The organism is Bacteroidota bacterium (assembly GCA_016718825.1).
Lineage (GTDB): Bacteria > Bacteroidota > Bacteroidia > J057 > JADKCL01 > JADKCL01.
In genome coordinates, this window is record JADKCL010000022.1 from 57672 (window position 1) to 157007 (window position 99336).

The 99336-nt window shown below is 50.9% G+C and carries 83 protein-coding genes and 1 pseudogene (1 of these 84 cut by a window edge); 39 read left to right on the forward strand and 45 right to left on the reverse strand.

Features of this window, described 5'->3' with window-relative positions; translation table 11 throughout:
• The 3 genes from IPN95_20485 to IPN95_20495 form a co-directional block, all read right to left on the reverse strand.
• Positions 1-309, reverse strand: the 5' portion of a protein-coding gene (locus tag IPN95_20485; protein ID MBK9451746.1) for a hypothetical protein. It extends 51 nt beyond the left edge of the window; the window shows 309 of its 360 coding nt (coding positions 1-309); it begins with the start codon at positions 307-309; the stop codon falls past the left edge of the window.
• A gap of 105 nt (positions 310-414) precedes the next feature.
• Positions 415-1221 (reverse strand): class I SAM-dependent methyltransferase, encoded by an 807-nt coding sequence (locus IPN95_20490; GenBank protein ID MBK9451747.1) that lies wholly within the window; start codon positions 1219-1221, stop codon positions 415-417.
• A 28-nt stretch (positions 1222-1249) separates the two neighbouring features.
• On the reverse strand, positions 1250-2158 hold the full coding sequence (locus IPN95_20495; protein ID MBK9451748.1) for a hypothetical protein: 909 nt from the start codon (positions 2156-2158) through the stop codon (positions 1250-1252).
• 289 nt (positions 2159-2447) lie between these two features.
• Here IPN95_20495 and IPN95_20500 point away from each other — a divergent pair, with 289 nt between their 5' ends.
• On the forward strand, positions 2448-3551 hold the full coding sequence (locus tag IPN95_20500) for a DegT/DnrJ/EryC1/StrS family aminotransferase (protein MBK9451749.1): 1104 nt from the start codon (positions 2448-2450) through the stop codon (positions 3549-3551).
• A gap of 20 nt (positions 3552-3571) precedes the next feature.
• On the opposite strand, the gene IPN95_20505 is transcribed toward IPN95_20500, so the two are convergent.
• The 11 genes from IPN95_20505 to IPN95_20555 all read right to left on the reverse strand — a co-directional run bounded on the left by IPN95_20505 (position 3572) and on the right by IPN95_20555 (position 16976).
• Positions 3572-5242 carry a hypothetical protein gene (locus tag IPN95_20505; protein ID MBK9451750.1) on the reverse strand — a complete coding sequence of 557 codons (1671 nt, stop codon included), beginning with the start codon at positions 5240-5242 and terminating at the stop codon, positions 3572-3574.
• A gap of 141 nt (positions 5243-5383) precedes the next feature.
• Positions 5384-6265 (reverse strand): TIGR01777 family protein, encoded by an 882-nt coding sequence (locus IPN95_20510; GenBank protein ID MBK9451751.1) that lies wholly within the window; start codon positions 6263-6265, stop codon positions 5384-5386.
• Between the two features lie 29 nt (positions 6266-6294).
• On the reverse strand, positions 6295-6942 hold the full coding sequence (locus IPN95_20515; GenBank protein ID MBK9451752.1) for a NeuD/PglB/VioB family sugar acetyltransferase: 648 nt from the start codon (positions 6940-6942) through the stop codon (positions 6295-6297).
• 77 nt (positions 6943-7019) lie between these two features.
• The gene (locus IPN95_20520; GenBank protein MBK9451753.1) at positions 7020-8450 is read right to left on the reverse strand and encodes a DUF2851 family protein; all 1431 of its coding nucleotides are present in this window, start codon (positions 8448-8450) and stop codon (positions 7020-7022) included.
• Between the two features lie 63 nt (positions 8451-8513).
• On the reverse strand, positions 8514-9119 hold the full coding sequence (locus IPN95_20525; protein MBK9451754.1) for a class II aldolase/adducin family protein: 606 nt from the start codon (positions 9117-9119) through the stop codon (positions 8514-8516).
• A complete protein-coding gene (locus IPN95_20530) occupies positions 9116-11296 on the reverse strand; it encodes a T9SS type A sorting domain-containing protein (protein MBK9451755.1) in 2181 nt (726 codons plus the stop codon). The genes IPN95_20525 and IPN95_20530 overlap by 4 nt, the downstream gene beginning before the upstream one ends.
• Before the next feature lie 49 nt (positions 11297-11345).
• Positions 11346-13202, reverse strand: a complete 1857-nt coding sequence (locus IPN95_20535) for a T9SS type A sorting domain-containing protein (protein MBK9451756.1) — start codon at positions 13200-13202, stop codon at positions 11346-11348.
• Between the two features lie 63 nt (positions 13203-13265).
• Positions 13266-13583 carry a hypothetical protein gene (locus tag IPN95_20540; GenBank protein MBK9451757.1) on the reverse strand — a complete coding sequence of 106 codons (318 nt, stop codon included), beginning with the start codon at positions 13581-13583 and terminating at the stop codon, positions 13266-13268.
• Between the two features lie 158 nt (positions 13584-13741).
• The gene (ggt, locus tag IPN95_20545; protein ID MBK9451758.1) at positions 13742-15481 is read right to left on the reverse strand and encodes a gamma-glutamyltransferase; all 1740 of its coding nucleotides are present in this window, start codon (positions 15479-15481) and stop codon (positions 13742-13744) included.
• 2 nt (positions 15482-15483) lie between these two features.
• Positions 15484-16170: a hypothetical protein gene (locus tag IPN95_20550; GenBank protein ID MBK9451759.1), complete on the reverse strand. Its 687-nt coding sequence runs from the start codon at positions 16168-16170 to the stop codon at positions 15484-15486.
• The gene (locus IPN95_20555) at positions 16167-16976 is read right to left on the reverse strand and encodes a hypothetical protein (GenBank protein ID MBK9451760.1); all 810 of its coding nucleotides are present in this window, start codon (positions 16974-16976) and stop codon (positions 16167-16169) included. The genes IPN95_20550 and IPN95_20555 overlap by 4 nt, the downstream gene beginning before the upstream one ends.
• A gap of 77 nt (positions 16977-17053) precedes the next feature.
• Here IPN95_20555 and IPN95_20560 point away from each other — a divergent pair, with 77 nt between their 5' ends.
• Positions 17054-17560, forward strand: a complete 507-nt coding sequence (locus IPN95_20560) for a hypothetical protein (protein MBK9451761.1) — start codon at positions 17054-17056, stop codon at positions 17558-17560.
• Between the two features lie 12 nt (positions 17561-17572).
• Here IPN95_20560 and ddlA read toward each other — a convergent pair whose 3' ends face one another.
• From ddlA to IPN95_20575, 3 genes are all read right to left on the reverse strand, one after another.
• Positions 17573-18679: a D-alanine--D-alanine ligase gene (ddlA, locus tag IPN95_20565; GenBank protein MBK9451762.1), complete on the reverse strand. Its 1107-nt coding sequence runs from the start codon at positions 18677-18679 to the stop codon at positions 17573-17575.
• A 96-nt stretch (positions 18680-18775) separates the two neighbouring features.
• Entirely contained in the window at positions 18776-19243 is a 468-nt protein-coding gene (locus tag IPN95_20570; GenBank protein ID MBK9451763.1) for a hypothetical protein, read from the reverse strand.
• Positions 19244-19331: 88 nt separating this feature from the next.
• Entirely contained in the window at positions 19332-19595 is a 264-nt protein-coding gene (locus IPN95_20575; GenBank protein ID MBK9451764.1) for a hypothetical protein, read from the reverse strand.
• Positions 19596-19692: 97 nt separating this feature from the next.
• Here IPN95_20575 and IPN95_20580 point away from each other — a divergent pair, with 97 nt between their 5' ends.
• Entirely contained in the window at positions 19693-20133 is a 441-nt protein-coding gene (locus IPN95_20580) for a hypothetical protein (GenBank protein MBK9451765.1), read from the forward strand.
• A gap of 55 nt (positions 20134-20188) precedes the next feature.
• On the opposite strand, the gene IPN95_20585 is transcribed toward IPN95_20580, so the two are convergent.
• From IPN95_20585 to IPN95_20595, 3 genes are all read right to left on the reverse strand, one after another.
• Complete coding sequence (locus tag IPN95_20585) at positions 20189-21571, reverse strand: hypothetical protein (protein MBK9451766.1); 1383 nt, start codon at positions 21569-21571, stop codon at positions 20189-20191.
• A gap of 264 nt (positions 21572-21835) precedes the next feature.
• Positions 21836-24202: a TonB-dependent receptor gene (locus IPN95_20590; protein MBK9451767.1), complete on the reverse strand. Its 2367-nt coding sequence runs from the start codon at positions 24200-24202 to the stop codon at positions 21836-21838.
• Between the two features lie 478 nt (positions 24203-24680).
• A complete protein-coding gene (locus IPN95_20595; GenBank protein MBK9451768.1) occupies positions 24681-26327 on the reverse strand; it encodes a choice-of-anchor B family protein in 1647 nt (548 codons plus the stop codon).
• Positions 26328-26623: 296 nt separating this feature from the next.
• On the opposite strand from IPN95_20595, the gene IPN95_20600 reads away from it, so the two are divergent.
• From IPN95_20600 to IPN95_20615, 4 genes are all read left to right on the forward strand, one after another.
• A complete protein-coding gene (locus IPN95_20600; GenBank protein ID MBK9451769.1) occupies positions 26624-29548 on the forward strand; it encodes a M1 family metallopeptidase in 2925 nt (974 codons plus the stop codon).
• Positions 29548-30318: an SDR family oxidoreductase gene (locus IPN95_20605; protein MBK9451770.1), complete on the forward strand. Its 771-nt coding sequence runs from the start codon at positions 29548-29550 to the stop codon at positions 30316-30318. Before IPN95_20600 ends, IPN95_20605 begins: the two co-directional genes overlap by 1 nt.
• A gap of 78 nt (positions 30319-30396) precedes the next feature.
• Positions 30397-33441 (forward strand): SAM-dependent DNA methyltransferase, encoded by a 3045-nt coding sequence (locus IPN95_20610; GenBank protein ID MBK9451771.1) that lies wholly within the window; start codon positions 30397-30399, stop codon positions 33439-33441.
• Positions 33404-34186 carry a hypothetical protein gene (locus IPN95_20615; GenBank protein ID MBK9451772.1) on the forward strand — a complete coding sequence of 261 codons (783 nt, stop codon included), beginning with the start codon at positions 33404-33406 and terminating at the stop codon, positions 34184-34186. Before IPN95_20610 ends, IPN95_20615 begins: the two co-directional genes overlap by 38 nt.
• Here the strand turns inward: IPN95_20615 and mtnA are convergent, their stop codons facing one another.
• From mtnA to IPN95_20640, 5 genes are all read right to left on the reverse strand, one after another.
• A complete protein-coding gene (gene mtnA, locus IPN95_20620) occupies positions 34187-35305 on the reverse strand; it encodes an S-methyl-5-thioribose-1-phosphate isomerase (protein MBK9451773.1) in 1119 nt (372 codons plus the stop codon).
• 204 nt (positions 35306-35509) lie between these two features.
• Entirely contained in the window at positions 35510-36559 is a 1050-nt protein-coding gene (locus tag IPN95_20625) for a T9SS type A sorting domain-containing protein (protein ID MBK9451774.1), read from the reverse strand.
• A 123-nt stretch (positions 36560-36682) separates the two neighbouring features.
• Positions 36683-37558: a zf-HC2 domain-containing protein gene (locus IPN95_20630; GenBank protein MBK9451775.1), complete on the reverse strand. Its 876-nt coding sequence runs from the start codon at positions 37556-37558 to the stop codon at positions 36683-36685.
• A gap of 5 nt (positions 37559-37563) precedes the next feature.
• On the reverse strand, positions 37564-38127 hold the full coding sequence (locus IPN95_20635) for a sigma-70 family RNA polymerase sigma factor (GenBank protein MBK9451776.1): 564 nt from the start codon (positions 38125-38127) through the stop codon (positions 37564-37566).
• 258 nt (positions 38128-38385) lie between these two features.
• The gene (locus IPN95_20640; GenBank protein MBK9451777.1) at positions 38386-39285 is read right to left on the reverse strand and encodes a hypothetical protein; all 900 of its coding nucleotides are present in this window, start codon (positions 39283-39285) and stop codon (positions 38386-38388) included.
• 155 nt (positions 39286-39440) lie between these two features.
• Between IPN95_20640 and IPN95_20645 the strand changes: the two genes are divergently transcribed.
• Complete coding sequence (locus tag IPN95_20645) at positions 39441-39875, forward strand: DUF4440 domain-containing protein (GenBank protein ID MBK9451778.1); 435 nt, start codon at positions 39441-39443, stop codon at positions 39873-39875.
• Between the two features lie 13 nt (positions 39876-39888).
• On the opposite strand, the gene IPN95_20650 is transcribed toward IPN95_20645, so the two are convergent.
• Positions 39889-41247, reverse strand: a complete 1359-nt coding sequence (locus IPN95_20650) for an alkaline phosphatase family protein (GenBank protein ID MBK9451779.1) — start codon at positions 41245-41247, stop codon at positions 39889-39891.
• Between the two features lie 144 nt (positions 41248-41391).
• Between IPN95_20650 and IPN95_20655 the strand changes: the two genes are divergently transcribed.
• Positions 41392-43467, forward strand: a complete 2076-nt coding sequence (locus IPN95_20655) for a T9SS type A sorting domain-containing protein (GenBank protein MBK9451780.1) — start codon at positions 41392-41394, stop codon at positions 43465-43467.
• A gap of 3 nt (positions 43468-43470) precedes the next feature.
• Here the strand turns inward: IPN95_20655 and IPN95_20660 are convergent, their stop codons facing one another.
• The 4 genes from IPN95_20660 to IPN95_20675 all read right to left on the reverse strand — a co-directional run bounded on the left by IPN95_20660 (position 43471) and on the right by IPN95_20675 (position 46791).
• Positions 43471-43761 carry a prolipoprotein diacylglyceryl transferase gene (locus IPN95_20660; protein MBK9451781.1) on the reverse strand — a complete coding sequence of 97 codons (291 nt, stop codon included), beginning with the start codon at positions 43759-43761 and terminating at the stop codon, positions 43471-43473.
• Positions 43758-44297, reverse strand: a complete 540-nt coding sequence (locus IPN95_20665; protein MBK9451782.1) for a hypothetical protein — start codon at positions 44295-44297, stop codon at positions 43758-43760. The genes IPN95_20660 and IPN95_20665 overlap by 4 nt, the downstream gene beginning before the upstream one ends.
• Positions 44298-44374: 77 nt before the next feature.
• Positions 44375-45343 carry a hypothetical protein gene (locus IPN95_20670; protein MBK9451783.1) on the reverse strand — a complete coding sequence of 323 codons (969 nt, stop codon included), beginning with the start codon at positions 45341-45343 and terminating at the stop codon, positions 44375-44377.
• On the reverse strand, positions 45343-46791 hold the full coding sequence (locus IPN95_20675; protein MBK9451784.1) for an MBOAT family protein: 1449 nt from the start codon (positions 46789-46791) through the stop codon (positions 45343-45345). Before IPN95_20675 ends, IPN95_20670 begins: the two co-directional genes overlap by 1 nt.
• A 41-nt stretch (positions 46792-46832) precedes the next feature.
• On the opposite strand from IPN95_20675, the gene IPN95_20680 reads away from it, so the two are divergent.
• On the forward strand, positions 46833-48107 hold the full coding sequence (locus IPN95_20680) for a glycosyltransferase family 4 protein (GenBank protein MBK9451785.1): 1275 nt from the start codon (positions 46833-46835) through the stop codon (positions 48105-48107).
• 534 nt (positions 48108-48641) lie between these two features.
• On the opposite strand, the gene IPN95_20685 is transcribed toward IPN95_20680, so the two are convergent.
• Complete coding sequence (locus tag IPN95_20685; protein MBK9451786.1) at positions 48642-51029, reverse strand: TonB-dependent receptor; 2388 nt, start codon at positions 51027-51029, stop codon at positions 48642-48644.
• A gap of 137 nt (positions 51030-51166) precedes the next feature.
• On the opposite strand from IPN95_20685, the gene aroB reads away from it, so the two are divergent.
• Together aroB and IPN95_20695 are read left to right on the forward strand one after the other, a co-directional pair.
• On the forward strand, positions 51167-52255 hold the full coding sequence (gene aroB, locus IPN95_20690) for a 3-dehydroquinate synthase (protein MBK9451787.1): 1089 nt from the start codon (positions 51167-51169) through the stop codon (positions 52253-52255).
• Positions 52252-53475 carry a 3-phosphoshikimate 1-carboxyvinyltransferase gene (locus IPN95_20695; GenBank protein MBK9451788.1) on the forward strand — a complete coding sequence of 408 codons (1224 nt, stop codon included), beginning with the start codon at positions 52252-52254 and terminating at the stop codon, positions 53473-53475. The genes aroB and IPN95_20695 overlap by 4 nt, the downstream gene beginning before the upstream one ends.
• 52 nt (positions 53476-53527) lie before the next feature.
• Here IPN95_20695 and IPN95_20700 read toward each other — a convergent pair whose 3' ends face one another.
• The 4 genes from IPN95_20700 to IPN95_20715 form a co-directional block, all read right to left on the reverse strand.
• Positions 53528-54040 carry an RNA polymerase sigma factor gene (locus IPN95_20700; GenBank protein ID MBK9451789.1) on the reverse strand — a complete coding sequence of 171 codons (513 nt, stop codon included), beginning with the start codon at positions 54038-54040 and terminating at the stop codon, positions 53528-53530.
• A 356-nt stretch (positions 54041-54396) separates the two neighbouring features.
• Positions 54397-55275, reverse strand: coding sequence for a MerR family transcriptional regulator (locus IPN95_20705; protein MBK9451790.1), 879 nt, complete (start codon positions 55273-55275; stop codon positions 54397-54399).
• A gap of 43 nt (positions 55276-55318) precedes the next feature.
• Complete coding sequence (locus IPN95_20710; protein ID MBK9451791.1) at positions 55319-55951, reverse strand: HAD family phosphatase; 633 nt, start codon at positions 55949-55951, stop codon at positions 55319-55321.
• Between the two features lie 21 nt (positions 55952-55972).
• Positions 55973-56686, reverse strand: a complete 714-nt coding sequence (locus IPN95_20715) for an RDD family protein (protein MBK9451792.1) — start codon at positions 56684-56686, stop codon at positions 55973-55975.
• A gap of 48 nt (positions 56687-56734) precedes the next feature.
• Between IPN95_20715 and IPN95_20720 the strand changes: the two genes are divergently transcribed.
• The 8 genes and pseudogenes from IPN95_20720 to IPN95_20755 all read left to right on the forward strand — a co-directional run bounded on the left by IPN95_20720 (position 56735) and on the right by IPN95_20755 (position 64848).
• Positions 56735-57739: a stage II sporulation protein M gene (locus IPN95_20720; GenBank protein MBK9451793.1), complete on the forward strand. Its 1005-nt coding sequence runs from the start codon at positions 56735-56737 to the stop codon at positions 57737-57739.
• On the forward strand, positions 57714-58625 hold the full coding sequence (locus IPN95_20725; protein ID MBK9451794.1) for a hypothetical protein: 912 nt from the start codon (positions 57714-57716) through the stop codon (positions 58623-58625). The genes IPN95_20720 and IPN95_20725 overlap by 26 nt, the downstream gene beginning before the upstream one ends.
• Positions 58612-59367, forward strand: coding sequence for a DUF4129 domain-containing protein (locus tag IPN95_20730; protein MBK9451795.1), 756 nt, complete (start codon positions 58612-58614; stop codon positions 59365-59367). Before IPN95_20725 ends, IPN95_20730 begins: the two co-directional genes overlap by 14 nt.
• Positions 59357-60544: a DUF4350 domain-containing protein gene (locus IPN95_20735; protein MBK9451796.1), complete on the forward strand. Its 1188-nt coding sequence runs from the start codon at positions 59357-59359 to the stop codon at positions 60542-60544. The genes IPN95_20730 and IPN95_20735 overlap by 11 nt, the downstream gene beginning before the upstream one ends.
• A 62-nt stretch (positions 60545-60606) precedes the next feature.
• Positions 60607-61576 (forward strand): annotated as a pseudogene (locus tag IPN95_20740) (MoxR family ATPase).
• Positions 61576-62910: a DUF58 domain-containing protein gene (locus IPN95_20745; protein ID MBK9451797.1), complete on the forward strand. Its 1335-nt coding sequence runs from the start codon at positions 61576-61578 to the stop codon at positions 62908-62910. Before IPN95_20740 ends, IPN95_20745 begins: the two are co-directional and overlap by 1 nt.
• A 62-nt stretch (positions 62911-62972) precedes the next feature.
• Positions 62973-64073, forward strand: a complete 1101-nt coding sequence (locus IPN95_20750; protein MBK9451798.1) for an AAA family ATPase — start codon at positions 62973-62975, stop codon at positions 64071-64073.
• A 43-nt stretch (positions 64074-64116) separates the two neighbouring features.
• Positions 64117-64848: a hypothetical protein gene (locus tag IPN95_20755; GenBank protein ID MBK9451799.1), complete on the forward strand. Its 732-nt coding sequence runs from the start codon at positions 64117-64119 to the stop codon at positions 64846-64848.
• 275 nt (positions 64849-65123) lie between these two features.
• Here IPN95_20755 and IPN95_20760 read toward each other — a convergent pair whose 3' ends face one another.
• The gene (locus IPN95_20760; protein MBK9451800.1) at positions 65124-65789 is read right to left on the reverse strand and encodes a DUF2807 domain-containing protein; all 666 of its coding nucleotides are present in this window, start codon (positions 65787-65789) and stop codon (positions 65124-65126) included.
• A gap of 188 nt (positions 65790-65977) precedes the next feature.
• Between IPN95_20760 and IPN95_20765 the strand changes: the two genes are divergently transcribed.
• Positions 65978-66955, forward strand: a complete 978-nt coding sequence (locus IPN95_20765) for a helix-turn-helix transcriptional regulator (protein ID MBK9451801.1) — start codon at positions 65978-65980, stop codon at positions 66953-66955.
• A 75-nt stretch (positions 66956-67030) separates the two neighbouring features.
• On the forward strand, positions 67031-68227 hold the full coding sequence (locus IPN95_20770; protein MBK9451802.1) for a hypothetical protein: 1197 nt from the start codon (positions 67031-67033) through the stop codon (positions 68225-68227).
• Between the two features lie 140 nt (positions 68228-68367).
• Here IPN95_20770 and IPN95_20775 read toward each other — a convergent pair whose 3' ends face one another.
• Both IPN95_20775 and IPN95_20780 read right to left on the reverse strand, forming a co-directional pair.
• Positions 68368-69336, reverse strand: coding sequence for an acyl transferase (locus tag IPN95_20775; protein ID MBK9451803.1), 969 nt, complete (start codon positions 69334-69336; stop codon positions 68368-68370).
• A gap of 60 nt (positions 69337-69396) precedes the next feature.
• On the reverse strand, positions 69397-70056 hold the full coding sequence (locus tag IPN95_20780) for a hypothetical protein (GenBank protein ID MBK9451804.1): 660 nt from the start codon (positions 70054-70056) through the stop codon (positions 69397-69399).
• Between the two features lie 224 nt (positions 70057-70280).
• On the opposite strand from IPN95_20780, the gene IPN95_20785 reads away from it, so the two are divergent.
• From IPN95_20785 to IPN95_20825, 9 genes are all read left to right on the forward strand, one after another.
• On the forward strand, positions 70281-71192 hold the full coding sequence (locus IPN95_20785) for a bestrophin family protein (GenBank protein MBK9451805.1): 912 nt from the start codon (positions 70281-70283) through the stop codon (positions 71190-71192).
• A gap of 97 nt (positions 71193-71289) precedes the next feature.
• Positions 71290-72456 (forward strand): O-antigen ligase family protein, encoded by a 1167-nt coding sequence (locus IPN95_20790; GenBank protein MBK9451806.1) that lies wholly within the window; start codon positions 71290-71292, stop codon positions 72454-72456.
• An 84-nt stretch (positions 72457-72540) separates the two neighbouring features.
• Entirely contained in the window at positions 72541-74469 is a 1929-nt protein-coding gene (gene nadE, locus IPN95_20795) for an NAD(+) synthase (protein ID MBK9451807.1), read from the forward strand.
• A 62-nt stretch (positions 74470-74531) separates the two neighbouring features.
• A complete protein-coding gene (locus tag IPN95_20800; protein ID MBK9451808.1) occupies positions 74532-74891 on the forward strand; it encodes a carboxymuconolactone decarboxylase family protein in 360 nt (119 codons plus the stop codon).
• 37 nt (positions 74892-74928) lie between these two features.
• A complete protein-coding gene (locus tag IPN95_20805; protein ID MBK9451809.1) occupies positions 74929-77298 on the forward strand; it encodes a T9SS type A sorting domain-containing protein in 2370 nt (789 codons plus the stop codon).
• 91 nt (positions 77299-77389) lie between these two features.
• Positions 77390-80851, forward strand: a complete 3462-nt coding sequence (locus tag IPN95_20810) for a T9SS type A sorting domain-containing protein (GenBank protein MBK9451810.1) — start codon at positions 77390-77392, stop codon at positions 80849-80851.
• A 117-nt stretch (positions 80852-80968) separates the two neighbouring features.
• A complete protein-coding gene (locus IPN95_20815; GenBank protein MBK9451811.1) occupies positions 80969-81427 on the forward strand; it encodes an FKBP-type peptidyl-prolyl cis-trans isomerase in 459 nt (152 codons plus the stop codon).
• Between the two features lie 799 nt (positions 81428-82226).
• Entirely contained in the window at positions 82227-82706 is a 480-nt protein-coding gene (locus tag IPN95_20820; GenBank protein MBK9451812.1) for a nuclear transport factor 2 family protein, read from the forward strand.
• Between the two features lie 49 nt (positions 82707-82755).
• Positions 82756-83484, forward strand: coding sequence for a DsbA family oxidoreductase (locus IPN95_20825; protein ID MBK9451813.1), 729 nt, complete (start codon positions 82756-82758; stop codon positions 83482-83484).
• Positions 83485-83604: 120 nt separating this feature from the next.
• Here the strand turns inward: IPN95_20825 and IPN95_20830 are convergent, their stop codons facing one another.
• The 3 genes from IPN95_20830 to IPN95_20840 all read right to left on the reverse strand — a co-directional run bounded on the left by IPN95_20830 (position 83605) and on the right by IPN95_20840 (position 87236).
• Entirely contained in the window at positions 83605-84690 is a 1086-nt protein-coding gene (locus tag IPN95_20830; GenBank protein MBK9451814.1) for an alkaline phosphatase family protein, read from the reverse strand.
• A 237-nt stretch (positions 84691-84927) separates the two neighbouring features.
• The gene (gene feoB, locus IPN95_20835) at positions 84928-87051 is read right to left on the reverse strand and encodes a ferrous iron transport protein B (GenBank protein MBK9451815.1); all 2124 of its coding nucleotides are present in this window, start codon (positions 87049-87051) and stop codon (positions 84928-84930) included.
• The gene (locus IPN95_20840; protein ID MBK9451816.1) at positions 87048-87236 is read right to left on the reverse strand and encodes a ferrous iron transport protein A; all 189 of its coding nucleotides are present in this window, start codon (positions 87234-87236) and stop codon (positions 87048-87050) included. The genes feoB and IPN95_20840 overlap by 4 nt, the downstream gene beginning before the upstream one ends.
• Positions 87237-87506: 270 nt before the next feature.
• Between IPN95_20840 and IPN95_20845 the strand changes: the two genes are divergently transcribed.
• The 6 genes from IPN95_20845 to IPN95_20870 all read left to right on the forward strand — a co-directional run bounded on the left by IPN95_20845 (position 87507) and on the right by IPN95_20870 (position 93065).
• Positions 87507-88379 (forward strand): hypothetical protein, encoded by an 873-nt coding sequence (locus IPN95_20845; GenBank protein MBK9451817.1) that lies wholly within the window; start codon positions 87507-87509, stop codon positions 88377-88379.
• Between the two features lie 2 nt (positions 88380-88381).
• Positions 88382-88879, forward strand: coding sequence for a hypothetical protein (locus IPN95_20850; GenBank protein ID MBK9451818.1), 498 nt, complete (start codon positions 88382-88384; stop codon positions 88877-88879).
• A 13-nt stretch (positions 88880-88892) separates the two neighbouring features.
• A complete protein-coding gene (locus tag IPN95_20855) occupies positions 88893-90221 on the forward strand; it encodes an alkaline phosphatase family protein (GenBank protein MBK9451819.1) in 1329 nt (442 codons plus the stop codon).
• On the forward strand, positions 90218-91144 hold the full coding sequence (locus IPN95_20860; GenBank protein MBK9451820.1) for a hypothetical protein: 927 nt from the start codon (positions 90218-90220) through the stop codon (positions 91142-91144). Before IPN95_20855 ends, IPN95_20860 begins: the two co-directional genes overlap by 4 nt.
• Positions 91141-91602: a hypothetical protein gene (locus IPN95_20865; protein MBK9451821.1), complete on the forward strand. Its 462-nt coding sequence runs from the start codon at positions 91141-91143 to the stop codon at positions 91600-91602. Before IPN95_20860 ends, IPN95_20865 begins: the two co-directional genes overlap by 4 nt.
• A 131-nt stretch (positions 91603-91733) precedes the next feature.
• Positions 91734-93065 carry an NAD(P)/FAD-dependent oxidoreductase gene (locus IPN95_20870; protein MBK9451822.1) on the forward strand — a complete coding sequence of 444 codons (1332 nt, stop codon included), beginning with the start codon at positions 91734-91736 and terminating at the stop codon, positions 93063-93065.
• A gap of 67 nt (positions 93066-93132) precedes the next feature.
• On the opposite strand, the gene IPN95_20875 is transcribed toward IPN95_20870, so the two are convergent.
• The 3 genes from IPN95_20875 to IPN95_20885 all read right to left on the reverse strand — a co-directional run bounded on the left by IPN95_20875 (position 93133) and on the right by IPN95_20885 (position 96312).
• Entirely contained in the window at positions 93133-94491 is a 1359-nt protein-coding gene (locus IPN95_20875; GenBank protein MBK9451823.1) for a T9SS type A sorting domain-containing protein, read from the reverse strand.
• A gap of 145 nt (positions 94492-94636) precedes the next feature.
• Positions 94637-95872, reverse strand: a complete 1236-nt coding sequence (locus tag IPN95_20880) for an NADH-quinone oxidoreductase subunit D (protein MBK9451824.1) — start codon at positions 95870-95872, stop codon at positions 94637-94639.
• A complete protein-coding gene (locus IPN95_20885; protein MBK9451825.1) occupies positions 95872-96312 on the reverse strand; it encodes an NADH-quinone oxidoreductase subunit C in 441 nt (146 codons plus the stop codon). Before IPN95_20885 ends, IPN95_20880 begins: the two co-directional genes overlap by 1 nt.
• A gap of 350 nt (positions 96313-96662) precedes the next feature.
• Between IPN95_20885 and IPN95_20890 the strand changes: the two genes are divergently transcribed.
• A complete protein-coding gene (locus tag IPN95_20890) occupies positions 96663-97871 on the forward strand; it encodes a T9SS type A sorting domain-containing protein (protein ID MBK9451826.1) in 1209 nt (402 codons plus the stop codon).
• On the opposite strand, the gene nuoB is transcribed toward IPN95_20890, so the two are convergent.
• A complete protein-coding gene (gene nuoB / locus IPN95_20895) occupies positions 97814-98329 on the reverse strand; it encodes an NADH-quinone oxidoreductase subunit NuoB (GenBank protein ID MBK9451827.1) in 516 nt (171 codons plus the stop codon). The genes IPN95_20890 and nuoB overlap by 58 nt on opposite strands.
• A gap of 115 nt (positions 98330-98444) precedes the next feature.
• Between nuoB and IPN95_20900 the strand changes: the two genes are divergently transcribed.
• On the forward strand, positions 98445-99248 hold the full coding sequence (locus tag IPN95_20900; GenBank protein ID MBK9451828.1) for a hypothetical protein: 804 nt from the start codon (positions 98445-98447) through the stop codon (positions 99246-99248).
• Positions 99249-99336 lie beyond the last annotated feature (88 nt).

Sequence of the window (99336 nt, forward strand, 5' to 3'; positions counted from 1 at the left end):
GCAATTCCCGTCGCCCTGTCCGGTAAGTCCACCATCGGGGGCACATATATAATTACAGTTTTCATCGACAAGGTCGTTGAACTGATCACAGCAGGCACTTGCCAGGTAATAATAGGTTTTCCCGTCCACCTCCCACCGCGTCACGGAGGTCGGCGTTGCAACAATGTCTTTCCCATCGACGGCTTTGATCTTTTCCTTGATGCAAGCCGGCGTGCCTTTGGGCAGATCCAATTTGTCACAGGCAACAAAAAGGCTAGCCATCAGCAGCAAAGCAGCAAAAAACGGGGGGCGAATTTTCCTTGTTTTCATACAACGATTGATGCTTGAAATCGAAAATCGGTTGGAATGTTTTTTTGAATTCGAACCAGATATCCAATACGATTCGTTAATCGGCTAATAAATAACCCATTATCTTCAATCCTGCATTTTCCCGACCAAGGCAAACATCATCGCGACCTTCCCTTCTGCCAACGTGCTAGGAATCCATTCGCCCGGCCTGACCTCCACCAAATTGGGAAATGCGTTGTAGGGGCTGAATGGATACTCCTGAAATTCAACAATTTGAATGCCGCGTTTGAGCAACGGTTGAATCGTTTCACCCAGACTATGGCTCCAGAAAAACTCCCGCATGCCCGCATATTCATCCGAGCCGGCATAACTCGTCGTTGCGACCTCTTCAAAGGCTTCACCACTGTTGAAATAGGGATATTCGATGGCGTAGGTTTCCCAATTGAGGCCGTACCAATGCGGGTGAAATTCGGCAATGCACAACCTGCCGCCCGGCTTGAGATAGCGGCATACCACATCGGCCCAACGGTTCAAATCCGGCAGCCAAATCAATGCGCCATAGCTCACAAAGACGATATCAAAGACTCCCGTGAGGTTTTCAGGGAGATCATAGACGGAGGATTCGATAAATGTAGCCTCCAAACCTGCTTGTTTTGCCAATTCGCGGGCTTTTGCAATCGCCGTGCTGCTGAAGTCCATCCCCGTGACAATGGCGCCGCGCCTTGCCCAAGAAAGTGTATCGAGACCAAAATGGCATTGCAAATGCAGCATCGTTTGCCCCGCGACATCACCCAAGGCATTCACTTCGGGCGACTTCAAGGCACAATTGCCTTCCAGAAAACCAGGCACATCATAAAAGGTACTGGCAACGTGCCCTTTGACACGTGCATCCCAAAGCCTTTTGTTTTCTGCAATTTTCTCGAGATCGTTCATTCGAATGCGCTGTTAAACAGGGGTTACCTTATGGTTTTGCAAATGTTTCGTAGGTGATGTTCAGGATTTCCTTGGGCAAACCAGCGGCATCGTAAGTCAAAATACAGCCGAGGCGACCCATCGTGTCGTAATTGCGGGACTCAAGCGGCTGATTGGGAACCAAGGCTTTACCCGTCATTTGCCCCTTTTCGTTGTAATAGAAATAATAGGTGCGCGGACTCGATTTCCCTGTTTCCGCTTGCTGGATCACCCTTCCCTTTTCATCCAGCTTGTTCTCATATTTCACCAATGCAACACCCTTGGGGCTGGTGATGTTCAACTCCTTTACCGTTCCATCGGGGAAATAGGTATAGCTCTCCGTTTGCCCGGAAACACCGTTTTCCAGCTTCGTAAGGCGCTTTTTTGCATCAATCGTTGAGCGAATGGTCTTTCCGTTACCCACCGAGGTTTCCGTAGTCACCCAACTGCCGTCAGGGAGAATCTCAACGGTTGCAACAGGTTTTCCCGTTTTGTCGCTGATGGTCGCCTTGGTGGATTTCCCATTCGCATCCTTTTCCCAAACATAGTTGCGGATGATCTCGGAGCGGTCAGCGGCCACGAAATTGCGCTCCTGCAGGATTTGCCCTTCCGCAGAATACGTGTAAGTCGTTTGCAGGGTGAGTTCCCCGGTGATGTTCTGAAACCGTTTTGCATCGAGCAATTGTCCGGAAGCATTGTAGTCATAGGTTTCCACGACGACATCATAATCCTTGGGAAACCGCGCACCGGGAATGTAGCGGCTCAAAACAACGCGTTTGGTTCCAGCAGGAGGCGAATATTGGTCAAACCCGCGCTCGTAAAGCATCGGTTGTGGCTGCGTATAAAGCTGCGCCGACAAATGCTGTGACAAACTCAAAAACAAGAAAGCCAATAGTCCCAAGCCAATCTGTCTTTTCATTTCGATTCTTGAAAAATGCGTTCAATGCAAATATGCAGCGATTAGGCAAAACTTTGCAACGGAATCCGCAAGTTGCACAGACCAAAAAACCGGCCGCACGACATTCTTTCATCCACCCGATCGCATATCCAACGTTTCACAGGCGTCTTCGAATGAAAAGAAACCTCCGATCAGATTCATTATTCCCAATCTCAACTTATCTTTCGGGCAGAAAACAGGTTGAATCATCGCACCGCATCACGTCCCATATCACCGTGCCATCATTTCCGAGGAGGAAATTGCCGAAGTCGTGGCCACCCTGCGCTCAGGTTGGCTCACCACAGGCCCGCGTACCCAATTGTTTGAGCGCCGATTCTCCGAATTGAAATCCGGGAAGCCCACTGTTGCCGTCCAGAGCTGCACCGCCGGCCTGTTTCTCGCTGTACGCAGCTTGGATTTGCAGCCCGGCGACGAGGTCATCACCACACCGATGAGTTTCGTTGCAACGGCAAATGTCATCCTTCAAAACGGAGGCAAGGTCGTCTTTGCGGACATTGACCGTGCGTCGATGAACATTGATCCCGAACGCATTGCAGAGAAAATAACCCCACGCACACGCGCGATCCTGCCGGTGCACGTCGGCGGTAACCCCTGCGAAATGGACCGGATCATGGCACTTGCGGATCAACACGGGCTCGAAGTCATCGAGGATTGCGCCCACAGCATTGAATCCGAATTCCAGGGACAACCGTTGGGCACCTTCGGCTACGCCGCTTCGTTTTCTTTTTATCCCACCAAAAACATCACCACCGGAGAGGGTGGCATGCTTGTTTGCCGTGACGAATCAGTTGCCCGCAAACTGAGACTACTCAGTTCCCACGGCATCGCCAAATCGACTTGGCAACGCATGGAACTGGAACACAACCCCTTGTATGACGTGTTATTGCCGGGATTCAAATACAATATGTCTGACCTGCAGGCGGCATTGGGACTTCCGCAGCTCGACAAATTGGAGGTGATGTACAGGCGTCGTTGCGAAATCAGGAAGGCCTTTGACCAAGCCTTTGCCGGGGTTGAGGGTGTGCAGGTGGTCTCTTTGAATCCGCGGGGGAAGGCTGCCTTGCACCTTTACCTCATCTTGCTCGACCAAAACAAACCGCATTTGCAACGTCAGACCTTCATTGCAACGGCACGACAGCTCGGCGTCGAATTGTCCGTGAATTACACGCCGATCCATCTTTTCACCTACTATCGGGAAACTTTTGGCTACACAGAGGGAGACTTTCCCGTTGCCGAGGAATGCGGCGCAAGTGTGGTGAGCCTGCCGTTTTACCCGGCCATGACGGATGCCGACGTGGAACATGTGATTTCCGTTTTGACTTCCATTGCCAAGCAAAGCCAACAGGAAACCTGAGATTCAATTTCGGTTTCCAACTATTCCAAAACAGCAATGAATTCGATCGCATCGACTTCCAAACCGGGAAACCAGCCTGTTCCAATTGGCATTTTGCCGCCTTGCGAGTAGGCAAGCCGATAGCCATTTGCCAACACCGCATTTCTCAGGCTCCCCTCCTCGTCATCCAAACCAAAGACGATGTCAGGTGCTACGATTCCGCATTTCGCCTGAATATTGGGCAAATCCTCGAAAAAATAAACCAAATCCATGTTGAGACCGCCTACAAAGTTTCCCCGGTCGCGCGTGACTACACAGTCAGTGAAGTCTGCCGTGCAAAGTCCCACCAAATCGATGAATCGGAACTGCCCATAGTTCATCATGGCCAAATTATAAGCCATCATTCCGGCTTGTTGACTCAGCACTGTAACGGGTTTCCCCTTTTCCCTCCATAAGGATTCCACTTCTCTTCGTAAGGCCCAAAACGGATACACATCCCTCAAATGAATGCGGTTGTACCGCTCCGAAAAATGTATGCCAAACTGTTCCAGCTTTTCTGCCACCTCCTCCCTGACAGGATCACCCATCACCGGTGAATAGCCGGTGTTGTATCCCGTTGCCATGACCATCATGCCATAGATTGACAATGCGATCCAGGGCAAAATCAACGCGGAAACCCATTTTGAAAATAGAGTTTCCAACTCCACAAACGTCAAAAGCAACAAAAACGGGATGTAGGGAACAAGAAACCTGCCGTTTTCCATCCAATCGCCGCCTGAAACGATGACAAAGCCGAGCCCGGCGGAAACAATCGCAAGCAATAAAAATTCAACGGCAGTCGATTTCCTTCGAATGGCATTCCAAAATGCGACACCTGCACCGGCCCAGAGTATCCAAAGTTCGGGATGTACGCGTGTGGTATGCCAGACATAACGCAGTCCATTCAGCGATTTTGCCACGCCAAATCCACCGGATTTTGCGATCACTGTTTGCGGCAACCAAAATCCCGAATGCCAGATTCTCCAAACAATCACGGCGCCACCGATGACAGCGAATGCAATAGAAACCCAAATAACCATTCGGGTTTCCAACGTAAAAAGACGTCCTCCTCCAGGTTTTCCCCGCTGAACAAGAACACCATAAATCCAGGTTGCGGCCAATGCAGCAACTGCCACCATCAGGCCTTCAGGTCGCACGGTGACCACCAAAACAACCCCCAGCAACATCTCCCAGGGTCTGCGACCCGCCGAAAACGTTGCAAAGCCGTTGGCAAAAACAAGCCAGGCCACAGCGGCAAGCACACTGTCAAGCCCTCCCATCGCCCAATAGCAATATACGGATTGCAGGCCGGCAAGAATTCCAAGCAGCAGCAGGTTACGCACCCCCATTTTGCGGGCAAGGCGCAGCAAAAGGAATATCCCCAATACCCCGGAAAAAAGGATGAACCCAAAATTGAGATCCGGCAGGTATATGCCTGTGATCCGATTCAATGTGCCCAAGACGATCACCTGCAGGAGCGAGGAGCTCTGCTCCAGTGCATCCCCATTGTAATTCAGGATTTGCCCGGATGTTGCGAAGGTGTTTGCGGGCCAAAGGGTTTTGTACACATCGTCACGCCCGGTTGGGCCCAACAATACAAATCCTGCAATCAGCAACAACAATGAACCGGTCATTGCAGAAAGCCAGAGATTTGATTTCAGCGGAATACCCATTTCAAAGCAAGAACGGCATTTCCATTGAATTTGCGACCACGCCGTGGCATTAGCAAGGCGTCATTGCGAGCAATTGACGTTCGTTTTGTCCAACAAAGCCCGGAATTGGGAAAACGTGGAGCCCCGGCAGGTGTCCAACTTTCAGGAAAGCAGTTGCTTCAGCGCGTTTCCGATTTCAGGATACTTCCATTGGAAGCCATTTGCCTTGAGCACTTTGGGCTCGACGAAGGCACCTCCCCACAAAACCACGGACATCTCGCCAAAAACCAGCTCCAATACCCACTTTGGCAATCGAAAGAAACTCGGACGGCCCATCGCTTTTCCCAGCGCCTTCGCAAACTCCTGCTGCCGGATTGCATTGGGCGCCACCATGTTGACGGGGCCGTTGATTTGGTCATTGGCAGCAATGAAGCGAATTCCGGCAACCAAATCGTCCAAATGAATCCATGGGAAACCTTGTTTGCCGCTTCCGACCGGACCACCAATGAACAGCTTGTAGGGAGTCAGCATTTTGGCCAAGGGACCGTCTTCCTTGTCCAGCACCACGGAAATACGCATGATTACCGTTCGTGCGGATGTACCGGCAGTAGCGGCCTCCCACTGCTGACAGATCGAAGACATGAAGCTTGTCCCGGCGGGAGAAGACTCCGTCACAGGCGTTTCCAGAAAGTCACCGTAGTAGTTGAATCCCGAGGCAGAGATAAATACCTGCCCTGGTTTGGAGTTCTTTTTCAGGTAGTTTGCACAGGCCGTTGTAGCCTCCACACGGCTGGAAACCAACAGCTTTTTGTAGGCTTCATTCCAGCGTTTGCCGATGCTTGCCCCTGCCAGATTGACGACCACATCCACCACCGGCACCGAATCAGGGACAGCTTTCCCATCCCATTGATGGTGAACAAGTCCCTTTTTCGAGGATTTTCCGACTCCCCGTCCAAGGTTGTGGACTTCATGACCATCCGCCAAAAGGCTTGCAATCAATCGGCCGCCAACAAGCCCGGTACCACCGGTGATGAGATATTTCATTGATCTTCCAATTCAAATTCCAAATCCGGTCAAACCGCCTGCGCTGGATTGCCGAATACTTTTTTGCGTGCGTCAACCGATTTGAGCACCACGGATCCAGCGCCGACCAAACAGCCTTCGCCCAGATGCACCCCCGGATAAATCACGGCTCCCGTTCCAATGAACACAGCGTCGTCGACGGTTACGTTTGCGCCGATGCGCACGCCGGCACTGAGATTGCAATAGCTGCCGATACGGGCATCGGTTTCAACCGTCACCCCGGAATGGAAATGATTCATGTCGCCGATCACAGTATTCGCGTTCACGACCACACCCGCATTGAAAAGATTGCCAAACCCGACCGTGGCGTAAGGCGATTGCCAGCTCAACGGATGGATGGCATTGGCAGAGGGGCGCTTGGCTCTTTTGGACAGCTTCGAATAGACCCGCACGCGCTCGGCGATATCGCCCACAGCGACGACAAACTCCACCCTGCTGTCTTTGAGCACGGCCTTGGCAGCGTCCTCGTCATAGTGACCGACGACGTTGACATCGTTCAATTCCCGAATGTTGCGATCAGGATCGGTCTCCAGGAATCCGAGCACGACATGGCCCATCGCGGTATAAATATCGGCGGCAATCCGTGCTTCGGAGCCCGTGCCGACGATCAAAATCTGTCTTTCGTCTATACTATCCATATTGAGCGCAAATCTAAGGAACAATTACCGAGCGGGAGCAGGAAGAATGCAGCCCGCCCTTCCGTTTTCAAAAAGGATCAAACAGAAGCGCTTGTACATCCCATGGCACGTTTGCCGATTTCACATTCCAAGCATCGAAAGTCCATGCATTGAGTTTTATAGATGCCGATGAGCCCTTGCGACTCAAGGGCGCTTTGTGGTTTCAACCCTAGGTGAACAAACTGCCGCGTGATCTTGTTTTGCTCGGGCGGAATATTTCGGAGCATGGTCAGCAGGGTCCCTTTGCCATCAGACCCGACTTCTGCCTGTGTTTCTTCGCAGCAATCATGCGCTGATCCAAAGCTGGACGGTAATGTTGCAAGATGCTTGGAGTTGGCATTATCCCGCTCACCAAATTGGCCCGGATGCAAGTTTTCAGCCAATATCGCAATGGGGGCGAGGACATTGACCACCACACGTTGCCGCACATCCAAGCCCAGATCGTAGGACGCTTTTCCCGGCGGGGACCCGAAATTGTGTCTGCACCGCCAATATTCCGGGCTGGAAATGCCGTCTTTCAAAAATTGTCTCATGCCGCCGACCGCGATCAACGCTGAAATCGGTTGAAATTGTGCAGCTAGCCGGGCCAATTGGGAAATCCTGACGGTTGGAAAACCGGAGGGGTGCATCCGATGGAATTTGAAGGGAATCGGCCGGACTTCCAGCCTGTGTTTCAAGCGCAGAAAATCCCAACCGGATTTCAAATGGGCTTGGTACTCATCCAACGGAGGGTCTTGCAACATCCCGACAATGCCAAAAAGCAGGGCCTCGACATCGGAAGGACTGTGCACCAGCCGCTGCACGAGCGACCAGGGAGCCGCCACGGCCAATTGTCTGAATTGCATCGCATTGACGGGGCCGCCCATAGCTGCCGCCACCTCCGCCCATATCACATTGGACCAATCGTAATGGGAAGCTTTGAGTTGTGCATGCATCGCTTCAGCCTTGGATGCAAGCCGGGAGAAGCCGGCAGATTCCAGCCACAGGTGGGGAAAGGGAGGCAAATTGGAACTTGCAAGCCCGCTGCAAGGCAACGTGGAGGCCATTGTAGGGGCAGGAGCCGTCACGACGCGGTCTCCAAGACAAAGCTCCGGAATCTCCGTGCCGTCTGCGCGCTTGGCCGGTGCACCCCCTTGAAAGAGGAAAACATGCAGCATGACCGGATTGTAATGCGGATCGACATGGTGCCCGTGGCGCCACCAATCGTCGGCATCGAGATGCAGCTCAATATGCCCGTAGTGACGGGAATCCCCGATTTGCACCTCCGCATCAAGAAAATCGGGACCTTGATTGTGGTTGAGTTTTCCAGGATTGAGTATCCGCAAAGTCTGCCCGGAGACGGTCTTCAATGACTGCCGGTCAAATTGCAGCCCCGCCCATGCGCGGTGCAGGCTCACTTCCCTTTCATACGTTTTGAAATTTTGTGTATTGCCGACAATACCTGCCCTGCCGCTTTTTGTTGCCTCCATGCCATCGCCTCCATTCCTTCATCAACGACAACAAAACTACACAAAATCCCAATACAAAAAGCATTATGCAAACATTTTGCGAAATTCAGCTACGATTTTTTCCATCGCCTCCGGCAAAGACCTTCCATAAACCAAAATTCCCTCCTCGTGTCCCTTCATCGCAAAAATCTGGACAGGCTCATAGCCGGTTTCTTCCAACAGGCGCTTCATTTCCAAGGCCATTTCCGGGGTCCCATAGGCCACTTCAGCCGATGTGCAGGGCGCGGATTCCAACAGCTTTTCCCAAAACGCCAAATGATGAACGTGCAAAATGGCTTGAATTCCAGGCGCGCAGTCGTACAGCATGGCATGGGTCAGACTTTCGGAGGATGCCGCCACAGGTCCTTCGCAAACCAGAGAATTCCGGTGGATGTCCCAAGCGTCCACCGTGCAAAAATGGATGGCCTCCGCAATTTCAATTCCGCCGGTCGAGGTCCCTGAAATGAAAAAACGACGCCCGTCAGGATGACGCATGCTTACGTTCCCGAATCCGATCCCGCTGGGTTCATACTTGCCGATCAAACCCATGGCATAGAGTGCATTCCGGACAGAGATCAGTTCCTCAATGCCCTCCGGCGGGGCTGAGTGTTGCCATTGGCAGTCATACTTGACATAGCCTTCGTCGATCATCGCAACTGAAAACGCAAACTGCAATGACCATTGTCACCGGTAAGCCGGGCGAAATAAATGCCGGATGCAGCACCGGTCAGGTCCAGATTCGCGATACTGACACCACCTCGGTGAAGGTGGGGACTTTCCAACAAACACCTTCCCTGGCTGTCAAAAATCGAAAGTCGATAGACCCCGGGTTGCAAGTCCACTGCCCTGAGCCGGAACAAACCCGCATTCGGATTGGGGAATATTTCAATTTGTGGTTGGTTTTGCGGCTCATCGATGCCGACGCAAAGCGTTACGGTCACTTCATCCCGGTTGGAGCATCCGTTGCTGTCGGTTCCCTCGACCCAGATCAAACCCGGAAGGTAAAGCATGATGGTTGCAGAAGTATCGCCGGTGCTCCAGATTTGTTGACTGAGGCCGGGATCCACCGACAAGATCACGGGAAGCCCATTGCAAAGGACTGTGTCACCACTGATGGCAACGGGCACAGCCGTGGAAGGATCAAGCACGATATCCTGCCCGTTGTCGGCGCTGAAAATGGACGGCATCGTCGCCCTGACGCGCACCCTGTATTGTGTCCCTTGTGCGATTCCTGTCGGAATCGTGCCCGTAATCGTCCCGCCATAGCTTCCTGCAAGGCTTCCAATCACTGTCGGCGAAACAAAACTGCCCATCCCGTCAGACAATTCGAGCAGAAATACATTGGCACTGTCAAAATTGCCAAAGGCATCAAAAGTCACGTCAAACTGATCGGAACTGCAATACGGCGAGCCCGATACCTCCACAAGCGCGACTTCCTGCGCGCGCGTGGCATACTTCGCCACAAAAATATCCGTCGTATGCAAAGTGGAATTGTGCGTCGTTCCGCCCAAGGTCATGGTATCCGAGAAAATGCCGGTAAGTAATACGTTTTGGGCAGGATCCACTGCAAGCCCAAAAACATCGCGCGAGCCCAGGTCACCGGAAAATTCGATGAAATCGAGGATTCCGTTGGAATCGGTCTTGGCAAAATACATGTCGTCCCACATTTGACTTGTCGCTGTATCACCCTGCCAGGAAAAACCACCAAAAAAGTAGCCACCGAGATAAAGATTCTCTTCCGAATCGATTTCAATATCCTGCACAAATGACATGTCAAAACCACCCGCACGTCTTGCCCAGAGGAAATTCCCCGCGGCATCCATCTTACCATAGAAAATGTCAAGTGTATCGTTGCAGATGAGTGTGGTGCTTCCCACGGTAAGCGTACCCGCAAAATTTCCTGCAAAATAACAATCACCGTCGGCACTGACCTTCATCCGGATCACCTCACAATGACTGGGGCCAGAAATTTGCCGCGCAAACAGCACATTTCCATTGGGATCCAATTTGGCGACAAAGCCATCGCTGTTGCCGGTGGCTGTCAAAGGGATTCCGCCAAAAGAAGCTGCTCCCTTGAACCGGCCTCCTACCCAGACGTTTCCATCAGGACCGACATCCGCTGCATTCGCCTGATCGTCAAGCACTCCTCCCAACACGCGGCCCCATTGATAATTGCCAATACTGTCAAATTTAGCCACAAACGCATCTTCACCGCCGACTCCTTGCAAGGTGTCAGTCCCATACCAGCCGTCATTTTTAATGACACCGACAGAATAGGAACTGCCTTGTTCGTTTGGGGCAATGTCCAAGGCCTCGGAAAAATCCGAAGATCCTCCCCCGTTCATTGCCCAACCCCAATGCAATGAATTTCCGGGCCGGATGCGCATCGTCAGGGCATCCCAAGCATGCATGGCAACACGGTGGTTGGGAAACACCACCAATCCATAACCCGCTGCATATACATGACCGTCTGCTCCATACCTTACCGAAAAGGTGCGATCCGTCCCCGTGAATCCCTCTGTATGAACCCATTGAAAATTTCCATAGGGATCCATCTTCGCAGTGTACATGTCCCTGCCACCCACGCTCGTATAGGGTACACCGCCAAAACTGGCATTGTTCCCATAATCCCCGGCGATGTAAATTTCTCCCGTCGGTGAGCAATCCACGTCGATCCCGGCTTCGAAATTGGATGGGCCCTGAATCGTCTTACTCCAGACATAACCCGTCTGCGCATGCAAATTCATCCCACAAACCGGCAAAACGAGACCCAACAAAATGACCTTTTGGCGCAAGAAAAACGCAAAAAACTTGGAAGATGATTTCATAAGGAATGCTTCAATTTCTAGGCAAAAGGTCCTTGGCGGATGTCGAACGTCATTTCAATTTCACAATCTTCTTTTCGCCGACAATGCGATCGCCATCGGTGATCCTCAAGAAATACGTTCCGGCTGCCAATGGGGATGTGGACAGACTGAATCTATTGGTTCCTGACCTGACGAGATCCCTGATCAACGTCTTGACCCTTTTTCCCTCGACATCCCAAATGCTGATATCCAAAAAGGCATCGGCTTCCAATGTGAGCTCGACCGACATCATATCCACTGTCGGATTGGGGTATGCTTTTGTTTCGAAGGCAACATTTGCAGGCACCGGCTCGGAGCCCACGATGAGCGGATGGTGAAATTCTGCGACGCAGGTCCCCGGATCGCGGTTGGATTTACCGAAGGTTCCTGCCATCCAGACGACACCGTTTTCATTGTAGCGCCGCTGCGCGCCGGCATAGTCGCCCCAACGGTCCGTGCCGTTGATGGCATTGATATAGCTGACACCTGACTGTGCAACCACAAGCGGGGAATAACCGCCATTTCCGTCATAATAAATGCCCCCGCAACCCGGCCGCGTGGTTGCGGTCGGACCGGCATAGTTGATGGCAATCAAGGCGTCGTTGTCGGCGGGATTCATCCCCATCCACGCGATCGCAGGGTAACCATAGTCCCCGTCGGGATTCGCGACGATGGTACCTGTCACGGTTCGCGCACCGGTGACATCGGTCACGGTTCCGTGGTACAGTGCACATCTTCCGGAAGCGGTGTCGAGTGTATTTCCGACAAATTGAATGTTGCCGTTTTCAATGAATGCGTCAAGCCAACGCGCATCATTGGTTGCGAGTTGATGGTTAAGTTGCTGCACAGCATTGGGGGGAAGGCTGTATTGCCGGTTGCTAATGCCATGGTCCACAAGAAATTGCGCGCCCGGGGCATTCATCGTATCGGTGATCTCCATGATGAAGACCGTATCATTTCCCAAAGAGAGGTTGCGGTTGCTCATAAAATACATGTTGGGCCCTCCCGGACCCGCACCGGCCTGTACCGGGCAAAGATTCCGAACCGGCCTTCCGCCAAACTGGATGTTGAACCAAAGTCTGGATTCGAGGGAATCACCTGCGTAGGCGTTGTCCAAGTCGATTTGCCAGCATATACTTTGGTTGAATCCGGTTTGCCAGGGCTGATTGTTATAGAGCAAATTTACGGTCAAAAACAGCTCATGCTCCGTCAAAGCCATGATCGGATAGTCTGTCCATAGCGAATCCTGATTGGGGTCCCCGGGCAATGCATAGAGGTTCCAAGTGCCCGTGGGATCATTGGTCTGCGAAAAACCGACGATCACGTAGCTGGTCGAATCCGTGAAACCATTCAGGCAGGTGATCACAAAACGGTCATGAATCGGGTCATACAATGCCCGCGGATCAAACTTGCTGCCGGTGAGGTTCAATCCTGCACTCCAGGCATTCAAGGACAGGTTTCCCAACAGCAATGCACCAAATTCATCGTGCATATAAATGTTGGAATTGATCACCGACACGATTTTACCGCCGTTGGAAATGGCCATATCGTTGTCGTTGGGTACGCCGTTGATGACTTGGTTGGAAATCATTTTGTCTCCAAGCCAAGGCGAAGCAGCGGTACTGTCCACCTTCTGATTGGCATCAGGTTGGCGGTATTTGGCCGCCATTTCGGCCTTTTGATTTTCCAGCCAGGCTTTTTCCGTATTTCCACCGGGAAAAGGAGCTTCGACGCGCACGACCGAGGGATGAAAATCCTCCTTGACCTCGCTCACGTTGACCGTAGCACTGCGCGGCGTCTTGATCATTTTCGAATCGGCCCCCTTCTGCGCCAACAACCCCGGAATCCATGCCGCAGAAATACAAATCAGAAGTACTATTCTTTTCATTCCCCAAATTTTGTGACTGACCATTAAATTAAGAACATTTGCCAAAACCCATTCGACCTACTTTTACTCGACGGCTTTCAGGTATTCAATTTCACGCAAATAATTGATGACACCACCTTCCAGACATTGCTCGATCGGTCCGCAACGGTATCGGTAGTGAACACCTTTTGCCTCCACCTCCTTGCCGACCAGGGCTTCGTATTCGGGCTTCCAATTGTAGCCTGACGCGCCACCTGTGAGGAAATCGCCACCCAAAAGATAGTCTCCGAGGCTACCCAGCCTGCCTTTGGTATGGAACAATTTCCCGCGTGCGACCACGGGGCCGAGACAAGTCTCCTTTCCACCGATTTCATTTGGCTTAGGTGTCGAATCATTTTTCATAGGCACGGATAAAGAATCAGGAGCAATGGAAAATGCCGTTGGCCTGCCAGCTGACCTGGCACTGCAACCTGCAAGGATCGGAAGCAAAACCAAGCAAACAATTCCTCTGACGTTCATAGATCCAATTTCGACAAAATCCCTGAAGAATCCGTGCTTGATTAGAAGCCGCGTGCCACGTCGTCCCTGCGTTTGTCGGCTGCGCCTTCAAGTTTGCCTTCGGGATTGCGCAAAATCGCATCGACACGCCCGATCGGCTCACGTGCGCAGACGCGGTGCCCCATCGCGCGCAAAACTTCCCAGGTTGCCGTCGAAAACGCACTGTCTTCCACCATGATTTCGTCGGGCAACCATTGATGGTGGAAGCGCTTGAAATCCACCGCTTCTTGAAGCGTCATCCCGTGTACGACGACATCGAGAATCACCTGAAAAATGCTGGTCGGGATGGTCGCACCGCCGGGTGTACCCAAGACCAAAAAGATCTTTCCATCCTTTTCCACGATGGTCGGCGTCATCGAGCTCAGCATCCGTTTGCCGGGAGCGATGGCATTGGCCTCGTTGCCGACCAATCCAAAGATGTTGGGAACGCCCGGCTTGGACGAAAAGTCATCCATTTCATTGTTGAGCAAGAAGCCGGCTCCCGCCACCCAAACCTTGCTGCCATAAGGGCTGTTGAGCGTTGTCGTCACGGAAACGGCATTCCCCTCGGGATCAATGATGGAAAAATGGGTTGTTTCGGTCGGTTCAAGTCGTGGATTTCCATGCCGGATGCTGTCGCTTGGCGTTGCACGCTGCGGATCAAAGTCGGCCATGCGCGCTTTCAAGTATGCGGGATCCAACAGGCCTGCCATCGGCACCTTGATAAAATCCGGGTCGCCCATGTACTCTGCACGATCGGCAAACGCCCTGCGTTCGGCCTCCACCATGACATGTATCGTTGGAGCCGCATCGGGGCCCCATTTTTTCAAAGGATGGTCGGCGACCATCGCGAGCATTTGCAACAAAACAATGCCACCGCTGCTGGGCGGGGGCATCGTGACAATCCCGTATCCTTGAAAGTTGCCGCGGAGCGGCGCCCGCCACTTTGCCTCGTAACCATCCAGATCTGCCTGCGTGAGAATCCCTCCACGTTTCATTTCAGCGAGCAGCAGGTCTGCGGTCTCCCCTGCATAGAACCCGGCCCGCCCATGGTCGCGAATGCGCTCCAGCGTGCGTGCAAGGTCCTCCTGTCGAAGGGTATCCCCTTCCCGCCATTCGGAATCCTTGACCAGATAAGCTGTGCCGCCTTTATTGAGTGCTTGAAAATCAGGCTGTTGTTCATTGAGCCATTTGGCTTCATGTGCAGTCGCAGCAAATCCATTCCTGGCCAAATCGATGCTTGGCTGCAGCAATTCGGCCCACGAAAGCCGGCCATATCGCGCATGCAGCGCCACCATGCCGGCAACAGAACCGGGCACGCCCGTGCTCAATCTGCCTTTTTCGCTCAGTTTGGGAATGACCGCGCCTTGTTGGTCAAGGTACATGTCCCGATGGGCAGCCAAGGGTGCCTTTTCCCTGAAATCCAGCGCATTGACTTCGCCATCGGCTTGCCGCAAAACGAGCAAACCACCTCCGCCAATATTGCCTGCGTAGGGAAAACAGACGGCCAAGGCAAACTGAACTGCGACGGCCGCATCGGCAGCATTGCCCCCTTTGCGAAGAATCGCAACGCCAATGTCACTCGCTGCAGGATGGGCCGAAACCACCATCGCCGAATCTGCCAGAAGCCCATGATAATTTCCAAAGCGCGGCTTCACATCGTTGTTTTTGTCCATTGCTATATTCGAAGGAGGACGGTTACATCCAAACCAGCCCAAGGCAGCAACGACAAACATGATTCCTGGGAGGATTTTTTGCTTCATGGTTACTGCGGGCCACTTGCAGTGACAAAATACAGGATGCCGTAGGTGACGATCATTGCAGCTGCCGGGACGTAGGCAAGCAAAACCGTAAGAAGCCAAGTGGCAATCGAGCGCCCTGCGGAAAATCCAAAAAGGACCCCGATGGAACGGATGCGAATGACGATTCCCCAGAGCAACAATGGACTTGCAGCGATCAGAGGCAACCAACCCAGCATGTCGCGGAAAATCCAAATCTCCTTGGGATACAACGCAGATTGGTGACCATTCAACAGGAAACAAACCAGTACAAAAACAGCCCAGGCCAATCCAAAGGACAAGTCGCTCCATGCCACAGCGCACTTTGCAAAAATGGAGGGGACTGACTGACCGAGCCATTTTCCAACGACCCGCAAAATCGCAGAATACAGGTATCCGGCAACAATACCGCCTACGGGACCGACCAACAATACCTGAATCATCACTCCGATGGGATTGGGAGTCACAACCAACCAATCCGGGACCCGCAAGGCTAGCATGAACATGAGTCCCGTAAAAATGAACAGGCGATGGATGTATTCCTCCGGAATGTATTTCCAGGCAGAAACCAATGCTTTGCGGGTTTGCAACCAGATTGAAAACCAGGGATTCACCCGTTCAACAACCGCTTCACGGGCCTCATTTGCCGGTGTTTGAGGAATTTCAGTATTCACATTAATTGTATTCCAGTGAAAAAAGCAACCAAACAGATGACCGTTGCCAAACTTAACATCAAAGATGCCAATCCAGCCAAGAGGGTGCGTGCCCAGTCCAATTCAAAACCTGCACGCAACAAACGCAGCCAGAAATATCCAAATACAAGAAAGAAGATGCATTTGAGGATCAAAAAAAGTCCATCCCATTCCGTCGTCTCGCCTGCACGGCCAAATCCGGTTTGGTCAAGGAAATTCGCAGCCATCCAGACGATGACAGCCATGGGAAAGAAAACCATGGCCAGTTTGGCTAAGCCGCCAAGCACTTGGGTATAACGCATTCTGCCATTTGAAACGGAATCTTTCAAAAAGGCACCTGCAGAATTCAGCCAAGACCAAAGTTGTAAACCATGCCTGAAAAACGGCCGCGAGAACATTCTTCGAATCTTTTCAGGCCCAAGGACCTTGATCCAAACGAGGTTTTTCAAGGGAAAAGGCGGAATCAAGACATGGAACTGAAACCTGGCGGTATGGCGACGATCCAACAGGTTTCCAAACCATAGGCCAAAAAGGCCCATGAGGATCAGCCAAAAAACACCGATCAACGGCCCGAGTATCAATCCTCCGCTTAAAATTCCACCCGTTTCATAGCGGCTTCCGAGGTCAAAAACATCCGCCCAAAACAGCAAGCCCATCGAGCCTGCCAGGATCATGGGAAGAATGGACACGTCATCATTGCCTTGAACAACAAGTGCCTGAAACGTTGCCGAAGGGCGCAGCAGCATTCCCCAAAATGTAACCCCAGAACCAGATCGTTTCGTGCCCATTGGATGTACGGGCGAAGTTAGGGAAAATTCAACAAGCCCATTCCCAAGTATGGCCCGCTTTTTGTAATTTCAAACCCATGAAGACTACAGTACATCAGCCGGCAACGACGGCCTTTGGATTGAACAGCATTCCGAAAATGTTCCTTTTTCTCGCATTTGCCTTCGTTTTTTCCGCGACCGCATTTGCCCAGAATACCGGGGAAGCTTGGGAAGAGGAAGGTGACGAAGATGAGGAAACCCCCACCGAGGAAAAAGCGTTGATCGACGCCCGCCCTGAGAAAAAATCAGAAGTCACCGTGACCCTTAACGGTGAGGTTTTTAAATGGGCAGAGGAAGTACGCATTAAAAAGGAGGACACCCTCCTCATTTCCGTGCGTGACCTTGCACCTGCCTCCCGTGTCGAGATTGTCGCGGAAAAAGGCGGCATCGACCTTTCCAGAAAGGTTTTTTACTCCAACAACCGCGGCGAACTGGACCTTGAGATCAGGATCGGCAACAAAAAGATCAAAGGCAAGGCAAAGCTGATCTACACGCCCTCAGGCGCATCGAAAAAGGAACGGGAAGTGATGATTTTCGTCGAATAGGCTTTTTGAATCCTATTCGAAGGTCATTTCGGTCTTGAGGGCCCGCTCAGCCGCCTTTCTTTCCATCGCCAGCTTCAGAAGTCGGTCGATCAAGTCGGGATAGGCAATGCCGCTGAGTTTCCACAAACTCGGGTACATGCTGATATTGGTGAATCCCGGAAGCGTGTTGATTTCGTTGAGCAACAATTCGCCGCTTTCCGTGAGAAAGAAATCCACCCTTGAAAGTCCTTCGCATTCCAGCACTTGATAGGCCTTCACTGCCATTTCTTGCACACGTTTGACAGTCGCTTCGTCCATTCCCGGAGCTGGAAGCAGTAATTTTGCTCCGTCAGCGTCAATGTACTTGGCTTCGTAGTCATAGAATCCATCCGGCGGCACGACTTCCCCGATCACAGATCCCTTTGGATGGGCGTTTCCAAGTACCGCACATTCAATTTCTCGGCCTTTGATGCCTTCTTCGATCAAGATTTTGGTATCAAAATCGAATGCGAGGTCCACAGCTTTGGCGAGATCCTCCGGTTTACTCACCTTGCTCACCCCCACCGACGATCCAAGTCTTGCCGGCTTGACAAACCAAGGCAGGTTGAGGTGCGCAAGTGCTTCAGGAACAGCTGCAGCACGGTCTTCCTTGCGAAATACAACAAACCCCGCATTGGGAATTCCCGCCTCATTAAACAGGCGCTTGGCAAGGTCTTTGTCCATCGCCACCGCCGAGCCGGCAACGCCTGGCCCGACATAAGGCAAATCCAATTGCTGCAGAAGCCCTTGCATGGAGCCATCTTCGCCATAAGGGCCATGCAAGATTCCAAAGACGACATCAGGCTCGGGCAAGGCCTCCCCGCGCAACAAGTCCAACAAATGCGGACCAATATTGCCGGGCACGATTCCGATCGGGCGATTGAGCGATGTCAGCCGAACGGTTTTGGGATTGGCATCTTGCGCCAGAAATTCGGCTTCGTCCTGCAACTGCCACATGCCATCCTTGTCCACACCGATGAGCATCGGCTCATATTGGCTGCGATCAAGGGCTTTGATGATGTTCATGGCTGAAATCAAGGAGATTTCATGCTCGGCCGATTTGCCGCCAAACATGATGGCGACCCGCTTCGTGGTATTCATGCGTCAAAGTTACAGCAACCTTTGGGTGGGTGTAACGGAGCTTTTGGACAGCTTTCCCTCTGAAACGTGCAAGAAACTGAACGGCCGCAAGGCAATTCAGTAGGTGTAGCTCACGCGGGTGAGCGACGCGCCCGCTGCGTGGATGTCGGCGATCACCTGTCCATTGCCCGGAAACCGGATTTGCTCCAGCGAAAAGCCGATCTTCTCGGCCTTGATGGCTTCACAGGCATCACCATGGGCATTGTGGCCGAGATAAAGATGCGCGACCGGCGGTTTTGTCCGGTCCCATTCGCCATCCCAATACATGTCAAAATCATGCTCCTGACAGCCTCCAGAATATTCAGCTGTCAACCGCAGGCAATCACCTTGCACCATGGCCTTCACCGAAAGCAAGGGATCCTGGAAGGAAGGGCGGCCGCGGCTCAGCTCAGATCCACAAAAGACGACAGGATTTGGATTGACAGGAGGCTTTGGCGGCGTGGTGGCGCCGTCCTTACGAGGTTTGCAAGCACTGAATGAAATGAATAAAGTCGTCAGTAAAATCAAAAAATGGCTCCGATTCATAAGGATTCGATGGAATTAAGGCAATTTACAGTGTTTACAGCCCGTTGCCACCATTGCATCAATTCCACTCAACGAAAAGGTCTAAAAATCAGAATCGCGCCGACAATTTTTTGCCTGACGCGACCCCTGATCGGGCTTTTAAACAAAAGTTTCTTTTATCAGCCGGGGAGCTTTGTGCAGCTTGCCCAACTTCAAGACGCTCCAATTGTCGTCCTTGATTCTTTTCAGCAGGGAAAGTGAATGGTGGAAAATCAGTGAAATTCTCTTCAACGTGCTGACCTTCGAACGCGTTCCCTGATACCAATGTTGCTGTTTTTCCGGCGAACTCAAGGAAGCTTAACAACTTTAACAAGATTCCACAGACTACCCACAGCAACGCGATTTATCCCCAGTTTTTTCCACAGGAAACGCAACTTTTGACCTTCAAGCGGGTTGGAGGATACATGCGAATGTTGTTGAAAACGCCTGTGCGCGGAAATTATAAAAAGGTCTTTGCCGGGTTTGACCAATCCTTGCTGCTGAAACTCACGCCCCCGGGCATGAAAATGAAGTTGACACATTCTGATCCTTCAGATCTTCCGGGAGGGAAAATCAAGATTCAGGTCACTATTTTCGGATTGATCAAGCAGGAATGGGAAAATGTATTCTCTGACTATGAGCTGGGTGCGCAAGAATGCCATTTTGTCGATACCGGCCGAATCATGCCCTTTCCGATCCGATTCTGGCGCCACAACCACCGCGTCCAAAAGGACGGCGAAAATGCCCTGATTCTGGACGATATCGAGTACAAATGCAGTTTTTTTCTGCTGGATTGGCTGCTGTACCCGATTTTATGGCTGCAATTCAAGTACCGGAAGCCGATCTATCAGCGCCATTTCGGAAAGGTTTGAAATAGAAAATGCGGTACCGAGGCACCGCATTTTCCATCTCACGCACTTCGGGAGATTATTTCTTGATGAAGTTGTAGACAAGCAAGCCACCCAACACCACGATCAGGAGGATAAAGCCGATGAATACAAACATGTTACGGCCGTCGCTCAAACCTTCCTTCACTTCATACTGCAAAGCGGTAGCGTCCTCCTTTTGCGAAGGATCCTTGGGAACGAAGCCAAGGATGTCGGAAATGATCTTCTTGTATTCCTCACCCATCACGGAGTCGCCGTTGGCGATGGCATGGTTGCGCATCCCGTCGACCAATTCCAAGCAGAAGTCAAGGGAAACCTGACCAGGCTCAAAAGGAGTGCCGTGACCAATGTTCCGGTGCCAGCGCAAAATGGAATCGGGGGCGGTTCCTCTTGGAGCGACTGCCAAGGCAGGCGGCCATCCTGCAGTCATGTGCATGGACATCATGGAAGAGGAATGGTCACCGACAGGGCCCTGCAAGCGGTATCCCCAGCCGATTTTCTGAACCAACGAGGAAGGGTTGCTTTCATTCCAGATGTTGGTATTGATCCACGATTCGGCGATGGGGGCACCACCGATGACCTTTTGAGGGGTCAAGCCCGGGTCATTGCCCCATTGCAATCCGACAGGAACAAATTTGTCGGCCAAAGTGGTGCCGCGTTTGTGACCTTCAAAAATGTAGGATCCAAAAACCCAGCCATTCACAGCCTCTTTGGCGGCCGACCTTACTCCAAAATCCACTTCGATCAATCGGAGTCTGCGCGGGCGCTTGGGATCAATCGGCTGATCTGCCCCGGTTTCCACGAAAGCTTCCCATTCGACTGCATTGAGCAAGCTTGGAACTTCCGAGGTATCGGCAGTGGTGAAAATCAGTTTGAACCAGACGGATCCGATCGGGAAATTTGCCTTGGTAGGATCCGGCTTATTGGGGTTACACCAGACTTGACCGATGGTATAAGCCGCCTCGGCATTGTAATAGGTGATGGAATAGTTGCGGTGCTTGTTGGTCTGCTTGGAAAACAAGTCGTTTGGAAACGAGGTGCGGTCCATGCGCAGGCCATGTGAAAATTCACGGCCCATATAGCCGTAATCGAGCCAAGGAGCATGGTACCAAGTGCGCACTTTGTTGTTTTGTGCGACCCATTTTGCAGAATCCATGCCTTCAAAGCAATAATCCAACACTTGGCGCATGTATCCACCAGCACCGGCACGGAAGTCACTTTTTTCCCACGGATATCCTGCAGCAGGCTTTGCCGGCAGGGCCTTGGGGTAATCCTGACTGAGCGCAAATGTGTCCAGACCAGTGCCACGCACCCCGGCAGAATCGGAGATATTGTAGCTCCTGAAGGCAAACGGGCCACAATCTTGGGCCTGCACTGCCAAGCCTGTCAACAGGAAGGCCAGCATCAAAAGGGATTTTCTCATGTCTCGCATCAATTTTTTCCGCTTTGCAGGGATTTTTGCCCTGTTTTCAATGGTTTCTTAACCCTTTCATTGGAGAAGGGTCAAAATTACAAATCCAAGGATTGGAAGCAAATTTATACCAGCAAGTTTTGAACAACCATGCAAAATTCATCTCCGATTACACAGTCCTGGAAGTGAAAAGTGAAAAACTATAAGTGAAAAGTGGAAAATAGGCGTTCATACCCTGATGTATTCCCTTTTCATTGCCCATTTTTCACTTTTCACTTAAAACTCAATTCGATACTGCACGACGGGGAAAAATCCGATTTGATAATTGGTACGCAGTGACCGCGACGGAATGTCATAAACGACATTGAGCGGATTTTGAGTGTTGAAGACATTGGAGACATCAAAGGCAAATTCCTGACTCACTTTTTTGCTGTTGAGCCTGACTTTCAACCGGATATCTGTCCGGAAATAATCCTTGAGCCTCTCCGTAAAGGCCTTGTCGGTTTCGTAAACGGCAAAAATGGACGTTTGCGAAGCCACTTCGTCGATCGGTGTATACCATTTTCCACCGGCGGTGGTCACACGGCCATCGATGCCGATCAAAACACGCTTGCGTTTCCCAAGCCGGTATTCGTATCCCCCTAGCAGGCTCAGCGTATGCTGATTGTTGAAAGAAGTGTTGCGCAGGACACCGTCGCTGCCTGCATATTGAGACTGAAACAGCGTCGCAGTTACGAGGAAGTAATATCCTTTGCTGAAGAATTTCTCAAAAGTGAGTTCAAGTCCATAGTTACGGCCCGTTCCTTTGTTGGCCAAACTGTCTGCGACCGAAACGACGTAATCCGAACCTTCGTTGAGCAAGGAATAGGAACTGAGCTTGTTGCCATCCACCGGGACTTTGTAGAGATGCTGATAATAAGCCTCGGCCTTCAACCGGAAATCACGGCTGATGCTCCAATCATACCCCAACACAAAATGGCGGTTGCGGGTGAATCCCAAGTCCTGATTGGTGGTAGTATAGCTTCCGTCCGGATGTTTGGTTTGTATGTAGTAAGCGTACATCGGCTGCAATTGGCTATGATCCCCGTAGGCCAATCCGATTGATTGGCGCGGGCTAAAGGACCATCGCAGGGCAAGCCTTGGCTCCAAAGCCTGCGACTTGTTGAATGTAAACAATTGATAGTGAATTCCTCCCGTCGCGGAAAGCTGTTCATTCAACCGCCATTTCCATTGCGCATAAGGCTGCAAAAGGTAGGAATAGCCTTCCACGCCCGTGAGCGTGCGCCAACCCAGACTCGTATCCGGCTGCAGGCTGTCGTAGAGCGAAAACATCATGCGATCTACGAATACACCTGTTTTCAGCGTGTGGCGGGTGCTGATCTTTGAATTGACGAGAAAATTGTAGCTGAACCTGCCTTGCCACGAGTCGTTGCGGTAAAAGGGTGTCGGTTCCTTGGTGAGGCGATCCACACGATCCACGACCGTACTTTGCGTGGAACCTTGGGTTGACAGTGTCTGCCTCAAGAAGGTATTCTTGCTCAAAAAAATCTGATGCTGCAGCCCGACGACACCGGTATTGGTCCCATAGTCAATGTCATTCCCCGCTGGACCAAAAAAATCCGCAGTGTCGCGCTCGCTGTCCAAAACCAAGGCATGACTCAATCCGCCAATGCCAAAAACGGAAAAAGTGCCGGCTTTTGAGGTTGGAAGGTGGATGTTAAATGAAATGTCTTGGTACTTGGGTTGTGCGCTCGTGCCAAATTTGATCCCCAATTCCTTCATCAGCTCCAACGTCGAATAGCGGTAATTGATCAGAAAGGAAGCGCCTGTTTTCTTCGAAATCGGACCTTCGGCCATGAACTCCAAGCCGTTGAAGCCAAATTGGCCTAGAAATTCGTATTGCTCATCGTTGCCTTTGCGCATTTTCAGGTCAAAGACCCCTGAAAGCGCGTTGCCATATTCCGCTGGAAAGGCACCTGTCATGAAGTCGCTGTTGTCGAGGACGTTGTTGTTCAAGATGCTCACCGGTCCGCCGGTTGTGCCAAACGTCGCAAAATGGTTGGGATTGGGAATGTCAATGCCGTTGAAACGCCAAAGCACCCCGCTCGGCGAGTTGCCCCGGATGATGATGTCGTTGCGGGAGTCATTGTTGGGCATCACCCCGGCGAAGTTGGAGGCCATACGCGCGGGATCGTTCCAGGAGCCGGCGTAGCGACGCGTCTCGTCGATCGTAAATTGCCTGGCACTCAGCAATGCCATTTCATTACGTGCTTCGTCCTTTTTTCCGGCTGTGATTTCGACGGTTTCCGTGGTGATCACCGCCTCGGTCATGCTGATGTTGAGCACCAGCTCATGCCCCATGTTCACGACGATGTTGGGGATCGTGGCCGGCTCGTAGCCTACGTAGGCGGTACGCAAGGTGTACCTGCCCGCGACCACGCCAGTGATCTTGAACTTTCCCTCTACATCCGAAAATGCACCGGTAATCAAGGAATCCCCCCTGAAAAGGGTAACGGTGGTTCCCTCCAATGGCGCCTGCGAATCATGGTCCTTGACCGTACCGCGAATGGTTTGCGTAAATTCCTGTGCCTGGGCTGTGCATCCAAGCACCATCAAAAAAAGAAACAAGATCGTTGTGCGCATCGAATCCAGCATTTTAGCCCCACAAAACTAGTACCCCAAACGATGAAAAATGCGAAAGACGAGCATTTAAACCTTCAGTACACCAAAAATTGTGCGGAACCCAATTCTCCACCGATAGCGGAATGCATGTTGAAAAAATATTCTTGATGATTGGTGCTGTTTTCGGCGGGAAAAGCCATAACTTTTGTACGCAAAGTATTTTACTTTTTCCCAAATCTTTCACAGAATCGGGTCAGGGCAGCAGCAAGACAATCCCAAGTCTTGTTTCCTGGCCCGGTTCGCTTTTTTTACCCCTCTGCCTCCAAACATGTCCTGAGCCGCCAAAAATCGTCCCGGTACGTTTACTTGCCACGAAAATCGTTTTCTGAGCGACCCAAACAGGGATAAACGGATGCCAAAGAAAAAAAGCGAGACCATCGGAATCGCTTCTTCTCAAGACTGAAATTGAACAATATTCTTGGGAGATTGGGGGAGGATTTTACCTCGCAATCATGATTTTTTGTTCCAAACGGGTGGATCCGGAGGATAGACTCATCAAATAAGTTCCGGCGGCCCAAGAAGAACTTGGCAGTTCGAAATCTGCGACACCTGCCATCAGGGTCAATTTCTGACTGTAGATGTTGCGCCCCATGAGGTCGACGACTTCCAAATCGGCAACGGATGATTCCAGCGCCTCGATGCGAAGCGTGACAGATTCGCCAGCTTCGGAAGGATTGGGATAGGCCGTAAGGCTGAAGATGCCTTTGCCAAAGTCGACCTCTGCAACCTCGCCGTAAGAGAAGTTGCCGTCAAAGTCATTTTGGCGAAGGCGATAGAAGCTGCGACCAGGGAGTGGAGCATCGTCAAAAGCCGAATAGGCGCGAAGCGAGGTACTGTTTCCTGCAGCTTCCACCTCTGTCAAAGGTTCAAATTGCTCACCGTTTGCAGAACGCTCCACAGTGAAGCTGCGGCAACTCACTTCTGATTCCGTCGACCAATTCAAATGAACACGATCCTGCAAAACATCGGCCTCGAAATTGACCATGTTGGCGGGAAATACTGTATTGAATTGCAGGACAAAAAGGCCATTTTCGGTATCAGAGATCAACATGTTTCCCGAAGGCAATGGCGGATGGACACCCCAAGCCCCAAACATGCCCGTGTAGGTAGCATTCGAATTGGTATCGTAGTAGCCCACCCGATCAGGTGCTCCGGAATTGCTCACATTCCAAATTTGAAGGCCGTCCTGATAATAGGAGATATATGCGTAGTCGCCCACGACCACGACGTTGTGCGCAATACTGTTGGTGTGAGCGGGAGCAAGCAATGCAGACCTGAAATTGCTTTGCCATTGAATGTTGTAAGGATCGGCCAAGGAACCCACATGAACTCCCTTGTCTTGGGTTTCGTCGATCCAGACCATCGATTTGTTGTTTGCTGCTCCCCAGCCTGCATGTGAATATCCGGCTTCAGGATAACCAAAAAGAAAACCCAATGCATAGGGATTGCCAAGGTTGACCAGATCAAATGAGCTGAGTCCATTGTTTCCCATGAATGCATACAAGGTGTCGTTGTGGACGTAAGTATCATGCGTATAAGCACCCAAGAAAAAACTTGCAGCCAAGGTCGGGGCAGCTGGATGTCCAAGAATGTCCAAAATGATCACGCCATTCATCTGCGTATTGGCTCCGGAAACATAGATACGTCCAGATTGGGAGTTGATAGTCAGTGTATGGGCAGTGGTAAAAAAGGCATTGCTATTGAAGACAAGCGTCGGTGCCGCTGGAAGTGCTGTCAAGTCAAACACCTGCAATGTACTCCCAGCGCAGTTGTCAGAAATCACATAAAGGAAATTCTGGTATGTCGCAAAATCGCGCCATATCGTTGAAACGCATCCGCTGTTGAGTTGCGTGATATGCACCATTGCTGACGGATTGGTGATGTCGATCACATGAACACCAGCCGTAGAACCGATGAATGCATACTCGCGACCACCGGCAGCATAGCCCCAAACATCATTGTATTGATATCCGGAGACCATTGGCAACGCATTGTTGTCCCAATTCCCACGCAGCACCACATTCATGCTGCCCTGCGCCTTCACCAAGTTGATCGCCAAAATCGCGAGCAACAACGATGCTATCAACCCTTTCGATACGAACCTATTGTAAACAGCTTCCATACCAACAACCCTTTCTTTGACTAGACCCACACCCAACTGAAGACTTACGTCAGAAATCCACCCTGCAGTTCCTACCTAATTCTGACCGTTTAACTTAGGCGCTCTTCCGTTCAAAGCGCCACACCAACACCCTTATTTTCTATCCTCAAGTTAGGGAGAGAAAGTCCTGAAAACAAATTAAATTCCTCTTAAATGTAAGAAATTGGGCGATTCTGACTAGATTTGAGCTGGATTTTTATCATTTGATCAGGTCTGTTACCATGAAAAAAACGCTGTTCGCCCTACTTTTTATCCTCTTCACCTCGATTTTGGCGCATTCCCAAACTGACTACTTTCAACAAGAAATTGTCTACAAAATCAATGTGCGGCTTGACGATAATTTGCACTTTTTGCATGCAAATGAGGAATTCACCTATACCAATCGCTCCCAAGACACCCTCGACACGCTTTTCATTCACCTGTGGCCCAATGCCTACAAGGACGAAACTTCGGCTTTTGCCCGTCAAAAGCTTGAAGATGGAGATTTGAAGTTCCATGATGCAGCCTCCGAAGACCGTGGTTTCATTGATAGCCTGAACTTCACCGTGGATGGCAAGCCAGCAACTTGGTCCAATTGGCAAGGCAATCCAGACATCGCACAATTGGCTCTGCCCTCCCCCCTGCTTCCCGGTGGTAAAATCGTCGTTGCGACCCCATTCAGAGTCAAAATCCCCATTTCATTCTCCCGATTGGGGCATGTAGGACAGCAATACCAACTCTGCCAATGGTATCCAAAGCCAGCAGTCTATGACCTTGAAGGTTGGCACCCCATGCCCTACCTCGACCAAGGAGAATTCTACAGCGAATTTGGAACGTTTGATGTCAAAATCACGTTGCCTCGCAACTATGTCGTCGGTGCCACGGGAGACCTTCCCGAAAATGATCCTGAAATTGAATGGCTCCAAGAAAGGGAACGCAAATCCCATGAAATGTTTGACTTACCGGTTGCAGAGGCCGTATGGAAACCCGAATTCGCTCCTGACGACCTCAAAACCCTGCATTTTCACCAAGAACGCGTCCATGACTTCGCCTGGTTTTGCGACAAAAACTACTACGTGTTGGCAGACACCGTGAACCTGCCCGTTTCCCGAAGGCCCGTGCGCTGCGTTGCCATGTTTACCAACCTCGACCGCAACTTGTGGGAGCGCGGCCCGGAATATGTCGCCAAGGCAGTTTTCCACTATTCCAAGTGGAACGGCGACTATCCCTACAACCATGCCACGGCGGTCGATGGCGCTTTGAGCGCAGGCGCGGGGATGGAATATCCCAACATTACCGTGCTCGGCGCGGGTGGCAGTGCCTCCAACCTCGAAATGGTGACGATGCACGAAGTCGGCCACAACTGGTACTACGGCATCCTCGGCTCCAACGAACGTGCCCATCCTTGGATGGATGAGGGACTTAATACCTTCTTCGAAAGCCGTTATTGGAAGGAATTGCACAACGATAAAATGAATCTCATCCCTCAAGGGCTGCAAGATCGCCTCGGATTCAATTTCACACATACTTTTATGAATCAAGAGGGCTATCGTTTGTCCGCAGCACAAAACGTAGATCAGCCCGTCGAAGGACATTCGGCAGAATACACAAGCACCAACTACGGCGTCATAGTGTACATGAAATCCGGACTTTCCTTCAACTACCTCGAGGACTATCTCGGCCGTGAAAAAATCGACAAATGCTTCCATACCTATTATGAAAGGTGGAAGTTCAAACATCCGCAGCCCGAGGACATCCAAGCGGTGTTTGAAGAAGTCAGCGGTGAAGACCTCGATTGGTTTTTTGACGCCTACCTGAATGGCAAACACAAGGTGGATTTCAAGATCACGAAGCAGAATGAGAACACCTTCACCATTTCCAACAAATCAGGTACGGCCTTGCCAGCTTCGTTGTCCTTGCTCGATGACCAAGGCAAGGTGATTTCGACCTATTGGACCAAGCCGTTTCTGAAAGACACCACGGTCACGGTCACCGAGCAAGACTTCACCGCAGCCAAAGTCAATGCGAACGGAGAAATTCCCGAGCTGAAGGAATTCAACAACAGCTATCGGAAGGGCCTTTTCCCCCACCGCAGGCCATTCGCATTGGATTTCCTCTACAAATTCCCTTCACCTGACAAATTCCACCTCGGACTCGCCCCTGTCATCGGCTACAATACCACGGACGGTTTTATGGGCGGATTGCTGCTCTACCACAACCTGTTCCCCGAACGTCCATTTTCCTTCCATGTCATGCCGATGTTTGGATTCGGGAATTCTCATGTCGTCGGCAGCACAGGCTTCACCTACAGGTGGTTGCCGAGCAAAGTCTTCCGCAAAATCGAATTGCAGGGCAAAATGTCTTCCTATTCGACCTTCTTACGCATTCGTCCGAGCTTGACCTTCCACATGAACAAAGCCCTCGAACGCAGCCCTTTTACCAGCAGCTTGAGCTTGCAGGCGCAGATTCTGGCCAGGCGTTTCGACGATGGTCCCTTGGCACCCGACGATTGGTACCTGCCCGTCTATGGTGCCGCAAAATGGAATACGCAGGCGCATACCGTACTTTCCGACTTCGAATTGGCTGCCGAATTGGGTGGAAACATTGCAGAACCCGTCGGCAGAGCCTCCATCGAAGGCAGTTACGCCCGCCGCATCCTCAAGAAAATGCGTGGATCCGTTCGCGTCTTCGGCGGATTTGCCATGGCACCCAACGGCACACCTTATTTATTGCAATACCGTGTCTCGGGCAGCAGCGACCCCTTCGGAGAAAACATCCTCTTTGACCGTGCGCAATCGACATCTTGGCTGAGCCACCAAATCACGCGCGACCATGGCGGCTTCAGCAGCTTGACGGGACGCAGCTTTGACCAAGGCCTTCTCAGCGTCAACGGCAACCTGCGCCTCCCGGGCAAATTCTTGTCCATTTTCGGGGATTTTGCCGTGGGCACTTCCCGATTCTTTGTCGTTGGGGAGCCGAATGCCTACTATGACCTGGGCCTTCGCATCAGCATTTTGAAAGAATCGCTGCAATTCAACTTTCCGATTGCCGGCACCGTCTTTGGCGGGCTTCCGAGCAGCGGCAAAGTATGGTGGCAGGGCGTCAATTTCAGCATTGACCCGCTCAAATCGATTCGTGGACTGGGCCGTGGCTTGATTTCATTCTAATGGCAACGACGATCGACCTCACAGGGCAGCGGATTTTGGTGACCGGCGCAAGCCGGGGAATCGGAGCCGCGCTTGCACGCCACCTGATGGATTCGGGTGCGACGGTTTGCCTGCATTACAACCGTCAAAAATCAGCCGCAGAGGCGATTCTGAAAGGAAACACCACCAATTCCTGTATGGCGCAGGCCGACTTGGCGGATCCTGCGGCTTGCACGAAGCTGTTTTACGAAGCCGTCATGAAAATGGGCGGCCTCGACGGACTCGTCAACAATGCCGGTGTCGCCTACCTCTCCCCCATTGCTGCGCCCGATGCCGATTGGCTCGAGGATTGGAACCGCACGATGGCGGTCAATTTGAATGCTGCAGCGATTTTGTCGCGGCTCGCGATCCTGCATTTCCAAACAAATGGCGGCATCGGCGGCCGCATCGTGCATATCGCCTCCCGCGCCTCCTTCCGTGGCGACACCCCGGAATACCTCGCCTACGCTGCAAGCAAGGCGGGCATGGTCGCACTGCACCGCTCCATCGCAAGGGGATTCGGCAAACGCCAAATCAAAAGCTTCCTGATCGCACCCGGATTCGTCCGAACCGACATGGCCCAAGACTTCATGGACGAATACGGCGAAGACTACGCCCTCAACGACATCGCCTTGCCCAAACTCACGGAGCCAGCAGACCTCGCACCGATGGTCACATTGTTAATGAGTGGCTTGGCAGATCATGCGACGGGGTGCACGATTGATGTGAATGCTGGGAGTTATGTGCATTGAGTGTTTTATTAGTATTTTTTCCCATATATTTAGCATTATTTTGAATTAACTTGCACCGTGTCCTCGGCGAGAGAAATATTGACGCAAGCGCTGAAGCCTTTTGGGATGGATCCAGAGGTGGAGGGCTTGTACTTTATCGAGGATAGAGAAATCCACAAGAAACAGCCGAGTCTGTTTTTGGCGCTTGAGATTGCAGAACGATATGGAGCTGATGCGGTTTACTTGCGTTTCTTTGAAGATGTCAATCGCCTTCCAAAGCCAGAAGTCTATGTTTATTATCAGCAAGACTTTTCTCCTGACAGTGAAGCGAAAATCAAAGAACGAATTCGCAAGGTGTGGAACGCTGGTTTTGTACAACAATGCTATTTCTTCTCTCCGACCGAAGCCAAGCTTTATAATGGTTGGGAAATGAAGCCCAAAGGGTCAGAGTTCTTACCCATTCCGCTCGAAAATCCATTTCGTTGGAATGATCCAAAATCGCAGAAGCTCATCGATCAGTTCCAAGCCAGATTATTGGACACCGGACTATTTTGGGAAACTGCAAAGGGGAAATCATTTAAGCAAAAGGGTACAGCTTACCACCAACTGCTGGAATCCGTAAAAGGTGTGCGTGCAAAGCTGGTTGCACAATTTCCCGAGCAAGAAGCCATCGTCAAGCGCTTGCTTGTGATGACCATTTTACTTCGATATCTTGAAGATCGCGGTGGCGAGCAATCTGCGTTAAAGCCAAAAGAATTCTTTCCTGATTTCTGTGGTAAGTTACCGCCTTCCTTGGGTTCGGTCTTTAGAAATGAGTTCGAATGTCTTAAGATGTTCAAAAGGCTTGCCGAAAAGGATCATTTGAATGGTGAGATTTTCCACCTTCTGCCAGCTGAGATAGATGCGATCAAGAAATTGGACTTAGAGTACTTCGCAAAATTCGCAGAAGGCGATATTAGCTGGTGTACCAAAGTGAAGAATGAAAAAGGGCAACTGAGCCTTTGGAAATGGTATTCATTCGATGATCTCCCTATCGAACTCATCAGTCATATCTACGAAGATTTTGCCGTTGGGAAACAGGAAGATGGCTCAACCAAGGCAGAAGGCGTCGTTTATACACCACCACAACTGGTTCAGTTCTTGCTCGATGAGGTTTTGCCACTCAACAATCAAACAAAACGAAATCCACGGATTTTGGATCCTGCGTGTGGGTCTGGGATTTTCCTGGTAGGAGCCTACAAGAGACTCATACAACTTTGGAGATTGGACAATGCCTGGAAGAAGCCTTCCAAGAAGGAAATTCCTGTCCTACAAAAATTGCTGAAAGACTGCATTTTTGGTTGCGATATCAATACAGAAGCCACACGGCTTACATATTTCTCGCTTAGCCTTGCGCTGTTGGACGCATTGTCCCCGAATGAGATATGGGAAAATGTCCATTTTGAGAACCTGACAAGCATTGGGAAAGTTGGTGATGATTTTGACGCCAATCTTTACGATAAGGACTTTTTTAAGGTCGTCAGTAGATTGGGTAGGTTCGACTTGATCATCGGGAATCCTCCATTTCTGTCCGAACTCACCGAGGATGCAGAAACTGTAGCTTCCAAACTTAAAGACGAGATAGGGCTTCCCAAAATCCCAGACAACCAAATTGCACTTTTGTTTTTGGCGCAATCACTTGAAATGCTGGAGGAAAATGGAAAATGTTGCCTTGTGTTGCCATCGGGACCTTTGCTCTACAACAACGGCGCTCATGGTTTTCGTCGTTATTTGATCGAACGACACAAATTCAGAACGATTTTTGATTTTACACCCCTTAGGAGTTCGTTATTTTCGAGTAGTAGCACCAAGGCCAAGCCTGCAGTCATTGCAGCAATCATTGACAATTCGATCGATAAGCAATCTGGCATAGCACACGTCATCATTCGCAAGAATTCCATGGCGGAAGAAAACGTGGGTTTCGAGACAGATACCTATGATATACATTGGGTTTATCGGGATGAGGCATTGGATTCGGATCGTATATGGCAGGCGAATTTTATGGGTGGAGGAAGGCTGGCGTTTTTGGTGAAGCGATTTGCTGGCACTCCATCCTTCGGAGATTTTCTCCTTAAGAAAGAAAAGGAACAAAATTGGGTGTACGGCGAAGGATGGCAGTTGGCAACTGCTCAGGCTCCCAATGTCAAGAAAAAACCAGTAGTTAGATGTCTTGAATTGGCTGATAAGGAAAACCGTACATCAGAAGAGGAACTTGAGGTTAGTCGACTTAGAAAATCACATGAAGGAACATGGATTACGGGCAATAATTTTCTTGAAACGGAATTCTTGACGATCAACGGAATAGACAATCGTGGAGTTGCCGTCTGTAGTGATCGGTTCTTTCATCGCCCAAGAACACGCAAACAGAAAATATTTGCCCCACCACATTTATTGATGAAGGAGGGAACCGATGATGGGGGAATGTTTGTCGGGTTGACACACGAATACCTAACATTCAAGGACAAAATTGTCGGAATTCACTGCCCTTGGAAAGAACTTGATGAGCTCTATTCAATTGAAAAGTATCTTAGGAGTCCATTTCAAGTGCCTCTGCTCTGGCTCTTTAGTGGGCAAGTTATAGGCAATAGAGAAGGAGTACCTGTCTTGGAGGATATTCTTGCCCTTCCTTATCCTCCAATTAAGTTCTACGCCATCGAAGAAATCTTACTAGAAGACATCACCAAATTCCAAATCGATTTCCGAAAAAACGGAACCAAGAGCAAGGTGCTGGAGCCGATAGCAGACCCCAATGATCAGATGCTGCAAGACTATCAGGAATGGTACCTCAAAGTGCTCAACTCAGTGTACAAAGATTTCAAACCGACTACTCCTATTTTTGGAAATGGATACATCGGTTTCGCCTTCTATCTCGGTGATGAACCACGGACGACGATGCCGAAGAATTCAAACGAATTTGAACAAAAGGTTATGCGCATTCTCCATTACCAACACTCGCATCAATTATATGTGCGCCGCATCCTGACCGTGTTTGAAGAAAATGTTGTCTTCATCTTCAAGCCCAATCAAAAACGTTACTGGACGAGATCAATTGCGATCATGGATGCTGATGAGACGTTTGCTGAATTATTTGACCAAGGATACTAAGGTGAGCCAAAATCCACATACCCCATTAGGATCGTTCGGGGATTCTAAAACGAAAGTGGAGACCTTTTCAGGGGTATTTCAATGTTTGAGGAATTCAATTCTAGATTTTGTGAAAGAGGCAAGAGAGCAAAGCCTTTGGGATGAGCCCAACCTAACACAATTGTTAGTACAAAATCTGATGGACGAGGTAAAAGAGGAATGGCTTCCTTTCTATTTTCTTAGGGAAAACCTAGAAAGGGGAGGCGGAAACTCACCATCTAATGACTTTGCCGCCTACATGTTTAGGCCGAAACGGCGCAATCAACCTCGTCAAGATGAGCAAAATCCAACCCGAATTCCGATCATTAGGTTCGAAGCAAAACGACTTGATAACAGAATTCCACCCTCTAGAATGAAGGAATACGCAATTGGTAGCTACGCTAAACCGCAAAAGCCGGAAAACACAGGCGGAATCGAGCGATTCAAAAATTTGACGCATGGTCGTAATGATTCCGACGCGGCTTTGGTCGCCTACATCCAAACTGACGACGTCTCTACATGGCTCTCAAAAGTCAATTCTTGGATCGATGCAGAAATTGCGTATCCAAATGATCCTGTATTGGTTTGGCAGGAAGAAGACAAGCTCCTCGAAGCAACAGCAAAATCACTGTTTCTAGATGAATTCACTTCCCGATCCCAAAGGCCGCTTGGAGCTCCGATCCATCTACACCATTTTTGGATCCGAATGTACCAGGCTCCAACGTAATCACGCCTTCGGCCCAAACTCCGGCCACAAGCCCAAAATCTCCCGCTCGTTTGCCCCACAGATGCCGCGCTCGGTAATCAAGCCGGTCACCAACCTCGCCGGCGTTACGTCAAAGCCGTAGTTGATCGCGGGGCTTGTCTCGGGCGTGAGGAGGACGTCTTCGATGCGGCCGTCGGCTGTTTTGCCGTCCATCCAGGTGACTTCCTTGGGGTTTCGGGTTTCGATGGGGATTTCCTTGACGCCGTCGCGCATGTTCCAGTCGAAGGTGCTGCCGGGAAGGGCCACATAAAAAGGTACTCCGTTGTCTTTGGCGGCCAAGGCCTTGAGGTAGGTTCCGATTTTGTTGGCGACGTCACCCGTCACGGTCGTGCGGTCGCTGCCGACAAAGCAAATGTCCACTTGGCCATGCTGCATGAGGTGGCCGCCGGCATTGTCCACGATCACGGTATGCGGAATGCCGTGTTGGCCGAGTTCGAAGGCGGTCAGGCGCGCACCTTGGTTGCGCGGGCGCGTCTCATCCACCCATACGTGGATGGGGATGCCCGCGTCGAAGGCTTGGTACATCGGCGAGGTCGCCGTGCCGTAGTCCACGCAGGCGAGCCATCCGGCATTGCAATGCGTCAGGATGTTCACGACGGCGCCGTTTTTCTTGCGCGAGATTTCTTTGATGAGTTCGAGGCCGTGCACGCCGATCATGCGGCAGGTTTCGGCATCTTCGTCGGCGAGTTTGTGGGCATTGGCGAGTAGACGGGCAGTTTTCTCAGCGTTGGAGCCGCCGGATTCGAGGCAGAGGAGCTGCTGCTCGATCGCCCATTTGAGGTTGACCGCCGTGGGGCGGGTGGCATTCAACATCTCGGCCTTGGCCATCAATTGACGGTCAAAATCGGAGGCGTCGCCAATCTGAAGTGCGGCGAGGTAAAGGCCGTAGGCGGCAGTGACGCCGATCATCGGCGCCCCACGGACGTGCATTTCCTCGATGGCAATCGCGGTTTCCTCGGCGGTGCGCAACGGCTCCCAAATCAAATGATGGGGCAAATGCCGCTGATCAATGATCCAGACCGTGTGCGGGTCATTTTCACGGATGGAGATGCTGCGATGATGAATGCCGTCGATTTTCATGCTTTTGCAATTGGATTTTCCCAATCAGGGCGTAAAAATACGATTCGAAGAGGAGCTACCAAGAATCCAACAACAAAAAAGCAGGAACCTAAGCCCCTGCTTTTTCAGTGTGCGTGTGCAGTGTGAGAGCGAGGAGTTTCTTTTGCGACCAAAATCGCAAGCGTTCTCCTGTCCTTATGCGCTGCCCGTGTAGGAGGGCCAATTTTAGTCCTTGAAGAGCTTGCCGGACTGTTTGGGCAAGCCATTTTTATCGAGCAGCGTATAGATGTAACAGCCAACGGGCAGGCTTCCGACATGGACTTCGGCATGGGAGCCGCTGAGTCGATGCTGCGCCACCAATCGTCCTTGCAAATCGGTGATCCGGAGGTCATACACTTTGCCGTCGGTGTCAAAATAGACACGGTCGCGGGACGGATTGGGATAAACGGAAAACGCTCTAACGGTCGGTTCCGGCTTACCGACGATCACGGGATCTTCGTAGCGAATCGTGTTCAAATTGCCGCCGATGTAGGAGGCTTGAGCGAGATAATAGCCTTTGGAGCCGTCCCACCATGTGAAGGTAGAGTCGGTGTAGACGCTATCAGAAAAGAGGCTCCAACCCAAAAAGCTATGAATCCAAATCGAATCCGTTTGGCTGTTGATCTCTTTCACACGCAGGACGTTGGTGAATGGCCCGACCGGGAGGGTCAAAGTTCCGTAACCATCCGCCAGGAGGTCGCGGTCTTGAATGTTTTTGTAACGTGCGCTGTCGACAAAAGGAATTCCGAACCCGGATGCATCCGCAGTCACGTCAATGATCGTGACATTGTTATAGGTATCAAGGTAGGTGAATGGGAATTGAGCGACACGTGATGGTGGATTTTGGGTCACGACGATTGGCGAACCGGTATTGAGCAAATCGGCGGCGAGGCCGAGCAGGTCCAAATGTCCACTAGCAGATTCGAGGAAGGCAATGCCATCGCCCAAAGAAGCTTGCTTGATGGCAAGGTTGGAAGTGGGGAAGTTGGAAGCATAGACGGATGAGGATGGCGCCACAAACCAAAGCGTATCGGTGCCATTGACGAGGAGCGTATCAAAATTCCAGGTTTGATTGGCGCCTGCCGATCCGATGCTGAAGCCTGGACTGAAGGTATCCTGAATCCCCAAGTAGAAGGTCGCACCGACTTGTCCGACTGCTGTCTGATCCAAAACGGGTTGCGCCATTGCAAAAGAGGCAAGCATGGCAAAAAGCGGAAGGAGTAATGTTTTTCTCATATCTATAAAACCAGATTTGATTTAAAGTTACCTCAAAAAAAGGTATGCACAAAAAAAGACCCGTCCTTTTTGGGAACGGGCCAAGGGTGATATGAAACTAATCTGAATTCTTGAAATCGATCTTTAGAGGTCGTTGACATCTTGAAGTGTCAGCTTGGCTTTGTTCACAAAATCGTGCTCTTCGTTTTGTGCAATTGCTTCCAAGATGGCCTTCGCTTTTTCGACTTGATCCAGCTTGAGGTAAGTCAGTGCCAAGTTGTATTCGGCATGACCTTCGGAGCCATTTTTGGCATCGATGACCTTCTGGTAACGCGTGGCAGCTGCCGTGAAGTTCTCCAAGAGGAAGTAGCTGTCACCTGCAAACAGGGCTGCTTTTGGCTGGGTGCTGAGGTCAAATTTTGAAGCGGCCTCTTGATAGTTTTTGGCCTCGTACAAATCCAACGCCTCTTGATATGTGGCTTCTGAGGCCGCATTGGGGTTTGCAGGAAGATCCGAAGGATCTGGGCTTTCCAAAACTGCTCCCCTTCTTGTGCCAATTTCCATTGCTTCAAAGTTGCGGTCGGCAATCTTTGCGCCGCTGTCTCCCATGAAAAGGATTCCAAATGTGAGAATCAATGCCAAAGAAGCTGCGATTCCAAAAAATGGAAGCGCCTTTTTGAATCCGCCGCGCGTCGTAGTGGCAACAGGAATGGCAGCGGCCTGTGGTGGGTTGATGTTGGGGCGGAATTCGATGACTTTGGCACCTTCACTGGAATCCTGCGAGACACGTTGCTCGACCAATTTTCCGACTTCCTCGACCATTTTGGCGTAGTTTTCGGTACCGGCAAGCATGATGCCTTCCAATGCTTCGTCGCAATCGGTACAGTCGGCCAAATGAAGCTCCACTTGGCGATTTTGTGCTTCAGGAAGCGTACCGTCAGCGTATTGCATCAACATATCCTGCGAGATGCATCCCGATTTTGCAAAAAACTTGCCGATTGTGTAGGGAACCTCATTCATAACGTCTAATCTTTAAGGGCTTGGGCCAAAATCAATTGCAGGTTGCGCTTCCCGTTCTGAATGTTGCTCTTCACCTGTTTCAAATCGAGTTGCGTGATATCAGCAACCTCTTTGTAACTGAGCTCCTTCAGGTAAAACAGTCTGATGCATTCGCGTTGACCGTCTTTGAGTTGTTCAATTGCCTCTAGCAAGACTTCCGATTCATCCTGCTTTTCAGTTACAAGATGCTCAAAGTCGGCACTTTCCATAAATTGATTCTCAATTTTCTCATTTTGTACGTCAACCTCGGATATGCCCTTGGTTTTGCGTATTTTCATGAGACAATGGTTACGTGCCACACTGGAAAGCCAACTTTTGAAATTCTTGATTTCGAATTCCAAAACCTTGGAAATCAATTCCTCATAGATGTCCATACTGGCATCCTTGGCCTCCTCCTTGTGCTGGAGGTACTTCATGCAAATCCCTACAACGAGGTATTTGTAGCGCTGAAACAACTTCCCAAGATACTGCTGATCCCTCGTTGCCTTATAGTGCGCAATGACCTCTAAATCCGTACTTTCGGGACTCATAGAAATGGAAGTTCCCATTCAGAAAAACTAAATTTGGTTTACCCAATCAAGGTACTACCAATACCTTGGGCCAAATTTAGCACAATCCAGCAAAACTCTATTCTGTGTTTCCCACTGATTTACCTTCGGCGAGGTTTCGGAACATCAATCCAAGTCTTGAGAGGTACAAAAAGCACAGCAGGGACGCAATGATAGCGTCCCTGCTGCGATCGGTTTGAAAAGATGGGTCGGTCGCAGGTGTACCTGCAACCTATTGAATCATACGTTGAAGGTGGTGTAGAACATCGCGCCGGAGTCGCCGCCAAGTCCATCCATGATGCCGCCTGCGCAGGTAATCTGATCCATGAACCAAACTTCGTTGCCATTCTCGGCCATCAGAAGCAGGTCTACCATGACTGCGCTCACGGTGGTGGAAACGTATCCGCTCACAGCGGTGCAAGCGTGAATGGACATGCCTACGGTTGCTGTCTTCTGCTTGGGAACGCTGATATTGAGTGTTGAGAGCAGAAACCCAATCGGACTGATGATGGTAATGTAGGGCGATGCTGCCCATACCATGCCCACTGCGCCTTGTTTCGTTGGCTTGACGGCACTGCAAAATGGCGTAGCGCTTGCAATCGAGCTGCTGCTACGGGAAGCAATCGCTGCATCGACGTAGTTGACGCCATAAGGGTTAAAATCCGGCGCAACAGAACGCTTCAAAGTACCAATGGTATCGGCAGGATTGGTGCCACCAAAGGCTGAGCTAGGCTGCAAAATCGGCGTACCGACCGGCAATGTGCTCCAGTTGGCCAACACGTGGTTGCAGCTCAAAATCACTTTGGATCCATCGGTATTGTCGGTGACCAATGCGCCGAAGGTACCTGCATAAGGGCTACCATCGCCGCCGATGATTGCACCGGGCTGCGCAGGACGGTAGCGGCCGGTGAAGCCCGTGAGCTTGATGTCACCTACTGCTGTATAGCTGACGCGTACTTCACGGCCATCGCTCAAAGCATAGGAAGCAGGGTAGTCTCCTTTGCCCATTACTTTGACATAGACTTGGATTGCACTGATTTCTTCGGTACTGCCGAATCCAATTCCTACAAAACTTGGGATGGACTTGGAAAAAAATCCACGGATCGCGGTCTTCTCGTTTTCGAAGTTCTTAATAAGCATAAAATGATGATTTTAAATAATGAGTGATTTTTCCTTGTGAAACTTGCACCGAAGAGATGCCTTCTACTCGGATTTTCCACAACTTGATGACGAATTTTATTACATTTTTTTGATTATCAATGCCCAATTCGAATTTTAATCACAAATTCATGTCCATGAAAGGGTCTATATTCTTTGTCCTGACATTTGCGACCGTCCTCGTACTTAGCGCACAAGGCATCAAACCCAAGGACAAATCCGCCATTTTGGAAATAATGGCCTCCCAAGAGATGTCCTGGAACAAAGGGGACTTGGAGGGTTTCATGAATGGCTATTGGCGGAGCGATTCTTTGCGATTTATCGGCAAAAGCGGAATTACCTACGGATGGCAACCTACCTTGGCCAATTACCAGCGCAGCTATCCTGACAAAGCCGCCATGGGAAAATTGAAATTCACGATCCTGCGCGTCGAGTCATTGGGAAAAGGTGTCGCCCATGTCACGGGTGCATGGCTGCTCACGCGCGAAAAAGATGCGCCACAAGGCTATTTCACACTGCTTTGGCGTAAAATCAACGGCGAATGGGTGATTGTTGCCGATCATTCCAGCTGAATTCCGCGCATTTTCAATCCGGAATCCAGTCTAGCTCCGTCTGTTTGATTGTGAATTCCCAAACCAAGGTTCCCGAGGCATCCCAGGTGGACAATTTGCAGGTACGCGCACCTTCTGTGCCGGAAATCCTGACTGTACCAAAGTTGTGACCCACAAATTTAGTTCCGGGGACCCGCATTGGAGGGGCAAATTCGGGGTCATCGGGCTTGTTCACACGCTTTCGCAAGGGACTCGTGAGCGGGGAACTTGTAAAATCATAGAGTGGATACAACCCGTCCTGCGTCAACTTGCAGAGTTCTGTGAAGTGCCGGTCGCCCGAAAGGAAAACCACTCCGGTGATCTTATTGGCCTTGATAAAATCGAACAGCACTTGCCGTTCAGGAAATTTGGACCAGGTTTCTTTCTGATTGGCCTCGCTCAATACTTGGCTACCCAACGCAATGAATTTGAATGGGGCTGTGCTTGCAAGCAACTTTTCTTGCAACCAGCCCATTTGCTCGGTGCCAAGCACTTGTTTGTGATCTTCAGACTCCCGAAACCACCGGTCATCGAGCATAAAAAAACTTGCATCCTGATAGTCAAAATGCGTGTAAGTACCCGCTGAGCCATTCCCGAAGTAGGGATTCGGCCAAAAATCCTTGAAGCAGCCCATGGTTGCCCCCTTGTTTTCAAAATCGCCCTCCGCATTGTCAGGACCGTAGTCATGGTCGTCGAGCATGGCCAAGTTGGGTCGCGTAGCAAGAAAATCGTTGATATGCGGGTCCAAACGTGCCTTGGTGTACTTTTCATACATCCGCCTGTCGCTGTTCCATTCGCCGTTGAGCAAATAGACATTGTCCCCCAGCCAAATCATGAAGTCTGTCGGATGGTCGCGCATCGCATCAAAAATGTCGGTGAATTGCCCCGGCTTCACCAAACGCATTGCACCCACACCATAAAAAGCACAGGACCCGACCATAAAAGACCATTCCGGCTGAACGGTTGCTGCGGCGGTTTTGATCGGAAAAGGCGCAGAAAGTCGGGTTCCATTCGCCCAAAGTTCAGCTTCGACCGTTGTTCCCGGCTCCAATCCGACCACTTCGAATGTCACTGGAATCCTTCCATTCCAACCTTTTTGCTCCTTTGCACTGAACTTATACACAGCGTTCGCAACCCGTAATTCGACTTCATCGGCATCCTTTACCATGGCCCAAACCTTGGCAGAGGTAGGAGCAATCGCACCTTGCATCGGTTTTCCGAGCATTTTGGGAACCTGCGAATAGGCCTGTATCGCAAAAAACAGCCCAAAAGTCGTCATCAACCCCAAAAGGCCGGGGTAACCCAACGGACCCCGTCGTGAATCCGAGAATAATGCAAGTTTCAAAGCCTTCATCGTGCGAATGTGGATCAAATATTTTGGCGAAGATCGCTCAAATGGCTATTTTTCCAATGGTTATCGGTATCGTATCTCTGCACTTTCGCAAAAAATCCAACGAGGATGGTTTGGAAAGGCCTTCGGAATTAGATTCTCATTGAAATGGTTACTCGGATCGCAGTTTGGCTGATGTTCGCGTGTGCGTTCTGTTTGAGCGTACCTGCCCAAATTCCTGTGTTTATCAACGAAATCCACTATGACAATACCGGTGCCGATGTCGGCGAAGGGGTGGAAATTGCAGGTCCGGCGGGAACCAACCTCGCTTGTTTCCGCATTTACCTTTACAATGGAGCTGTTCCCGGCGCAGCGGTTGTGTACGATTCGGTAATGCTCTCGGGCATCATCCCCGATCAGTGCAACGGTTTTGGCACATTGAATTTTCCGGTGAATTTGCCAGCGCAGATCCAAAATGGCAGCAATGACGGCATGGCATTGGTTTACAACCCTTTGTTTCCCGGATGCGGTCTCCCGGGCTTGCCTTACGTGGTGCAATTGTTGAGTTACGAAGGGGTCTTTACGGCGGCAAGCGGACCGGCTATCGGGATGACTTCGACCGATATCGGCGTCAATGAGGCTTCTACCACGGCAGTGGGACTTTCTCTCCAACTTACTGGAGCAGGCGTGCTCTATTCGGATTTCACTTGGGCGACGATCGGTGCGGCAACGCCAGGCGCCTTGAACAACGGCCAAACATTTGGCGGAACCGCTTGCGGAACCGGGCCTGTGATTCCAACCCGCCTGAACTTTGCATTAACGCCATCAGGCTGCAATCTTCCCGGCGGTACCTTTTCAATACAAGTTTGTGCCACCAACAACACCGGATTTACCGCGATCAGCTACAACAATCCGATCACGATCAGCTTGATAGCTGGGCCAGGTGTACTTTCCGGCACGACCACACAAGCAGCAGCATTTGGATGCGCAACATTCGCTGGACTTTCACTGAGCGCTGCAGGTACCTATCAATTCCGCGCAACAGACGGCATTTTGATTGACGATACTTCCGCATTTGTCTATATATCACCGACTTGCGCAACCTGCCCCAACCTGAATGCGGTGCTCGTAGATGCCTGTGGCGCGCAGGAAGGGCGCAATGAAATTCTGTTTTTCAACTCAGGAGACTTTGCCATTCCCGCGGATCCCAACATGTTTTCCGTGAATTATGGCTCCGGCAATCCGCCCGCGACGGGCTACCTCAACAGCATGGCCTCCAATCAGCCTTTTGTGGATGCGCTCAACCTGGCCGCAGGCTGCAATCTGTTTCACGATGCCCTCAGCAATTCGCCGATTCCCCCGAATACCAACTTCATCGTCATGAGCTATACCCCGCTCACTACCTATAATTTCAGTGCATGGTGCTCGCTGGGTTCGGTTTATGTGTTGTTCAGCAACGATCCGGATTGGGATACGACGAGTGGTAACTGGAAGAATTGCCTGGATTGCGGACTAGGCGGAAATGGGCTGGATCCGCGGTACTTCCGCACCGACTTTTCCGGCCTTGCAGGTGGCCCGACTTGCGATTTCACCTATAACTATACCCCCTGTTCAGATTTGCTCTGCATGGGCAATGGCGATGGGATTGATTTTGGCTATGGCGGCGGCACACCGACGGCAACTTGGAATGAATGCACACCCACCAATGTACTTGCGGCAACGTACGGGCGCAACCTGCAAGCGCGACGCGTAGAAAAGGACGTGTATTTGGATTGGCAAACGCTTACCGAATCCAATTCAGCGCAGTTCAGGCTGGAACGCGCCGCAAAACCCACAGGCCCATTTTCGGAGATCGGCGTTGTAGCTGCAGCAGGCGTATCTTCTGAACCTCTTAACTACCAGTGGATTGATCGTGACGTTTCCCGGCAACAAATCTGGTATCGTTTGACAGAAGTCGATGCAAATGGCCAATCCACCGTTTCAGAGGTCGTTTTGGTAACAGGATTGCCTGATTTGGGCGCCCTCGAAATCGCCACAGAAGGCAGAACATTCACCTTTGACATTCAAGGGAACGGTGCCGTTCGGTTGGATCTCTTTGACATCACCGGCCGACAGGTCAGGCAACGCACGGGGGTCGCAGGTCGCTACCCATTGGACCTTTCAGATCTGGACGAAGGCGTCTATTGTTACCGGATTTTGGTCGGGATCAAGGCCTATTCTGGCAAAATCGCCATCACGCGATAGGCTTCAAGGCTTTCTGCGCGTCCAACCGGTCATTTTGCGCCATGTGCGCCTCTGTTTTTCCCGGAAGTAGGTGAATTTTCCGAAAAGAAAGGCGAAACAAAGGAGCAGCACATTGTAAACAGGCAACAATGCCACAATCCAAAGCAGCCAATAGGCCAAGGAAAAGCGCTCGACCTCCAACCATTCAGTGAGTAACCGCCCAATACGGGCTACGCTCAACCCTGTACAGCTGAATACCAGCAATACCAAGATCACGTGCACCACTTTGTTTTGGGACCAAGCCTTCCAACTCATCCGGCAGAGATTTGGTCCATTTTCAACTTCGTTTTTTTCAGGTCATTGCCAGCTTTCAGGGCCACCATCAGCCAAACGACAGCCGGCAATGCCAGTAATCCCACGATCATCAACGGCATTTTGAACAAGGCTGCGACGATGGGGAACACCACCAAAACGATCAAAAACATCCAATTGGCTTTTACGGTGCGTTGCAGCAGCTTGAGTTTGAACGGAAGCAAAGCTTCCAGGACATTGTCGAGGTAGGCCGGCATGCCGGGCAAGAAATGGAATTTCCGCAAGGCGCGGTAAAATTCCCAGGCCTTGTCGACCGGTTCATAAGGATTGCCCTTGCGAGGGCCAGGCTGCTCCAATTCCACAAGAATGGCTTCCATTTGGGCGACATTGGCGACGACAAGGTCGAGTTCCGCCTCATCAACATTCGTGTATAGACGCTGCTTGCATTGCGCGCACGCAAACCGCAAGCTGTCTTGTGTGGCATGGCAGCTGCCGCAATCCACCCGAAATGATTTTTTCCTGCTTTTTGGGGATTTCATGGTAATCTAAGCCTTGGCAAGATAGCAGCTTTTTAGAAGTCCACAGAAAAACCCTTGCAAGTGCCTGATTGTTTCATTCAAGGGAGTTTTGCGAGCTGACTTGTAAGCCAATCGCTGAGGTTTCGTGCGCCTTGCATGTTCAGGTGGCTGTGATCCATGTGCAACTTAGCATTCCCGAAAACAGAGTCCGGCGGAATCCAAACAGGTCCGAATTCCTTGAAAAAAGCCATTTCTTGAGGCGCGTTTGTCGGTGTGCCGTATTCGGGGAGGTAGAGAAAGATGATTTCTGCGCCATTTTGCTTGCAAAGTTCGGCCACCTGACGGAAATAGTATTTGGTCGGTCGCGTTGCGGCATCGTAGATCCACCGCGCGATTCCTTGGGGAAGCTGGGGTTTCAAGGCGGTTTGCCTTTTTCCCTTCACCTTTGCCATCTCAATCGAATCAGCGACCATGTCATTGGCGACCACCATAAAACTGTGGAGGCTGTCATTGAGAAAGTCTTCGAATTTTCGTTCGATTCCCAGGAAATGCTCCCGTTGATAGACCAGTCGGTTCCAGCCAAGTTGTGAGATGTCAGCCCAATAGTCGCTGTTGGCCCAAAGCGGGGCACCGAAAACGTCCGTTGAGGTTGCCATATAAGGAAAGTGAAAATGACTGTTTTTGGCCATCTCTGTGCTCACCTCCACAATCAGGTATTTTGGCTTTTTGTGTGCGAAGATATCCTTGGTAATCAGCCAATGCAGATTTTCACCCAATCGACATACCCCGAAGTTGGCGATTTGCATGTCGCGGCCAAACTCCGTTTTGACCCGATGCTGCAACAACGAATCATTGACATCACACATGGTTTTGGAAGTGCCCACAAAGGCAACATCCACCGGCATTTTGGACTCGTAAAGCCTCCGGTACATCCATCCGCCCGTGCGGCAATCCTTTTGGATCATGTTGTAGGAATAGGCCTTTTCCGGTTCCGAAGCCAATAACCAAGTCAGCACCCCCAAAAATGGCAGCCCGAAAAGCAGGATATTTCGGATGAATTTGCGCATCAAAACTGAAAATAGATAAACTGTTGCGGGGTGCCGTAGGCACCCAAAACCAGCAGCCAGACAATCAATCCGTAATAAAAGCTCCAACGAATGAATTTCGGCATGCGCGCGAACCGGTCATCGATTCGGGTGAAGTCAAAAAGGGCATCCGTGACAAACAGAAAGCCAATCAGCAAGGAAAAATAAAACATCACCCAGCCCACAGGCCAAACCGTTGAAAGGTCTGCGGTGATACCTTCAAACATTAAATTCGAAGGGAAATTCAAATTCCCGAGCCCCTGAAACATGCGCTTCAAAGTCGGCAAATCGCCTGCCCGGAAAAAAATATAGCTCCCGAATGCAATGAAAATCGCGATCGGTTGCATGACCATCCGGGGAAAGCGTTCCGGAAGTTTGAACCAACGTTCGATGGTAAACCAGATTCCGTGGACCGCTCCCCAGAGTACATAAGTGATGGACGCACCATGCCAGAGCCCCGAAAGCAGGAACACAGCCATCACATTGGCCATTTGCCGCGCCTGACCTTTGCGGTTGCCCCCCAAAGAGACGTAGAGATAATCCCTGAACCAAGATGTCAGGGAAATATGCCAGCGCTGCCAGAAATCCTGCAGGCTACGCGCAAAATAGGGTCTTTTGAAATTGTGATTCAGTTCAAATCCCAGCAACCTCGCGCATCCCATGGCGATGTCGCTGTAACCGCTGAAGTCACAATACAGCTGAATTCCGAAGAAAAACACTGCCAAAGCCACGTCCAAGGCACCCACGGGGACCGTGCTGCCAAAAACGAAGTTGACATAGGGCGCCAAGGCGTCGGCGATCACGATTTTTTTGAATATTCCCCAGAGAATCAGCCGCAGCCCCACCACAGCCCACGGATAGTCAAACCTCCGCGGTGCCAACATTTGCGGCAAGAGATGCGAAGCCCGCTCAATCGGGCCGGCTACCAAGGGCGGAAAAAAGCTCACAAACGCAAAAAAGGCAATGGGATCGCGCGTGGGCACGAGTTTGAGTCGATAAACGTCGATGGTATAACTCAGCGTCTGAAAAGTATAGAAGCTGATGCCCACGGGCAACAGGATTTTCAGCGTAGGCATGTCGGCATTGAATCCGAGGGTAACCAGCAGATTTTCGAGCCCTTCCGCAAAAAAGTCGAAGTATTTGAAGGTGCCCAGCATGCCCAAGTTCATCAAAAGGCTTACCATCAGCACCCATTGCCGCTTTCGCTTGCCTTCGGTTTTACCTAGTTTCACCCCTACCCAATAGTCGACGGCAGTTGCTGTAAACAGTAACAGCAAAAAACGCCAATCCCACCAGCCGTAGAAGAAGTAGCCGCTCAGAATCAGGAAAACATTCTGTGCACGAAGCCCGCTTTTCCATTTGCCCATCCACCAGTAAAGCCCAAAGACCACCGGCAGAAACAAGGCAAAAACAAGCGAGTTGAAGAGCATGGCCGAATTTAGCAGGGTTTGTTGAAATTACAGGCTTGGGCATGGATTTGATGCGGACAAGCTGGGTGCAAGGTCTCTTCGACCTTCAAAATCCTTATCTTGCCGGCACGATGCGCATCGCTGTCCTCTCCGATCCCAACAATTTCCATACCCAGAAATGGGTCAAGGCGCTCCAAAAGGCAGGTGCAGAGGTGGTCGTGATGAGTTTTGACCCTTCGAATGCGACCGAATTTGAAGCGATTCAGTTGAAACCGCCGGTCGGGCGGGGCAAGGGCTACAGCTACTTGGATTACCTGCGCGGCGGCAATGTGCTCGCAATGGCGCTCAAGGAACATCGCATTGATGTATTGAATCCGCTGAATGTGACCCCGTTTGGGGTTTGGGCGATGCAATCAGCGTTCCATCCTGTTGTTGCCTGCGCCTTTGGGGCAGACATCCTCGAGTATCCGCCTGACTATCATCGATCCAACGCAGCACAAGGACGAAGCTGGGATGCACTTACCCACAAAAGCACGCGCATTGAAAGGTGGAAATCGAGGCTCAAATACCGCTTCTACCGCAAGAAGGTAGCCCAAGCACTTCAAAACGCTGATTGGGTGACCGGCGACAACCAATATTTGGTGGATTGCATGGCCGAATGGTTTGCCGTTCCCCGCACAAAAATGGAGGTGTTGCGCTGGGGGGTGGAACCGGAATTGTTTGAAGTGAGCGAAGCGGAACTGCAAAAAACGCGCGCGTTGTTCAGTATTCAGCCGCTTCAAAAGGTCGTTTTGAGTCCACGAGGCCTGAAACCGATTTACCAAGCAGATATTATTCTGGAGAGTTTTGCAAGATTGTTGGAGCAGGGACATCAAGACACCGTTTTTATCATGCTCGGTGCGGGATATGCGGTCTCGCCAGAAGTAAGCATTCGCGCAGAAAAACTGGCTAAATCCTATCCCAATTTCAGGTATGTCAAGACTGCCCTTCCGCGGGAAACGATGCATGCTTTGTGGCGACTTACTGACGTTTTTGTCTCTGCACCTGTCTATGACGGCTACTCGGCGGCCTTGGCTGAAGGTCGATATGTCGGCGCTATTCCCGTCGTCAACGACATTCCAGCGCACCGCGAATTGATTTTACACGGGCAGAATGGTTGGATTTGTCATCCATTTACGGCCGACAAACTTCACCATGATCTTGAACATTTGCTTCAACATACGGCAGAATTCCATTCAACCTTCGCACAGACAAACCGGGAATGGATCTTGCAACACTCCCTCATGGAAACCAATGCCAGACGATTTCTTGAAATCGTTTCCCTGCGTTGCTTATGATTGTTCGCAGCCAACCAGGGTTACTTAACATTTCGTAGGCTTGCCGTTAGTATTACTGACGATTTGTTGAATATTATTTTTTCTCCATTCAATACTTATTCCTAAATTGCTTTCCAATCAATCAGTCAGTGTCTGGGGTACGACTCCGCGTAGGAACGCTTGTATAGGGGTATTTAGAAATTTTCAGCGCATGAAACGATTTGGGCTTCCGATGCTATTGTCGGCTGGCTATGCCAGTCTTCTTTTTTTCATTTTTTCATCTGACTTCAGCAAGGAGCACTCCTTCTTGCTCGCACCAAAAGGAAAGGGTGTCACTGCCAAACAAGCAGAAAGGCCGACCCGTGATTTTGAAACTTCGCTTTCCGCGCGGATTGCGACCCTTCAGCTGAACCAAGACAATGCCCCTTCAACACCTGAGGCGAGCTCCAACCCTGACCACCAATCCCCCGAAAGCGCTTCTGCCCCTCAGCACTAAAATCGAAAGGCAGAACTTTCGTCCTGCCTTTCCAATATTCCACAACTCCCGACTTTCTTTTACAAATCAATCACGACGCCGATCGAAGGCAACAGCGTTCCCAAAGTATTTGGAATTTCACGCAATTGGTAACGTCCCGGATCATTCGGATCCAAAACCGGCGCTCCATTCGCATCGCGTACCACATCCAAACGAGGTTGCCCCTCACTTTGGAAATTGTACGCATTCTGCAAATCCAGATAGAGGTTGAGCGACCATTTCTGGAAAAACCACTTTTTGTCGAGCCTCACATCCATACTATGGCTCGCGGCCAGACGACTGGAATTCAGACGGCTATAATCTGGAATCCCTTGTCCGACGATGTCCCAGACGGCAACTTGCGAGCTACGGTCCAAGTCATACGGCGTATAAGGTGTACCACCATAATAGCGCCAGCGCACACCCAATTCCCAATTGCGCTTGAATTTCTTGCCGAGAACCGAAGTCAAAATCACCCGGTTGTCCCATGAACTCGGTTTGAAGGTGCCTGAACTGTCCGTGAATTCCGAGCGCACGTATGTGAAGGACACGATTCCAAAGAATCCCTTGTAAATCTTCTGCTGTGCACTCAACTCAACGCCATAACTGCGGCCATCGCTCGTGGAGGTAACCGGTGCAGCGCCGACGACACCAAAGTTTCCGCCTTGATTGGCCACAGAAATCTGCTCATCCAACAAAAACGGATAGTTGGTATAGCGCTTGTAGAAGCCCTCGGTCGTGAACCGCGTATTGAATTTGGTATTGTATTCAAATCCAGCCACAATGTGCTTGGAACTGATGTAGCTCAATCCGTTGTCGCGATTGACAAGGTTCCCTGCCGCGTCGCGGTAGCCCATCGAGGTGTAGGCAGGAAGCTGACGGTAGATGCCGGTATTGAAATTGAAGCTGAAACGCGGCTTGATGATATAACTGAGCGAGAACCTTGGCGAAAATTGCTCGAATGGATTCGCCATTTCTTTGGAATAGCTGCTTCCGTCTACACGTACCCCTACGGCCATCACCAACCGGTCACTGATGAAACTGCGGCTCAAATTCCCGAAGGCACTATACTTGTGCAAATTCAAGGAAGTGTTGTATTGAATCGTGTCCAAGCCAAATGGCGTCGAAATGCGGTTGTAGGTATCGTTGAGGTAACGCGCAAATTCATAGTTCAAGCCATAAACCACCTTGAAGCCGCCCTTGCGCACGTTGTGCTCGATACGGAGCTTGTTCTCAATCTCCTGCGAGACGTAGTCCAAAATTTTGTTGGCTTCTGTGGACTCATCGTTGTTCTGGTACTTGATATTCTTGTTGTTGAGCATGTTACGGCTCGCAACAACGGTCAAGTAGCTATTTTCAAAAAAGTGCTTGAAGTTGGCGCCGACGGTGTAGTTCCATTGCGTGTTGACCGGCAGATATCCCAGAATATACTTCTGCTCGTCGGTCGAATCGGCTTCCAAGTTCAAGGCAAAGTTGTCAATCGCGCCCAAACCGATCACGGTCAGTTCATTTTTCTCGTCAAACTTGGTGCGGGTCTTGAATTGGAAGTCGTTGTAATTGGGGAGGAATGGCAGTCCCAATGTTTTGAAAAGCCATCCGAGGTAAGAGCGCCGTCCGGAGGCCAAGAAAGTGGTTTTTTTGCCAATCGGTCCTTCCACGGTCAAACCGAGGTCGCTGCTGCCGACGGTGGCATTAAATCCCAGACGGTCTTCGCGGCCGGTTTTTTGCTTGATGTCCATCACCGAACTCAAGGCATTGCCTCGGCTGCTGGGGAAGGCGCTGGTGTAAAAATCAACCTCGCGGATGAAATTGACATTGATCAGGCCTGTCGGGCCACCGCTTGCGCCCTGCGTAGAAAAGTGGTTGATATTCGGAACCTCGATGCCATCAATATAAAAGCGGTTTTCATTGGGGGAACCCCCGCGGATGATGATATCGTTACGAAAAGCCACCGTGCCGGCGACGCCGGGCAAGGACTGAATCATTCGGGAAATGTCACGGTTGCCACCTGGGCTTCGTGCGATTTCGTTGACCCCGATCGTACGGAGCGACAAAGGACTCTCTTCCGTCTTGTTGAAGGCAGAGGTGGTAATGACAACCGTATCGACCGTCGCACCATCCTCTTTCAAGGCAATCTCCAACTCCACAGGCTTCGAATTGGTCACTTCCAATTCCGGAATCACCTGTGTGGCAAAACCGGTGTAGGTCACCTCGACATTGTACAAACCCGGCGGAATGCCCTTGATTTCGAAGCGACCAAGGGAGTCGGTGTAGGTACCAAACGGTTGCTGCTGAACCTTTACCGTTGCGAAATCCAAGGGTTCATTGTTGATCGAATTGTAGACCCGACCCTTGATAATGCCATTTTGCGCCATTGCCAAGCCAAACGGCATGGCCAACAGCATGAGAAGCAGTAATTTCTTAAACATGGAGAACACTTTTCATTGTAGTCTATAAAGGCAAACCGCTGCGCGGCAAAATTGTTTAAGATAGGTCAACAAATCTTAAACAATTTTCCAATTTCCAACGGACGTTCATCGGAATGAAAGATTCTTAATTTTGACCCATGCAGCAAGAGCGAATGTCAACGGCGGGTGGTTTGAGCGAGGTCTTCCTGGGAATGGATGCACTCATTCGATTTTGTGCCGAGATCAGCGATGCAAAATTCAAGATCTTAATGCTGACCGACACCAACACGGCCGAGTTGTGCAGGCCATTGGTGCGCGACCTTCTTCCCCCACATTTCCACCTTTCCATCGCCGAAGGCGAAGCCTCCAAGACCTTGTCGCAATGTGAGAAAATCTGGGAAAAACTGACTTCCAATGCCTTCGAACGCGGCGACATGATCATCAACCTGGGAGGTGGCATGATTTGCGACCTCGGCGGATTTGCGGCAAGCTGCTACAAACGCGGAATCGCCTTTGTGCATATTCCCACCACGCTGCTTGCCATGGCTGATGCAGCCATTGGCGGCAAGACCGGGATCGATTTCCACGGCTTCAAAAACCAAATCGGCAGTTTTCAGCAACCCAAAGCGGTGGTGATCCACCCCGAATTCCTTGAAACCTTGCCGGATTTGCAATTGCGCGCCGGCTATGCCGAGGTGCTCAAGCACTACCTCATTCACGATGCCGACGCGTGGAAAACAGCAGTTGAACTGCAAGGCTTGCCCTCAAATTGGGACGAAACCATTGCCAAAGCTGTCAAAATCAAGTTGTTTTTCACCGAATCTGATCCGACGGAAAAAGGCATTCGCAAGGCGCTTAATTTTGGACACACCATCGGCCATGCCGTGGAAAGCCACTTTTTGCAGGAATTTGCAGGTGATCCGCTCTTGCATGGCGAAGCCGTGGCAGTCGGCATGGCCTGCGAAGCTTGGATCTCGCACCAACGTAATCTGATTTCTGCGAAGGAATTGTCAGAAATCGTGCAGACACTTGAAAATCTTTATGGGATCGTCCGCATTCCGCCGCAGATCATTCCCGACGTGAGCAAATGGTGCATCCAAGACAAGAAAAATGTCGGAGGCCGCATCAACGCGACGTTGCTCAATGGTATCGGCAAATTTTTGATCGACCAATGGCTCTCCATCGACGAAATTGAAGCAAGTCTGCTCGCCTACCACCATCAATTTTCAAAGAAAGACCGACCATGACACTTCATCTCTCTTCTCCTGAAAACGCAAAGCTCGAAGGGGACATCATGCTGCCAGGTTCCAAATCCGAAAGCAACCGCGCGTTGATCTTGCAGGCGATTTCCAAAGGGTTGATTCAGGTGGAGGGCATTTCGGAGGCGAAAGACAGCCAAATTTTGCAGCAGCTTTTGCGGGAAAATCCGGAAACCATGGATGTAGGCCATGCCGGCACGGCGATGCGGTTTTTGACCGCCTACCTCGCATTCAGGCCCGAAGACAAGCTCCTCACGGGCAGCGCGCGCATGCAGGAGCGCCCGATCGGGCCGCTTGTGAATGCGCTGCGCACGATGGGCGCCGAAATCGCCTACCTCGGTGAGAAAGGCTACCCTCCCCTGCTGATCTTTGGACGCAATGCGAAATTTGGCGAATCTGAAGTGGTCCTGCCCGGCAATGTCAGCAGCCAATTTGTCTCTGCCTTGCTCCTGATCGCCTATCAGCAGCCCGATGGCTTGCGCATTCGCCTTGTGGGCGAGGTGTTGTCGCGACCTTATATTGAGATGACCCTCGAACTGCTTTCGCGGTTTGGCATTCAGCATACTTGGGAGGGCGACACGATTCATGTGCCCAAACAACAGCTTCGTTCAGGCACATTCAAGGTCGAGGCAGACTGGAGCGCGGCGAGTTATTGGTTTTGTGTGACGGCCTTGGCAAAGTCTGCAAAAATCAATCTCCACGGCCTTAGAAGAGAATCTTTGCAAGGTGACAGCGTTGTTGCTGCCAAAATGGCCGACCTGGGCGTACAGACGAATTGGCAGAAGGATATTTTGCAGCTGACAGGTCACGGCCCCATCCGGCAGAATATTCATTGGGATTTCTCGGATTGCCCTGATCTGGCGCAAGGTATGATCGTGGCTGCCGCAGCCTTGGGCGCCAAACCGACCTTCACCGGATTGCAGAGCCTCCGCATCAAGGAAACGGACCGCATCGCTGCCCTGCAGACCGAGTTGGCCAAGTTTGGCATTCAGCTGATGGAGGAAAACAACCGATGGTGGTTGGAGGGCCAATTTGTTTCGAAGGAGAATGTCATTTCAACTTATCAGGACCACCGCATGGCCATGGCCTTTGCCCCGCTTGCGCTTTGCACGCCAAGCATCTCGATTGCCGAGGCAAACGTCGTCGAAAAAAGTTACCCAAGCTTTTGGACGGATCTGCAAAAGGTAGGCTTGGCCGTCAGCGCATAAAAAAAGCGGCAAGAACTGAATCCCTGCCGCTTTTCACAGAATCAATCAATCCTTAATTCTCAAATTGATAGCTTCCCAAATCGTCCTTCAGAAACTTGCGGGCGATGTGAATACGATTTTTGACCGTTCCAATGGGGATATCAAAATATTCAGCGATCTCGTGGTACTTAAAACCCTTGAAATGCATCATGAAGGGTTCGCGGTATTCGTCTTTCAGGTTTGCAATGGCTTCATTGATGTCTTCCATCGCAAAGCTGCCTGCAGACCCATTCTCCGTTACGCTTCCGGGAGAATTGATATAGTGAAGGTTTTCAGTTGTATCAATGAAGGTATTCCTTCTCACCATCCTGTGGTACTGGGTGATGAAGGTGTTCTTCATGATGGTGTAGAGCCAAGCCTTGAGGTTGGTGCCATCGGCAAATTTCTCACGGTTGGTAATGGCCTTGAGCATGGTCTCCTGCATCAGGTCATCGGCATCTTCGGCATCACGTGTGAGCTTCAGTGCAAACGGACGAAGGAACCTCGACAGGCCTTGTATCTTTGTGTCAAACTCAATTGCATTCATAGTCTTCTCTTTTTTCAGCTCGATAGTCCATTACGACTACCATGATCCAAAGTTGCGCATTCTGTTTAACAATTGCAAGTGTTTGGTTAAACAAAATTTATTAAAAACCATTCTAAACAATTCCACTCACACTATCGCCAAACACACAAAAAGCTATATATCAACGATCTAAATCAGACAACTTTCAAATTTCACTGAAAATTATTTAACGAAAAAAAACATTTCGTTCATCCAGTGCTCTCAAAATGTTCAACAAACGTCTCATGGCAAAAAAGCCATTTCAGCGAAGGGAAAAGCAAATTCCCAACCGAAAATGGCATCCCTGTCAACTTGGCATGGAAAAAGATGGGGAAAAATCAGCCGCGCTCGGCGTACCGCAACAAATCCAGCGGCTGATGCAAGAGAATCACGTTGTCGCCCGTTGTCTTGATATTCGCGACAGCGGCACCCGCGACCAGAAACCTGGATCGGTGAAAGGTCTTTCCCAAGCGCGTCAAATAGGCTTGCGTGCTTTCCTTGGGGGGAACCAGCGTGAGGATGGTAAAAAAGTAATCCGGTTTATAGACTTCGTAAACGGCCGTCAAGTCTTCCTCGGGCAGGTTTTGACCCAAGTAAATGACTTTGTTGCCCCTGGAACGCAACAAAAATGCCGCAAACAACAAGCTTAGTTCGTGCAATTCACCTTCAGGCAGGAACAGCGCGTATTTAGGCACGCCGTCACCTTTGGCAGGTTGTTGCGCATCAATGGCAGCGATCAGCTTCTGACGAATCAGGTTACTGACGAAATGCTCCTGAACCGGCGTGATTGCGCCTGTCTGCCAAAGCATGCCCACCCGCTCAAAAAAAGGATAGATCACCTTGAGCATCGTGTCTTCGAATCCATAGCGCAACGTGCTGTGGGCGATGGCACGCTCAAAACGTTCCTCGTCGAGCTCGATCATCGCCAAACTCATCGTGTTGATCTGATTGGCAAACTCATCACTCACCACGTGCAGATTCTGACAGGCATGGTGAATATCGTCGTGCGACATCTTCGCGATGGCGGAAATCTTGAATCCGTTGCAATTCAGCATCGAGATGCTCAAGAGCAAACGCAAATCCTCATCGTCGTAATAACGGATATTGGTATCTGTGCGCTTGGGCTGCAAAATTTCGTAACGCTGCTCCCAGATACGCAAAGTGTGGGCCTTGATGCCCGAAATATTTTCTAAGTCGCGAATGGAGTACGTTGCCAACTGTGATGAATTTCGTTGAGAACGCAAATCAAGGACAGATTGTTTAGACTTTGTTCAACAATTCTAAACAATACGATTCGAAATGTGCATTGTCAGCTGAATTGATCCAGCCAGTTTGCCATCCGGAGGCAGCAGCACCTTCGATATTGGCCCTTGAATCGTCCAAAAACAGCGTTTCTGCCGCATTCATCCCCATTGCATCCACAACAAAATCGTAGATGTCACGGTTGGGCTTCCGTTTGCCAAGATCAAAAGAAAACCATGTACGTTCCATCAATTCAAACATATCGGCACACTGCGGCCCCCAAATCTCCTGGTGAATCACATTGGTGTTGCTCAGCAGCACGACTCTGAATTGATCCGCCAATTGCTGCACCCAATGCATTCGCCCCGGAATTGGACCCAACAGCAGCGCATTCCACGCCGTATCCAATTCGGCGTCGCTCCCATTGCTGTCGAGCGCCTTTCGCAGCGCAACCCTGAATTCAGCCGGGGCAATCAAACCCATTTCCAAATCCAGCAATAGTGGATGGTCCATCTCGAAAGCTTGTGCTTTTGGACCTGCCAAGGCAGCCAAGCCGGCGACAGTGCGCGCAGGGTCAATGGCATACAGCACGCCGCCGAGATCCAAAATCACATTTTTGACTCCAGAATAGGAATTCGAAGGATTTGACATGGCAGACTTCTTGGTTGCGGATCAATGAAGATGGGAATAGTCCTTGAGGACAGAGCGCAGGAACTGCTCGGCATTCATTGTTTGGGGTGGGGTGATACCCAAAGCATGACAAACGCGGTTGGCGCAGGCGTTGAGCACGCTTTGATCACCTTCCATACGGTGTTGCTTCAATACATCGCGGATGGTGCCGGCATCGGCATCGTCGAGTTTGGAGACTTCGGGAAACAAGGCTTGATAGCCCTCGCGTGTGGGGGCAAGGATGGTATCGGCAAGAGAAACCTTGCGGTCGAGTTTGATCACCGTGGTGCCGGCCATCATGTCGCCAAACCGCTGCCCGCGCGGCGAAAATGCGATCGATCCAATCGCAATCGAACCGTAGAACATGCCCGGATTTACCTCCAAAAGCCTGAAGATCCAACGCAAAAGATAGTTTCCGACGTTGGCGGGACTGCCATCGACGCGTACGACCTTGATGCGCATGGCCATTTTCCCCACACTTTGGCCCCTGAAAAACCATTCGCAGAGCAGATGATAGAGCAAACCGGGCACCGTCGCCAAGGCAATCGCCCCGGAAGAAATGTCCCCCAAGGCAGCGGAGACAACGAATGCAGCGATCAACACGTACACGACGATGATGACAATGTCGATCAGCCACGCCAGAATACGGTCGAAAATCGAGGCCAATTCGTACTCGATTTCGATATTTTGCGATGTGGTTATTTTGATTTTGGTCACTGCGAAAGAATCTATAAATTCAGGCGGTAAAATCCGTAAGCGAAGATAATGAGAGAAACCACGTTCCTCAAACAAAACGAAAAAAAGTGGAAAGAGTTCGAGATGCTCGTTCGCGCCAAGAAGGGTATGGTGCCGCCTGACAAAATCGCCGAACTCTTCATCGAGGTGACGGATGACCTCGCCTACGCGCGTACGCACTACCCTCAAAGCACGACAACGCAGTACCTCAACGGCCTCGCCGGGCAGCTTCACCAGGCCATCGTTCGCAACAAAAAGGTCAAGTCCAATGCATTTCTGAATTTCTGGCGCACTGAACTGCCTGGAATTATGTTTCAGAGCCGCCACAAGCTGCTGTATGCCTTTGTGATTTTTATGGTCGCCGTCTTGATCGGCGCCGTCAGCACCAACTATGACATCAACTTCGCCCGCCTCATCATGGGCGACGATTACGTGGACCACACCATTGAAAACATAGAAAACGGACGGCCCTTGGGCATCTATGCCGAGGCTGGCGAAATAGACATGTTCCTTGCCATTACCATCAACAACATCAAGGTCAGCTTTTTTGCCTTCATCGCCGGATTGGTACTCTCGGCCGGCACAGCCTTCATCCTCTTCCGAAACGGCATCATGGTGGGGGCATTTTTCTCCTTCCTGTTTCAATATGGCTTGGTCAAGGAAACGATTTTGACCGTGTTCATTCACGGAACGCTCGAATTGTCAGCAATCGTGATCGCAGGTGCGGCAGGGTTTGAAGTGGGGCATAGCATTCTCTTCCCTCGAACGTACTCACGGATCGAATCACTCAAAATGGGCGCGATGCGCGGGGTGAAGATTGTCATGGGCTTGGTGCCGGTTTTCATCATGGCCGGATTCCTGGAGGGTTTCGTGACGCGTCATACCGACATGCCGGCGATCGTGAGCCTGGCAATCATCTTCGGATCCTTGGCCTTTATCGTCTATTATTTCATCATTTACCCGCTCCAACTGCATGCTGCACATGCCGACGAGCCGCAATTAGCAAGCAATGAGCCCAGCTACGGAAAGAATTGAGCTGCTGCGCAAGCGCAGCTTCGGCGAGGTAGTCGGCGACACCTTCGCCTTTATTCGGCTGAATCTTGCAGTGATCCTCAAGGTTCACTTCCTTTTTTCATTGCCCGTCATCCTCGTGACGGCAGGGATTTTCCTGCTGCTTTTCAGGGATCATTTTTCCTTGCTCCATACGATCGATTCGGGCCCGTTTGAAGATTCGATTGCGTTCCGTGACGACTTCACCAACAGCGCTGTCTCGATCTTTTTCTCGATGATGGCGATGATTCCGGTGAGTACCACAACATTCCTCATCGTTGACCGCTACTATCACAGTGAGACGGGCAAGGTGACATTCGAGGATGTCGTGTCTGTTGCCAAGCGGAAATATCTGCCTGTATTGGCCGCCAAACTTGTGATCGCCCCGATCATCTTCTTTACGAGCCTCATCCTCGTTTTGCCCGGACTCGCATTCTTCACCTTATTTATGTGTGTCGAATTGTTGATCATTCAGCACAACTTCGGGATCTTCAAGGCCATCGGGAAGTCTTCGAATATCATGACCAAATTTTTCTGGTCGCCTTTCCTGAACAACCTGCTTTTCTTGACGATTTACCTGATTTTCACGGCTTTGATGGCGGTTCCGGTCGGGATTTTGGAAAATGCGTTGGAACTCACGACGACGACCATCGATTTGGACAGTCCTTGGACGATTGTCGTATTGGCCTTGAAAACCTTCAATACCATTCTCGGTTTCATTCTCTACACGATCCCGACGGTGGCGATGGCCTTGATGTATTACTCGATTCGGGAAACGTCAAGCAAGGCAACGATCATGGAAAGGATCCGTGCGATTGGAACGGAAAAGAAGAAAACCCCAACTTATCAGCTCGGCGATGAACAGTACTAAACACATGCTTCGCATTTTGGGCTTGGCGGTACTGCTATTGGGCATCACGCCAAGCACGAAGGCATTTGTGGCAGTTCCACCGCCTCATAACGACTATCAGGAGCGTGGTTTTGACCAGGACAAACTCAAGGAATACCGCGAGAATGCCAAATATCAATACCACCGCGACAAGCCTGAGCCGCCTAAAAGGAAAGCGAAGCCTCGGGAAAAACGCAAATATGTAGACACACAACCGGTCTACCGCGACAGCCCAAGGACTGACTTTTCGGGTGCATTAAAAGGTGTATTTTGGGTCCTCATCATTGGTGCAGCGATTTTTGTCCTGTTTCAATTGCTGAAAATCAACTTCAAAGGTCTCCTCAAGAAAAAATCGGACAAAGCCAAAGTGGTCAAGGAAACTGAAATTCCGGTGGAAGAGGACATCACCAAGATGGAATTTGAAGACCTGCTCCAACAGGCGGTCGATGCGGGACGGTACCGCGTAGCGGTGCGCTTGCTTTACTTGCGCACCTTGCGGCAGCTCACCGATCAAGGGCTCATCCATTGGAAACCTGAGAAAACCAACCATGACTACCTGCGTGAGTTGACCGACAAGCGTTTGCGGCCGGGTTTCAGCGACGTGACCTTGATTTTCGAGTACATCTGGTACGGCGAATTCCCCGTCAACAAAGACGACTTCAACCTCGCCCGCGCTTCTTTCATTCAGTTTGAACAATCAATGCGCCAACCACATGCGGTCTAAAGCTCCCTATATCGTATTGGCCGTTTTGTTTGTCGGCTATATCCTGCTCGAGGTGCTTGGTCCGCAAGCCACGAACTGGACCCCGTCTTATCAGCAGGACAAGGCTACGCCTTTTGGCAGCGAATTGGTTTATCAGCGGCTGCCGGACCTTTTCCCCGATGTCGAAATCAAAACCGTTGAAGAAAGTCCAACCAAGGTCTTGAAGCTCTTCGAAAAAGAGCGCGCCAACTACATCATCATTCAGGAAGAATTCAAAACGGACCAATTTGAAGCCCGCGCCTTGCTTGACTTTGTGCGGCGGGGAAATGACGTTTTCATTGCTGCGAATATCTTTGAGGGTTCCCTGGCGGATTCGCTTTCCGTTGGAAATCTGGAGCAATTCTGGTCGATTTTTGACGATCTGAACAACGACCCGGCCAAGGACGACTATCTCAGCTTCTCGGAGGACTATGATCCTGACCAGAAGCACTTTCCGCTCTTGGACAATGTTGTCTACAACAGCTTTTACACGGGTGGCGACGAGGTGTTGAGCACCAACAAAACCGAACGGAGCATGTTCATCCGCATTGACATGGGCGAAGGCAGCTTCTACCTGCATTCGGTGCCGCTCATGTTTACGAATTACTTCATGGTCGATCCCGTCAACAATCAGTACATCAGCAAGGCCTTGTCCTTTTTGCCGGTGCAAGATGTGATTTGGGACGAATATTTCAAGCCGGGAAAGGTCAAAACGGATTCACCCGTCGGCCATTTGTTGGAGCAACCTTCGCTGCGTTGGGCCTGGATTCTGGCCTTGGTGGGCGTGTTGCTGTTCATGGTCTTCGAAAGCAAACGCAAGCAACGCATCATTCCGGTGATCGAGCCGCTCAACAATACGACTTTGGAGTTCACCAAGACGGTCGGCATGCTCTACTTTGCACACGGCGACCACAAAGACATCAGCGAAAAGAAAATCAAGTTTTTGTTTGAGTACATTCGCAACCGTTGGAGCCTTCCTACCAACGACCTCGGCTCTGATTTCCGTGAGAAGCTCACTGCAAAGTCAGGTGTTCACCGCATGGAAATCGAGCAATTGTTCACGCAAATTGAGCGCATTCACAAGGCAAAAGATGTCGACGAAGAAGCATTGTTGCAGCTTTCACGCTGGATTGACGACTTCTACGCCAAATCGAAATAAAATTCATTCATTTCAATTCTACAACCCAAGGAAAGATAGACGTTCGCATGGATACACCTGAAATGTTTCAAAAGAGCAGGCTCGACCTGACCGAGTTGCGCGATGGCGTGGCACGCATGAAAGAAGAAGTCGGCAAGGTCATTGTCGGCCAAGAAAAAGTCCTCGAATTGCTGATCGTGGCATTGCTTGCCGATGGGCACGTCTTGATTGAGGGTGTCCCGGGTGTAGCCAAGACGCTGACCGCCAAGCTACTCGCCCGCACATTCAGCGTTGATTTCTCACGTATCCAATTCACGCCTGACTTGATGCCGAGCGACGTTTTGGGCACCTCGATCTTCAACCAAAAGACCAGTGACTTCGAATTCCGCCGCGGGCCGATTTTCAGCAACATCGTGCTGATCGACGAAATCAACCGTGCCCCTGCCAAGACGCAAGCCGCCTTGTTTGAGGCCATGGAAGAGCGTCAAGTCACGATGGATGGCACGACCTACAAGCTTGCGCCACCGTTTATCGTGCTTGGCAACCCAAAACCCCGTAGAACACGAAGGCACTTACCGCTTACCGGAAGCACAGCTCGACCGTTTCATCTTCAAGGTCACGATCGACTATCCGAGCCTCCATGAAGAGGAATCGATCATTCGAGGGCACCATACGCGCCAATTTGCCGATCCGGTGTCCATGATCACGCCGGTCATGAGCGCCGACAAAGTCGCTGCCTACCGCGCCAAAGTCCGCGAAATCCATGTCGAGGAAAAACTGATCAATTACATCGCCCGCTTGGTCAATGACACCCGCCAAAACAAATCCCTGTTTTTGGGTGCCTCCCCACGTGCGTCGATCGCGATTCTGAATACTTCCAAAGCCATGGCGGCCATCCGGGGACGTGATTTCATTACCCCTGAAGACATCCGCGAAGTGACATTGCCCGTGATGCAACACCGCGTGATCCTCACGCCTGAGCGCGAGATGGAAGGCCTGAAGCCTGCGGACATCATCCGCGATATCATCCAAAAAATCGAGGTGCCGAGGTAGTGAAGAAATTTTTCCAAAGCCTCTACCTGAGCCCCAGGCTGTTTCTCGCATTGGCAATCAATGTCGAATTGTTCATCAATGCCTACTTTTTGCCACCGGCATTCATCTTTGCGATCGGCGCCTTGGGCTTGACCGTGACGGCATTTTTGGTCGATCTCGCGGTGCTGTACCGCGTGCAAAAAGGCATCGTTGCGCGCCGGAATACCCCCGAAAAACTCAGCAACGGCGACGAAAACGAGATTACCCTGGAACTCGAGAACTATTACAACTTCACGATCAAAACGGAAATCTTCGACGAATTGCCCTTTCAGTTCCAGAAGCGGGACACAAGCTTCCTAGCACAGGTGAGTTCAGGGGCGTTACAGGAGCTCAAATACACCATTCGCCCGACCAAACGTGGCGAATATGAATTTGGGGCGGTGAAGGTCTATGCCAAAACGCCGCTCGGCTTGGTGAGTCGACGCTTTGTCTTCGAGCAGGGCAAAACCTTGCCGGTGTACCCGAGCTACATGCAAATGCGCCAATACGAAATCATGGCGATGAGCAACCGTTTGCAAGACATCGGTGTGAAGCGCATTCGCAAACTCGGACATAGCATGGAGTTTGAGCAAATCCGCGATTATGTGGTGGGCGACGACCTCCGGACCCTGAATTGGAAAGCGACAGCCCGTTCGGGGCGGTACATGGTGAACCAATACACCGAGGAAAAATCGCAGCCCATTTATTGCATGATCGACAAGGGCCGGATGATGAAAATGCCCTTCAAAGGCCTTAGCCTGCTGGATTATGCGATCAACGCCACCTTGGTGATGAGCAACATCGCGATTTACAAGCAGGACAGGGCGGGTTTGATCACATTCGCCGAGGAAATGGGCGTGGTGCTCAAGGCCAAACGCAATGCAACGCAGATGCAGGCCATTACGGAGATTCTCTACAACCAAAAAACGCGGTACCTGGAAAGCGACTTCGAATTGTTGTACACCAACATCCGGCGGCAGATCAATCACCGTTCGTTGATGCTGATTTTCACCAACTTCGACAGCCTATCGGCGATGCACCGGCAGCTTCCCTACCTGCGTCGACTGAACAAAGACCATTTGCTCGTGGTCATCTTTTTTGAAAACACCGAATTGCAGGAACTCATCCTCGCCCCTGCCAATACGACCGAAGAAGTCTATCTCAAAACCGTCGCCGAAAAATTCGCCTTTGAGAAGCGGCAGATCGTGCGGGAGCTGAACCTGCATGGGATCCAATCGATTTTGACCGCGCCGGAGAATTTGACGGTGAATACTTTGAATAAGTATTTGGAGTTGAAGGCGAGAGGGGTGATTTAGAGTGTGAGTGGGAGTACGAGGAAGCAGGCAAAATTGCTATCTTTGGTGAAAATGAAATTGGCATGATCAAGCGACTCGTCGTTGAGAAATTATATGATCGATTTGATTTTGATCTTCATTTCAATGAGGATTTGAATCTATTGACAGGGAGGAATGGATCTGGTAAGACGACGTTGATGAAATTGATGTGGGGGATGCTGAGCGGGAGAATTGGAGATGTAGCCATGTACCCAAGCGTCGAGAACTTATTATTGGAAGTGACCGAAGGAACACTTTTTCAAGGGACGAAAGAAAAGGAACTTCGATTATTTGGACACAACCTTCTTAGCGAGCGTAAATTTGTTGCAAGAGCTGATCTTTCGAAAAATGCCAAAAACATCGGATATTCAATCGGGGATGTCCAACAGATTCTCCCAGGGCGAGTAAGTCAATACCTTGAATCAGCAAGATGCTCACTTTATTTCCCAACTTTCCGCAGGAATGAAGGAGGCTACGAATTTCTCAGCGTCCCGCAACCAGTAGGTCAGAATCCGCTTGCAGATGAGAATTTGGCAAATATGATCCGCGCAGCAAGTAACGGGCCTCGGGAATTCCATGTATTTGTGAATTATTCTTCGACGATTGACATCGAATTTATCATTGCTTCGATACAGGCGAACATTGCAAATCAGACACAAAAACTTGAAAAGGAGCAAAGTGACTTCGTTTTGCAATTGACTGTTAATGTCGAGGGCGATGAAAGAGCAATTCTTCAAGCCATCAGGTCCAAGCAGGAAGAAACGAATGCCAAGGTGGCCGAATTGATGAAGCCGCTCACTAAGCTCTCAGAGATGATTGCGATTCTGTTCAAGGGCAAAGGCGTTCAGGTTTCGGGGAATCTCACCCTGGGCGACAATTTGGAGGCCATTCATTCTGAGCATCTCAGCTCTGGCGAAAAGCAAATGCTCAGTCTTCTTGCCTATTGTTCGATTTGCAAGAACACGATCATCTTTATCGACGAACCCGAGCTCAGCCTCAGCGTAGATTGGCAGCGGCTGTTGGTGCCGATGTTGCTTGACATTCCTAATGGGAATCAATATTTTATGGCTACGCATTCCCCCATGATTTACGCATTGTATCCTGATAAAGACATTTTCTTAGACTCAGACAAAGGAGGAAACTGAGATGCCCGTACCGCAACAAACTGCCGCCGAAATTAGTGCAGAAATGGCTAAGTCTTCTCTTCCCACAGTACTGATTGAAGGCAAGACCGATGCATTGATTTTTCGGAGGATACAAAGCCGCCTCGGCCTAGCGGAATTCACTTTTTTCCCTTGCGGTTCGCGGAGTCACTTGCTCGCCGTTTTTGAGCAATTCCGTCCGAATGTTAGTAGTCGTATTGCATTTTTCGCCGACAGGGATTTATGGTATTTCGATGGTGTACCGGCCAAGTTCTCCGATGTGATCTTCACCTTCGGCTACAGCATCGAGAATGATTTGTATTTCGATGGAAAGGAGCGCTTGGATGAATTACTTGATCCTGGCGAGTTCCAATTCCTACAAATACTCCTTCAGAATGTCTGCAATTGGTTTGGGTTTGAAATTGGACTACGAACTCAAGGAATGGCGCCAGAATATGCAAAACATAGCATCCTCAATCCATTGGTGATACCAAAACAAAAGCCTGACTTTGAGCCAAGTTTTTTGAGTGCAAGAGGCTACTCAATGCCAGAGACGCAACTGCAGGAATTCATCCAACGGGATGAGCTTGCAGGCCTGCAGGGCAAAATTCTGTTTGATTGCTTCAAAAAGGTGTTCGATGATTTCAGGGAAAAGGACCAAGCCAAATTTGCGCATTCCCAACTCCACGAACTCTGCTTGATTGAAGGAATTTCCGCATCAAATCCCACTTCCCGTATCAATCAAATCATCACTGCTATACAACTCAAGTTGCAATAAGGATCTCCATACCAGCACACCGGCCGACCGGCTGCGGCGGGTACTTCGTAAACCGCGTGTCCTCCTTGGCCTTCTCACACATCATAAAAACACTGCCGCGCGCGTTGTTGGTCGTGCGCAGGTGGCGGCAGCGGTGGCAAAGACTTGTGGGAAAGGGCAAGCGATCCATACTGCGAAATTCGGGGGAATGGGTTGGTTTTGCAAGTCGGGTTGCCTGTAAAGGCTAACGCAAAAAGCCTTCCCGATTCAGGAAGGCTTCGTGCTTGCTTCAGACATCAATCCTTACAATGCTTGACTTCGCCGTCGCCATGCTGTTGAATGTACATCAGTTGCGCGGGACCGTAGTAGTGAACAAAACCTTGACCGGAATGACTGATCGAAATCTTCTCCTCGGCAAAGACTTCCACATTGCCTTGCGCCTGATTCTTGAGCGTCAATTCCTTTGCCAGCAAGTCCTTGGCAAAAAGATGGCCTTCGCTTTGGTTTTTGATATCGACGAGCCCGCTCCTGCCTTTCAACGTCACATTACCCTCGGCTTGCAAGAGGACTTTGAGCTGCGGCGTTTGAAAATTCAGCTCGGTATTGCCTTCGGTTTGGACTTTGATATCCAAAGGTGACTGAATGTGAATCAATTGCGGACAAACCACGTCTCCACCTTCGCAGCGCACGACCAAATGATCGAGTTGCCGCAAATAGATCCGCACGACCGCCCGGGTAAAAACTGGAGTGCGCAAAACCCCTTCCGTGGTCACAAACAACGTACTCCCGCTGTTGACCGCGCTGAAATATTCTGCGAGATTTTCGTCCATCTCCACCTCCACTTTCTCCTCATCGGACTGAATCAACTCCGTCAGGCCCTTCACAGCGACATGCAACCGCAAAAAGGAACTCACTTGAAACGTTTTGGAAACCATCGTTCCATTGCCTTGTACTTGTACCATTTGTCTCAGTTTTTTAAATGAAACCATTCTTATCCTGCTTTGAATTGTGTGTACAATCGTTTCAAAAGGTGCGCATCTCATTGTCGAATTGTTGCACGAATTCGATAGGACAAAGATAGCGGGAGTTGAAGGCAACCATTATTATATCAAACGGATAATACTTTATATTTACAGGATCAATATGTGAAATGCCGAAATCACCTTCCAAGGATTCCGAACTTCAGAATTCGCTGCTATCGGAGGGTAAAACCGCTCCCATTTCGTCCTTTTTCAAATTGGAAGACATCATCTTGGAGGCGGGATGCCTACAACGGCGAATGTGGCAGCTCAGCGACATTCGCATCACGTACTATGAAGGCCGACTTGTGGACATCGACAGCACTCTTTTGAAACTGTCCCAACAAACTGTGACGATGCTTTTCGTTCAAAAAGGTGGCATTCGTGTGGAATTCGGCGGAAATGCAGAAGGTCGTTGCCTGAAAACAGCGATGCAGAATTGTTTCTATTCGGCGAATGAACCGGTGCAAGTGTGGTCGGAGGAATTGGAGGTCGGGTTTTGGTGCATTGAATTTTCGAAGGCGTGCTTTTTGGAATATGCTTTGGAAGCTACTCCGTCTTGGGGCGAATTCACTGCCGCCATCGACCAAAATCAGGCCTCAACATTGTTGTCGCGCTCTGCATTTCTTGATTTGTCGATCCAATCCTGTTTGCAGAGCATCTTGAATTCGACCGGAAATTCGAGATCCTCGCGGCTTTTTCTACGGGCAAAAGTGCTTGAACTGCTGGCACATCAAACTGAATGCAGTGAATCACAAAACACTACCATTCAACGCTTTGTCAAGAAGGACTACGACCGCGAACGTCTTCTATTCGCCAAAGAATACCTGCTGAAATCGATGGCCCTCCCTCCTTCCCTCCCCGATTTGGCGCGTATCGCAGGCATCAACGAATTCAAATTGAAGAGGGGCTTCAAGGAAATGTTTGGGGATACCGTTTTTGGGTTCTTGGCCAAAACGCGGCTCGCGCTCGCAAAAACTGCGCTTGAAAAAGGACAACAAACGGCCTCTGAAATCGCCTTCGAATTGGGTTTTTCGTCGTTGCAGCATTTTAGCACGGCATTCAAAAAGCAGTTTGGGGTTTCCCCGCGGCATTTTGCGAAGGACTGAATCCGTCGTTCCGATTCCATGTTTTGCAAGCTCCTCCCAATGGCCTATTTTTGGCGCACATTATAAGGTAGGCTGATGAAATTTTTGGAAGTCAAGCTGGGCGACAAGGCCTTGATTCGTGAGTTTTTAATGCTCGCAGTCCGCATCTACAAGGATGATCCCCTGTGGATCAGGCCTTTGGACAAAGATATTGAAGCGGTATTCGATCCCAAAACCAATAAATTTTGGCGTCATGGAAAGGCAATCCGCTGGATTTTGCAAAATGACAAGGGCGAAACAGTAGGCCGTGTTGCTGCGTTCATCAATGAAAGGACCGCAAACACCGAAGAGCAGCCCACGGGCGGTATGGGCTTCTTTGAATGCATTGACGATCAGGCAACAGCCAATCTCCTCTTTGACAAATGCAAGGAGTGGCTCACGGCAAACGGCATGGAAGCCATGGACGGCCCGATCAACTTCGGCGAACGCGAGGCGTGGTGGGGTTTGCTCTACGAAGGTCGCTATGAGCCTGTCTATCAGATGAATTATCAGCCGGAATACTACATCCCGCTTTTTGAGAACTACGGTTTCCAAACGTACTTCAAACAGCATGTTTTGTACCGTCCGGTTTTGGAACCGATGCAGGAACGGTTCAAGGAAAAGGCTGACATGGTCGCAAGGGATCCCAATTACCGCTTTACGACGCTGAAAAAGAAGGAAATCGCCAAGTTTGCAGAAGACTTCCGCGCGATTTTGAACGGTGCCTGGACGGGGCACGCCGGCTTCAAGCCCATGCGCAAGGAGCAAAGCGCATCCATCATGAAAAAGCTCAAGCCGATCCTCGCCGAAGAACTGGCGATTTTTGGGTACTACAAAGACGAGCCCATCGCCTTTTTCATCATGATTCCCGACATGAATCAGGTTTTCAAGGACTTCAACGGAAAATTCGGGTTGATCGAGAAGTTGCGGACGCTTTGGCGCATCAAAATGCGGAAGATTACGAAATGCTACGGCATCGTTTTCGGCATTGTCAAAGAGCATCAAGGCAAGGGCGTCGATGGCGGATTGATCAACCATGCGCGCGAGGTTTTGCAGCCGATGAACCACTGGAACCACATGGAAATGATCTGGATCGGGGATTTTAATCCGAAGATGCTGAACGTCGGCTACGGCATCGGCGGCCGCGACTACAAGATTTACCATACGTTGCGGTACTTGTTTGACCGCACCAAGCCGTTTAAGCGCCTTCCGATCATTGGGGAGAAAGCTAACCCAGAAGGCGTTTCAGAGTGAGCGAAAGCGCGAGTTCGGGAATTTAGCGAAGGGGGCGCTCACACTTTGTTTTGGGTAGCGCCCCCTTCGCATTAGGGCTTTTCTTACGGTAGCGCCACCTTCGCTTTCGCACTTTGCTTTCGATCGCAAGCCCTTCTCGATCAGGCCAAGTACATCAAGTTGCAGCCACGCAACTCGGCATTTTCGAGGCGACCCAGCACTTCAAAACTTCCGTCAGGATGTACGAGACCACAGTCGTCGGTGGCGATGAAAGCACAGGAATGGAGATTGGCGAGATCAATCACGTTGATGCGCCCGACCTCGTTGAAGGGGAGCTTTTTGGTAGGATTGTAAGGATCGGTGATAACGATCCGCATCCAAGGTGGGCATTGAAAACGTTGATTTCCCGTGGAATAGGCTTGGCTCAGCAATTCGGTCATGCCGTATTCCGAATGAATTTTTTCCAAAGAAAACGCGTCGGCGAGCAGGCGATGCAATTCGCTGCGCGTCATTTCCTTGCCTCTTCCTTTCATGCCACCGGTTTCCATCACAACGGTATCGGGTGGCAAAGCAAAGCCATGACTTTCAGCGAAATCGAGTAAGGCAAAGCTGACGCCGATCAAAAGAATTCGTTCTCCGCTTTCAGCCGCCTCCGCCAATCCTTGTCGAAGCGCCTCAAAATTGTACAGGTAAAAGCCGCTGCCGGGGAGTCCGAAGGCTGTGATCCATTCCTTGACCATGTGCACGAGCGAGCTATCGCCGCGCTCGAGATAATTGGGAAGCAAAGCGAAAATCGCCCATTCCCTTTCACCATAAAATTGCCTGAAACCGGCCAATGCCGCACGGTCATACAATGCCAAATCACGGACAAAGTGCCTTGATGTGGCCTCTCCCGTGGTCCCACTGCTTCGGAAAATGGCCTGAGGTTCCCATTCGTCTCCGCTTCGCAGTTCAAAATCTTTGAAAAAGCGAATCGGAATAAACTGCATTTCAGATTCTCCCAACAATTCGCAGTAGCGCCGAATGACAGGATTTTCGCGGAGTTGATATTCCCAAATCAGCTGCGAAAGGGCATCAAAATCCAATTCGGGTGCAAAAATCGCATTACCATCGGGACAAACCTCGCTCATGCGACAAAGTTAGATCGAATTTCAGAATAAGAAGTTGAGCGCTCGAGGAAGACGGACCGGTCAACTGCCCCAGCCATTGCAGGTATTGCGGGAAGCGCTGGAGCTCGCCTTGTGGGTGCGACCGCTTTCGGCGCCGTAGCTGAAGTGAACGGTGACCAAAACTTCGTCGATTTGAGGCCGGGCAATGACGCCGCCCCCCATCACAGAAATGGCAACGCCAAATCCGGGGGCATTCACCTCCTTGATCGTCCAAGGTTGGTCCCAATCCGCGATTTCGTCACCGTAGTAGGCAGCAGTCCAATTGTCATCCCAAAGGTCGGGTGCATGCAGGTCTGCGCCTGTAGCCACGCCTGCCCGCATGAGCCGCACGGATTTGTCTACAATCCCCTCTGCGACATCACCTTTGCGAATGATGACCACCTCAATCCCCTCGACGCGCGCATCGGCAGGCAAGGCAAATCCGAAGTTGCTGATTTTGAGTGTTTGCGTAAACTGCCCCTTGGTCAATGGCGCGGCGTAGGTGCGGTCTTCGTTGTCGTCGCAGCGGGCATTCGAAGCCTCAGACCAGAACATTCCCGGTCCTGCCTCTGAAACAAAAGACTTCCCGCAAATTGGCCCGGCAGCATTGGCTTGGGCATTCAGAAGATTATTTTGAAATAACATCCCCATGCAGCATACTGCCAATGCGATTTTCCCGATTTCAGGATATAATTTCATCATTGCTTTAAAAGCTCAAAAACCGATTCAACCTTGAATCCAATCCAAAAAACAACAGAGGGGGACACACCAATTCCGAACACAATTTAGAACGCATCCGCCCCGCTTCCCAACTTTTCTTATTCACAATTTACCCCCAGAAAACGCAATTCAGGGATTGCAACCACCTGATATGCGTCAAATAGGAAAAGGCTTCTTATCTTCGGACGAAATTTTTCAGGTCCAAAATGATCCCGTACAACCCCAAAAATTGGTTCACGCTCATTTTCGCTGGGAGCAAGTCCCAGTTGATGAAAAACATGCTTCCCAACCTTATCGGGATCGGGATTGCTACGGGTGTTTTTATCTGGCTCATGGAGGATATCATCGAAGCCCATGTGCCTGAAGGGATCAACGTGCATACCTTTGTGGGGATCGTGCTGGGCTTGGTACTCGTTTTCCGCACGAATACCGCTTATGACCGCTGGTGGGAGGGTCGACGATTGATGGGCGCATTGACCAATCATTCGCGGAATCTGGCCTTGAAACTCAATGCGATTTTGCCGGTAGAGGACCGAGAAGCCCGACAGTTTTTTGCGAAGACTATCCCCAACTTCTATTTTGCGCTGAAGGAGCACCTCCGTGACGGGGTTATCACCGAAGAACTGCACCTCGATGACATGTCCTATGCCGATGAAATCGACAAAGTGCGCCATATTCCCAATCTTATCGCAGCCCATTTGCAGCAACGCATCACCGCATTGTTGCGCGACGGGGTGATCCAAGGCGAGCAATACCGCGTCCTCAACGACGATGTCGTGGCCATGATCGACGTCTGCGGCGGCTGCGAACGCATTCAAAAAACGCCCATTCCGATTTCCTATAGCATTTACATCAAAAAGGTCATCTTCATCTACCTCCTTTCGATGCCACTGAGCACGATCCATACATTGCACTATTATTCGATCCCCATGGTGATGTTTACGACCTACGTGTTGACGGGTATCGAATTGCTCGCCGAGGAAATTGAAGATCCATTTGGACACGATTACAATGACCTGGACACCGACGGCATGGCAGGTCGCGTGCGTGCAAACGTGCAAGAGGTGCTTTTTGGAGGAATGGGCATCGAACATCCAGTCGAAAAAGCAGCTGTCTAGGAGAAAAACGGCATATTTGAGTGTGAAAAATACACGCCTTCGCGTCGGGTTATCCTATTTGTCCGTGTTTGCAATGGCAATTTTGGCGTGTTTACCCATGCAAAATGCAATCGTTGCAACGCTGGTGTTTGGGTTGTTGGGATGCATTTTGATCCTTGAAATGAAGTTCAATGTTCCATCGCTAAGTGGAACGGGAAAAACCGCATTGGGATTTGCTTTGCTCTGTTTGATCTGGGGCATGGTCGTTGCCCCCTTCAGTCCACATCCCTCAATTTCAATTCCTTACATGCTGAATCTCTTTGGCCTATCGATGGCAGGATTGGCAATGGGTTTGAGAGTCGATACGTTGTTTTGTAAAAAACACATCCTGTTTGGCGCAATCGCCCTATCCGCCATCCTGGTCTATAGCCTTGTGAGGTTCAGTACATTCAACAAGGTTGGTTCGTCCCCGTTTTTTCAAGACACGAATCTCCTTTCCGCTGCCGCTGCTTTACTCTTGCCAGGGCTTGGCGCCATCGGTTGGTCTGATCGTCGAAAATGGACGGGTTGGTCGGCCTGGGGAATGGTTTTATTGTTCATCGTAGCCGTGGCCGTTTTTCGTTCCCGTGGTGCATGGCTAAGTCTCATCGCGGTTGGCCTCATCTTTCCGGTGTTTTTGATGTCCAAGAAAATGCTCCGAATTGGCTGGATCATCGGTGCAATACTTATCTGCGTTACCTATTTCACGTTTCGCACAACCCTTGCGGCAACAACCTATGTATCGCGCGATGCCATCGGACAACTGAAGTCGATCGGGGAATTGAAAAACGACTTCAGCAACCGCGAACGACTCATGCGTTGGGAATGTGCCTGGCGAATGGCAATCGATCAACCTATCCTGGGCCAAGGCCCTGGATGTTATCCCTCGACATTCAAAAATTTTCTGCGGAGTCCCGAAGAAATGGAACGCATCAGCTACTGGTTTGGCTGGCGATTTGGAGCGCATTCCGATAGCCTTAACCTGCTTGCAGAAACGGGATTTGTGGGATTTTTTGCATTCATAGGAATGCTATTTGCCACCGGGGTGCTTGCCATTCGTAGAATATTGAACGTAGAGCAGGGATTTACGGTGAAGGCCGGGGTGATGCTGGGCCTGTTGACCTGGGTAGTTCATGGCTGCTTTAACGACCTTTTGAGCAGCAGCTTCCTCGTTGTATGGGGATTTTGGATGATCGGATATCAGTTGCGGACTGATGATGAGCACATTACACCATCAAAGGAATAGCTGTAACAACCTTGTCCCGCTCTGGCAATTGCAACATCCATTCGCCAAGAAAAAACTTATCTTTGAACCAAAACAAGGGTAAAAATGAAGAATATCCGTGTCGCCGGCGCTGCCGTGAACCAAACTCCCCTCGACTGGGAAAACAACCTTCAAAACCTGATCGCTGCCGTCAAGGAGGCCCGCAACCAAGAGGTTTCGTTGCTTTGCCTTCCGGAATTGGCCATTTGTGGCTACGGCTGTGAGGATACCTTTTTCAGCAGTTATGTTTTGGAGCGCTGCCTCGACGGCCTGCGCCGCATCGCCGCCGAATGCGAAAACATCATTGTCTCTGTCGGCTTGCCGATGGAACTGGAAAACTGCCTTTACAATGTCTCGGCTTTGATCCAAAACCGCGAAATCCTTGGTTTCGCAGCCAAACAGGAACTTGCGGGCGATGGTGTGCATTACGAACCACGTTGGTTCAAACGTTGGCCCGACAATTTGGTCCTCGGCTTCGAAATGGATGGCGAGGAATACCCATTTGGCGACATCATTTTTGAAATCGACGGCATTCGAATCGGTTTTGAAATTTGCGAAGATGCTTGGAATGGCGTGCGACCCGCGCAGGATCACTACTTGCACAATGTCGATATCATCCTGAATCCCAGTGCTTCGCACTTTGCATTCGGCAAAAGCAAGGTCCGCGAAAAGCTGGTTGCAGAGACCACCCGCGGCTTTTACTGCGCTTACGTCTACAGCAACCTGCTCGGCAACGAAGCCGGCCGCATCATCTATGACGGCGAAATCTTGATCGCCCAAGGCGGCAATATTCTCGCCAACAACCAACGGTTTTCGTTCAAAACCCACCAAGTGGTGAGTGCCGTGTTGGATGTGCAATCCATTCGCCGCCAAAAGAAAAAATCCTTCAATTTCGAGCCGATTTATCCCGACAACCTCATCCACGGGATCAGCGAAATTCCGTCTGTCGAAAGCGGCTACTCCGATGCGGTGGTGACTTTGTCGCATATGAGCAAGGAGGAAGAATTTCACAAAGCCTTGGCCTTGGGGCTGTTTGACTACATGCGCAAAAGCTATAGCCGCGGTTTTGTGGTTTCGCTTTCCGGAGGAGCCGACAGCAGCTGTTGCGTGGCGATGGTCTCGGAGGCGCTCAAAATGGCGCGCAAGGAACTGGGAGACGAGGTCTTCCGCAAGCGACTGTCTTACATGGATTTGGGCGACTTGGACACGATGAATTCGCGGTTGCTCACGACAGTCTATCAGGAGACCGACAACAGTGGCGAGGCGACGGAAACGAGCGCCCGCGAACTTGCAAAAAGCCTCGGCGCCACCTTTTATATGTGGAATGTCCAGAAGCTGTACGACGAATACACGACGCTCGCAGAGGGCAGCATTGGCCGGCCATTGGACTGGAAAACGGACGATATCACCTTGCAAAACATCCAAGCACGTCTACGTTCGCCGGGCGTATGGATGCTCGCCAACATCAACAATGCCTTGTTGTTGACGACAAGCAACCGCAGCGAGGCCGCGGTCGGCTACGCCACCATGGACGGCGACACCTCCGGCGGATTGGCGCCGTTGGGCGGCATCGACAAAGCATTTTTGCGCGGATGGCTCATCTGGGCACAGCAAACGCAAGGCATCGAGGGCCTGCAATACGTGAACAAACTCGCGCCGACGGCGGAGTTGCGTCCGGCAGAAAATGCCCAAACCGACGAAGGCGACCTCATGCCCTACCCCATCCTCGACAAAATCGAAAAAGCGGGTATCCGGGACTACAAAAGCCCGGTCGAGGTGTTCCATACCCTGCGCGGCATTTGCGACGACGCTTCGCTCAAGCGCTACATCAAGAAATTCTACAGCCTCTGGGCCAGAAATCAATGGAAACGCGAGCGCTATGCGCCAAGTTTCCACCTCGACGACGAGAACCTGGATCCGAAGACGTGGTGCAGGTTCCCGATTTTGAGCGGTAGCTTCAGGGAGGAATTGAAGGAGTTGGAGGAGGTTTTGTAGGTTAATCAAAGGTCTGGTAAATTAATTATTATCAAGGAATTGCCATTTTTGATCACAATCCCATGAGTCTCCAAGAAGAATTCCACTCCTACCGCAGCCGCATGAATGCCCGGATTTTGGGCAGCGATTCCAAGGTTTTCAAGCGTCTTTGGAGTCTCGATACGCTCACTTACCAAGACGAAGGCGTGTTGGACAAGAAGACCAAGGAGCTCATGGGGCTTTGCGTTTCGTTGGCGATGCGCTGCGACAGCTGCGTCAAATACCATATTGAAGAAGCCCTCAAGGCAGGGGCAAACGAAGCAGAGATCGTCGAAACCTTCGAAATCGCCACCGTTATCGGCGGATCGATCGTGATCCCGGAACTGCGGCGCGCATTTGACTATCTCGACGAGCTGCTTTCTACCGATTCGGCCGACTCCTGAGAATTTCCTATCTTGAGCCTCGGATCGAATAATTGGTATGAGAAAACTTTACTTTCTGGCTTTAGCGCTATTGCTGATTTCGCTGAATTCATTTTCGCAAACTATTGTAAACGAAGCGTTTAATTCCGGAATTCCCGGAACATGGACCATCGTCAATGGCGGAGGCCCCGTCGATACATGGTTTGGGACCACGAACGGCTACAATGGGAATACGTTGAATGGAACGCAATTCGCATTCGTCAACAGCGATGCTGCTGGTAACAATCCCCACCCTTTGTTGAGCGAACAATTGATCACGCCGACGTTCAATGGGAATGCCTATTCGACGATTTTCCTCGAATTTGACCAGTATTACCATGTCTACAGCACCGATCGCGGTTATGTCGAGGTTTGGAATGGCACTTCGTGGATCGTACTGAACACCCTCAGTGCCAACACTGGCGCTTGGAATGCCCCCAACCATGCGACCTACAACCTTACCGCCTACCGCAACGCAGCAATGAAAGTGCGCTTCCGCTACGAAGACAACAACGTCTGGGCATGGTGGTGGGCTGTGGACAATGTCGAGATTTATGCGCCTCCCGCGAATGATGCACACCTCACGACCGTGGCGATTCCCACAAGTCAATGCGCTTATTCCGCCAATGAAGCGATCACCATCACCGGCATCAACGACGGAACGCAACCGATTACCTCACTGCCAGTCAGGTACCGCATCAACGGGGGCGCAACGGTCAATGAAACCTATGCTTCCACGATTGCTCCCGGCGCAACTTTCAATTACACATTTACGACGCCGGCCAATCTTTCCGCTGCGGGTGTGTACGTGATTGATGTCTGGACTTCACTTGCTGGAGATGCCATTCTCACCAATGACAGCATCGTCGGCACCACAACCAAAAACCACATCAGCGTTTCGGCATTTCCCTACACAGAAGATTTCGAGACCAATACGGGTGGATGGTTTGTTACGGGAATACTGCCAAGTTGGGCTTGGGGCACACCGGCCAAAACGGTGATTCAAGGCGCCTCTTCGGGTCAAAAAGCGTGGGTGACAGGCGGATTAGGCGCAGGAGATCATGGAAACAACGAACGCAATCAAGTCGAAGGCCCTTGCTTGGACTTCAGCAATACGCCCGGACCTTGGATTGGCTTGGACGCGTGGTGGAACGCAGAATTCAGCTGGGATGGGGCCAACCTGCAAACCAGCATTGACAGTGGGCAGACTTGGCAAAATGTCGGGCAGTTTGGGGACCCCTACAATTGGTACACAGACAATTCCATTGACGGATTGCCTGGAGGAACCAACCAAGGTTGGTCAGGAAGAAACAGCAGCAACAACGGCAGCGGCGGATATGTACGTTCCGTGCACAGTTTGGCCAACTTGGCTGGCGAACCGGCAGTGTTGTTGCGGGTAGCATTTGGAAGTGACGGATCGGTGGTGGATGATGGATTTGCCTTTGACAACCTCACCGTCGCAAGGCAACCTGTTCTTTATCTTGGCCCAGATACAACGGTCTGTGATTCGGTTACCCTGGATGGCGGCAATGGATCGGCATGGGTTTGGAGCACTGGAGATTCCACACAGTTCGTCAGTGTCGATACAACTGGAAATTATACTGCCACGATGTTTGACCAATATGGATTCCCCACGCAAGACGTCATCCATGTGACCGTCGAAGGGCCACGCACTTGGGACTTGGGCAACGACAGCAGCTTCTGCATCGCAAACAGTGCCACGCTCCTTGCAGGCGCTGGCGCGCAAGGCTACCTCTGGTCAGATGGTTCCACATCGCAGCAACTGACCGCGACCGCAAGCGGGACCTATTCGGTCACTGCCACAAGTGCAGCGGGTTGTATGCGGTCAGATACGATCCAATTGGCATTTTCGGACCTTTCTGCTGGAATTGACATGCTTGCCACGACCATTTGTCGCGGCGTACCGTTTCCATTCCAGGATTTTTCCACGGGTAATCCTACGAGTTGGTTGTGGGACTTTGGCAATGGCAACCTCAGCGTGAACCAAAATCCGACCACGGTCTACATGGCGGGAGGTACTTTTGTCGTGAATCTTGAGGTCAGTGATGGATTGTGCGTCGACGATACCTCTGTTACGGTCTTGGTTGAAGTTTGCACGGGAATTGAAAACGATGCAACATCGGGCCCCAATGCCTATCCGATTCCTGCCAATGACTGGCTTTTCCTTGATGGACTGGAAAACATCCAAGAGGACTTGAAACTGACGATTTTCGACTTGTCAGGCCGCATAATCGAAACTTTTACGGTGCAAGAAGGCAATGCGCAAAAAATCCATATTGAGGTAAAAGCATGGCCTGATGGAGTTTATTTTGCCCATTTGAAGGGAAACAACATGGATTGGAAACAGAAGTTCATGGTGCGTCACTAAGCGAACATACTTTTGTTGAGGCTTATTTTCGTGAGAATGATTAACTTGCGGGCAGTTCGCTTGAACTGTCTATTCAGCTATTAATCAGAGTATGAGAATGAAATTCAACACCAAATCACTCTTTGTAAGTCTTGCTTTCGGTGTCTTCGCATTGGTTGGCTTCCAATTGGTGCAAGCCCAATACTGCTTGCCTGTTTATGGCAATCAGTGCACCAGTGATGATTATATCAACCAGGTGACTTTTGCAGGGATCAACCAACTCGGCAGTGGTTGCGGCACGCCAGGCGCGAGCAACTACACCAACTACAGTGGCCTGTATACCGCCAATGTTGTAGCGAATCAACCCTACACAATCACCTGCGCTCCCGGCCCTACTTGGGGGCAGTATTTTGTGGCTATGATCGACTTGAACCATGACAATGACTTTGCCGACGCCGGTGAGTTTTTTGACATTGGCTATTCCTTGGGCGGCGGAACCGTAAGCAATACGATTACTGTTCCATGTTTTGCGCTCACAGGCCCTACAAGACTGCGCGTGATGTGTCAATATTCCAATACGCAATTGACACAACTGGACATTTGTAACCCCACGTTGAGTTTTGGCGAAGTGGAAGATTACAACATTGTGATCACGCAACCTACGACGACCGATGCAAGGCTCTTGCGCTTCGTTTCGCCTGTTTCTGCCTGCGGCATGACTTCCAATGAAACAGTGAGTGTCAGAATCGCCAATGTCGGTGGTCAGACCATCAACGGATTCACCGTTTGCTACCGCATCGGACTGAATGCACCTGTTTGCCAAACAGTCGCTACAGTGATTCCGGTTTGTGACTCGGTGCTGCATACATTTTCAGTGCCAGCCAACCTTTCTGCGCCTGGACAATACAACTTCAAGGCTTATGTCACTGCTGCTGGCGATCTCTTGCATGCGAATGACACTGTCAATAACCACATCGTCGACAACATTCCTGTCATCGGTTCGCTGCCCTACAGCGAAAACTTTGACGTTACCAACGGTGGCTGGACTGCCAGCGGCGTCAGCAGTTCTTGGGCTTGGGGAGTCCCTTCGGGCATCTTCATTCCTGCAGCAGCATCGCCCACCAAGGCTTGGGTCACCAACCTTACCGGTCCGCACAATATCGATGAGACTTCCTACTTGACCTCCCCATGCTTCAACTTCACTTCGCTGACAAACAGTCCTTACCTTGCATTTTCGCACATTTTTGAGACGGATGGTTTTTCTGACTTTGACGTAGTGGAGGTCAGCACGAATGCAGGAGCGACTTGGACCAAAGTCGGAACTTTTGGCAGCGGAAACAATTGGTACAACCAGCAATTTGGTGACTATTGGTCAGGAACTTCTGGCGCTTCTGGGGTTTGGCAATCTGCTGACCACCAATTGACTGGCTCAGCAGGATTCAGCAGCGTTCGCTTCCGATTTGCCTTCACGTCGGATGCATTTACAAGTCTGGAAGGAGTCGGCATCGACGATGTCAAATTGGTCGACACGCTCAAAAATGCGGGAGTCGTGGCATTTGTTGCCCCAACCAACGGATGCCAATTGAGTTCTACCCAAGCGGTTTCCGTTTCCATCAGGAATTTCGGATCACATACAATCAGCAATGTTCCTGTCTGCTACAAATTCCAAGGCGGTGCGGCAAACTGCGAAGTAGCTGCAGGCCCAATTGCGCCAGGCGCAACCTATACCCATACTTTTGCGACGACGGTCAACATGGCCGCTCCATTGGCCTATACCCTCCAAGGCTATACCAATTGGGCCGCCGATTACAATCGTCGCAATGACACGGTAAATACCATCGTGCAAAGCTTCCCCGTCGTCAGCACCTTCCCTTACAAAGAAACGTTTGAAGCTGGAACAGGCGGCTGGGTAAGCGGTGGTACTTCAGGCAATGACTGGGCACATGGCACCCCTGCCAAAACCACCATCATCGGCGCAGCCTCCGGCACAAAGGCTTGGGTTACGGGTGGCCTAGGCACAAACCCCTATCAGGACAATGCCAATAACTGGGTTGAAAGCCCCTGCTTTGACTTGACTACATTGTCAAGTCCTTGGGTCATGGCCAAAATTTGGTGGAATGCCGAATTCTCCTGGGATGGTGCAGTCCTTGAGGCCTCTACAAATGGTGGTACAAGCTGGACTGAAATTGGCACATTTGGAGATCCATTTAACTGGTACACCGACAACTCCGTCAACGGCTTGAGCAGCAACGGCGGAACTGGAAACGGTTGGTCTGGTCGTGCATCAAGCACCAATGGTTCTGGAGGCTATGTTTTGGCCAAACACGAAATCGCCGCTTTGGCCGGGCAAGCAAACGTGCGTTTCAGAATGCACTTTGCAACCGATGCCTCGGTGGTGGATGATGGATTTGCCTTTGACGACTTTGTCGTGGCTGATCCTCCTACCGTCGATTTGGGTCCCGATACCGCGGTTTGCGCTGGTGTGACGCTCAATCCAGGCCTTACAGGTGGCACATTTGCATGGACCGGTGGTGCAACCACACCAACATTGGCGGTTTCAACGGCTGGAACCTACATCTTGGAATACACCGATACGTTGGGATTGTCAGCCTCTGATACCATTGTAGTATCCTTGTCACCAACGCCTACTGTCAATCTTGGCGCAGATCAAACGGTTTGCCAAGGAGATACGAACTGCTTCACCTTGAATCCGAACCTTTACTCCAATATTCAATGGAGCACCGGCGCCACCACCAACACCATTTGCGTTTCCACGGCTGGCGACTGGACCGTGACCGCTGAAGATGCATTAGGTTGCGTTTCGTCGGATACAGTTACCACTACCGTTGTCGCGATTCCGACTCCGAGCCTGGGGGCAGACACCACACTTTGCCTCGGCGATACAATCTGCTTCGCATCCAACTGCGGCCCGAATCATACCTATATCTGGAGCACGGGCGCAACGACTTCGTCGATTTGCGTGACTACCATTGCAGGCTATTGGGTGCAGTGCATCGACAACAACGGATGCGTGGGTGGTGACAGCGTTCTTGTGACGCAAGGCGCTTTGCCGGTCGCAGTTGGCAGTGCCGACACGACCAACTGTCCGATCATACAGTTCATCAACGGCTCTACCGGCAATGCCGTGACTTGGGACTTTGGCGACGGCGGTACCTCGACGCAAAGTACCCCAAGCCACGATTACACCGCAGCTGGCAATGGCAGTTACACCGTGACCTTGGTTTCGATCAATGACTGCGGCACCGATACCACCACAATTCAAGTTGACATCAACTGCTTGGTGAGCATCGGAACGGCAATGGACAATCAATTGCGGTTGTTCCCAAATCCAAACCGCGGCCAATTCAAGTTGGAAACCACCCTCACGGGCGATGCGCCCGTGAATGTGACCATCACCGACTTGCACGGCAAAGCCGTTTATCACCACGATTTTGGACAGACGGCGGGTAGATTCTCTGAGCAGATCAACCTGCAAGACCAAAGCAAGGGCGTTTATTTCGTCAAATTCGAAGTAGGCGGACAAGTGACGGTCAAAAAAGTAGTGCTTCAATAACCACTCCTTTAGCTGAAAAACCCGCAGGTGGCGTTTGCTGTCTGCGGGTTTTTGTTTGCGTGGAATTCCCTACGAATTTGTCGTTTCCAGAATCCGCGCATCCGCGTATATTTGAGCATGAAACTCCGTATTTCCCTGTTATCGTTGGTTTTGTTGATCGCATTTGTCGGTTGCAAAAAATTTGACCCCAAGGAGCAAGCCGATTTGGATGCGCAAATCATTGCCGATTATTTGGCTTCCAATTTCCTGACTGCCGAGTCCTCGGCTTCTGGCTTGCATTGGATCATCGATTCTTTGGGAACCGGCTCCTATCCTGATCTTTCGAGCACGGTCACGGTTGCCTACTCTGGTTACTTTACCGATGGGGGAGTTTTTGATGAAAGCTCCGATTCAGGAGCAACATTTCCGCTGACCGGCGTGATCGAAGGTTGGCAGGAAGGTATTCCAAAATTCAAGGAAGGCGGCGCCGGCACACTGATCATTCCATCGGCGTTGGGCTATGGCAACAATGAGGTCGGATCGATTCCCAAAAACTCGGTGCTGGTCTTTGATGTGCACTTGATCGACATTCAATAAGGTCAGGTTTCCGCCTCCGAGATTCGCGGCAAAAACGACGGTTGGCAAGGGTATGAAGGCAGTGATCGTTGGTTTTGCGGCGTTTTGTATCTGGAGTTCAACGCTGTCGCAGGCGAATCTGACCTCTGACCGATTGATGCTCGATGTGTTGCTGAGAATGGCAACTTCGCCGACAAAAACCATTCTCCAAAATGACAGCAGCGGGCTATCTGGAATTCAGCTTCCGAAGTATGACTGCGAAAGTTTTGAAAAAGCAAACTTTCACCTTGTCGATTTGAATGGCGACCGACTGAACGATTTGGTCTACCATGGTCCCTGCAAAGGTGCTCCGCAAACCGCAGCTTTCATTTACAATGGCATCAGCTTTCAGAAAGTGCTCGACGAAGCTGGCAACATCCTCGCAATCAACCATTCCGACGAGGGAGCCCAGCTTTTTTTGTACAATCCTGCCGCCGAATGCATGGAAGATGCCGACCGCATCGGCTGCTATCAGCTCAACCGCCGTGGCGAATTGGTATCCCATGCAACGTTGATTTGGCGGCTGGAAGACACGCTACCCGCGCGCCCGGACAACATTCCCACGCATGTACGCGGTGTGGTGCGCACGAGTCCGAATGAAGACGATTCGCCGAGAATTGCTTCCTGTTTTGGCGATACTCTTTTGGGCAACCGCTTGTATGCAACGCCGGATGCCACGAAAGCCCTGCTTTTGCGCACCTGCGGCGACTGGCAGCAAGTACTTATTCCGCACGGCGAAAGCAATTTTCGCGTAGCTTGGATCCAAAATCAATTTCAAAATATGCACCCCAACGCAATTCTCATTCAGCGCTTTTACGAAGGTTTCCAAGAAAAAAATTACCGGCAAATGGGCGAATGCTACCATGATTCGGCAACATTTCAAGATCCCGTATTTACGCTGAAAAACGGCAAGGAGGCCCGCGCCATGTGGCACTTTCTCTGCACCAATGGCAAAGACCTCAAAGTGATCTTCAGTGACGTACAAGCCGATGACCACCAAGGATCTGCGCATTGGGAGGCGACCTATACGTTCAGCGGAACAGGTCGTAAAGTGCACAACGTGATTGATGCCAAATTTGAATTCAAAGACGGCAAGATTTTCGTACACAAAGACAGCTTCAAATTCTACAAATGGACACGCATGGCGCTCGGCGCAACGGGAACCCTGCTCGGTTGGACACCGCTGGTCAAAAACAAAGTGCGTGGCACCGCGATGGGCGGTCTCAAAAAATTCATGGCCGACAAGCCTGAGTATCAGTGAGCCGAAGGAACGCCTACCGACTTGTCTCATTCTCCCCTAACTTTGCCCAATGAAAGTCGAAATCTGGTCTGATATCATGTGCCCGTTTTGCTATATCGGCAAACGGAAGTTTGAATTGGCATTGGCGCAATTTCCGCAAAGCGCTGAAATACAAGTCGTCTGGAGAAGCTTCCAATTGGATCCGGACATCGTCAATGCGCCAGACAAAAACGTGTACCAATACTTGGCCGAGCGCAAAGGACAATCCGTCGAATGGGCCAAACAGGTTTCCGCACAGGTGACGCAAATGGCGGCCGCTGTCGGATTGGATTACCAATTTGAAAAATCTGTCGTTGCCAATTCTTGGGATGCGCACCGCCTGATTCAGATGGCCAAGGCCACCGGCAACAATGCGCAGCATGCCAATTTGGGCGATGCTGCAGAGGAGGCATTGTTCAAGGCCTACTTCACCGACGGCAAAAACATGGCCGATGCCGAAGTCTTGGCACAATTGGGGGCATCAATCGGCTTGGATCCTGCCGAGGTCAAGGAAATGCTGCGAAAAGGTCAATTCGACGAAGCAATTGAAGGCGACTTGGCCTTGGCACAGCAATTTGGTGTACGGGGTGTGCCATTTTTTGTCTTTGACCGAAAGTATGCGATTTCCGGAGCACAGGAGCCCGAGGCTTTCCTGCAAGTGCTGGAAAAATCCTTTTCAGAATGGCGTGTTGCCAATCCTGCCTTTGCCATGTCGGTATTGGAAGGGCCAAGCTGCACGCCCGACGGCGAATGCAACTAGGCTAAATGGGCATCCCGATGCCCAAAAACCCTGAAAACTATCGGATGACGCTCGGATTTTGCAACTACGCTTTGCGCTAAAGTGCAACGGCGATGTCTATGACATGGTAGCCAAATAGGTTTACTGATCTGCAGGCTGCAGCTCCGACCACTTCACTTTTTGTACCACGCTGCTTTTCCCGTCCACCGTTTTGAGCTCCATCGTCAGCGTCGGATCATCACTCCAATCGATCGTAAAAAGGCCGAAATTATTGGCGGGCTCCACGGCCCCGACGCGGTATTTGTTGGGTTCGGTTTTGGGCCAGGTTTCTGTGATGCCACTGCTTGTCATATCATACAAAGGATAGAGGCTCTCGGGCTTGACCATCGACAATTCGCCCCAGTGTACATCGCCGCTGATGAACACCACGCCACCGACGTTTCCATCGCGGAGCAAGTCGACCATCCGCTTTTGCTCGTGCGGGACATTGGTCCAGCTTTCCCAGCCGTTGTATTCGTGACAAAATTGATTACTCGTGGCGATGATGCGAAAAACCGCAGGTTGCTGAAGTTCCTTTTCGAGCCAAGACCATTGGTCGGCACCGAGAAATGTGCTGTCTGGGTTTTCGTTGGGTTGATAATCGTTTTTCCAGCGTTTTTTGTCGTCGTTCAAGATCAAATTGTCTCGGAAAGTGCGTGTATCCAGCAAAATCACTTGTACGCGTTGGTCGCCTTCGCCATAGTATTCACTGTGGTAGATTCCTTCATGTTGCCAGCGGATGCTTTCCTTGGGTTCGCGCCAGAAGTTCAAGAAAATCTCCTTGCTCTCCTTTTTGTGCGCGTAATGCCGGCCAATGTCATTGGTCCCGTAGTCATGGTCGTCCCAAGTAGCCAAGATCGGGGTAGTTTCGCGTAAATGCTGGAATTCAGGAACTTTCGCAAATTCGTTGTAGGCCGATTGCATTTTCGCCATGTCATCGGTGTCGGCGTAGATATTGTCCCCGAGGTAGATGAAAAGGTCGGGCTTCTCCCGAATGACCGCCTCCAAAATCGGCTGTGGCTTGTCTTGCTCTGCACACGATCCAAAGGCAATCCTTATAAGGACTTTGGGATGCGAAGTCAATTTTGGATCAACTAAGGCAGCATGGTTCTCTTGGTGGACCAATGATCTTTGCTTGCAACCGCAAAATCCAAGTGCCAAAACACTCAAAAACAAAAGATAACGCATGCCGGAAAGATAGCTAGAAATCCCTTCGAATGCTTTTCGAGATGGAAACGATCCAAAGTTCTCCTCGGCGGTGTCGCAAAAAAAGAAATGGCGTACTGAACCCAGGCTTGAGGAATTTGATTGCTTTCGGTGGCGCTCAAAAACCCCAAGAAGTCCATACTGTCACTTCGAAATCCGAAATCGTGCGAGGGAGTTGCCGTTCACAATCATCTGATGCTGAATACCCAATATTTTGAATCAACGCATCAATTGGTAGACCAATAGCGAGGCACCGTAGGCCAAGCCGGTCATATAGGCAAGCATCACGAGTGTGAGTTTCCAAGAGCCGGTTTCTTTTTTCACGACGGCAAGCGTGCTCATGCATTGCATGGCAAAGGCATAAAAAATCAGCAAGGAGAAGGCAGTCGCCGTCGAATACACCTGCTTTCCAGTCACCGGATTGATTTCTGCCTTCATGCGTGCACGCAGGCCCTCAAACTTACCCTCCTCGTCCTCAGCAGCTTCTTCGCCGGCACTGTACAAGGTCGCCATCGTCCCCACAAAGACTTCGCGTGCCGCAAACGACGTCAGCAAGGAAATACCGATCTTCCAATCAAAACCCAAGGGGCGGATTGCCGGTTCGATGGCGCGCCCGACGATTCCGGCAAAACTCGCCTGAATTTTGGCGGCATTTTTAGCATTCTTCAGTTGGTTTGCCTCCGATTCATCAAGGGTGGACGCAATTTTTGGGTCAAATTCAGCATCCACAGCTGCCATTTTTTCCTCAGGTCCATAGGTTTTGAGAAACCACAATACCATTGAAATCACCAAGATGACCTTGCCGGCTTCGACGACGAAGGTCCTCGATTTATGGTACATCGTAAGCAACACATTACGCCACCTTGGAAGGCGATAAATCGGCAGTTCAGTGACAAAAATCCCGCCGGAGGCGTATCTGCCGACCGTCTTGATCACCCAGGCAACCACCAATGCCATGAAGAATCCAAGGAAGTACATCCCGGCCATCACCAAGCCTTGCAGGTTGAAGATGCCCCAAACCCGTTCGTCAGGCACGAACATGCTGATCAGCAACACATAAACTGGAATCCTTGCAGAGCAACTCATCAAGGGGGTGACCATGATCGTGATGATCCGTTCCGAACGGCTCGGGATGTTGCGCGCCATCATCACACTGGGCACGGCGCAGGCCATGCCGCCGATCAAGGGAATCACCGATTTGCCGCTAAAGCCAAACGGCCGCACGATGCGGTCCATCAAAAAGACCACCCGCGACATGTAGCCGGAATCCTCGAGAATCGAAATGAAAAAGAAGAGCATGGCGATCTGCGGCACAAAAATCACGATTCCACCCAAACCAGCCCAAGCGCCGTCGATAAGAAGGTCCGTAAACCATCCTTCAGGAAGCAAACTTCGCAGCCCTTCACCGCCAGCTGAAAATCCAGCATCGATCCAGTCCATCGGGTAGCTTGCCCAAGCAAAAATGCTCTGGAAAATTAATCCGAGAAGACCTACAAAAATCACATAACCAAAGAATGGGTGCAACAAAACCTTATCCAATCGGTCTCCCAAGCGATCAACTGCCCCCTTTGGCTGCCCCTCGACCTCCTCCACAATGGCATTGATGCGGTCATATCGCACAGCCATTTCATTGTTGACCAAGCCTTCCTGATCATCCAAAAGGTGGCTGGTGCTTGCCGGCAAAATCGGATCCGAATCCAACCAACTGAAATTCTCAGGCCGCATCAACAGCAACCAAGCCAAATACCGGGAAGCGGTTCCGATCTTCTTGGTCACCGGCACAAGCACCTCATCAAAGGTGGATGGAACGGTAAAAAAAGGCGTGGAACTCGGTTGATGCGGTTTTGCGCATTCCTCCAACAACTGCTGAATGCCAATGCCTTTTAAGGCCGAAATCACCACCACGGGAATGCCCAAAAGCTTGCTGAGCAAGCCTGAATTCAGGCTACGGCCTTCCTTTTCAAGGAGATCGGCCATATTCAAGGCCAATACAACCGGCAGGCCGAGGTCCATGACCTGCGTACAGAGCAAAAGGCTCCGACGCAGATTCGTCGCATCGGCCACCAAAACCACCAAATCCGGATGGTCGGCATCATTGTGATTGGCAAGCGCAGAGGTAGCCACTTTCTCATCCTCCGCTGCAGGATACAAACTATAGGTTCCCGGAAGGTCGATCAGGGACACTTCGCGGCCATCCTTCAACGAAAAATAGCCTGTTTTGCGGTCAACGGTCACGCCGGGGAAATTGCCGACCTTTTGCCGCAATCCCGTAAGGACATTGAACAAGGACGACTTCCCGCAATTGGGATTTCCGACAAGGGCTATTTTGTAGGGCGCACTCATGCAAGCAGTTTGATTTGAACCCTCGCAGCATCCGAACGCCGCATGGCAATTTTTCCGCCGCGTACCTTGAAGGCCAAGGGTCCACCCAAGGGAGCCTGCTCGGTCAGGATGAGTTTGTCGCCCTCCAACAAACCGATGCGCAACAAAGCAAGCTTGAGCTGCGGGTCATCAATTCGAAGTACCAAAGCCTCTGCTCCGACCCGAAGTTCAGATAGCCATACTGTTCTATTGTTGATATTCGCTTCCAGTTTTTGCGCAAATCAAGGCAATTTGGGCAACATTTCCCCACCTTAAAAGCGGCCGCTAATTTAGAACTATTCTAAATAAGAGAAGTGAAAACTGACAAAGATTATCCTTTTGTAACATTTTCCCATTTCTGCGATGCACGTTGGATCCTTGCTCCATCGTGGCACAAAATTTGGAAAGCTGCCTTGAACTTCCCTATTTTTATAAAAATGCGCACAATGAAGAGAGGATGGTCCATCCTGCTGTTGCTGCTTGCCTTGATGGCCTGTAACCGCGAAAAAGAGGTCGTAGTGCCTGACAATGAGGCGCCACCCGACAGCACCGTTGCCGATGTGGTCTTGGAACGCTACATCAACAGCAGCTACATCATTTTATTGGGTCAGCAGCCCGATGAATCTGAAATGGCACAAGCAAAGGTCATTTTGCGGGCACATAATGTCTCGCAAGCAGATCGCAACGCATTCCTGGACCTTGTGATGGCGCAACCCGCCTATCCAATGCGCATGTTTGATGTCTCACGCGCTGTATTGTTGAATGGCAGCGATACGACCGATGTGCGCGATGAACTGTTTTTGGTGAATCTGATCTTGGCGGATTCGGCTTTCGTTTCCGTTTGGGACATTGCCCAGGTGCAAAAAGCGCAATTGTTAGGCATATTGGCGATTCCGGCGGATTTGGCAGCAGGCACGCTAGACATCCGCGGAATGCACAAGCGACTTGTTTTCAACCGACTTTATGATCAGATCAACATGGGAACGCAGAACTTCGTCGTCTCCATGTTCCAGAATTTCCTGGCACGATATCCGACAGATGGGGAACGTGCCGCCTCGGAATTGATGGTGGATGGGTTCAGTTCACAGATTTTCCTGGTCTCGGGCCGCACCAAAGCCGAATTCGTCGACATCTTCATGGCTTCCGGCGACTACGACGAAGGGCAGGTGCGCGACTTGTTCATGCGGTACCTTTATCGGAATCCGACCACCGAGGAAATGGAAAGCTTGAGCATCCAATACCACAACAACAACGATTACAAGGCTTTGCAAAAGGCCATCATGAGTTCGGATCAATTTTTGGGAATATGAGCATGAAAAAGATGATCCGCTTTGGAATGGGAATGGTTTTGTTGTCGATGCTCGGCCTGAGCAGCTGCAAAAAGGAGGTCATTTACACCTACGAAGTCAATGATGTCGACGTTTCCCAACCCGGTGCGGCCAAGCCCAACGTCAAGTCTGACCTTGAAGTGTTGTCCATCGCCTATTCCGATTTGTTTGGGTCGACAATTCCCGCCGATAAATTGGAAGCATTGGCATTGACCTATCAATCCTTTGGGGACAAACGCTTGGTGTTGGACATGGTGATCCTGAATTTCCTGAACGATCCGAATGTCGTCATTCCAACGGATGGGGCGATGCGGGCGGATGTTGAAGCTTTTGTCGACGCGAGCTACCGCAAATTTTACGTGCGTGAACCTTCGGCATTTGAACGCTGGTTTGTTAGCGATTTGATCCGCAAGGATGCGACGCTCACGCCCGATTTGGTTTACTATGCCTTCATGACGAGCGTAGAATACAGATTTTACTGAGGGGAAACGGAGAATGAAACGAAGAGACTTTCTGAGAACATTGGGACTCGCGACGGCAGGAGCGGTCGCTGCGCCTTATATTTTGCCTTCCGGACGGCTGTTTGCCTCCACGGGTTCCCGCCGGGTCAATCACGTGGTCGTTTGCCTGTTTGCAGGCGGCGTGCGCAACCTCGAATCCGTCCAAAAGATCGATGGCAACTTGATGCCTTCGATTTTGACGGGCAACGAGGCCATTTCGAATGACATTGCGTTTGGGATCGCTGCAATGCCGACTTCACCGCTCGCTTTGCCGCTTCAAAAATACGGGACGCTGTACAAAGAATTCCGCTTTGGCGAAGGGCCGACCGGGCATTATTCGGCACATGCCGTGGCTTTGACCGGCCGCTATGCCGACACGAATGTCAATTTGCGCGAATCTCCCAAGTATCCCACCGTTTTCGAACTCTACCGCAAACATTCATCACCCGAAAAAAATGCTTTGAATGCTTGGTGGATTTCCAATTCGCTCGGGCCCTACCCCTACTTGAATTACAGTTCCTATCCCGGCTACGGCAGCCTTTACGGAGCCAATTTTATTCAGCCGACGTCGTTTTATCAGCCGCAGAGCGCGCAAGCACTTGGGAACATGCGGGCGTACACGCAGCAGCAGCGCACGAGCCGCGACAAGGTGCGCGACTTTCTCGACAAGAATTTCACCGTCGGCTACGATCCCAACGCCGCAGGCGTGGTCAATCCCGGCGCTGACGGCGATCGCCTCCGTGATTTTAATGCCGCGACATTGGCGGCAGTACAATCGGGACAATATGTAGATCCGTGGTCTGTCGGGCCGAGTAACATGAACAATGACCTCTACAACATGTTCTTCGCCGAAAAGGTGATTCAGGAATTCAAACCTGAATTGCTCGTGGTAAACATGCAGGACGTTGACATTTGCCATTTTGACTTCACCCGGTATGCCGACAGCCTCCACAAGGCCGATTTTGCCGTGGCGAAACTCTGGCAAGCCATTCAAGCCACTCCCGGCATGGCCAATGATACCGTGCTGATCGTGGTTCCCGAGCATGGCAGAAACCAAGTCCCCAACACGGTGATTGACCAATTTGGACGATATGCGATCGACCATACGGCGATCGACCAAACGAGCGGCGACCAAATGTCGCGGGAGATTTTCTGCCTCGTGGTTGGCCCTCCCGGCGTCGTGCGGCAAGATCAGGTGATCACGCAAGTGCGCGGCGAAAGCATCGACATCGTACCCACAGTGGCACAACTGCTGGGATTTGATACCGACATTCCGGTGGGCGTGCGGCCTCCGGGCCAAAACTTGGGGGATGCATTCCTATGAAAAATCCAATCCAACGACTGCTGTTTGCGATGCTGTTGGCGGCGTTGGCATTCTCCGGATGCAAGGACGATGATCCGCTTCCCGACAATCCCTACGATGACATCGACTACGGAAACGGGAATCCGAGTACATACACCCCTGACCCCGATGGCATTGCAGGCATCTACGAAAATATCTTGCGGAAGAAATGCAGCCTCCCGGGATGCCATGACGGGCATTTCGAGCCGGATTTCCGGTCGATTCAGTCCTCTTGGTCGACGCTTGTTTACCACGACATCGTGAAAAACACCCAGGATTCGGCGTATTCCTACCGCGTATTACCCAACGACACAGCCAATTCGATGTTTTGGTACCGTCTCACGCGCGGCGATGCCCAATTGCAGCAAATGCCCGCGACCGGTCAGTACCTCACCGCTACCGAATTGGCGAACGTGCGCAATTGGATCCTCAATGGCGCAAAGGACATGTTTGGCAATACGCCGATTTTGCCCAACGGCGAACCGAATATCCTGGGTTATGTCGCCTTCAACCCCTCCTACACCGTTCAGTTGGATGTGACCAACAACCGTTTGGATTCGGTTCCCTACCATCCTTTCAAAGTCGATCCGAATACCAACTTCAACGTCTTGATGCTCGTGGAGGATGACAGCACGGCCGTGAATCAATTGCAAGTCAATCAGTTGAAATTATCCTACAGCATGGACAATTTCACAGGTGCGTCTACGGTGAATGCCTTTTACCTTTCCCTCTCGGGCTACAGCGTTTGGGTTTGCCCGATCAACAGCGGCAATTTTGCTTCGGGGGATACGATTTACATGCGCTATTACGTGAATGACGGCGACCACGCCCAAAACACGGAATTCCCGCGCTCGGACATGGACGATGCCTACAAAACGTATGCAGCATTTTATGTAAAGCCATGAGAAAGCAATTTTCATTCAGCAGAATTCCCCTTGCTGCAGCGGTCATGCTGACCTTGTTTTCTGCCTGCAAAAAGGAGAAAATCGATCTCACGGATCCGGTTCCGACAATTTTGGGCATCACCGTTTCCCCTGCCACCGTCGTCGAATTCCAGGATTCCATCATTTTCCTGATCGACTACCGTGATGGCGATGGCGACCTCGGCGAAAATTCGCCCGATGCCCACAACCTCTTCGTCACCGACAACCGCATCAACGTCACCGAGGAATTCCGCATCCGTGAATTGGCGCCGCAAGGTGCAGAGATTCCTATCACGGGGACCTTGCGGGTCGTCTTGCGCAACACGGGCATCACCGACAATTCCAATTCGCAGACGGTAACCTACACGATTTATATGAAGGACCGGGCTGGCAATGAGAGTGATCGGCTAGTGACCCCCTCGATCACGGTGACGCGGTAAATAGGCTGGCATTCAAGGAAAACGAGCGGCTTGACGGGATTGAAAATTGATTTGAATCACCTTTTCTTCGAATCTTTGGAACTATCCTGCCCCCAAACGAGTTGTAGACTCCAAGAAGCTCCCACTGCTTTATGAAAGTCAATGTCCCCGAATTAAATCTGCCCCGCGTCATCATCATCGGCGGCGGATTTGCAGGCATCAACCTTGCCCAAGCACTTAGAAATGCCCCGGTGCAAGTTGTGATGTTTGACAAGCACAACTACCACACGTTTCAACCGCTGCTCTACCAAGTCGCCACCGGCGGATTGGAGCCTGACTCGATCGCTTTTCCCCTGCGGAAAATGTTCAAAAAGCAGCAAAACTTCACCTTCCGGATGGCCGAGGTTAATGGGGTGGATGTCGAAGGCAAAAAGATCATCACTTCCATCGGCGAAATCAAATACGACTACCTCGTGGTCGCAACGGGTTCGCGCACCAACTTCTTCGGGTTGAAAGGCTTGCAAGAGATGTCGCATGGCATGAAAAACATCCCGGAGGCGCTGGATTTGCGGAGTTTGATCCTGCAAAATTTTGAACAAGCGGTCTTGACAGCTGATCTCGACGAGCGCAACGCCCTGATGAACTTCGTGGTCGTGGGCGCAGGTCCCACGGGCGTGGAAACCTCCGGCGCCTTGGCCGAATTGAAACATCATATCCTACCCAAAGACTACCCCGAATTGGACCTGCGGAGGATGCAAATCCACCTGATCGAGGCGGGAGACCGGGTTTTGCCTGGCATGACGGGGGAATCCTCGGAGAATGCGCAAAAGGCCTTGGACAAAATGGGCGTTCATCTTTGGTTGAATGCCAAGGTCGAATCGTATGACGGCACTTCAGTGCACCTCGCAGGCGGAAAAACGCTGGATGCGATGACCGTGATCTGGTCGGCGGGTGTGGTCGGCAATGCCTTGCCGGGCTTGGAAGCCGCCGTCGGCCGTGGCGGACGCATCGAAGTGGATCAATTCAACCGGGTAAAGGGGCAATCCAATATTTTTGCGATCGGCGACGTCGCCTTGATGCGTACCGAGGAATACCCTGCGGGGCATCCAGGGGTCGCGCAGGTGGCGATGCAACAGGGAAGTTTGCTGGCGCGGAACATCAAAAGCGCCATTTTCCAGCGGGAAATGCGGGCATTCAAATACAAGGACATGGGGACGATGGCGACCATCGGCCGCAACAAAGCGGTGGGTGATATTGGTCGACTCAAGCTCAAAGGACTTCCTGCTTGGGTGCTTTGGCTCGCAATCCACCTGTTTTCCCTCGCCGGATTCCGCAACCGTTTGGTCGTTTTCATCAACTGGTTTTGGAGCTATGTGACCTACGACAAGGGAACGAGGCTCATCATCAGACCTTATCTGAGAAAAGTGAACAAATTGGACAGCAAGGAGATTACACCGAGACTGGACAAAACGCTGTCGAATTGATTTGCAACCAACTGCAACTAAACGCTTTTGCCTCCAAGGGAAAAACCCTCGCAGGCACCTTCGCGGCTTAATGCTGAATGACCAGTCGCTGAAACTTGAATTTTCCGCTCGCGTCTTTCATTCGCAGGAGATAAATGCCGTTTGACCAATTGCGCGTGTCCATTTCCATGGAAGCCTCTTTTTTGAGATCTTCCGAAATCGCCTGCTGAAACACCAATTTCCCGGAGACATCGACTACCTCCAGCAAGGTACCGGCCTTGGCCTCGGCAAACGTAACCGTCAGCCGGTCGTCGGCCGGAACAGGCCATGCATTGATATCCAGTGCAAATTGATTCATTCGATGGAGGGTCATGACGTCGGAATAGGCCACTTCATTGTCTTGACCGATCACTTTGACACGGTAGTAAACGACCTCCGAATGCGGAGTGGACAAATCCTGAAAGCGCCATTGTTTCCTGTTTTCAGATTCCATGCTGATGTCTGCGGCATCGACTTGCCCAAGGCTGCTGAAATTGGCAGCATCGACCGACCTCTCTACCTCAAAGCGGGAAAAATTCTGATTGGCATTACATTCCCAGACGACTTCACTTGCAACGGCCGAAATCCAATCTGCATTTGCATCCACCGCGACAGGCAGGATGAGGTCAAAAATCTGGTAGCTGAACCAATTTCCTGTGCCGAGATCAAAGAGCCATAGATAACCATTGGCCCATGACGTGCGGAATGAAGCGGAAGTCACTGCAGTGCCCGGCAATTGGCACATCCCTTGGTAAATGCCGGTATTTTTCTGAAAAAGGTAAAGGCGCTTGAGTACGTAGTCCAGAATCCCGATTTCCCTTCCTGCACAGCCCGTGTACACCACGGTCGTGGAATTCAGGTTACCCAAACCCACAGGACAACCCACGAGCAAGTAATTGGAAATGGCTGCATTGGTTGCACGGGAATAGCGGTAAATACGTCCATTGAAATAATAAATGACCTCGTTGGCGACGGGATCATAGTCGCCGCAGGATTGGGCATCGGGTTGCGCCATTCCAGTAAAAATACTTGCGCCTGTGTTGAGTGCATAGCCATTCCCATCAAGGTTTGCGCGCCACATCCCGCTACCACTGTAGCCATTTCCTTCCAACTGATTGGTGTTGGGATTCCACCACATGCCGCGCCAATCAAAGCCCGCTGTCGTTGTGTAGAGTTGCGTCCCGGTGGCCGACCAAGTTTCCAACGGGAAGCCAGGGTTACCGGCCCTCACCCCATAGTACCTCGCACGGATCGGATTGTAGCCTACACCTGAGCAATTGAGCAAATTGGTAGACTGATAATCAAGAATGATCCCGGGAATGGCATTGGGAAGAAGGTTGCATTGACCGAAAACATGCCCGGACAAGAACAAGCACATCAAAACAAGGGTCGCGTAGACTTTCCGCATAAGGCTCCGTATTTAGCTTCAAAAGACGGTAGAAGCTAAGCAATTTTCAGGTGACGGGCAAGTGGCCTACGGATTGAAAAAGCGGGAATGTCCTTGAAAGAAAACTGTCGAAATTCAACCCATTTACCCAACGAATAGACAGGCCCTACCGATCCACCTCGCCCAACACGAAGTCAATAGAGCCCAAAATGGCAATCAAATCGGCGATCAAGACGCCTCGTGAAATTTCAGGAACCACGCTCAAGTTGCTGAAGCTCGGCCCCTTGGCCTTGCAACGCACAGGAATGTCGCTTTTGCCGTCGGTGATAAAATAGAAGCCCAATTCGCCTTTGGGGTTTTCTGCACGGGTGTAGAATTCGCCGGCTTTGGGACGTGCCTTGGGCGGACACATCGCGCGTGGATCAAAATTATCGCCCCTCGGATAGGCTTTGGTGAGCTGCTCCAGGCATTGCGAAACGATTTTCAAGGATTCGGCGACTTCATCGACACGCACTTTGTAGCGGTCCCAACAGTCGCCAACCTTGCCCATTTCGCCTTTTCCGACACAAATCTCAAAATCCAATTCCGGATAGACGGAATAGCCATCCATCCGCCGCAAATCCAGTTTCAGACCTGATCCGCGCAGCACAGGCCCAGAGCAACCGTAGCTGATCGCGACCTCGCGCGGGAGCACGCCGACATTCGCGGTGCGTTGCACGAAAATGGGATTTTCCGTGAGCAGACCGTTCAATTCTGCCAGTTTCGGCTTGAAATACTGGACAAATTCGGCGCAACGCTCCTCAAATCCGACGGGCAGGTCATAGAACAGGCCGCCAATCCAGATATAATTGTAGAGCATCCTTGCGCCGGAGGCCCATTCGAGCATCTTCAGGATATGGTCACGGTCACGGAAGCACCACAAAAACGGCGTAACGGCTCCAATATCCAATCCAAACGTGCCAATCGCGACCAAATGGGAGGCAATCCGATTCAATTCCGCCACCAAAACGCGGATGTACTCGACCCTTTTGGGCAGTTTTCCGGCGATGCCCATCATCTGCTCGATCCCCATGACGAAGGCGAGGTTGTTGTTCATCGAGGCGAGGTAATCCAAGCGATCGGTGTAGGGAATCGTCTGCGGAAACGGCAGGGATTCGGCATGTTTTTCAAAGCAGCGGTGCAGATAGCCGAGGTGCGGAATGACTTCCAGCACGATTTCGCCGTCGGTGACGAGCTCCAAGCGCAAAACCCCGTGCGTGCTCGGGTGTTGCGGGCCCATGTTGAGGATCATTTCCTCGCTTGCCAAGTCTTGGAGCCGGGCTTTGCCGGGTGCAGAGCGCCGCAGCAATTCGCGGTAGTCGAGCTCCGTGCGCGCAGCGTTGGGGTGTTGGGTCGTAGCCATCAGTAGGCAGTTTGGATGTCGTGGTAGTACTCAGGATTCACATAATCCTTACGCAACGGATGCCCGGTCCAATCCTCGGGCATCAAAATGCGGCGCATGTCGGGATGCCCTTCAAACCAGATTCCGACCAAATCGTAGGCTTCACGCTCGTGCCAATTCGCTGCAAGCCAAATACTTGAAACCGATGGAATGACTGGCAATCCGCTAGGATGCGCATCAGGTGCGACTGTGCGGGACACGAAGCACTTGAGCACGATGCGGTGCCCACGAGTGATGCTCATGAGGTGGTACACGACGCCGATGCGATTGACGGCCGGCCCTTCGTCGACACCGCTGAGACATTCCAAATAATCGACATACCAATCGGGATCGTCACGAAGGAAGCTGCAGACCTCCACAAGATGTGTGGGCGCGATGGCGACCAAGGCTGAGAACCTCATCCTCAAAGCCTTCGACTGCCGCTGCTCCAAATGCCTTACGATGGCTTCTCTTAACCGCTGGTTTTCACTCATAGTTTGCAAATACGCATTGAATCCGCGCGCGCACCTTCAAAATCGGGTGCAATATCCACATTTCTGTTCAATTCGAGCACCCATTGAACCTTCATCACAGGGGATAAATCAAGTCTTTGTGCCAGAAATGATACCGAATTCGACCCTCCAACTTAAAATTTTATCGATGTAATATTCTTTCACCAAAAATGCTTAATTTCAAGCTTCAAAGCCTCGGATTGGAACTTCCAGGCGTTGTGACGGAATTTTTTTGGTTGGAATCGGTAAATGTGTGGCTTATGAAACAACTGTACACCCTTGTGTTCGTCTTTTTGGTGGCATTTTCGGTGGAGGCTCAAACGACACTGACGGCAGGACCCGCAATTGGTCCGGTTTATTTGGTGCCTTTTACCTCGGCTTGTTTGAATACCGGTATCCAAAATCAGCCGGTATGCTCTGGCGGGGTCACGGGATCCTTCAACTTCACATCAGTGCAATGCTGCGCTTGTCCCACCTCAGGGATGATTTGCCTACCGGGTTCGGTCGCTTACGGCGGTCCCGGCACCTCGGCATCTTTCACCAACTACCATACGCTGAGCTATTCGCCGAGCAATGAGCATCAGCAATTCGTGTTTTCGCAGCCCATCTCCAAGTTTCAATTTTCCGTTGCAGGCCCTGCCGGATCCTCCGAGAGTTTTCAGGCACAAACCTACAATGGAGCGGCTTTGATCAGTACACATACCTTCATGACGGGTGGTACCGGCATCAAGTTGACCTATACGATTCAGGGCGTCAATTTCACACGTGTTCAGTTCACTGAAATTACTGCCATCTCAGCTGATGATGAATTGTTTGGCGATGTCTGGATCAATGCCGGCGCTTGCGGAATTTTACCCTTTGAGTTGACAGACTTCAAGGCAAGCCCAACCCAAACGGGGGAAGTTACATTGACTTGGCAGACGAATGGTGAGGTGAACAACGCCATGTTCATTGCAGAGCCCTCGAGCGATAGCGAAAACTGGTCGGAAGTCGCCGCACTTGAAGGCGCAGGCACCACCGCGGAGCAAAAGTCCTACCAAACACTGGATCGTTCGCCATCTGAAGGCATCAACTACTATCGTCTGCGCACAATCGATGAGCAGGGAGAATCGCAGTATTCGCAGATTGTCGCCATCAACCTGAACCAAGGCAAGGAAAAGATCGTCGTCTATCCGAATCCTGCGGGTGATTGGCTGCATTTCAACTTTGGCAGCCTAACCGGCGACATGGAGATCAGCTTCGTGAACGAACTGGGCCAAGTGCTGAAAAAAGTCGATGCAACCGAGGCCTTGTCGGCCGTCGAGGTGACGGATTTGCCTGCGGGAATCTATCTGATGCGCGTGTTGCTCCCTGACGGAACGACTTCGAATCAGACTATCATCAAAAGTAATCGGGGAGCTTTGAATTCGTTTCAGGCGCGGTCAAATTTTCCTTTGACGCCCAGGCTTTCCTGCCGGATTTTCTCCTGAAGTTTCATGATGCCTCCGATCAGCGCTTCGGGGCGCGGTGGACAACCCGGAACGTAGACGTCCACCGGAATCACACGGTCCACGCCTTTGACGACATGGTAGCCATGTTCCCAGTAGGGTCCGCCGCAGTTGGAGCAGCTGCCCATCGAAATCACGTAGCGGGGCTCCGCCATTTGTTCATAGAGGCGTCGCACGCGGTCGGCCATTTTGAATGTCACCGTCCCTGAAACGATCATCACGTCACTTTGTCTTGGGGAAGGCCGTGGAAAAACGCCCATTCGATCCAAATCATAGTGACTTGCACTTGCAGCCATCATTTCGATCGCGCAGCAAGCGAGGCCAAAGCCCATCGGCCACAAGGAGTTGAGTCGCGCCCAATTGATGAGATCGTCCAGCTTTGTGACGACCACACTTGCTTCCCCCCGTTTTGATGTCTGATAGCCCCATGATGTGCGCAAGTTTCAAAAAAGTCCTTCGAATGGGAATAATTGAAGAAAAATCTTTCCGCTAGCCTGTCCCTATTGATGGGATTGCGTTCCTTTGTGAAAGTTAAACCGCAAATTTCGTAAACGTATGAAAAAGCACCAATCTACATTATCCATGTTTCTCTTAGTGGTTTTCACCGTGGCAGTTAATTTCGCTATTGCCCAGAAACCCATTGCTGCACCCAAAAAGGAATTTTCCTATGAAATGGTGTCTTCAGAAGGCACGAATGCAGCAGCTGTCGTTTGGGACAGCAAACATGGTGTTTATATCACGGTCATCGCAGGAAATGCTGACTTCCCGCGGGAGGTGTTTGACGGCAACGGTGCCGACATCACCCAAACCACCGCAGACTTTGATTGGAGGGGAATGTGGTACAATCCAGCGACCGGCAAGTGCGAAGGCAACGGCGCAGGTGAAGCAGGATGGGCCACATTTGGCTTGGATGGCAGCAATAACCCCGGCGAGGTAACCGTTTTCAAGGAAGGTCAATTCCAACCTGATTTCCAATCCGTTGGGGCTTATGATTTCCAAAAGAAGCAGGTGATATTTTTGGACTTTACCGTAGACGGTTTGGCGATGTACTCCCGTAAAAATCCGAATAAGGTCAAGCGCCTCAACATTTCGTGGGACGATGTGGACTTAGGCAATATCAACAGCACCTCTGTCGGCTTCACAGGAAAAAAGGGCTACGAATACGTGATGTTGGATTTTAGCAATGGCAAACTCGAATTTTTTGACCGGGCTGGTAACCACACTGCAAGCGCTCAACTCCCGGATGATGCACCGCTCAATGACAGCTTTGCATTTTCGGTCACCAACGATCGGGCCTTTTTGTATGACAAAGGAAGCGCGCGTTTGGTCAGCCTATCCGCTGTTCTAAGTGCGAAATAGCCTTCGCTGAACCAGACTTCCGGTTCCGACTCTGATCGATATCCCGCAAAATGAAAATCAAAAACTCACTCGGCATGGTTCGTGCCGT

Excerpts from the sequence above, each read along its gene's own strand:
- IPN95_20490 (MBK9451747.1), bottom strand. The coding sequence starts at position 1,221 with ATGAACGATCTCGAGAAAATTGCAGAAAACAAAAGGCTTTGGGATGCA.
- IPN95_20495 (MBK9451748.1), bottom strand. The coding sequence starts at position 2,158 with ATGAAAAGACAGATTGGCTTGGGACTATTGGCTTTCTTGTTTTTGAGT.
- IPN95_20505 (MBK9451750.1), bottom strand. The coding sequence starts at position 5,242 with ATGGGTATTCCGCTGAAATCAAATCTCTGGCTTTCTGCAATGACCGGT.
- IPN95_20510 (MBK9451751.1), bottom strand. The coding sequence starts at position 6,265 with ATGAAATATCTCATCACCGGTGGTACCGGGCTTGTTGGCGGCCGATTG.
- IPN95_20515 (MBK9451752.1), bottom strand. The coding sequence starts at position 6,942 with ATGGATAGTATAGACGAAAGACAGATTTTGATCGTCGGCACGGGCTCC.
- IPN95_20520 (MBK9451753.1), bottom strand. The coding sequence starts at position 8,450 with ATGGAGGCAACAAAAAGCGGCAGGGCAGGTATTGTCGGCAATACACAA.
- IPN95_20525 (MBK9451754.1), bottom strand. The coding sequence starts at position 9,119 with ATGATCGACGAAGGCTATGTCAAGTATGACTGCCAATGGCAACACTCA.
- IPN95_20530 (MBK9451755.1), bottom strand. The coding sequence starts at position 11,296 with ATGAAATCATCTTCCAAGTTTTTTGCGTTTTTCTTGCGCCAAAAGGTC.
- IPN95_20535 (MBK9451756.1), bottom strand. The coding sequence starts at position 13,202 with ATGAAAAGAATAGTACTTCTGATTTGTATTTCTGCGGCATGGATTCCG.
- IPN95_20540 (MBK9451757.1), bottom strand. The coding sequence starts at position 13,583 with ATGAAAAATGATTCGACACCTAAGCCAAATGAAATCGGTGGAAAGGAG.
- ggt (MBK9451758.1), bottom strand. The coding sequence starts at position 15,481 with ATGAAGCAAAAAATCCTCCCAGGAATCATGTTTGTCGTTGCTGCCTTG.
- IPN95_20555 (MBK9451760.1), bottom strand. The coding sequence starts at position 16,976 with ATGGGCACGAAACGATCTGGTTCTGGGGTTACATTTTGGGGAATGCTG.
- IPN95_20560 (MBK9451761.1), top strand. The coding sequence starts at position 17,054 with ATGAAGACTACAGTACATCAGCCGGCAACGACGGCCTTTGGATTGAAC.
- ddlA (MBK9451762.1), bottom strand. The coding sequence starts at position 18,679 with ATGAATACCACGAAGCGGGTCGCCATCATGTTTGGCGGCAAATCGGCC.
- IPN95_20570 (MBK9451763.1), bottom strand. The coding sequence starts at position 19,243 with ATGAATCGGAGCCATTTTTTGATTTTACTGACGACTTTATTCATTTCA.
- IPN95_20580 (MBK9451765.1), top strand. The coding sequence starts at position 19,693 with ATGTTGTTGAAAACGCCTGTGCGCGGAAATTATAAAAAGGTCTTTGCC.
- IPN95_20585 (MBK9451766.1), bottom strand. The coding sequence starts at position 21,571 with ATGAGAAAATCCCTTTTGATGCTGGCCTTCCTGTTGACAGGCTTGGCA.
- IPN95_20590 (MBK9451767.1), bottom strand. The coding sequence starts at position 24,202 with ATGCGCACAACGATCTTGTTTCTTTTTTTGATGGTGCTTGGATGCACA.
- IPN95_20600 (MBK9451769.1), top strand. The coding sequence starts at position 26,624 with ATGAAAAAAACGCTGTTCGCCCTACTTTTTATCCTCTTCACCTCGATT.
- IPN95_20605 (MBK9451770.1), top strand. The coding sequence starts at position 29,548 with ATGGCAACGACGATCGACCTCACAGGGCAGCGGATTTTGGTGACCGGC.
- IPN95_20615 (MBK9451772.1), top strand. The coding sequence starts at position 33,404 with ATGAGACGTTTGCTGAATTATTTGACCAAGGATACTAAGGTGAGCCAA.
- mtnA (MBK9451773.1), bottom strand. The coding sequence starts at position 35,305 with ATGAAAATCGACGGCATTCATCATCGCAGCATCTCCATCCGTGAAAAT.
- IPN95_20625 (MBK9451774.1), bottom strand. The coding sequence starts at position 36,559 with ATGAGAAAAACATTACTCCTTCCGCTTTTTGCCATGCTTGCCTCTTTT.
- IPN95_20630 (MBK9451775.1), bottom strand. The coding sequence starts at position 37,558 with ATGAATGAGGTTCCCTACACAATCGGCAAGTTTTTTGCAAAATCGGGA.
- IPN95_20635 (MBK9451776.1), bottom strand. The coding sequence starts at position 38,127 with ATGAGTCCCGAAAGTACGGATTTAGAGGTCATTGCGCACTATAAGGCA.
- IPN95_20640 (MBK9451777.1), bottom strand. The coding sequence starts at position 39,285 with ATGCTTATTAAGAACTTCGAAAACGAGAAGACCGCGATCCGTGGATTT.
- IPN95_20645 (MBK9451778.1), top strand. The coding sequence starts at position 39,441 with ATGAAAGGGTCTATATTCTTTGTCCTGACATTTGCGACCGTCCTCGTA.
- IPN95_20650 (MBK9451779.1), bottom strand. The coding sequence starts at position 41,247 with ATGAAGGCTTTGAAACTTGCATTATTCTCGGATTCACGACGGGGTCCG.
- IPN95_20655 (MBK9451780.1), top strand. The coding sequence starts at position 41,392 with ATGGTTACTCGGATCGCAGTTTGGCTGATGTTCGCGTGTGCGTTCTGT.
- IPN95_20660 (MBK9451781.1), bottom strand. The coding sequence starts at position 43,761 with ATGAGTTGGAAGGCTTGGTCCCAAAACAAAGTGGTGCACGTGATCTTG.
- IPN95_20665 (MBK9451782.1), bottom strand. The coding sequence starts at position 44,297 with ATGAAATCCCCAAAAAGCAGGAAAAAATCATTTCGGGTGGATTGCGGC.
- IPN95_20670 (MBK9451783.1), bottom strand. The coding sequence starts at position 45,343 with ATGCGCAAATTCATCCGAAATATCCTGCTTTTCGGGCTGCCATTTTTG.
- IPN95_20675 (MBK9451784.1), bottom strand. The coding sequence starts at position 46,791 with ATGCTCTTCAACTCGCTTGTTTTTGCCTTGTTTCTGCCGGTGGTCTTT.
- IPN95_20680 (MBK9451785.1), top strand. The coding sequence starts at position 46,833 with ATGGATTTGATGCGGACAAGCTGGGTGCAAGGTCTCTTCGACCTTCAA.
- IPN95_20685 (MBK9451786.1), bottom strand. The coding sequence starts at position 51,029 with ATGTTTAAGAAATTACTGCTTCTCATGCTGTTGGCCATGCCGTTTGGC.
- aroB (MBK9451787.1), top strand. The coding sequence starts at position 51,167 with ATGCAGCAAGAGCGAATGTCAACGGCGGGTGGTTTGAGCGAGGTCTTC.
- IPN95_20695 (MBK9451788.1), top strand. The coding sequence starts at position 52,252 with ATGACACTTCATCTCTCTTCTCCTGAAAACGCAAAGCTCGAAGGGGAC.
- IPN95_20700 (MBK9451789.1), bottom strand. The coding sequence starts at position 54,040 with ATGAATGCAATTGAGTTTGACACAAAGATACAAGGCCTGTCGAGGTTC.
- IPN95_20710 (MBK9451791.1), bottom strand. The coding sequence starts at position 55,951 with ATGTCAAATCCTTCGAATTCCTATTCTGGAGTCAAAAATGTGATTTTG.
- IPN95_20720 (MBK9451793.1), top strand. The coding sequence starts at position 56,735 with ATGAGAGAAACCACGTTCCTCAAACAAAACGAAAAAAAGTGGAAAGAG.
- IPN95_20725 (MBK9451794.1), top strand. The coding sequence starts at position 57,714 with ATGAGCCCAGCTACGGAAAGAATTGAGCTGCTGCGCAAGCGCAGCTTC.
- IPN95_20730 (MBK9451795.1), top strand. The coding sequence starts at position 58,612 with ATGAACAGTACTAAACACATGCTTCGCATTTTGGGCTTGGCGGTACTG.
- IPN95_20735 (MBK9451796.1), top strand. The coding sequence starts at position 59,357 with ATGCGGTCTAAAGCTCCCTATATCGTATTGGCCGTTTTGTTTGTCGGC.
- IPN95_20750 (MBK9451798.1), top strand. The coding sequence starts at position 62,973 with ATGATCAAGCGACTCGTCGTTGAGAAATTATATGATCGATTTGATTTT.
- IPN95_20755 (MBK9451799.1), top strand. The coding sequence starts at position 64,117 with ATGGCTAAGTCTTCTCTTCCCACAGTACTGATTGAAGGCAAGACCGAT.
- IPN95_20760 (MBK9451800.1), bottom strand. The coding sequence starts at position 65,789 with ATGGTACAAGTACAAGGCAATGGAACGATGGTTTCCAAAACGTTTCAA.
- IPN95_20765 (MBK9451801.1), top strand. The coding sequence starts at position 65,978 with ATGCCGAAATCACCTTCCAAGGATTCCGAACTTCAGAATTCGCTGCTA.
- IPN95_20770 (MBK9451802.1), top strand. The coding sequence starts at position 67,031 with ATGAAATTTTTGGAAGTCAAGCTGGGCGACAAGGCCTTGATTCGTGAG.
- IPN95_20775 (MBK9451803.1), bottom strand. The coding sequence starts at position 69,336 with ATGAGCGAGGTTTGTCCCGATGGTAATGCGATTTTTGCACCCGAATTG.
- IPN95_20780 (MBK9451804.1), bottom strand. The coding sequence starts at position 70,056 with ATGATGAAATTATATCCTGAAATCGGGAAAATCGCATTGGCAGTATGC.
- IPN95_20785 (MBK9451805.1), top strand. The coding sequence starts at position 70,281 with ATGATCCCGTACAACCCCAAAAATTGGTTCACGCTCATTTTCGCTGGG.
- IPN95_20790 (MBK9451806.1), top strand. The coding sequence starts at position 71,290 with ATGCAAAATGCAATCGTTGCAACGCTGGTGTTTGGGTTGTTGGGATGC.
- nadE (MBK9451807.1), top strand. The coding sequence starts at position 72,541 with ATGAAGAATATCCGTGTCGCCGGCGCTGCCGTGAACCAAACTCCCCTC.
- IPN95_20800 (MBK9451808.1), top strand. The coding sequence starts at position 74,532 with ATGAGTCTCCAAGAAGAATTCCACTCCTACCGCAGCCGCATGAATGCC.
- IPN95_20805 (MBK9451809.1), top strand. The coding sequence starts at position 74,929 with ATGAGAAAACTTTACTTTCTGGCTTTAGCGCTATTGCTGATTTCGCTG.
- IPN95_20810 (MBK9451810.1), top strand. The coding sequence starts at position 77,390 with ATGAGAATGAAATTCAACACCAAATCACTCTTTGTAAGTCTTGCTTTC.
- IPN95_20815 (MBK9451811.1), top strand. The coding sequence starts at position 80,969 with ATGAAACTCCGTATTTCCCTGTTATCGTTGGTTTTGTTGATCGCATTT.
- IPN95_20820 (MBK9451812.1), top strand. The coding sequence starts at position 82,227 with ATGCACCCCAACGCAATTCTCATTCAGCGCTTTTACGAAGGTTTCCAA.
- IPN95_20825 (MBK9451813.1), top strand. The coding sequence starts at position 82,756 with ATGAAAGTCGAAATCTGGTCTGATATCATGTGCCCGTTTTGCTATATC.
- IPN95_20830 (MBK9451814.1), bottom strand. The coding sequence starts at position 84,690 with ATGCGTTATCTTTTGTTTTTGAGTGTTTTGGCACTTGGATTTTGCGGT.
- feoB (MBK9451815.1), bottom strand. The coding sequence starts at position 87,051 with ATGAGTGCGCCCTACAAAATAGCCCTTGTCGGAAATCCCAATTGCGGG.
- IPN95_20845 (MBK9451817.1), top strand. The coding sequence starts at position 87,507 with ATGCGCACAATGAAGAGAGGATGGTCCATCCTGCTGTTGCTGCTTGCC.
- IPN95_20850 (MBK9451818.1), top strand. The coding sequence starts at position 88,382 with ATGAAAAAGATGATCCGCTTTGGAATGGGAATGGTTTTGTTGTCGATG.
- IPN95_20855 (MBK9451819.1), top strand. The coding sequence starts at position 88,893 with ATGAAACGAAGAGACTTTCTGAGAACATTGGGACTCGCGACGGCAGGA.
- IPN95_20860 (MBK9451820.1), top strand. The coding sequence starts at position 90,218 with ATGAAAAATCCAATCCAACGACTGCTGTTTGCGATGCTGTTGGCGGCG.
- IPN95_20865 (MBK9451821.1), top strand. The coding sequence starts at position 91,141 with ATGAGAAAGCAATTTTCATTCAGCAGAATTCCCCTTGCTGCAGCGGTC.
- IPN95_20870 (MBK9451822.1), top strand. The coding sequence starts at position 91,734 with ATGAAAGTCAATGTCCCCGAATTAAATCTGCCCCGCGTCATCATCATC.
- IPN95_20875 (MBK9451823.1), bottom strand. The coding sequence starts at position 94,491 with ATGCGGAAAGTCTACGCGACCCTTGTTTTGATGTGCTTGTTCTTGTCC.
- IPN95_20880 (MBK9451824.1), bottom strand. The coding sequence starts at position 95,872 with ATGGCTACGACCCAACACCCCAACGCTGCGCGCACGGAGCTCGACTAC.
- IPN95_20885 (MBK9451825.1), bottom strand. The coding sequence starts at position 96,312 with ATGAGGTTCTCAGCCTTGGTCGCCATCGCGCCCACACATCTTGTGGAG.
- IPN95_20890 (MBK9451826.1), top strand. The coding sequence starts at position 96,663 with ATGAAACAACTGTACACCCTTGTGTTCGTCTTTTTGGTGGCATTTTCG.
- IPN95_20900 (MBK9451828.1), top strand. The coding sequence starts at position 98,445 with ATGAAAAAGCACCAATCTACATTATCCATGTTTCTCTTAGTGGTTTTC.